Raw genomic sequence first — 115,343 nt, 5'->3', positions numbered from 1 at the left:
CCTTTTAATGCAGTAAGTGCAAGATGAACACCACGGCTTGTTGCATCCCCAGCTGCCCATGACTTACGTGAACCTGTATTTGGAGCATGACGATATGTACGAAGACTAGAGTTATCAATCCATGCATGAGACAATGCATTAAAGATTTCTTCACGTGTGCCACCAAGCATTTTCGTAACAACTGCTGTTGTCGCTACTTTTACGTATAACACATGGTCAAGACCAACGCGGTTTAAACTATTTTCTAATGCAAGTACACCTTGGATTTCATGTGCTTTAATCATCATTTCAAGTACATCTCTTACTTTTAATGGTTCTTTTCCTTCTGAAATACGAACGCGGCTCACATAATCTGCAACAGCTAAAATACCACCTAAATTATCAGACGGATGTCCCCATTCAGCCGCAAGCCACGTATCGTTATAATCTAACCAACGAATCATACATCCGATATTAAAGGCACCGCGTACTGGATCAAGTACAAATGATGTTCCCGGCACACGTGTACCATTTGGCACAACAGTTCCTGGTACGACAGGTCCTAGTAATTTCGTACACTCTGGATATTGCAGTGCTAAAATCCCACATCCAAGCGTATCAAGTAACACATAGCGTGCTGTACTGAATGCTTCTGAGCTTGTAATCTCTTTATTTAATACATAATCCGTAATCTCTTCTAAAATTGCATCTTTTTGTTTAATTTCATTTGTTTTAATCACGCTATTCTTCCCTTTCTATCGAAAATTCGTTATTATTAAGAATGGGTGTCGGTCAAACACCCATCTGGCGGGCGGCCTTAACAACTCCCCAGTTGTTTTTATTTGCTAAGCACATGTCGCTCGCCGATATAATTTACACGTGGGCGAAACAAGCGATTATTTGTATGTTGCTCAATCACATGCGCACATAGGCCTACCGTTCTTGAACTGAAAAAGATTGGTGTATATAGTTGAATTGGAATACCTAACATCCAATAGACTGGAGCAGCATAATAATCTAGGTTTGGATAGATTCCTTTTTCCTTCTCCATAATCTTTTCTCCAGCTTCACACATTTCATATAATGTATAATCGTCTTTCACATCACATAGCTGTTTTAATGCTTCTTTCATCATAAGCGCTCTTGGATCGATCTTCTTCATGTAGACGCGATGTCCAAATCCCATGATTTTTTCTTTGTTATACAGTTTCTTTTGCAATAATTCTTCAAATTTTCCGGCAGTACCTGCTTCAAGCAGCATGTACATCACTGCCTCATTTGCGCCTCCATGTAAATTACCTTTTAAAGAAGCAACTGCTCCAGTTAAGGCACCATACAAGTCTGATTGTGTCGACGCAATTACTCTAGCCGTAAAAGTAGAGTTAGGCATTTCATGTTCACTATACAGAACGAGTGATCGATCAAATATTTTTTCTTCTAATTCAGAAGGCTTCTTACCCGTAAGCATATGGAAGAAGTTTGCACTATAAGATAATTCTTGAATCGGTTCAATTGGTTCTTCATTATTTAAAATTCGATAGCTATTAGCTACTATATTCGGCACCTTACTTAACAATTTATAAGCACGATTTTTATTTACATCTAATGAGCGATCATCAATTTCATTGTCATAACCAGATAGCGCCGAAATTCCTGTACGCAATCCATCCATTGGATGCGTTTGTTTTGGCAATGCTTTTAAAACATCAAAAACACCAATAGGAACTTCATATTCATGCTTTAACGTTTCTTCCAATGCCGCTTTTTCATCTGAATTAGGAAGTTTCTCCTCTAATAAAAGATGAACAATATCTAAATAGCTTTTCGTTTTAGATAACTCAATCAAGTCATACCCTTGAATAACGATTTCTCCTTTTTTTGTATCAAGAAAAGAAATCTTCGTCTCTGCTGCAATTACCCCTTCAAGTCCTGGAAAAAAATTTTTTTCAGCTCCCATTTTGTTTTCCTCCAATCCAAATAGATCTTCGTTTACACTTCTGTAAGCCTTTCCAAGATTGCACAAATATATTTTCCTCACGATTCTCTATTTTAACTGCTCTCAAAGAATATGAGGTTAGTAGCGTACAAGGTTTTTCTATGTTTAGATTGTTCATAATGGTACTTTTGAAAGGATTGAGAAAATAAGCAAATGTTCCAAACAAAGAATCTCTCATAAGCTTCATATTTATTAATGATTTACGACAATAAAAAATAACTTTCAAAGAAGCTGTTACTATACAAAGAGACACTTATCTTCGTAAATTTGCACCTCCTCTCCACGCAGACTTTGATATGTAAAACAAACAAGAATCACATCACTCTTAAACACAGTTACGAGACAATATTTTGTCTAATCGATCCCTGTATTAAGAAGATAGAACAAACACTTTATCTTCACCCGTTTTACACTCATTTTATTTTCCATTCAAATATATCAGACTTTTTAGAAGATTACAATTTATTTTATTTTCGCTATCTTTGGATATATAAACAATTTATTTCTAATAAAAAAAGAATAGCAATACGCTATCCCTTTCATACATTTTATATTCATATAGTTTATTTCAGCCATGATCCAACAATCGGATATTGAAAAGATCGATCATTCAATGCACGAACAATACCAATAATTGGAGTAATTAAAGCCATTAGTCCAAAAATAATTAAAAATGGAATTCCAATTAATACCCAAGAGAAAAATGCCGAAATACCAATTAATACGCCGATGACAAAGTGAAATATGACTGCTTGTAATGATAAATTTTTAATTTCTCGATCTGAACTCACAAGAAATATAATAAAAGGAACTAATACAGGTGCAAACCAAGTACTAGCATGAATAAATATTTTCAGTCCTTTATGCTCCATTTAAAAATCACTCCTTTTTTCTATGTTTTTTCTTTGTTATGTAATATTTTATATAATAACTAATGCTATGTGCATGAGGCCCGAGACTGATTTATACTCATTCAAAAGTTCCACTTATTTAGCCATTTTTAATGCTCCTACTCCAGAAGTTACTTTTGGATCGGACATTTTAAGATTAACACCCGCAAATATTATGGCCCATACTTATTGTCTCGATGAACAACAATGGAAACAAACAGTATCTCCTATTCAATCTACTACTGTAATCGGTCCTCCTAAAGGTTGTAACCCAAGTCAAAATCGAAATGCATTGCAGCATATATACCTAATCAAAACCAAATGCACGCCGAGCATTCACCTTATTATTACCAACAACATCAAATTCCATTTCCCCATTGGGAATATTAATATAACACCCCACTCAAATAATACCCTTGATAACTCATGGGTTTCTTTTTATATAGCTTAGAACGAAAAAATGCCTTTATACGTTCCGTTCTTTTTTTAACAAGGTAAGGTTATAATTATGAAATTTTTTCATTGCTTTTGGATAACTATATTTTTTTATGAGATCATATGTTTCTTCTTGTTTATCTTCTAAAAGTAACTGTTTCGTTTGTAAAATATAATGAACTGACTCGGATATTCTCTTTTTCATCTCTGCTTGATCTTTTGTAAACCCTCCATGTCCTGGTATTAGGAGGCTAATATCATGTTTGTCTATTATAGATTCTAATTTTTGTAAAGTTGATAAATAGTCATCACTGTTATGATAAATATAAGGAAACTCTATATTTGATAAGTAGTCACCAGCTATTACGATACCGAGAGGCTCGAGAACTGTAATAATGCCATCTTCAGTATGACCTGGAGCTTGATAAAAATGAAATTTCATATCACCTATTTCTAATTCCTCATATTTCTTACTAATAGAAATATCTACATTTGGAAACTTTATTTCATACTCTCTTGTTAAGTAATATGAATCATCAAAATCTCGAATACTATCGATAATTGATTGCTTATTCGGGCAATCTTTTAATTTTTTACTTGCAATTACTTTAGCATACAAAAATGCACCATAACCTAAAATATGATCAAAATCAGAATGTGTAAAAAGTAAGTATACGTCTTTATCTTTTTTATTTTTATAAACATAATTCTGAATTTCATTCACTTCATTTGGTAGCCAAGTCGGATCTATTACTAATACCAATTCATCAGTTTCTACAACAACTGAGTTTGTTTGATACATAGCACTTTGAAAGATAGTTATGTAATGATCTTTATACTGAATCATTTCCTTATGCCTCCACTCTAGTTTTTCCCCTTGCTTTGAAGAGATTTAGATACATATCTCGAAAATCAAAAGGGAATTTTCACAAAATTATATAGAAAGAATATCATTCTTTTTGTTTGTAGGCTATGAGATTTTTTATCAAAAACACCGTCTTACTTTCGCTTTAGATTGTTTTTCACGGTATTTATCTTGATGTATATTACGTATTGCAGATACAATACTTTTAAATAAGTCTCATCACACCATGTTTTTGAATTGAAATCTTCAGCTATAATGCGTTGGCTTCCGTCATTTAGACACTCTATCCAAACGCCATAACCAGATAATACTTCTTTATTTTTTTCAATACATCTACATTCCATTCAATAGAATCGTAGTCCCCTAAATGAATGCAACAAGATTCTAGGCCTATCGACCAATCTAACTGATTAAAAATTGTTCACATTTTATTCAAATATTTGAACAATGAATATTTATTCTTTTTCTGCATAAATAGTTCTCCTTTTCGCATAGGAAAAGCTTTCAATTTTTGACAAATTTCCAAACAACGATTTATTATACAAAATTCGAGAAAAATGGAGATTTTGCTCAAATTTTGTCTTTTCATATATATTTACAGTCCATATACACTCCATATAGACTGTTAGGTGTAAGAACAATCTTACAAAAAATTAGAAAAGGAGAAAAAAGAAAATGAAAAATTTCGCAAAGGTTACTTTAGCAACATTTATCGGATTTTGTGGCATTGGTGCTTTTTCACAAACGGAGAGTGTAAACGCAGCAGGATTAGATGTCACTTCTCAAGATTCTTTGAATGTAAATACTTCCACTGCCATAAACAAACAATCCATTATACCTGAACCAAAAACAATTAAGCACCATCATGTAAAGTATGAAAAAAGAAAGTACCAATCTGCTGAAAATCTCCCTAAAGAAATCTATTACTCTTCAGAAGGGTTTAAAGGATTTATTTCCGCAGTAACCATTATAGACACTGGAGACTATTTTATAACTTGTTATTCCGGCACTGTCATTCGCTGTTAAATAAAAAGTAACATATAATATGAAAAATAAAAAATCTGTTTATCCTAATAAAAAAAGCCAAAAAATCAATTGATTTGATTCCATGGCCTATTAAATAATAAGATAACATTAAAAATAACACTTTAACATTACCTTTCCCCTAATCAATTATATAATAGAAAGAATTTTCTTTCAATTAAAAGACACTCATGTAGTGTCTTTTTTTTATCAAAAAGACTCCGCTATATAGCAAAGCCACCTTTTACAATATGATAGTATCTCTAATCGAAAGTTCTCACAACTTTGTTTCATACATTACATAAAAGTTAAGAAGAAAATTATATACGTTAAAAAGATATAAGAACTACTTTATTTGGTATATAAAAAAATCACCCAGCCAAAAAAGAGCTGGGTTTTATCATTCTAAAACGTAAATATACAAAAATCTTACTTTATAATTCATCAAGTAAAAATTTATGTAAAATTACTATTTGAAATTTGTTATACTAAACATTGAAATTCTGATACATAGGAGGCTAATTATGGCAACAGAAGAAAGAAATAAGCAGCAACAAGAAAAGAAAAAGCATTTTGGCTGTGGCTGTTTCGGATGCCTTGGTATTATTATTCTATTATTAATTTTAATAGGTTCTTGTTCCAACGGCTCCAAGGATGATAGCAAAGAAAAAGTAAAAGAAACTACAATTGCTAAACAAGATGACGGACGAAAACAAGAAGAATTGAAAAAACAACAAGAAGAAGAACAAAAGAAGCAACAGGAATTGAAAAAACAAGAAGAACAGAAAAAACAACAAGAGCAACAGGCTAAATCTGAACAAAAACAAACACAAAGTACAACTTCTCAATCTAAACCAGAACCTAAATCTTCACAGAGCGGATCTTGTAGTATTAAAGGAAACAAAAACAGTAAAGGTGAAAAAATTTATCATATGCCCGGACAGCAATTTTATGATAAAACCAATGCAGAAGAAATGTTTTGCTCAGAAGCAGACGCACAAGCTGCAGGGTATAGAAAATCAAAAAAATAGTAATAAAACCGACTCCATAAAGGAGCCGGTTTCTTTTGTGACTTCCTTGCAATTCCAAAAGTTTGACACATCTATGGAAAAAGCTTATAAAGAAAAGTGAGGTTCCTAATATTCGCTTTCGTGATCTTTGGCATACCTTTGCTACTTTCATGTAAGGACAAGGTATTCATCCGAAAATTATAAGCGAATGACTAGTACATAATAGAATAGGTATCAAATCGTACGCCTGTTCTCCTGTTGTATTAGCTCTTCGAGAAACAGCGGTGGATCAACTTGTAAGCGAATGATTCGAAAAAAGACGTTCGTTAGACGTTTTGTCTTTTTACGAAATCACCACCTAAAAATTTAAAAATTCGTCTGACATTGAAAGGAGTTAAAAACATGAAAGAAATCAAATCTGAAAAAGAATTCCGCGAGCTTATCGCAAAAGAAAATCCAGTAGTAATTAAATTTTTCACAACATGGTGCCCAGATTGTGTACGTATGGACAATTTTATCGGTGATGTAATGGAAGAGTTCAATAAATTTGAGTGGTATTCCATTAATAAAGATGAGTTTCCAAGCATTGCTGAAGAATATCAAGTAATGGGAATTCCAAGTTTATTAGTGTATCAAAACGGTGAAAAACTGGGCCATCTACATAGTGCGAATGCAAAGACAGAAGAGCAAGTTACTGAGTTCTTAGAAGTATATTAATATAAACAACTTACAAAAAAGCGCTTAGAAGCATATCTAAGTGCTTTTTGTATTTTTTGCCCTTACGAAACAATGTTCTCCCTTTCTTAAAATGCTAAAAGTACACAACAATGTTTGTATAGACCCACACGACTTTCGTTTGATACGCTTATACATAGAGAATCTTTGAGAGAAAGGTGAATGAATAGTATGGAGCCACTTTCTAACAAAGCTGCTGATAAAGGGGCAATACTAAGCATTGTTGCTTATATATTTTTATCAACTGTTAAAATTACAATAAGTTACATAGCTGTTTCTAGCGCACTGCGTGCAGATGGTCTTAACAATTTAACCGATATCGGCGCATCACTAGCTGTATTAATTGGATTGAAAATTTCCCGAAAACCTCGCGATCCGGATCACCCATATGGTCACTTACGCGCGGAACAAATCGCTTCACTCGTCGCATCCTTTATTATGATGACTGTCGGATTCGAAGTTATCGTGAATGCTGTTCAATCCTTTTTCAAGGAGGAACAGACGACCCCTAATTTAATAGCAGCCTGGGTTGCTTTGTTTTGCGCTGCTATTATGTATACCGTATACGTATATAATCGTAAAATTGCAAAAGAAACAAAAAGTAAGGCACTAGAAGCGGCTGCAAAAGACAATTTATCTGATGTTCTCGTGAGTGTAGGGACAGTTATTGGTATTTTCGGTTCACAATTTCAAATGCCTCTTCTTGATCCAATTGCAGCACTTATCGTCGGCATCATTATTTGTAAAACAGCTTGGGATATTTTCAAAGAAGCGTCACATCTGTTAACAGATGGCATTGATCCAGACAAAATGAAGAAATATGCCGAAACAGTAAAAACCATTGCAGGCGTTGAACACATTGTGGACATACGAGCACGCATGTATGGAAATCAAACGTATGTTGATATTACTATCGAAGTAGACGCACACATGGACGTAAGTGAAAGTCATCGTATTACTGATGAAATTGAAGAAAAGCTGCAACAAAAACACAATATTTGGTACACACATATTCATGTGGAACCTATGCAAAAAGAACCTATGCTCACATAGGCTCTTTTTATGTAAAATAAAATGGATTGAAATTAACCCATAACGAATCATTGATTAACTTGATACAGAAGATTTATTGTCGGCTACTTGCGGGATAAATGTTTGATGAAACATGATACATAAAACAAGCCAACTTCCTCCAGCAGCCCAGCCCGCTAAAATATCAGACGGATAATGTACCCCTAAATATATACGACTAATAGAAATGGAAAAGATAAAAAAGCAGGCAATAACAATAAGCAATACTTTTTGATGCAATTGTAGGCGATGTTCGGTAATTGTAATGTATGCAATAAACCCAAGAAATGTAACAGCATTCATCGCATGTCCGCTCGGAAAGCTGTAACCTGTCGCCGTAACAAGTTGTGATATATCAGGTCTTGGTCGTTCATACCATAGCTTTAACATATAGTTCATATGGCGCGAACCATAAAAATTTATCATTAACAAAATGGCTGTCATGTATCGTCTTCGAATCAAGAAATACATAAACAGGATAAACAATACAGGAAAATATACCTTTTTTGATCCAATATAAGACATCCATACAAAATAAGCGGTAAAATATTCGTTACGAAAGCTTTGTATATAATTACTTACTACATGATCAAATTGATCAATGAAAGATGTTTGATAAGAAAAAGATAGTACGACAAAACCAATGAGTAAAACAAATAGTAACATATATAAATGTCGATATCTCTTCATCTGCATAACCTCACTATACAAAAATGGAGCGGGTGTTTTATTTTCCCTCTCCATTTCTTTTTTATGCATGAATTACCCAGAAATATAATTGTTAATTTTTTGCTGCATTGTTGGAATATCTTCACGCTTCACTGTAAAACGTAAAACTTTTTCATCCATATCTAAAGCTTCAGATAATAGTCCAGCAATTCCACTTGCTTTCCGATCTACTTCCATCACAATTTCTAAACTATCATACGAACGCGGGATGATCAGCAGTTCTAATTCATCGAGCTTTCCATAATATTGCCCGGATACAGGAACAAACTCAAACTCTTGTGCGAATGGTACATGATCGCGCAAACGGTATGGAAGTTCTTCACATTCCGTTTGACGAAGATGAAATCCAAGATTTTGGACTGCATCTAATACACTTTTTAACAATAAGTTGGGAAGTATTTGAACGTAATCACGATCACTTGGATCAATGCTACGTTTAATATCTAGACCAGTCTGTACCCAAACTGTTTTCATTCCAAATGTTAATGGTGCTTCAATCGGCATTGGGAAAGAAAATGGAATTTCTCGTTTTTCATTTATCCCGATCGTTATAGGAGTTGTTAAGCGCACCTTTTTTAAATCATATGTTGAACTCATTTTTTTATCATCCACTTCACGAATATATGTCGTAGATAACGTTAAATAAATGCTATCAATCTCTTGTTCTACTGATCCACCAGTAATATGTACAACCCCTGTAATTTCTTCTCCGATGAGCCATTCTTCTTGCGTTAATACAGTATCAACTTTTGCACTGCCAATACCAACGCTTGCTAAAAACTTTTGGAACATGTATCTCCCATCCTTTCTATTATACAGCGCACATCTTCTATTAGTTCTTGTACATTTTCGTAATACGGCTCTTTCATTTGTAACATCCGCATAATTACGTCACTGCTATTTGCTGATAATGTTAATTCTTCATACCAAGGTCTTTCTTCTTTTGCAGATTCATAACTAGAATACAACAAAAACAAAACAAAATGTCCTAGTGCATAAAAATCACTACGATAATGAATTTCACGCATAGATGCTTGTTCCCCTTTATAAGATTGAGCACGTTCATCATTTTCACCAATAAAGCGAGCTAATCCAAAATCAATAATAGATATTTCATCACCATTCATTAAAATATTAGGAATTCGCAAATCGCGATGCACAATACCTTGACTATGAAAATAAGAAACGACATGAAGTACTTTATATAAAATAAGAAAAACTTCTTTCTCTGTATACATTTCTCCATATTTGAAAATAAAATCTTCAAATGTCTTCCCGCGCATTTCTTCCATTATAAAAAAAGGTTCTTTTCTCCATGTAAAACTATGAAAAAAACTAGGAATCGCATGGTGTTCTAACTGCTGTAAAATCGCTTGCTCATATGTAAACGATTTCCTACCTGATGCGTAGCGCTGCTTACTTTTTCGAAGTTGTTTTAATACTTTTTTCTCATGAGACAACATGTCAGTAACAAGATATGTAAAACCATAACTTCCCATACCAAGAATGCGTTGAATTTGATACCGCTGTGCAACGACAGTATCGATGGACAGCGGTCGATCAAACCATGCCAATACTTTTTGAAAATTCATCAACTACTAGAGAAAAAACTGCCACTTTTATGTTTTCTTTTATAATGATGATGCCCATACCCATGAGATGGACGATGCTTATGATGATCGCTGCTAGAATACGAACGATGTCGATGTCGATAATCACTACTGGAATAAGAGTGGTGCTTATGTTTATTCCCTAGCAAAGAATCAATAATTTTTTTGAACATTTCTTCACCTCTTCAGAAAATTTTCACTTTCATTATACCAAATACAACACGATATGGTGATATTAGTTTTGTAATTTATGCGATGCAAAAAACGACGAGTCTATCCCGTCGTTACTTTCCTTCATCATCTTCGTCAAATACTTCATCAATCATACATTTCTCTAACAAATAATCGAATGCAATATCTGCAAGATCTTCAATTTCTTCGCGCTTTGGTACATAACCTCTCGCAATTAATTGCTCATAAAAAAATTCCGCAATTTCTTCCGTATCAATCACGACCTCTATTTCCTTCATGAGCATCACCCCTTTAATTCTGTTTTATGAAGAAAAATAGAAATTATGTATAACAATAGAAAAACATTTTTCTTTTCTTACTAGATATATAGGTTATACAAGAAGACACTTTTGCATAACATGTAGTACAAGCTATATAAAGGAGGAAAACACAATGGAATATAAACAAAAAACAATACATACAGAAGAAGGTTTTGTACATGAAGATAAATGGGTGGACAAACTAATTTCTATATTTATTATCTTTTTAACAATTGTAGGCATACCATATACAGCTTTTATTTTCTTTCAATTCCTGCTCTCTTTCTAAGTTATTTTTTCTCGGATAATTTGATTAAATAATTACGTACAACTTCCATCACAATTTTATACTCTTCATCTTGAAATGTTTCATATAATGTTCTGTAATCATTAAAAATATCTAGTAAACCATCAATAATTTCTTTTCGATTCGTTTTTATACTTACTTTTTTCGAATTATTAATAGACTTTAATTTACCTAAATCAAGCTTATTCATACCTGCCTTATCTTGTTTCATTTTCTTTAAAATGATATTTGCTGTTTGTGCATTCGCTATAAGTGCCAAATCAGATTCATCCGCTTCTAGCCACTCTCCATCTGTAATACGAGATAATTCATAAATTGTATCTTCCCATGCATCATTTTTATAACGCCATACTTCCGTCCGGTAGCCAACAACACGAAATACATCTTTTTCATAGCCTGTTACTTGAACGAGATCACCAAACGTAAATTTATAGTGCAGTTCAATCCACTCGGATTCGCCATCTTTCATTTCTTGTTCCGTCACAAGCTGTAATGTATGTTCTACGTAAAATCCATCGTGATTGTTCACTTCGTATACATAAACGCCATCTAGTATTTTTATATTTGTTATATTTCTAAATTTATTTGATGAATAACCATTTACGATTAAAAGGTTATCGCCTCCTTGTAAATGTAAATAAAAAAGAAAAACCGTATACCTTAGTGGCACACGAGTTTAATTTGGTTTGTCTTTTATTTTATCATTTTCTTGATTATCTAGAACATTCGGATTATTAAACTTATTGTACAATTCAATTAGTCCCTTGGCTGCCTTCACCGGATCAAAGGTTCCTCTTTCTCCATATTTTACTTTCACAATGAAATCACCTCGTTGCAGAATATGCATGAAGTTTTTGTTTGGAATCTTGTCTCAACGTATTTTTTCCTTGTTATCATTCCCCATTTTTCTCCTCCTCCCACCGAAACAGTCCGAACTATATAGCAGTATCTTGGAGAAGTGATTTCCCTCTTTAAAATTCCGATAATTGACGATGAACTTTTAGTCAAAATTTGTTTTTAAAACCTTTTTTCCGTAACCATTGTTCAATCAGCGTCCAACTTGCGTTCACCTTCTACACTTTCCATTCAACAATTACCTCACTAAATTTAGAATGAATCCAGTCATTGGTCTGGATGTTGTATATCACAACTCTTAACTATTTAAATTCAGGTAAATACACACACATTATCAATCTACTAAATTACATAACTAATAATCATGTTCAGTTAGATAATATGGAATAATCTTATCTATCATGCAGTAAACTCCAACACCTTCCAGGTACATCTGTTTGAAACATTTGAATGTTTCCTGTATCAGCTACTGTCACATAACAGGTTTTTCCATCAGGGCCTCCAAATGTAAGGTTATTACATTTTTTTCCGGTAAAGTGAATTTCGCTTAGAAGATGACCATCAGGTGATACCTTTGCCACCACACCTTTGCCAATGCGAGTTACAAACAAATTTCCAGCCATATCACAACGCATCCCATCAAGTCCAAAATCGGTAAACTCTATAAGTAAGCGTTTATTACTTAATTCGTAGTTACTTGATAGATCATATACCCATATTTTTCTTTTCTCTGTTTCATTTACATATAGTTTTTTATCATCAGGGCTCACTTCAATTCCATTAGTCGTTCCCATATTGGTTTCTAATAAATGAGTGACCCCGTTTTTATCAATACGCCATAATTGTCCTGTTGATTCGCTCCAGTTGGGATCACTAGCGAATAAAACACCTTGATTGGTTATCGCTAAATCGTTAGGCTGGTTCATATCAGGGTTATGAGCAAACACTCTTATTTCTTTTGTTTCAATATTAACTGCGAATATATTATGTTTAACATAATCTGCAATGAACAAAGTTCCATTACGGTCAATACGTGTCCCGCTTCCGATACTACCCTTAGGCAGTTCAATAAAGACACTACTATTCCCATTTGGAGTTACTTTGCCAATCGTGCCTGATTTTTTAAAGTTAACAGCGTAAATATTCCCTTTTTTATCACATGAAGGACCTTCTATTCCAGCTGTAAATTTATGTGGTTTCGTTAGCATTTTGCTCTTTAATGATTCAACACCCATGATTTAAATCTCCTTTCCTATTTAAAAAATATTGACAAACTATTAAGCTGTTTTTGTTGAAGTACAGTTTGTCACAATGTCTCATAAGACTTGCATCCCATTTATCTTCAACTTTTTATATTTAACAAATGGAGGAATCCAAAAAACATAACTGTAGTTAGGGTCTTCTACTTCACATTGAACTTGATCGATTCAATTAAAGTAAATTTATAATCCTCGGAAACAACTCGTTTCTTTTAGAATTACATACCTCTGTTCAGCCGGTAGTTTAAATGGCATGACTCATCATGCCATAAGCAGTAAGAATATTGGAGCTATTTATAGCCATTCGATTTCAATCATGACTTCGGGAACCTCTTTTTTTGTATTATGATTTGTAATCGCATTGGTTGAGAACCAGATTTTTTTTATGAACGTTTTAAAGAAAGCATTACAGTTTTCGGAGTCATATGTCTCTATCTTATCTAACATTTCAATAATTTTTTCTAACCGTCGTTGTTCTTCATCTGTATTCTTCAAGTTTTTTAATTGAATATCAACTAATTCAAGCTGTTGCTTAACCTGTTTGATTTGTTCCTCGTTCTCTTCACTCATTACAAGAAATTCACTCTTTCTTATTTCCCCGTCTGCTCTCATTATTGTTAAATTTTTTTGTCTCTTTTCATATCTTTCTAATTGCTTTTCTAATGAGTCCATTTGTGAAAGGAATTTATTTTCTTCATCCGTAATATCAAGAGATTTTAATTTCTGAATGGTCTTTTCAAGATCCTCCTTCTTTTCTTTTACCTTATTAATTACGTAATCTTCTACAGGAAGATACTTATGTCCCCTATCTCTGCATTTATTATTGCTTATTTTGTAAAAACAAGATTTAATAAAATCAGTTCCGTTACCATCAATTTGGATGTATCTTTTTCTTCCACAGCAATTACAATAAATTAGGTTTTGAAGTCTTCGGGTTACTTTCCTTTTATTAAAAAAATTTCCTGTTGTGTTTTCTTCAAGTATTTTTTGAACTTCTAACCATTGTTGCTTTGAGATGATTGGTTGATGGGCATTTTCTACAAAAACCTCATCAACAACTCTCCCGTTTACCCTTCTACAAGCTTTGACTACCCCATAATATACAACATTTCTTCTTATTGATGAGATATGAGAAGTCGTTAGAACCTTACCACTTCTACTCCTCCAACCTAGCAAATCTAATTCTTTGGCTATTTCGTTTGCACTAACTCTTTCTAAAGTCTTTTGGAATATGTATCTAATTATTTTTGCTTCATCCTCAACAATGACTAATCTTTGATTTTTGTCCTTTTCATATCCCAAAGGTGCCTTATTACTCATTGTCCATCTTCCTTGTTCTGCTGCTGCCAATCGACCTCGACCCAAACGCTTTTTAATTTGCTTATATTCAAAATTTGCCATCATTGCTTGAAAAGAAAATAACATTTCATTACTTTCTTGATTTAGATCAATAGCACCCTGTGGTGTTAATATTTTGATGTCATGTGCAATCAACACTGATTTAATTTGTTCAGCATATGCATTGTCACGAGAAATCCGGTCTATATCCATTACCAAAAGATAATCGTATTCATCTAATTTACTTAACAATAAATTCAGCTGAGGTCTTTGTATGTTTACACCACTCGAAATTTCTTGATAAATGTCATATGTCAACTTATGTTGCTTTGCAAGTTTAATTAGAGCATTTCGATGATTTGTTAAGATATCCTCAATATCTAATTGTTCTTCATTCCTAGATAAACGTAAATACATAGCAGCCAACGCCATTTTATAGCCCCCAATGTGTCATATTAAATTCATAACACATAACCAATAAAAATAGAAAATTAACATTTGTGACTTTACCAACGGTACCATATAACGTAATCACGACTATATCTCCTATATTGTATTTGGGCTGCTTTTTTCTCGTCATGTCTCTCTCTCTCCTTTTCAAGTCGTGATTTTAAGTATGTGACGATAACAGTATATGCGACCCATTACAAAAACGCTTATCACATGAGGTTGTATAATTGAATATTTTTTTCATGAAAAAATACACTCCTCTATAGGAGTGTACATAACACAAATTAAAAATGAATAGTGGTAAAACGATCTGAAAATAGGCGTTTCACTCTACTGCTCTTGCATATATAATTCCCATGCGCAATCAAAAATGCTCATACTTTCTAATGAACCGCTTAACTCTAAGTATGAACTAATTTCATCATAATCTTCCGATTGCTTCGGAAAACTATGATCTTCATATATTGTTTCCGCCAAGTCGCATAGTTCATCTTTCAATAAAGAAGCACGGTGCTTCATCATATAATGATAAAATGACTTTTTCAATACTATTCCCTACCTTTCTAACTTGGCTACATTATACAAGGCAAACAAGAAAAAAACCAGCATGAAAAATGCTGGTTAAAAATCAAAATAATTTCGCTTTAGTAAACGAGGGCGCTCCATGAGTTCTGTATATGTGACTTGTTTTGGCAAATCTTTCGTATAAATTAAAAAGAGCTGATCTTCAATTTCTTTTACAATAGCCTCTGATTGATAATACATTCCACAAGTTGAACATGCGATACAAGGTGTTTCTTCAATTGTAATTGTTTGTGTTCCATCTGGTAATTCCCAGTAGACAGTATTTACACTTTCAATTGCTTCTTCACCTTCACACCACATACATCTCATACTGCATCTCCCTCAGTTTTTTTACTCTCATTTAATTTTTCCATTTGTGCTTGATATTTTTTATCTTTCAACTCGTCACGCTTTTCACGTTTATCTTTTAATGAAGCATGCGTATTATTTGTTTCATAATCTTTGCGGCGATTCATACGTTGCAAGCCTTCTGGTACAAGATTAAACTTCTTATCACTCATCAGTGCTGCTATACCAACATCAGAATTCTTTTCTTCATAAGTAGGATAAATTTCTTTGAAATATCCTTCTGCTCTGCCTGCTACATAATTCTCTGGCTCTGGATACGTTGTAATAACACCTTCAAAGTTGCGAAGAACAACTTTGTCAGCACTTTGTGAAATAATATAATTTGGCTGAACAGCAATTTTACCACCGCCGCCCGGTGCATCTACAACAAATGTTGGCACTGCATAACCAGACGTATGTCCGCGTAACCCTTCAATAATTTCAAGGCCTTTAGAAACTGGTGCACGGAAATGGCCAATTCCTTCAGATAAGTCACATTGATAAATATAGTAAGGACGCACGCGAATTTTTACTAAATCGTGCATCAATTTTTTCATAATTGGTACGCTATCGTTAATACCTGCTAAAATAACAGCTTGGTTTCCAAGCGGTACACCTGCATTCGCAAGCATTTCACAAGCAAGTTTAGATTCTTCTGTAATCTCAATAGAAGTATTAAAATGTGTATTTAACCAAACTGGATGATATTTCTTAATGATATTGCAAAGGTTTTCCGTAATACGCTGCGGAAACACAACAGGAGCTCTCGTTCCAATGCGGATAATTTCCACATGCGGAATTGCACGTAAATTCTTTAAAATGTACTCTAAAATGTTATCGTTAATGAGAAGTCCATCACCGCCAGAGATTAACACATCACGAACTTGCGGCGTTTCACGAATATAAGCAATCGCTTCGTCTAATTGCTTCTTTGGAACTCCCATTCCAATTTGTCCACTAAAACGACGACGTGTACAGTAACGACAGTACATAGAACATTGGTTTGTTACTAGGAAAAGAACACGATCTGGATAACGATGTGTTAATCCTGGAACTGGTGAATCTTCATCCTCATGAAGCGGATCTTCTAAATCGTACTTCGTTTTATATAATTCCTCTGAAATCGGTACAGATTGCATACGAATTGGACAACGTGGATCATCTGGATTCATAAGGGATGCATAGTATGGTGTAATGTTTAATGGGATTGTTTTTGTTGAAATTTTAACACCTTCTTCTTCTTCCGGTGTTAAATTAATTACTTTCTTTAAATCATCTAATGTTTTAATTGTATTTGTTAACTGCCAAATCCAATCATTCCATTGCTCCTCTGTAACATCTTTCCATAATTCAATCTCTTTCCAATGACGTTCTGGTTTATATACGTCGTGTAACATTGCCATTCCCCCTTTTTCAAACGCTCACTATTTATTAAAGCAATAATCATGCCAACTTTAACGGTTACGTCTAGACTTTGATTCCCTTCTATTCGTACAACCTTGACTATTACAAGCTTCTTGACTATAAAAATATCGTTTTATTCGAAAGAAAAATAAAAATACCCCTTTAAAAAACAGAATTTTCTTTATTTATATATATGTAAGCGCTCATTTATTGGTGCAAATGCACAAAAACCTGCCAATTATTCGGCATATTTCGTATATTTATTTAATTTATACTGCAAAGTTTGTCTTGGAATACCTAACAACTTTGCAGCTTGCAAAACATTCCCTTTCGCTTCTAACATCGCTTGTTCAATCAACTCTTTTTCCGTTTTGTAAAGCGCTTCCCGAAGCGGTAATATCGGATGTTTTTGCGGATGCGGCATTTGCCGAAACGAACGTGGCAAACAAGATAACGTTAGCATTTTCCCTTCCGCTACAATGACCGCATGCTCAATCATATGCTTTAATTCGCGTACATTACCTGGCCAATGATACTGAAGCAATCTCTCTTTTGCATCTTCACCTATACCAATCACATTCTTTTTATATTCTTTGTTGTAAGCCTTCAAAAAGTACGGGGCTAGCAATAAAATATCTTCCTTTCGCTCGCGAAGCGGCGGAATAAATAAAGAAAACACATTTAATCGATAATATAAATCTGTACGAATTTTATTTTCACGAAGGCACTCATCTGGAGGTTGATTCATTGCTGTAATTACGCGCACATCAACTTTTCTTGTTTTATTATCACCAATGCGGCGAATGATACCATCTTCTAATACGCGAAGCATTTTTGCTTGTAAATCTAACGGCATCGAATTGAGTTCATCTAAAAATAATGTACCACCGTCCGCAAGCTCAAATAAACCTGCGCGCTCTATGGCACCTGTATAGCTGCCTTTTGTTGTTCCAAACAGCAAGCTCTCAAGTAATGATTCTGGCAAGGCAGCACAGTTTTGAGCGATAAACGCGTTATTTCTTCTTTTCGATGCTTCATGTATTGCTTGTACAAATAGCTCTTTTCCCGTTCCTGTTTCACCGTAAATAAGTACGTTCGCATTAGTAGTCGCAACCTTTTGTGCCAGCTGTTTCGTCTGTAAAAAGCGCTTATCATTCGTTATAATCGTATCGAATGCTACATGTCTGTATGGTGCTTTTCTCGCTGGTGATCGCTTCATTTTCGACTGCAAGTCAGCAATTTTTTCTGTCAACTTTTGCATAGTAGAATAATCTTTTGCAATTTCAACAGCGCCAGCAATGCGTCCTTCTATAAAAATCGGTAGCGTTGTATTCACCGTATAAACATCTTCTCCACTTTGATTTTGGTATCGCTGCACTTGATGTAGGATTGGCTTTTTCATTTGCAATACCTTTAACAGTGTACTCGTTTCTGGTGTTAACGAAGGAAATGCCTCTAATAAATACTTACCAAGTACATCTTCTACATTCGATCCATCATGTTTTGCTGCTACTGTGTTATAAAAAATAGTAACTCCATTTTCATCTACCGCGTGAATGGCTTCATCAATGCTACTTAAAATCGCTTCAATCACTTCTTGTGTTGAAATCGCCAGCAACGTACTCTCCTCCTTTGCTCAAAAATCAGCAATTATTGTGCCAGATTTTGAGCACCTACCGCTAAAATGAAACTCCCATCAGCGAGGACTTTTTCTCCCCCACTTATGGAAGTTGAACAAATTGATTCTTTTCGAACCTTTATTTCTCTCTTATACTATGTACTAAATACGGGATAAATCCTTTGCCCAAACGTTCATATCCTCTAACTTATCAAAAATATAACAGTTATTTGCGAGCCGTCCTGTGTACGTATATCCAAGCTGATAAAACGCTGCGTTCATACCAAATGAAAGTGCCCGTGCGATTGTATACGAACAAAAAATACCTCTCTCTTGCAGTTCTTCTTCTAACTTCATAAGTAAACTTTTCATAAAACCATGCTTTCGATACTCTGGCAATGTTGCGCAATTTGTTAGTTCTGCATTTCCTTCTTTTACATTCATCTCTGCTGAAGCGGTGCTTATAATCTTCCCTTCCGTTTCATACACGTAATAAATCGTATCTTCCTTCATCGTTTTCACAATATAATCGACTTTATTCAAAGGTGTTGGATAAATCTCAAATACTTTTCCAAATACGTCCGCAAGCTGCTTTGCATCTTCTTCTGTCGCTTTTCGCAAAACAAACTGTGCTGGTATTTCTTTTTCTATTACTTCCTTCGCAATTACACCACTTACAATTTCATCTTCCTTCACCCATTGCACACTATTTCGGCGTTCATCATCCCGATATTTCACCATAAAATATGCATCATGCCCCTGAAAGTATTGCGGAATACTTGCTTCTAATATAAAGCCAAGAGAGAGCCACTCAGAAACGTGCTCTCTCTTTCCTTTTATAATTAATTTCGTGAAAGAATGAGAGTTTGCGAGTTCTTCAACTTTATACATTACTTGTTCGACATTTCCCTTATAATGGTCAACTCGAATACGTTTATTAAAATAATCTAACGTGCCTTCTACTGTATAGTACTTCGTCTGTTCTGCAAATTCTTCGTAATATTTCATTTATCCACCTCGCACCAATCTAGCAGTGTGCATGCAATAATTTTTGCTGCTGCGATCATTTTATCAATTTCAATATATTCATTTGGATAATGTGCGACTTTCGTTTCACCTGGACCAAACACGATAGTTGGAATATTTGCGATTTGTGTAAATAAGCCTCCATCTGTTCCCCACGGTGATGCCTCAATAATTGGCTCTGTACCTTCAATATGTACAAAATTGCCCTTTAGCGTCGTCATAAGCGGATGTTTTTCTTCTAATTCACCAGGAACCCACCTTGCGCCAAACCATTCTACTTCTACTGGATGTTTTGCAAACCATGGATCTACCTGATTTAACTGTCCTATCCAATTTTCAAATTCTATTTTTGCCTCTTCCATACTTTCATTCGGCGCAACACCATATCTTCCTTCTAAAGTAAGAAAATCTGGTACAGAGCTTGGCCAGCTCCCACCTTCAATTTTCCCGATATTAATCGGAATTGGAATCGAGATTTCTTTATATAAAGGATCTGTAATCCGTTCATTTCGTTTTTCTTCTAGCTTTCTCACATGCCTCACAACAAGCATGCTTTTTTCAATAGCACTTACACCTTCATAACGTGTCCCACCATGTGCAGCTTTCCCTTTTACGAATAAACGAAACCACATTGAACCTTGTTGTTTCGGGAAAAATTTCATATTCGTCGGCTCTGGGATAATCACACCATCTGCCTCGTAGCCTCGTAAAAGTGCTGCAAGCGTACCTGCGCCGCCGCTCTCTTCTTCTATTACACTTTGAAAATATACATCTCCCTTTAGAGAAATGCCTGTTGCTACAATTGCTTCGATTGCCAGCATGAGCGATACATTACCACCTTTCATATCGGTTGTACCGCGCCCGTATATACGATTCCCAATTTGTTCTCCTGCATACGGATGATGCTCCCACTGATTCACATCTCCTTCTGGCACAACGTCGATATGACCATTTAAAATCATCGACTTTCCGCCACCGCTTCCCTTTAAAGTTGCTACAATATTGGGACTATCAGTAAAGTTTGTACGCGGTGAAACGAAATACGGATGATCTTTCATTTTCGTAAACGACGGCTCCCAAATATCCAAATCTAAACCAAGCTCACGAAGCTTTTCAATTACAACTGCCTGTGCTCCGCTTTCATCTCCACTTGTACTTTTTTCTTGAATTAAACGTTTTAATAATTTCACACTCATATTTTCATGACTTTCAATATATTCACACACTTGTTTTTTATATTGCTCCAATTGTTACATCTCCCTTCAGTCAATCACTAGTAAAGACGGACTTACATGAAAAGCAGCTTCTGTGCATTTTTTTACATCTTCTACTGTGAACGGACTCATTAATTCTTGCAGCATTAATCCTTCGGGCGTTACTTCCATTACTGCCATATCTGTAATAATTATGTCCACACATCGTTTTGACGTAAGCGGCAGCGTACACTCTGAAACAATTTTTGATTTTCCATATTTATCGACATGATTCATTACAACGACAACACGTTTTGCCTTTTGCGCTAAATCCATGGCACCACCAATTCCTGGTACACGCTTACCTGGTACAATCCAGTTTGCTAAGTCACCTTTTTCACTTACTTGCAGTGACCCGAGAATGGTAATATCAAGTAATCCTTTTCGAATCATCCCGAATGCCGTGCTACTATCAAAATAACTAGCTCCGGCAATAATCGATGTTGGCAAGCCAGCTGCATTACATAAATTTTCATCCTCTTCTCCTTTTATCGGTGTTGGTCCCATACCAACAATGCCGTTTTCCGCATGAAACATAACATGCATATCATCTGGCAAGTGATTTGGAATAAGAGATGGGATGCCAATCCCCAGATTCACAATCATTCCGTTTTGAATTTCCTTCGCAGCACGCTTTGCAATTTTATTGCGAACATCTACTCCCATGCCCATTTCCAATTCACTCCTCCCGATGGAACGATATAATCAACAAATACACCAGGCGTTATAATCTCTTCAGGATCGAGTTCCCCAAGAGGAACAATTTCTTCAGCCTCTACAATCGTAATATCTCCAGCCATTGCGACATGTGGATTCATATTGCGTGCACTTTTATCAAACACGAGGTTTCCAAACGGATCTGCTTGTTTCGCAAACACGATGGACACTTCTGCGGTTAATGCGGTTTCAATCAAATATGTCTTCCCATTTATTTCAACTGTTCGTTTTCCTTCTTCTACAATTGTATCCATTCCAACATCAACAAGAACACCACCTAGCCCGACTCCTCCAGCTCGAATTCGTTCTGCCAATGTACCTTGAGGAGAAAATTCAATTTGCAATCTTCCTTCATTTAACTGCCGTCCTGCATTTGGGTTTGAACCGATATGCGATGTAATTAATGACTTTACACGCTCATTTGTCACAAGGCGACCAATTCCAACATCAGGAAAACCAGTATCATTACCGATTAAATGTAAATCATGAATTCCTTTATCTAAAATCGCTTGAATTAAAGAGGGAGGGGAGCCAATACCTCCAAACCCTCCAAACATAAGCGTCATCTCATTATGAAAATATGGCATAACATCTTGTATTGTTTTTAGCTTTCTAAATGTATTTGTAATAGTTGTCATGCGATACTATGCCCTCCTTTTTGTGTCATTTCCTCTACACTCTTCGCAAAAATATGAAGTAGTTCATCAAGCTCTGCATATGTAGTCGTAAGCGGCGGCGCAACTAACAATGCACTATCTTCCTTACCCGCTTGCCCTGATACAGCTTGGTATAAAAGAAGACCATTTTTCGCCGCAACCGAAATAAGTTCAGATGCTTTTGTAAACGGTTGCAATTCTACTCCAATCAGAAAACCTTTCCCGCGTACATCAGCAATAATTGTCGATTGTTGCTGCATCTTTTGCAAACCTGCAATTAAATATTCCCCTTTTTCAGCAGTTTCTTCTGGCAAATGGTGCTTTTCTGTATATTCAATTACCGCTAAAGCTGTTGCTGCAGAAAGTGGATTTGCGCTCAATGTATGCCCACTCATCACAGAACGTGATCCCCGTAAAATCGGTTCCATCACACGATCACTTACCATCGTTGCAGCAATTGGCGCATAGCCAGCTGCTAACCCTTTTCCGAGCGTCATAATATCCGGCTGGACACCCCAGTGTTCCATCGCAAACCATGCTCCAGTGCGGCCAAGTCCTGTCATAACTTCATCAGCAATAAATAAAATATTATAATGCTCACAAATATCCTTAATCACCTTATAATAATCTTTCGGTGGTACAACAGCTCCCCCAGCTGCACCGATAATCGGCTCCGCAATAAACGCTGCAATATGCTCTGCTCCAATACGTTCAATGGATCGCTCTAACTCTGTTGCGCACGAAAGTTGACATGTCGGATACACCTTTTGGACTGGACAACGGAAACAATACGGGGCTGGTAATGTCGGGTAATCTTCCAATATGGAAACAAAACGTTGCCTACGCAGCGGATGCCCAGACATGGATAATGCTCCCATCGTAATTCCGTGATAACTCATCCAACGCGATAAAATTTTATGTTTCCCTTGAATACCTCGTTCTTGAAAATGTTGAATTGCAATTTTCATTGCCGTTTCATTTGCCTCTGTACCGCTATTCACGAAGAAGCTCCAATTTAAATCCCCCATATTTAAGTCGCTCAGCTTTTTTGCGAGCTTCTCTGCCGGTTCGCTCGTAAACTGCGAACGATACACAAAGGCAATCTCCTCCGCTTGCTGCTTAATAACTTCTGCAATCTCCGTTACGCCATGTCCGATACTTGCTGTAATCGCTCCTGACGAACCATCAAAATATTTATTACCGTTTTGATCATATAAGTAAACACCTTTCCCGTGTGAAATCATCGGATACGGTTGACCAACAAGTGGCTTAATTAAGTAATCACGCATGACGTTCCCCCCGTTTCTTCAACTCATATATAAATATGTAGAAAATCAATTCTTCTTTCATAAAAAAATTCTCTGCCTAAGCAGTGATTCTATTAAAAAGTCATTATTATAGAATATAAAAATAAATGCATAAAAACAAAATAGAAAGAAATTTCAGAAATAATAATCTATAAATCAACAATGTTCTCTCTAATCCCCCCCATCCAAGCAAAACCAGCAACTAAAAATCTTCTTACTCCTCTCTTCTAAAATATCATTTAAAATGAAAGTATGTTGCTAATGTGTAAACTTCGACAGCACTCTGAGGATTTTCCTTCTTGCTTCTTCATTTTGTTTCATATACTTTCAAACAAATTTAGACAAAATTTTCATAAAAAGAAACTCGTCCTATGATAAGACGAGTTTCTTCTATAAATATATATTATCCTACTACAACTTCTTCTCTTTTTTCTGTTTTCCTTGTTAAATGTTCTACGATATTACGAGCAATTTGAACACCGCATGCACTTGCTTGTGCGAGTCCGCGTGTAACTCCAGCGCCATCTCCGCCTAAGTATAGGCCGGAAATTTCGGATTCAAAATGTTCGTTTAGTTTTGGTCTTGCGGAGTAGAATTTCGCTTCTACACCGTAAAATAATGTATGTTCAGATGCAATACCTGGTGTGACATGATTCAATGCTTCTGTCATTTCAATTAAGCTTTTCATTGTATTGTATGGCAATACAAGACCTAAGTCTCCTGGTACTGCTTCTTTTAATGTTGGCTCAAGAAACCCTTCTTGAATACGCTTCGGCGTAGAACGACGGCCTTTTAAAATATCTCCATACTTTTGTACCGTAACTCCACCCATTGAAATACGATTTGCTAAGCGTGATACTTCATGTGCGTATTCGTTCGGCTGATCGAACGGTTCAGAAAATTGATGTGATACTAAAAGCGCAAAGTTTGTATTATCACTTCCTAGCACAGGATCTTTATATGCATGACCATTCGCTGTCATAATACCAGAGTGATTTTCAACAACAACATGACCAGACGGGTTACTACAGAATGTGCGTACTCGCGTTCCCACAGATGTGTTGAATACGAATTTCCCTTCATAGAGATGCTTATTTATTTCTTCCATCACGATATTTGAAGTTTCAACGCGAACACCGATGTCTACTTGGTTCGTGCTCATTTTTAAACGGCGTTTTTTCATAATTTTTGTGAGCCAAGCAGATCCATCACGCCCTGGTACAATGACTACTTTTTTCGCTGATAGTATTGTTCCATCTTTTAAAACAATTCCACGTACAGTATGTTCATTCTCTGCTTTTTCAGTTACGATGTCGTCTACTTCCACTTTAAATTTCATGTCAATTTTCTCTTTTAAATATTCAAAAATGCTTTTTAAAATTTCTAAGTTTTGTTCTGTTCCTAAGTGACGAACTTGTGCACGCAATAGTTTTAATCCTGCTGCATAAGCACGCTTTTCAATATCACGAACTTCATCCGTTAATGGATCTGTAATTGATGTAGTTGCGCCGTGTGCTAAGTTAATTTCATCTACATATTTGATTAAGTCCAATACTGTCGATGGAGATAAATAATCTGTCATCCAACCACCGAATTCACTTGTAATGTTAAATTTACCATCTGAATATGCTCCTGCCCCGCCGAAGCCATTTGTGATTGAGCATGCTGGTAAACATCCTGCATACTCTTTCTTTCCAGCAGCAGGCGGACATTTCGTTATTTTCTTCTGAAGAATCGGACAATTGCGCCGATAAATATCATGTCCTTTATCAATTAATAGCACTTTTGCATCTGGCATTTTACCAATTGTTTCATAGCAAGCGAAAATTCCCGCAGGACCTGCACCTACAACAATTACATCATAGTTCGTATTCATATATTCATTCCCCCATTGCATTCCTTAGAAAACCCTTACTAAAGGTAGCATGTTCCATTTGGAATGTCAATAAAATTAACGAACGATTTTTAAAAATAATATTTAAACGTTCGTGAAAAATCCGTTTTTTATGTATATAAAATTAAAAAAAGCATCAAAAACAAAAAAGAACCGATTAATCCATCCCGTATCATTGAACAGCAAGACCCCCACCTCAAGATTGAAAAAGGCAAAAAAGCTAGGTGGAGGATAACTGCTGGCATGCGCCCGATTGGGCAGGCTTTCCATCAGTGGAGGATGAAGCTCCCCACTGATGGAAGTTTCACTTTATTATTAATCGGTTCACCATGACGCTCTTTCTGCATAACTAGAAGCGTACGCAAGTAGCTCCAATAATAATTAATAAAATAAACAACACAACAATGATCGCAAAGCCATAACCATATCCACAGCCTCCAGCGCCATATCCACCGTAGCCATATCCACAGCCATAACCTGGATATCCTCCACCGTAACCCCACATAGTTTTTCACTCCTTACATCCATTTAAAATAGTTTACATTGACAAAATATGTAGGACAAACATCTATTTGTATGTGTGTTTGCCTAGAAATAAAAAAAATCTCCAGCTTAGCTAGAGATTTCATCTCCTTAAAGATTAGCAAGACTTTTTTGCATACCTTCTCATTGTGCATGCATATAGTTGTAATAATGATAATAGAGGGAGGCAAATCAATGAATTCATCTGAAGTAGAAAAATATGCCCAGCAAGCTGCAATGTATAAACAACTTGCTTGTTATTACAAATATACACATCCACAAAAATATATAGAGGTATACTTAAGACACTATGAGGCGGTGAAACAACTTGTACAAGCTTACGAGCAAAGCCGTGTATCACCACCGTATTCAAGCGAGCAAGCATTGCCCTCTTACGTTCGAATCTTACACGCTTCTCCTGATTCATCTGCCATTGATATTGTTATAAATGGACAAAAAGTAGTAAAAAACATTTCGTTTAAGCAATATAGCCCCTATCTTTCACTTACACAAGGGCAATACCGCGTTGATATCGTACCTGCTGGCGGGGAAACTCCCATCTTTTCAACTCTCACTCCTGTAATGGGAAATCATACATATACTCTTGCAGCAGTTGGTAATGTTAATAAACTGCAACTGTTAAATTTAACTGATAATACACCTCTTCCATATGGACAAGCAAAAATACGATTCGTTCATTTATCTCCCGATGCACCTCAAGTAGATGTAGCTTTAAAGGATGGAGAAAAACTGTTTGAAAAGGTTTCATTTAAACAATCAACAGATTATTTACAAGTGAGTCCTGGCGTAGCAGATATAGAAATAGCTGCTGCAGGAACAAAAAACATTATATTAACAATTCCTGAGGTGAAAATTGAGGCAAATAAGATTTATACGGTTGTTACGCTTGGTTATGCTCATAAATCTCCAAAATTGGAAAGTTTATTTTTGACAAATTAAATTTTCCACAAACACATAATTACATCTATATATAAGTTAAAAAACGACATAAAACCTCCTTTCTTTTTAGGGGAGGACGAGAGCATCTGGCCTTGCGTAGAAGCGGTCAAGGTCTTTTCCTGCCACATGCGAGGTTTAAAACAAAGGGAGCAAGCGAATACAGATCATATTATATTCTGCATAGCAGCGACTTATAAAGAAAAGCGGAAGCGGCTCGCTCAGAACAAGAGGGGGATGGAGCTTCTGACATAGAGGCGCTTTTTGCCTCAGTGGAAGACGCGAAGCCACCGACTGTTCTAGCCGCTGGAGCTGGATCATAAAGGAAAGCGGAAGCGGCTGTTTAGGCCCGTTGGCTAAGGTTCTGGTGTTTTTTCTTCTTGTGTGGAAGGTTCTTAGACATGAGGGCCTAGGAGGCAGAGCTAGACAAAGATGTCGAAAAATGAAGATGGATATATATAATTTTATAAGGTAGCCTTTATAATATATAATCTCGTTATTTTATTATTCTGCAAATGCTAAAAAAACAGAATAGAAAAAACAATCAATTTCTTTTATAATTTTATAGTAATCTATATATTTTCAGGAGGTTGCTCATGACTCATTTTGAAGAAAATTTAAAAAAGTACGCACAATTAGTTATACAAGTTGGGATTAATATTCAGAAAGGACAAACTCTCGTTATCCATGCACCTATTACATCTTCTCGCTTAGTTCGTGAATTATCAAAGCAAGCCTATAAATCCGGAGCAAAAAATGTCCATGTCGAATACTCCGATGAAGATTTAACGTTAATTAAATACTTACATTCACCACTAGAAGGTTTGAAGGAATTCCCTCACTGGAAAGCAAAAGGACTTGTTGAATTAGCGAAAAACAATGCTGCTTTTTTATATATTGCTGCATCTAATCCTACTCTTTTTCAAGACATTGATGCAGAAAGGCTTGCAATTGCTATGAAAACAAATGCCTCTGGTATGAAGGAACTTAACGAATATCGAATTAATAGTCAATGTAGTTGGTCAATTATCTCTATGCCAACCATTGAATGGGCCTCTCAAATCTTCCCTGAACTCGATGCCAAAGAAGGTGTCAATAAATTATGGGATCTTATCTTTAAAACTACAAGAGTAACTGATGATAACCCTATACAGGCATGGCAAAACCATATTCAATTATTAAATAGTAAAGCACATCATTTAAATGAGAAAAAGTATAAAAAACTACATTATAAATCTGACAAAACAGATTTAACAATCGAACTTCCTAATAACCACAGATGGTTAAGTGCACAATTTCAAAATAAATTACATACTCCATTTATACCGAACATGCCAACAGAAGAAGTATTTACTGTCCCATTAAAAAAAGGGGTAAACGGTGTAGTAAGGAGTACAAAACCCTTAAATTACGGTGGCACATTAATTAATAATTTCTCTCTGACTTTCCGTGAGGGAAAAGTTATAGATTGTTCAGCTGAAACCGGCTATGAAACTTTGAAAAAATTACTGGAAACAGATGAAGGAGCTCTGCATTTAGGAGAAATTGCGCTCGTCCCACACGATTCACCTATCTCGAATACAAACGTTATCTTTTTCAACACATTATTTGATGAAAATGCATCCTGTCATCTCGCATTAGGCAATGCACTCCCTATGTGTATTCAAAACGGTATTAATATGAGTAAAGCAGAGCTTCAAGAAAACGGATTAAATGATAGTATTACTCATGTTGATTTTATGATTGGATCTCCCAACCTCGATATTGATGGCGAAACATCAGGTGGAAAACTTGAGCCTATCTTTAGAAAAGGGAATTGGGCATTTTAATTTTTGTGTCAAAACATAAAAAATTTAGATTTTAAATACAACTGGCATGAAAAACTATTAACTCATTTTATATACTTCACATCTTGATATAACAACATTCCTTTTAACAAAAACACACCGTTCAAAATGAGAACGGTGTGTTTTTAAATGTAACAAACTACCACACTATGGCATTTCTTAAAAAATATATAAATCCATTTTCATTTTTCGACACACATGTCGCTGCTACACACGGCCAGATGCTCTCGCCCCTCTTAAAAAGAAAGACGTTCTTATGTGGCTTTTCAGCTTGTATATATAATCGATACAATGATCTACATCTCTACTATATACATTTATTACTTTTCAAACGAAATATGAAATTCTGTCCACTCTTTTGTTGACTTACATGTAATGGATCCTTTATGTTTCTCCACAATTTGTTTACAAACAAATAAACCAATCCCAGTTCCTAACTTTTTTGTAGTTACAAATGGTTCAAATATTGTTTCTATATTTTCCTGCGGAATCATTGGTCCATTATTTCTAATAAAAATATGTATTAACTCTTCATCTTCACACACATCAATAACAATTCTCTTACTTTCTTCTATTCCTTCAAGAGCGTCGATAGAGTTCATTAAAATATTTAAAAACACTTGCCTAACTTCACTTCGATATCCCATAAATGATATTGGGTGCGACAAATTTTTCTCGATAGAAACATTTGCATTTACTAAACTCGGATATAAGAATTGGATAATATCATGAAATAAATCATTCAACCAAAATTTTTCTGCTTCATTCCATATTTCTTTTTTTGACACAAGTAAAAACTGAGAAATTCTAAAATTTAATTGATCAAGCTCATGCGAAATAATATCTAAATACGGGAGATGCGGTTGATCCGATTTTAACAACTTTACAAATCCCATAATAGATGTTAATGGATTACGAAACTCATGAACAAAACTTGCTGACATTTGCCCTAATATTGTCAATCTCTCTTTATGCGTTTCGTTAATAAATTTTTGCTTTTCCTCCAAATTTTTCGATATAATTTCTGAGTATTTCAAAACCGTATAATAAATTAAACGATCAAAACAAATATGTATCTTTGCCATGATTGGTTTCAATTCACGAGCACTCACATCTAATTCACACATTGCTTCAAATAATTCATTCCGTCCTACATTCGCATTATAGACAAAGTCACCAATATTTGCATCTGCCCCCGCGCGCTCAATGGCAATTTTCTCACATAATGGTCTAATAAGTTCAATACCTTTCTCACTCATAATAAGCTCAATCATTAATGATAACAATTTTTCTCCGTTTTCATTAATTTCTTGTCTAAAAGGATCGTTTTCTGAAATAATAATTTTGTTTTTCCAGTTCTCTACGAATAGCTGTTTATTCATTTCTAAGTACGTACAAAACATTTTACTAATATCTTTATCGATCGGAAAAACCCCCATTCCCTCCATCTCCATACGAAAAACACCCTATATATTTTGAATATTAACACAAAAAACATTTTTCGTTAAGATACTATTGTCACATTTTGTTATTTCATGTTGATAAAATTTTTCAATATAGTATGTGAAATTATTTTTTTTGCATCCTTTTCATTTTTTTCATACAATAGAAACAAGAAAGGTGTGAAAAAAATGGTAAATAAAAATGTGGAAGACTATCTTCAAGAAGGCATTCACGGACAAAAACAAAACAAGCCTGAAGAACGTAACATGTTTTTAAGCACATTGCGTGAACGTGTGGAAATTGCATTAACGATTGGACAGGTAATGCAAACGAACGTTTATTCAGAAATTAAAAAAAGTATGGGTTCTTCTCAAGGATTAACATTGTATGTGAACGGTAACATCGCATATCCACATTTATCTAAATACATTAAATTAGCAAATGAAAAACAAGTGCCGTTTACAATTGTACAAAATAAAGATGCAAATACACCAATTGGACTTGTACTCGCACATAATACAGCAGTTGAAAAAGAACATATTTATGTGGAAGATGAGATTTATATGCAAGAGATGAACTGACAAAATACGCCTGGCGCCTCTAACCGGGCGTATTTTTTACGATAAAGTAAAACTTCCATCAGTGGGGGTTTCTTCATCCCCCGCCTATCTTCTTTGCTTTTCTCTAAATCTTGAGATAAGGGATCTTACTGCCCGCGAATAGCGGGATAAACAAAAAACCTTCCCATATAGGAAAAGGTTATGAACTGACTTGTTCTTGAAGTGAGACATGTTGCTTTGCAACTTCTACAGGCTGCATTGCAAGCTGCTTCGTCACTTCAATTTGTTTAATGTAATGACCATCTAATTCAACAATACGAAACTTATAATTTTCAATATCAATACTATCACCTTGTTCAATTTCAAGATGTTCTGTTAAAATCCAGCCTCCAATTGTATCAACGTCTTCATCATCAATTGAAAGTCCTAACAATGCATTAACTTCACTAACAAGTACTTTTCCTTCTAAAATTGTTTTTGTTTCGCTAATGCGCTGAATTTCTGGCTTTTCATCTGTATCAAATTCATCTTGTATGTCGCCAACAATTTCTTCTAATATATCTTCAACTGTTACAAGTCCAGACGTTCCGCCGTACTCATCCACTAAAATTGCCATATGTGTACGTTCGCGCTGCATTTTTACAAATAGATCATGAATAGCGATGGATTCAATAATTTGAATAATCGGACGGGCATACTGTGCAACAGTTTCTTTATTTGTCCCATCATGTTTCACAAAATCTGTGAAAATATCTTTAAAGTTTACAAAACCGATAACATGATCCTTATCTCCATCAATGATAGGATATCTTGTATACTTCTCATTTGACATCATTTTCATTGCTTCCGTAACAGATTGCTCTTTTTCTAAAATTACCATTTCTGTACGCGGAACCATAATTTCTTTCGCAATTCGATCGTCAAATTCGAAAATTCTATTTACATATTTATATTCTGATTGATTAATTTCACCATTTTTATAACTCTCTGATACAAGCATACGTAACTCTTCTTCTGAATGTGCTGCTTCATGCTTCTGCATTGGTTTTAGCCCAACCATTCTCGTAACAATACGCGCGGAACCATTCAATGTCCAAATAAACGGATATGCGAGTCGGTAGAAAGAAATAAGTGGCCTTGCAATTGCTAAACTAATCCCTTCTGCCTTTTGAATTGCCAACGTTTTTGGAGCTAACTCACCTACCACAACATGAAAAAAGGTAATAAACATAAAAGCTAAAAAAACCGATAAGACAGTTGCTACCGAGGGAGGCACCTCCAATCTTGCAAAAATCGGATCAAGCATACGTTTAACCGTCGGTTCCCCTAGCCAGCCCAGGCCGAGCGCTGTCACTGTAATCCCTAGCTGACACGTTGATAAATACTCGTCTAAGTTTGTAATGACTGTTTTCGCAGCAATTGCACGTTTATTTCCTTCTGCAATTAAATAATCGATGCGCGAGCTCCTAACTTTGACAATTGCAAATTCAGACGCAACGAAGAAAGCAGTTAAGGCAATTAAAACAATCACCATACTTATACTAAATATGTCCAAATACGTTTCCTTACTCACCTTGTAAGTAAGGAAGCCACCTCCTAATTGTTTTATTCTAAAGAAAAAACTTCTCTAACAATCTTACAAGTTTCTACACTAGTAATCACCTTTTATACATTATATGCATGCATAAAAAAGATATTTACGTTTATGATAACGAAACTTATACTCTCCGTCAAATAAGAGAAACAGCTGAAATTATATACATATTAAAAAGTCGACATAAAAAACTTCTTTCTTTTTAGGCGGCGAGAGCATCTAGCCATGCATAGAGGCGGTCAGGGCCTTTTTCTGCCACATGCAGGGTTTAAAAACAAAAGGAGAAAGCAAGTAGCGGTCATGTTGTATTCTGTATAAATGCAACTTATAAAGAAAAGCGGAAGCGGCTCGCTCAGAACAAGAGGGGGATGGAGCTTCTGACATAGAGGCGCTTTTTGCCTCGGCGGAAGACGCGAAGCCACCGACTGTTCTAGCCGCTGGATCTAGACAAGATGCCGAAAAATTAAAATGGATTTATATAGACAATTTTTTTATTTTCGGGATATTTCCTTCCTAAAAAAATTATTTTTGTGAAAAAGCACTTTCTTTGCCGATTTCTCACTTCTTTTGTCAAGCATGCAGGGAACAAAAAAGCTATCACGAATCCTTCTAACAATAAGACGTAGGAGGGATTATTGTGGAATATAAAACGCCGATGATTGCCAAAACGTTAGGTATTAGTCCAAAAGCTGTCATCCGCCTTGCGCAGCAAATTGGATTAGAATTAAAAAAGAATAAATTTGGACACTATGTTTTTTACGAAAAAGATTTACAGCAAATGCTTGAATTTCAGCGCTCTACATCAAGTCACGAACATAAACTCCCTTCCAATCCTGCTGCTGAGGCAGCACCATCAAATGAAATGCAACAATTTATAAAAGAATTAAAACATATTTCCCTACGATTAGATCGTCTAGAAGAAAAATTACAAGAAAAGGCAGACGATGTTGTAAGCTATCAATTGTTACAGCACCGTAATGAAATAGAAGAAATGCATGCAAAAATTGAACAATTAGAAGCGGCACTTAAACGAAAAGAACCTATCTATATTACCCCAGAAGTCGCAGCATCAAAACAAGAAGAAAAACCAAAACGACGTAAAATGATTTTGAATATTTTTGGATTTTAATATTCTGTAATAAAAAAAGGTGGTGTTCATCGAACATCACCTTTTTTATTATGATAACATCGTTTTCATATCTTCTTCTGCTGTTGTAATGAGTTGTAAACGAAATGCGTCTTGTAACACTTGTAGTACACCTGGTGATATAAACTCCGGTGCTTTCGGACCGATACGAATATCTTGAATACCAAAACTAAATAATCCGAGTAAAATGGCTACAGCCTTTTGCTCAAACCAAGACAATACAATGCTGACTGGTAACTCATTCACTTCACATTGAAATGCTTCCGCTAAAGCGGCTGCAATTTTCACTGTTGAAATCGAATTATTACATTGTCCGAGATCAATATAACGCGGTATATTCGTTCCTGGCACAACGCCATAATCTACGTCATTAAATCGAAATTTCCCACAAGATGTCGTTAAAATAACTGTTTCTGGTGGTAAGGATGTTGCTAATTCACGATAATATTCCCCGCCTTTTCCAGGTGCATCACAACCAGCAATGACGAAGAAACGTTGAATTTTACCAACTTTCACCGCATCAATAATTTCCGGTGCAAGCGATAATACGGTTTCATGGTGAAATCCCGTTGTTAATTGTTCTTCTGACTCCATTTGTACATCTGGAAGTTCCAGCGCCGTTTCAATAAGCGATGTAAAATCATTATTTTCAATTTTGCGTACTCCCTCTAATCCTGCAACATCGTAGGAAAAGAAGCGATTTGCATATGTTCCTTTGATTGGCATCACACAATTTGTCGTTGCTAATATAGCTCCTGAAAATTTTTCGAATAAACGACGCTGATCATACCAAGCCTTTCCGATATTCCCCTTTAAATGCGCATATTTTTTCAACTGGGGATAACCATGTGCTGGCAGCATTTCAGAATGTGTATAAATATTGATACCTGTTCCTTCTGTTTGCTTTAATAACTCTTCTAGCGCAAACAAATTATGTCCTGTAACAACAATTGCTTTCCCATAAGCGCGATTTTGTGTAATTTGTACTGGTTCTGGCACTCCGAAATGATCAGTATGTGCCTTATCGAGTAATTCCATCACGCGAATCGCGGCTTTCCCAACTTTCATTGCCATATCTAAATGTTCTTGTTCATTAAAGTTTGAATTTGTTAACGTCATATATAACGCTTCATGTGTAACTGCATCTACAAATGGGTCTGTGTATCCAAGCTGCGCTGCATGAGTACGATATGCAGCAATTCCTTTTAAAGCAAAAACGATAATATCTTGTAAGCTTGCAATGGTTTCATCTTTTCCACAAACTCCGATAATTTTACATCCTCCGGTAGGCGTTTGTTCACATTGATGACAAAACATCATTCCCATCCCCTCTCTAGCAATCTTTATAGTGTAAGCGTAATACAAATCGCTATCGAAAGATGTGATGATAATCACATGGAATGATGCAATTTTGTGACAATTTTTATCTTGTTAACATAATATTTTTACTGTTCTCTTTAATCAATGCTTGTGCATGTGCATTTCCTTGAATCACATCACGAAATTCCTTCAAAGAATACATATGCGTCAATCCCTTCATAACATGAATACGAACTGGTACACCTTGTAGTTCATCATTAACAGTCAATGCTTCATCGATTGGCTCAATTGGAAATCCTAATGAACGTAAGTACATATACATACGCTTTGTTACAACCGCAATATACCACTCCGCCTTTACTTCTAACGCATGTATAAATAAAATCGTCGCAAGTTGTTTAAATTGTCCACGACCGCGAGATGTTTTTGCAATACTTAACTTTCCAATTTCGTACACGTTTTTTAACCCTTTTATATATTCACTTTCAGAAAACGGATAAAAAAACTCGGAATTTGATTGTTCAGGTGTTGTATAATGTATACATTCAACCGTTCCGATATAATGATTGTCTTCTATCAATAAAAATCTTGAAGGTGTTAAATTTCGTTCTACAAACATTAAGTTTCGTTCTTCACAAAAATCTCCCCATAATTGTTCGAACCAAAAATGTTCTTCCTTTGTTTGAACACGTTGGAACATACTACCCCGCCTTTCCCATCACCCTTTACTTTTGTTAGCGCTTTCATCACCTATCATATAAAAAGGAAACATGCTATGCAAGAAAAATTGTTTTTTCATTTATAGTTTCCATATATAAATGATGATTCCTGTATTATTTTTATATTTATACAAAAATTCCATATATACATAACAATATTCATAAAAAACATGTTACATTTTGTAAGATACCTTCCTCCCCTCAAAATTCAAAAGAAAAACTGACCATTAGGGGGATAAGATAAAGTGAAACTTTAATCAGTGGGGGTTTTGTTCATCCCCCACTGATTATTAGCCCTCCCAATCGGGCGCATGCCAGCAGTTTATCTCCCACCTAACTTCTTTAGAAAAGCGGAAGCGGCTCGCCCAGAATCGCAGGACGCCCACGCCACTGACAGAGAGGCGCTTTTTGCCTCGTTCGAGGGGGCGAAACGACCGGAGATTCTAGCCGCTAGAGCTGGACAATGCTTTCGCTAAATTTTGAAGTGGGAGTATTACTGCCCCAAAATAGCGGGATAACACATTATTTCCTTATCCCCGCCAACCACCCCTGAAAAATATTCACTAATTCTTTTTTCCCCGCTAGCCTCTCTTCACCTTTTTTTGTTTTATACGGATACAATTGTAAAAATATACCGCAACCTGCTTCAATTTTTTTGGCATGCATATTACTGCCTGGATATACACATATAACTTCATAAATTGCACGGCGGTGAAATAATCGTTTTCCATTCTGCTCTTCTACATATTTAATTGACCAATATTTGTACATCTGCTCGGTTGCTTTCGTATTTCCAACTGGCTGAAAAATGTTATACATCGGACTATATTTCACTTCAATAATAATAGATGATTGATATATATAGGCAGTTTCTCCTCGCTTATAACAATCAATACGAATATCCGGTTTTTTGGTATCTTCTCCATTATAAAAATGACTCTGTTTACTGAGCGCAATAAGCGGATGTATTTCAATTAAATCATTGAATGCCACATGCAGCTGCAACTCTTCGTTTTCTAACACAATTGTTGTTCCATCTTGTAAACCATCTAAATAAAAATACGATTGAATTTGTTCTGCAATTGACGGAGCATCGTTAAAACCAATCTCCTGTAAAATTTCCACAATAGTAAAATATGCATAATACTCATAAATTAAAAATGTCGGCTTATAAACAAATAAAAACGATGGTTCTAATTCATTGTGCTGCGGTAAAAATTCAAGTTGACGTAATAGCTGATGATATAAAGGAGGAAGTGAATGTGTTGTAAGTGTAACTTCTTCCTGAACCCCTCTCCAAAATGGTGTGTATAAAAGATGTGAAAAATACGTAAGTGTACTTTGCAAAATGGTATATAACACTTTATATTCTTGAATTTTCATCGCAATTTTGCGCAAATCAGTGTCTTTTAACAAATGAATGTTGCCATATTTTTGTTTGTCTCGCTCAGTCACAGAGCCATTTCGCTCAATCATTTGTAAAATGGTATACACTGCTTTTTTCTCTTCTCTTCGTGTTTGCTGTGCCCGCTCTAGTTTCTGAATAATTTCGCGCAAAAATAAATCAATTTCTAATAGTTTATTATAAAACAACTTCGTTTTATATTTTACATAACCATTTTCTTTACAATGCTCTTGCTCTGTAAAGCGGCGATTATACCATTTTGCATACGGTTTTTTCTCATGTATAATGGCGCTCTTTCTTGTGGGTTTTCTCTCTTTTATTTCCCATATATGTTCTTGTTCAAAAAATTTCTTTTGCTGCATTTCATAATATAACTGCTTTACTTTTTTCATTTTTTGCGGCAACATACGGAGCATACGCATATATGAATAATCTTCAATATCTGCAAACGTAACAAATGTCTTTTTATAATATCCACGATCTAAAATGATTTCACCTAGTACAGACTTTACATATTGCTGAATTAACTCTAGTTGATCATCAAAAAAATTTTTCGGAACGATTTGAAATGCCCCGTAAAACACCTCTTCTCCAACCTGCACTTCAAAGTGATATACACCGCAGCGCCATGGATATAAATAATCCGTTTTTCCATGCTCATATAGTAAAACAGTACGTTGCTTTTCATGCAGTTCATATTTCCATTCCATATGTTGCTTTTGTCCTTCATATACTTTATTCCAAATGAACGTAATCTTTATTGGGTACCTTGATTGTATATGTAGCCGAAGCGGTTTTAATTCTTGTACTTTGTACACACATGAAGAAATCGTAACTGGCGAAACACAAAGTTTATTTAATACAATATGCTCCCCCTTCTCTTCTGCTCCTACTATCACTTTCAATACAAAGGGAAGTCTCTCCCCTGTCTCTATGATTTCTGTTTCATACGTACCTTCATTTAACATATCCATACAGCTCCAACTCTCGCTGTTTTTGTTTCATATACAGCAGTGAGTGTTCAAAAGTTGATACACGATTTGCAAGTGATGATTGTAATAGTTGTACAAGAGACATCTCTTTCTTCCCCTCTTCACGAAGCAATGCCCTCATTGTCGCTTCTGTACCACGTAACTTCGTTAAAATACGTTGTTTTATTTGTAAATCAAATGCTTCTTCACGACCTATTAACAAAGATCTCCCTTCATCATATGGGATATTTTGCAAATAAGATGCAATTGCCGACGCAACGCGAAAAGAAATTCCTTTTGAAGCATCGTGAAGAAATAACAGCTGATGCACTTTATCTAATAACTCCAATTCTTCTTCTGTAAACACATCAAGCATTGCCTTGTGATGAACCCAGTTCATTCGAAATTCTAAGGCTGAAACAGATAATGAAAACGGAATATTTATCATCTTTCTCTCAACCATACTCATCTCACAGAATGGAATTTTTTGAAGGAATACAACATTTACACGGTCTAATAAACGGTCAGATAGCTCCTTTGTTGTTTCATCAAAATTAACTGTACCAATAAAAATGACATTATCACCAATTTCTATTTGCGGTGGTACATCCTGTTCTTTTTCATTACTAGCCGCATATAAAGTTAAAATACGGTTTTTTCGATCTAGCTGCAAGAGTGATAGAAAAGGAGTAAACCAATGCTCAATATATGACAAGTTCATTTCATCAAATACAATCATATATAATTGATTTGGATTTTCAGCAGCATCTAACAATGTTCGAACAAGTTTTGTCTCACTTTCCATATACGTTCCATTTGAATGAAGATAACCTAATACATCATGAGGCTCTTGATAAGATGGTGACACAGGAATCCAAATGAAATCTTTCCCAAACGTTAATCCGAGCGCTTCTGCATAGGCTTGCACAAACTGTGATTTTCCGATTCCAGGCATACCACCTACTATTGTCAATAAATTTGTCTTTACACAAATATGAAAATTGTAAATATCACTTTCATCAATATATAATTCTTTTTCTGCGATAATTTGCTTTACGCATTGTATAAAAGAATACTCACGTTCATTCCATTCATTTCCCTTTTCTTGTTTACGTGTATCGCTGATTTCAATTTGTTTTCCATTCTCTTTTATTTGTTTTTCTAATTGCTCATATACTTCTGTTCGCACAAAAAACAAACTATTCTCTACATTCATATCGGCATACTGCATCCAATCATCCACATCGAGGTAACGAACATCCCGCCTCTGTTCTCGATATGTAATGGCACTAATAGAAGGTTTTAAAGATACATTTCCATATATCCGCCCTTCATACCATAACAACCCTGGCGTACCAAAATCATGTGGAAATTTGGGCACTAGAAATGAAACATATCCTTTCTCGAGTTTTCTTTCAAACACTTCTCTCGCTTTTGTGACTGATAGTTTAGGCGAAGGAATCATTTTATAGGAGTTTGCAATTTCTCGTTCTTCAGCATCTATTAATTCTACATATAAAGTGTTCTCCATATAAGAAAGTCGGAATAACAACAATTGTTTTTCTCGTTTTCCTTCTTTTATACTTGCGAAAAATTTTTCATTTTGTTTATTTTTATATAAACCCTCAAATATATAAGAATCTTCTCCAAAAGCCGCTTCAATTATGTTTGGAATTGGCGAAAGACAAACGACAAAAAATGATCCTTTCTTCTTTGGCTCTTCTGCAAATTTCCCAACAAAACGCATATGCTGTAATCTCTTTACAAAACTTGGGTGAAGAGCTTTCTCGAGTTTCATCTCGCTCACCTTCTTTTTTTCAATGCTTTTATCATTGTATGAATAATAAAAGCAAACTAGAAACAAAAAACCTGACACTTATTGTCAGGTTAAATGAAAGTCTTCTTTTTCGTGAGAAATTGCATTGTGAGCAATCTTCATTTTCGCTAATACATAACGTAATGTATCTTCTGCATTCTTATCTTCGTGTACATGCATATTAGCTAAAACCTCTACAGAACACGCTAAATTTTCTACCGCTCCGCGCAGTTCGGGATTTCGATTAAAGAACGCTTCTTGCACTAATAATTTCCGAACATCTTGTGCTAACTCTACAATCCGCATCAATTTTTCCTTTTCTTCCATAACAATCCCCTCCTACACATTCTTAAAACTATATATTCTGTTAATCCCTAAAAATTCCTGCTAACCACGCAAGAAATCTTGTTCACCCATAAAAAAAAGGATCTATGCCGACACTGTAGCATAAATCCTTTTTTGTATATTGATATCTTTACATTCCAATCTTTCCAGTAACCAGCATATAAATAGAAGTACCTGCTGCAAGTAAAATGATAATCATCACATATTGTTCAGCGCGAGTAAAACAGCGATTTCCTTGCTCTTTTCTTGCAGCGACATACACAATAAGTCCGATGCCATAAACTAAAGAAACAAGTAATAAATTTTTCAATCCGGCTGCATATACGAGCCAAACTCCATATACAGATGCCATAGAAGCAAGTATCCCATCTTTCCACCTGTTTCCTTCATATGCTTTTGTAATCACTAATTTCAACTGATATAGTGCTGAAAATACATATGGGAGTAAAATTGATGTTGATGCAATAAAATACATGATCTGATATGTGGATGCTGAAAATAACACAATAATAAATAATGTTTGGGCAACACAGTTTGAAATCCATAATGCCATATGTGGTGTATGATTTTTATTCGTTTTCGTAAAGACCTTCGGAAATACGCCGTCTTTTCCAGCAACGTGAGAAATTTCCGAAACAAGTAAAAACCAACCAATTAATGTACCAATAAGCGAGGCGATTAATCCTAAGTTAATAACAAATGCGCCCCATGAACCAACGACATGCTCTAATACATGTCCCATTGACGGTGTTTCAAGTGCCGCTAATTCCTCTCGTGACATTACCCCTAGTGATAAAACAGAAATTAAAATATAAATGCCCATTACTAACAGTAAACCGAATACAGTTGCTTTTCCGACATCACGGCTATGTTTTGCTCGGCCCGATAAAACGACTGCCCCTTCTACGCCAATAAATACCCAAAGCGTAATAAGCATCGTATTTTTAACTTGTCCAAGTACAGAAGATAATGAAACCGGAGCTTTTCCCCAAAAGTCATGCGTAAATGTATCCCATCGAAACGCAGTAACCATAATCACAATAAATAATACAATTGGGACAAGCTTACCAATTGTCGCAATAAAATTCATAATCGAAGCTTCACGAATTCCAAGTAATATAAGAAAATGAAGTGTCCACAATAAAAGTGATGCACCGACAATAGATGGAACATTATTACCACCTTTAAAAATCGGGAAAAAATATGCTAATGAGTTAAATAACAACATAATTGTTGCAACATTACCTAATATTCCAGCAATCCAATATCCCCATGCGCTGTTAAATCCAATATATTCTCCAAAACCAGCGCGTGCATAACTATAAATGCCACCCTCAAGCTCTGGCTTTCGATGTGCTAATGATTGATATACAAGAGCAAGCGGAATCATTCCTAAAGCTGTAATGCACCAACCAATTAAGGTAGCACCGCTGTTTGCTCCTGCTGCTAAATCGTGCGGTAAACTAAACACCCCGCCTCCAACCATTGTTCCTACTACAAGTGCGATTAATGGAAAAAATCCTAATTTCTTTTCTATTGGTATCACCCCGTCTGCAATTTCTTGATGTGTTCATTCCGTTCCACCAGGCATTCATATTATGAGTTATTTATATAAAAAATACGTACCCTGAAAATGACGAACTGTATCACTTTATATTCTTTCAGAAAAACATTACCTATTCTAAAAGAAAATGAGCAAAAATGGAATACTTTTTCGAAAAAAAGTATAAGTATGCATAAAAAAGTCGTTTATTTTTATATAAACGACTTTTTTTATGTTACATCTGTAAATTTTATCCTGCTATTTGTGAGCAGTAAAATCCCGCCCTCAAGATTGTGAGGAGTCCGAAGAAGATAGATGATGGATAACTGCCGCTATGCGCCCAATTGGACGAGGTTTCCATCAGAGGGTGATAAAACCCTCTCTGATGGAAGTTTCACTTCATCTATTTTAATAGTCCTTCTTTTTGTAAAAATTCTTTTGCTACATTCTCTGCTGCTTTACCTTCTACGTTCACTTCATAATTCATGTTACGCATTTCTTCGTCAGTAATTTTCCCCGCAAGTTTATTTAATGATTTTTCAATTTCTGGATATTCCTTTAACGTTTCTTCACGTACTAATGGCGCTCCTTGATATGGTGGAAACAGCCCTTTATCATCTTCTAATACTTGTAGACCGTATTGCTGTAATTCACTGTCTGTTGAATAAGCATCAATGACATTCACATCACCAGATTGAATTGCACTATAACGCAGCTTCGGTTCCATTGTTTTTAAATGAGGAAACTGTATATTATATAGTGTTTGTATTCCTTTATATCCATCTTCACGATCTGCAAACTCAAGTGTAAAGCCAGCTTTCATTTCAGAAGAAACATTTTTCAAATCAGAAATTGTCTTGATGTTATACTGCTTCGCTATTTGTTTTGGTACTGCTAATGCGTACGTGTTGTTATACTGCATTGGCTTTAACAGCTTCATATTAAATTTCTGCTCCATCCCATTTCGTGCCTGCTCATATACTTCTTGACGATCTGTACTTTTTGGTGCTTCTTTTACGAAAGTTGATAAGGCCGTTCCTGAAAATTCCGGATAAATATCGATTTCTTTAGATTTTAGCGCTTCAAATATAAAAGATGTTTTTCCGAATCCTGGTTTTACCTCTACTTTTAAATCAGTATCCTGTTCGATTAATTGTTTATACATCTGAATTAAAATTTCCGGTTCTGAACCAAGCTTACCAGCAATTACGATATCTTTCTTCTGCACACTCCAAAGAAAAGGTGCGATGATGATTCCAAATGCAGCAACTGCTGCAACTATTGTTCGTCTCGGTGAACGTCTTACATGCAAGGTCATGCGTAGCACACCATCAAAGAATAGTGCTAATAATGCAGCTGGAATAGCCCCTAATATAATAAGAGCATGGTCATTTCGATCAATTCCAAGCAGAATAAGCTTTCCTAACCCTCCTGCTCCAATTAAAGCAGCTAATGTCGCCGTACCAACAATTAATACCATTGCCGTCCGAATTCCTGCCATAATAATAGGCCAAGCAAGTGGTATTTCTACCTTCCATAAACGTCTCCAATTGTTCATTCCCATCGCTTTTGCTGCCTCAATAAGCGATGGATCTAGTTCACGTATCCCCGTATATGTATTTCTTAAAATAGGAAGCAGTGCATAAATCACAAGGGCGATTATAGCTGGAACCTTTCCGATACCAACTAACGGAATTAATAACCCAAGAAGTGCTAAAGAAGGAATCGTTTGCATTACAGCAGAAGTACCAATTACCCATTCAGCAATACGCTCTTTTCTTGTTAACAAAATTCCAAGCGGCACTGCGATAAGAATTGCGAAAAATAAAGCAATCAACGAAATTTGCAAATGTTCCAAAAGGGCACTTAACAGTTCTTGTTTACGCTCTTGTATCGTTTGTAAAAAGGATGTCACTGTCTATCCCCTCACTTTCATTTGCTCTACTATATATTGAACGATATGTTGACTTGTTAATGTACCAATGTATGTACCGTTTTGTTCGATTGGTATTTCTTTTTCGCGTTCTAAACGAAGTAAAGCGTCCTGCAAGGAAGCTTCAGTCGAAAGTGGATTACCATCACCTTGTTTTCCTTCTTGTACTAATATTGATACTATATCTTCTACTTTTCTATGATCATACCAAGATAATCGTGGTCTCCCAATAAATTCTTCTACAAATGTATTTGCGGGGTTTTGTAAAATTACTTCTGGCGTATCAAGTTGGACAACTTTTCCATCTTTCATTATACAAATACGATCACCAAGTGCTAATGCTTCTTGCATATCATGAGTTACGAAAACAATTGTTTTTTGAATCTTTTTTTGTAAGTCTACTAAATCACGCTGCAGCTGCTCACGGCTTAAAGGGTCAAGCGCACTAAACGGTTCATCCATTAAAACAATTTTCGGATTGGCCGCAAGCGCTCGCACAACACCAACGCGCTGCTTTTGACCGCCAGATAATTCATCTGGCATACGTCCCCTATATGTATCAGGATCTAAACCAACCATTTCTAATAATTCATCAACACGCTTTTGAATTTTCGCTTTACTCCATTTGCGCATTTCTGGTACAACCGCAATGTTTTCTGCAATTGTCATATGCGGAAATAGCGCAATTTGTTGCAATACATATCCAATATCCCATCGTAATTCATGAATGTTATAATCCCGAATATTCTTCCCATCAATAAAAATTGAACCTTCTGTTGTTTCAATTAATCGATTGATCATTTTCATTGTCGTTGTTTTTCCACATCCACTCGGACCAATCAAAACAAAAAATTCTCCTTTACGAATCTCTAGCTCTAGAGAATCTACCACCTTTGTTTTATCATCAAACGTTTTTGAAACGTGTTCAAATCGAATCACATACACAACTCCTTTTTCATTCTTTCCTCTATTCTCATGGAAATTTGAGCTATTTTCAAATGATTTGTCTTTTCAAAATAAAAAAGAGCCCTATTTTGAGCCCTAATAATCTTTTAAAATTGTCTTTATGATCGCCGCATACTCACGTATATATGCCTTTTTCCGCGAACGCTTTGGCGTCGGTGCAGCAAGTGCTTCCATCTTCATTCCTAAGCGGTCTGCAATAATTTTTGCTCGGTATAAATGATAGGTGTTACTTACTACAACCGCATGTTTTATATCATATAAATCCTTAGAAAACTTTATATTTTCATATGTACTTGTAGAACGATCTTCAAGTAAAATTCTTTCTTTTCCAATACCGTTTTCCATTAAATAGCGGCTCATACTAAGAGCCTCTGAAATATCTTCATCTTCTCCTTGTCCGCCAGATACAACTACTTTTACTTTTGGATGCGAATGTAAATAGCCTAGCGCTACATCTAATCGATTTTGTAGTGATAATGACGGTTTATCACCAAATAGTTTTGCACCTAAAATTAAAACATACGGTGCTGTATGACTTACTTTCTCATTAGCAGTTTTCTTCATACAGTATGTTATATAAACAACATATACTGGCGGTAATAACAACAGTAATAATAACCATTTATTCATATAGCAGTTCTCTCCCTTTTTTATATTATATAAAAGAAAGAGATCATACAGAAGTATTTTACCTACATCTAGTAAATTTCAAAAAAATAGCGAGGAGACAATCCTCGCTACTTTCCCTATCCTTGACGCTGTCCTGCATTTTGAGCATTGCGTGCTTTCTTTGAAGACGTATGATCTTGCGTTTGATTTCCTTTATGCTTCGCAGAACCTAGTGCTTTTGTTTTTCCCATATCATTTCACACCTTTTTTTAAATGTTACATCTATAGGATGTGTATTAGATTTGCTACTATACAACCGTTTTATTGGTAATGTGAATTCGCTCTTGCCGCTGCATTTTCACATATGAAACCCCAATACATGTTGCACCAATTAATAATAGGCTCAGTGCATAAAACGGAACCATAACGCCGATTTGAGACACAAACGTTGTAAAGGCAATAAGAAGAATAACTCGTACACCTGTACCAACAAATCGAAATAGACTATCAACACGCCCAATTATTTCATTTGGAACCTCTTCCATCATAAGCACACTTCGTGCAACACGTGTTCCGGCATTTCCCATCGCCATAAAAATAGCAAGGCCGTATATCAAGTAAACAGATGGTTGTATAACCATTACGGTAATTGAAATTGTATATATAAGCATCGTGAATACAATAGATATTTCCGTTTTTACATATTTCATAAGAATTGGAATACCAATTCCCGCAAACATTGCACCGATACCGTACATCATTCCTTGCGTACCATATACCGATCCATTTGCCTTTAATACGTCTGAAATGTACACCGGCATTAAGTAGTTCGTCATCATTACACCGATAAACGGCATATACGATGCAAATAAAAACCAAAATAATTGCTTTCTTTTCTTCATAAAATGAACGCCTTCAAAAATTTGTTTTGCAAATGGTTGCTTTCCTAGTTTTGTTCTCTCTTTTGTATATGGAATAAACGATAGCAGTAAAAATGCACCGACATACGCTAACATATTAATAAATAAAATCCATTTGACAGCAACAATTGTAATCATAAAGCTAGCAACTGCACCAGCAATAACTTGTGTCAATTGTCCCTGTATTTCCATCGTACCACTAAGTGATTTATAATGCTCTGGTGCAAACACTTCTTGGTTAAATGCGAAAATATTCGGATAGAATAATAGATAATAAAACGAACCTGCTATATACAGCACAATGTAATGGATTGTTTCATAGGAGTGACCTGTAAATCCCCAACATACCATAACAAAGACTGCGATTGCTCCAATGGCTTCATTCACTAAAAGTAACGTTTTACGAGAAAAGCGATCAATACAATGTCCGATAAACGGTGTACACAAAAACATAACAAGTGTAGACATAATCGAAATATAACCAAACATTGTATTGCCACCAGGCGCCGTTACAAGCAGCCACGAAATTGTAATCATCGTAATCCCAGAGCCAATCGCTGATAGGCTATTGGCTCCAAGAATATAGTACAACCGAGAATCACGGTAAAGAGATGACAAATTAATCAGCTCCTAACTGTTTTTTCAGTTCTGGAAAAATGCTCATGTACCCTCTCAATTCTTTTAGCAAATCCGCAATTAGCGGTTTCGCATCTTCCCCTAATTCTCCGTTCTGTACATGAAGACTATCAATAACAACTTGTTTCGGAATCACATTTGCATATACACCTCTTGCCACAATGCGCATACTATTTAAGGCATTTATACCACCTTTCCCTCCACCTGCAACTGCAAGAAGCCCAACAGGTTTATGCATAAACTCGCTGCTTCCAAGAAAATCAAATGCATTTTTTAGTGCACCGCTCATCGCATTATGATATTCCGGCGTGCATAGGACAACACCATCTGCTTCTTTAACAAGTTTCTTTAATTTTACTACTGCTTGTAATTCATATTGAGAATTTTCTCCGTTATATAATGGAAGTGCTTCAACAGCTAAATCATATAATTCTCCTTTATAAGTTTGTGCAATGTGCTGTGCAATGACGCGAGTTTTACCAAATTTACGTGGTGTACCGTTAATGACAACTAGTTTCATGATTATTTCTCTCCCTTGTTTGAATTTCTATATTTATCTTATCAGAAAATTCCCTCTTATAAACCGTAAGAAAGGCGGAAACCACTTGAGAAAATAGTATGAAAAAACAAAACAGAAACTCATACTTTCGTATGAGTTTCTGTCATTACTCTTCCTATACAACACCATGTTTTACCGCATACAAGGCTGCTTGGGTCCGATCATCTACATGTAATTTAGCTAAGACATTTGAAACATGCGTTTTCACAGTTTGTTCTGTAATATGTAGTTCTGACGCAATTTCTTTATTACTTCTTCCTTTGGCTATTTCTCGCAGCACTTCTTTTTCTCGTTTCGTTAACATAGACAAGTGATCTTGCTTACTCTCAATTGCCGCAGGGCGACCTAATAAGGCAGGCGTTACTTTTGGATGAAAATTAGCATTCCCTTGATGAACTGCAATAATAGAAGCTACAAGTTGATCGGGCTGCACTTCTTTTAATTGATACCCATCTGCACCTGCTTCCATTGCTGGAAGAACATAATCTTGTTCTGAGAAACTGCTTAACATCAGTATTTTAATAGATGAGTCATATTGTTTTATACGCTTCGTTGCTTCAATTCCGTCCATTTTCGGCATCGACACATCCATTAATACAACATCAGGTCGTTCTGTTTGAATAAATTGTAATGCCTCTTCTCCATCTCCCACTTCACCAATAATGTCAAATTCTTCTTTTGTTTTTAAAAAGAAAACAAGTCCTCTTCGGACAATATGATGATCTTCTACAAGCAATAATTTAATTTTCAATACATGTCTCCCCTTTAGACCGGTAACTGAATCTCAACCTTCGTTCCTTCACCTAGTTTCGTTTGAATATGAAATTTTCCTTTCAACAACTCAATACGTTCCTTCATAGTTTTTAAACCAAGCGCAGAATCTCTTACTTTCTCTTTCATAAATCCGATTCCATCATCTTCGATTTGAAACTTCAACACATTGTTCTCTATTTTCAAATAGACAAATACTTTTTCACAAGAAGCATGTTTTTTACAATTATGAAGCGCTTCTTGACTAACACGCCATAACATTTCTTCTATTTCATCGTCTATCGAAATAACCCCATCAATTCGCATAATTACATGAATACCAAGGAGCTTCCCATAGTTTTGAATTGCTTCAGCAAGACCTTTTTCTAAACCTTCAGGCCGTAACTGCCAAATTAATAATGTCATCTCTTGCAGCGCCTCTTGTGATAACTCTCCTATATAAGTTAACATTTCCTTTAATTCTTTATTTTTCGTCATATCCATTGTTCCTCTAGCCGTTAACATAATGGAAAAGAGAAGTTGCTTAACAGAATCATGCAAATCACGCGCTAGGCGATTTCTTTCTGCAACGATTACATATTTCCGCTCTTTCTCAACTAGCCTAATCCGTTGAATCGTTGTCCCTATTTGAAAAGCAATCGCTTCTAATAAAGCTAATTCTTCTTCTGTAAAGTACGTTTTATGAGGAGAAGCAACATTTAATAATCCAAACTTCTCCTCTCCTGCCTGAAGTGGAATCGTCGCATGATGCGTAATACTCTCTGTTTCTCCCCATTCATATTCAATCGCATCCTCTATACGCTTACATTCAATAATATTTGTTGCTTTTTGCAAACGCCCCGCAACAAATCGATCAATACACCAACAATCACCTTCGCACATTGGTTTCTTTTCTTCCCATGTAAGTGCTGGTGGTAAATTTGTATCAACGAGCATTCGATGCGTTCCTTTTTCATCAATAAAAAAAATCCATCCTGTTTGTAAATCCATCACTTGCAAGAGCGTATGCAGGACTTTTTCTAACATTTGCTGCAAATCAGTCGCTTCATTTAATAACTCCGCAATTTCTTTTAACGCTTGCAATCGATGCATTTGTCTTTCATTTTCATTCATGTTCATCACCATTTCTCATTATAACATTATGAAATTTCTAAATACTACAAATAAAACTCATATCACTATATAAATACAAATTAAAAAATCGACATAAAAACCCTCTTTCTCTCTAGGCAAGCGAGAGCATCTGGCCATCCATAGAATCGGTCAGGGCCTTTTTCTGCCACATGCAAGGTTTAAAAAAAGGAGCAATCGAGTACTGATCATATTGTATTCTGCATAGCAGCGACTTACAAAGAAAAGCGGAGCCGACTGTTTAGGCCCATTGGCTAAGGTTCTTTCACACAGAAGGTGTTTTTTACCTTCTTGTGTGGAAGGTTCTTAGACATGAGGGCCTAGGAGGCAGAGCTAGACAAAGATGTCGAAAAATTAAAATGGAAATATTAAAATACATGGGCATGCAAACGTGCTCGATATAGGTTGCGGCGGTGGAAAAACAATACATACTCTCTCGAAAATGAATCCAAACGGAAACATATATGGTATTGATTATTCCAATCAAGCAGTAGAAAACTCTATCAAAATGAATAAAAAAGATGTGGATTCAGGAAAAGTACTTATAGAACGAGCCAGCGTATCGGCTATGCCTTTTTCAAATCACTTTTTTGATCTTATTACTGCTTTTCAAACGCATTATTTTTGGCCAAATTTAGAGAATGATGTAAAAGAAGTATTTCGGGTATTAAAACCAAATGGCTATTTTCTCATTGTCGCTGAGCTCTATAAAATAAAGTATCATATGAAAAAATTCAAAACAAAAGAAGCTATAGAAAAATTATTGAAAGAAACTGGATTTAGCAACGTAGTATTTCATGAGTATAGAGGTTCAATTTGAATAATTGCAAGAAAATAACGAAACCGCCAGAATTTTTATTTTTCTGGCGGTCGTTTCTTCCTACTTTACTGCAGTTTGCAGACAAGACTTTACATGCTGCAAGGCAAATTCATGCCCTTGTTGATTAAATGAGGCAACTGCTTTTTCGTAAACTACAATGCGGAATCCTTTATTATAGGCATCAATTGCTGTATGTAACACACAAATGTCCGTACAAACACCAACAAGATGCACTTCTTGTATCCCTCTTTCTCTAAGTTTAATTTCTAAATCTGTTCCTGCAAAGGCGCTGTACCGTGTTTTATCCATGTAATATACATTTTCATCATCTTTATGTATTTCGTATAATTTTTGTAATTCACCGTATAAGTCTCTTCCCTTTGTTCCTGCTATATTATGAGGTGGATATAATTGTCTCTCTGGATGATGTAAATCATTTTCTACATGTTTATCAACAGCAAATATTACATAATCTCCATTTTCAATACACTGCTTCGTAATTTCTACAATGTTCTTTTCTATCATTTGCCCAGGTTTACCACACGTTAAAGCTCCATCTTCTGCTACGAAATCATATGTATAATCAATATTAATAAGTGCTCGCTTCATCTTTTCTCTTCCTTTCGTTTCACAGTAAACAATAGAAAACGCGTTATAATGACGTTTTATTACATATTCGACAGGTAAAATGAAAATCCCTATACAAACAAAAGAAACCTGCTTAAAAAGCAGATTTCTTCTTACTGTGCTGGTTTATTTTCAAACTTCGCTTGAACAAAGTTGATTACTTTTCCATTCGGATCATTATTTTCATACTGAATTGCTGTTACGGTATGAATACCTGGTTGTAGTGTCTCTTCTTTTAACGACATTATTGTTTGTGCTAATTTTTTTACTTGGTGCTTGTCTTCAAACTGTTTATCGACGTATATAAATATTTCTTTATCCTCTTGAAAATTCTCAAGTTCAACTTCTACTTGTTGAATAAGCGTATCTTTTTTAATAAATACGACAGGTATATTCCCATTTTCCGATGTACCATCTGGTGTAACAACTTTTACTTTTCCTTCACCAACTGAAGTTACTCCCTCTGGGAATGAATATTTTATTTCTTGCTGTGCATTAACAACTCGTTCTTGTTGTTTTTCTTCTTTGACGTTATTTTCTTCTGTTACTCCACAACCAACTAACAACATAACAGATAATCCAGTGACTATGAATTTTTTCAAAATCCATTCCCCCTGTATCTCAATGTATAATTTATTATACAAGAATAACTCTTAAATATATACACTTATTACTTTCATAAACAAATTCTCTACTTATATCATTAACTGTACCACACTTATTCCCTGTTTATCACCATTATTTCTTCAAGAAATTTTTAGTAAATCTTTTTTACTATTCATTTCCACAAAAAAATAATCTTAGCCCTTATAACTAAGATTATTTCAACTTTTCTCTTCTTACTAACGAAGAGTTCATTTTATCGAATAAACTTCGTAATTTCCGCTACTTCTTTTCGAGCTAATTTTTTTGGCTGTTCTTTCGGATGTCCTAATGCAATCACCATATTGATTTGTTTATCAGATCCAATTTCTAAGTAGTCTCTTAGCTCGTTCTGTGCTAATAACACCGGTCCTGTCATCGGGCATGTACCGAGGCCCCTAGCATGAGCCGCAAGCATTAAGTTTTGCGAGGCTAAGCAACTACTTTTAATGCCTTCCTCTTCCCAAACAGACTCTGGAACAAACTCAATTGGATCAAAAATCTTTTCACGAAATTTAGATTGATATGGGGTTGCTAAACAAATGATTAAAACCGGTGCATCTGAAAATGCTGTTGCATATGGTCCAAAAGAACGAGTCAATAATTTCCCTGCTTTTTCCTCCCCTTTTTGTGCTGCTTCTTCTGCTCGCTTATGTAATTCATTCCATGTCATTTCTTCTATTTCTTTAATTTTGTCACGGTTCATAATAACGACAAATTCCCATGTTTGCGAATTTGTATCACTCGGTGCATATCTCGCACAATCGATAATTTCTTCAATATCTTCCACAGAAACATCTTGCTCTGTAAATTTACGAACGCTGCGACGACCGTGAATAATATCTTTGAATGCTTGATAATCCATATAATTTAAAATCCCCTTTTATAACATTTTCAAAATCCCTGCCAGTCTGATTATATCACATAACAAAAAAAGCTGGACATGTTCCAGCTTTTTACGTATTTTTTCACTTCTAACGTTCAATAAAACGCAGTTTCACTTTCATTCCATTTTCCATCAGCGTATTTGGCTTTGGAAATAATACAATATTTACCTAGTATATATAGCTCGAACAGCATTTTTATAAGATACAGACACATCGAAGAGACGTGCATATAGATATACCATCACTCCCTCATTGAAAGAAAGTACCGATATGCAATGCCTGTTATAAAAATCCTTTAGGATCGTTACTCATCCATGAAGCGATTTTTCTGTCACTTGTTCAAACAACTGTACTGATTCAAGTTACTGGAATGACCGCATTCAAAGTGAAGCCGTAATTTATTAATTGTTCGGCGTTACTTTATTATAAATACTTTCTTTATACGCTTCCTGCAACTTTCTTATAATTGGTTGTTCTCCCGTTTGATACCAATCTCCTCCAATTTGCGTCACTGGTACAATTTCAATGGGTGTAGCTGTAAAAAAACACTCATCTGCACCATATACTTCTGGAAGAGAAAATTGTCGTTCTTCAACAGGAATATTCAACTTCTTTGCTAAAGAAATGACATGATGACGTGTAATTCCATGCAAAATAAATTGGTTCGCAGGGTGTGTAATAAGAGTTCCATTTTTGACAATAAAGAAATTAGAATGACACCCTTCTGTTACAATGCCATTACGAACTAAAATCGCTTCGTAATAGCCTTCTTTTGCAATTTTATTTTTAATCATGATATTCGGAAGTAAATTAAGGGATTTTATATGACAAAAATGCCAACGTATATCCTCGGCAACTGTTGCTTTAATTCCGTTTTCCATCAAAGTATCTGGCCTTGGAAATGGTACGATATTTGCATAGTATGTAGGCTGAAGATTGGACTCGAACAAGTGGTTTCTAGGCTGTACACCTCTTGAAATTTGAATATATACATTTCCATCCTCTTTAAATTCATTTTTCTCAACTAATTGCTGCATTTGATAAATAAATTCTTCTTTTGTAAAGGGCGGTTCTAATTCAATTGCTTTCATAGATTGAAAAAAACGATCTAAATGGAGATCTAATAAATGAGGCTTCCCATCATATAAACGAAATACTTCATATACTCCATCTCCAAACTGTAATCCTCGCTCATCTAATGAAATCATTTGCTCTTTCTCTCTCGTATTTATCATACTTCCATTAAGTAATATCCAATCTTTATAAGTACTGTACATTGTTCCTCGCCTCCTCTTCCTATATACCCCCATTGTATAATTTAATCCACTTAAAAAGAAGGAATTTTCTAACTATTACACAACAAAATATTCTCTCCATTTACTAGCTATATTGAATTTTCTTTTTCAACATATACCCAAATGTTCTTACCCACCTACTAATAACCTATGTTATTAGTAATTATTTTTTTCAAAAAGACTTGCTCATATTGGATATCAAAACATAAAATATGAGACGCAAACTATTTGTTCTCATTATTTTTATCTCCTAAAAAGGAGGGAATAACTTGGGGTTTCTTGAGGGATATAATAATTTCAGTGGAGCATTTTCTCCTCTAATAGTTCGTTCAATTCATTTTTATGGCCAGCGGTGGAAACAAAGAGTTCACAAAAAACAACGCCTAATACTGCGAACAAATAAAAGAAGACGGTATTATCTAAAGAAATTGCCATGATGAAAAGTCTCAATAGAAAAACTCTCTACTCAAAAAACACCTAGGATCTCTTGTAAAATACAAGAAACCCTAGGTGTTTTTATATACGTTCACTTCATTTGGCAAAGTTAAAATCAAAAGAACCTATAGAACATGGATTCTTTCCTTCCAACTTAATATGAAGTGTATTTAATATAAGAGGGGTCATAATAAATCCACTGACTCGCTCCAAGATCAAGCCAACTGTTTTGGTATTGATATACTACATATGATTCTGGTGCATTTAATTGACGAATAACTGAAGCGCTCGTTGATGGTCCTGTTCTTAAGTTGATATTGGTTCCGCGAATTTCGGCTACACCAATCGGACTTCCATCTTGATTTCTATACTTTGTATATTGCATATAAGATGGATCGTAATAAATCCACTGACTCGCTCCAAGATCTAACCATCCATTACTCTCATTAAAAACAACATACGATTCCGGTGCATTTAATTGACGAATAACTGAATAACTTGTTGAGGGACCTGTTCGTAAATTTACGTTCGTTCCAAGAATATTTACTACACCAATCGCTTGTGGATCTGGTGCTGGAGGATTCGGGTTCTCTTTCGCAGACAATCCCATAATATTTGCAATCCCCTTTGTATACGCTTGACACAAATCTTCAATGAACTGTTGATTTTTTAGTAAATTTGCATCTAACGTCGTATCAATAAATGCTGTTTCTGTTAAGAGAGCGTCCATTGCTGTTTCTCTTAATACCGCATAATCCGCTGCTTTAGCACCGCGGTCTTGCAATCCATATTGATTTAAAACAGTGCGAACAGCTTCATGCATTTTCGCTTGTTTCATAGCCGCGGAACTACCGCTTGGGAGGCCATTATAAATATAATCTTCATAGCCTGTCCCGCCACCACTATTAATATGAAATGAAATGAAGAAATCTGCATTATATGAATTAGCGATATTTGCCCGTTCTGATAACGCTACGAATACATCACTATCACGTGTCATCTCAATGTCCACATAATAAGTTGCTAGTAAAATATCGCGAACACGCTGCGCAATTTGTAACGTGAGATTCTTTTCTTCTAAACCATTTCCAACAGCACCCGAGTCATATCCGCCATGTCCTGCATCAATGACAAGTTTCATCACTCAATCCCTTTCTTTCCCCTTCATTCTAAAGCATATATTATATGCTCGTCCTATTTTATTCATAGAACTGATAGAATGTGACAATGATAGACAAAAACCATCTTATGAAAGACGGTTTCCATCATCTCGATTCAACCAATTTAAAATCAAAATATAAGTTTGATAGTGGACATATCTCAGAAAAAATAGACAACATAAGATTCCCATTCCGATGCAACTATATAGCAAACCTAATTTCAAAAAAATTTCAATGGTTGGTGGAAAAAGAGTGACTTTTTGCAAAATATATAGCATAAAAAATAACATTAAAAATAATGGGAAATACTGCAATTCATATGGTGTACGTCTCTTACTTAATATATTTCTTATAAATAATTGAAAGAGCTCTGCAAACAAAAAGCAGCCAAGAATTACCATAAGTGTTAGTGTCATCCCCATATACTTCCCACCTTATTTTATAATGTACTGATAAAACAACACATCTTGCCACTCATCAAACTTATAACCTACTTCTTGAAAACATCCTACATATGTAAATCCTATCTGTTCATGTAGCTTCACACTTATATCGTTTCCCTTTGTAATCCCAGCAATAATAGTATGATGAGCTGCCTCTTCTGCCAATTGAAGTATGTGCCCTATCAATTTCTTCGCTACACCTTTCCCGCGCGCTTGTTTTTCCACATATACTGAAATTTCTACTGTTTGCTTATATGCTTCTTTTTCGCGAAATGGTGATAAAGAGCAATACCCAAGCACAATACCATCGTCTTCAGCAACGATGACTGGATACATTTCATTATGCGCATCAAACCACATATTCATTTCTGCTAATGTCTTCTCTTGTAAATCAAATGTAGCGGTTGTATGGATAATTGCATCATTATATATATGTAAAATTGTTTTTACGTCTTCTTTATATGCGCTGCGAATTTCCATTTCTTCGTCTCCCCCGTTACACTTTCTTTATGTAAACATGATTATTTTGTTGAAAACCAAGTTGTTCAAAAAATGATTCTATTCTTTCATTTTTATTTATAAATGTGATTTGAATCTCCTTCACATGCTCTCTTTTTACTATCTCCTCAAACGTGTAATAAGCATTTGTTCCATATCCGTATCCCTCATAATCGTGATGAATAAGAAGATACGATAATATCGCTTTCTCTTGTTTCACAGTGTAGTCAACAACACCTATATATGTATCATCTGCTTTTATACAATACGCTACATCTTGAATTGGTAGATCATGAGAAGAAAACATTTCTTTTACTACTAGTTTTGTTTCGCCTGTTACTTTTTCAAACATTAACATATTTATTTCACTCCTTATTATTGTATCAAACAGGACAAGTATTTATGAAAAAAACCTTAAGATAGCAATGCTATCTTAAGGTTTTCACTTTATCCCGCTATTCGCGGGCAGTAATACTCCCGCCTCAAAATTCAGCGGAAGCAAAGAAGTAAGGTGGGGGATAAAGCCCCCGCCCACTGATTAAAGTTTCACTTTATACTAAGCTATAAGCGCGCTTTGTTTCTTCGTGAAACGCATTTGTATCATATTTGTGCTCAACAAAAATTTGATGCCATACCATAAATGCAAGTACTGTCCAAATTTTACGGCTGTAATCGCCTTTATCTGCACAATGTGCTTCTAATAAATCTAATACGTACTGCTTATCGATTAAATGCTCTGTTTTGCTTTCTTTAATGATATTTACAGCCCAATCATGCATTTCATCTTTTAACCAGTGACGAATCGGTACTGGGAAGCCTAACTTCTTACGATCTAATACGTGATCCGGTACAATACCACGTACTGCTTCACGTAAAATTGCTTTTGTTGTACCATTTGCAATCTTTAATTCTGTTGGAATTTTAGATGCAACATCAAATACTTCTTTATCTAAGAATGGTACACGAAGTTCTAATGAATGTGCCATTGTCATTTTATCAGCTTTTAATAAAATGTCGCCGCGCAGCCATGTGAACATATCAATGTATTGCATTTTACTTACATCGTCATAGTTCTTGATATCATCATACAACGGCTTCGTAATATCCATGTAATTCACACTCTCATTGTAGTGCTTCATAAGTGCTGCTTTTTCTTCTTCACGGAAGATTTTCGCATTTCCATAGTAACGCTCTTCAATCGGTGTACATCCGCGCTCTAAGAAGCTTTTTCCTTTGAATCCTTCTTTTAATGCACCACTTAACGCTTTTAATACACGTTTTCCTGGGCTAGGGATGTAAGAGAACATTTTTAAAGAGTTTGGCTCACGATAAATGTTATATCCGCCAAACAACTCATCTGAACCTTCCCCAGAAAGAACAACTGTTACATGTTTACGTGCTTCTTTTGCAACGAAGTACAATGGTACAGCTGCTGGATCCGCTAATGGATCATCCATATGCCACATAATTTTTGGGAATTCATCCATGAATTCTTGTGGTGTTACGAATACGCTATAGTTTTTTACACCTAATTTTTCTGCTGTTTCTTTCGCTACGTCAACCTCACTAAAACCACGACGTTCAAAGCCTACAGAGAAAGTTAATAGATTTGGATTCATTTCTTTTGCGATAGACGCGATAATCGATGAATCGATACCGCCAGATAAGAATGAACCTACTGGTACATCACTACGCATATGCATTTTCACAGAATCGTATAACACGTCACGAATTGCCTGAATATGCTCTTCTTTCGTCGCATCAGATGCATTGAAATATGGTTGCCAATAACGACGGATTTCCATCTTTTTACCAAGCTCTTTTACAAAGTAGTGACCTGGCTCAATTTTGTTAATATCAACTGTTAACGTTTCAGGCTCAGGAGCATATTGATACGTAAAGTAGTGTTGCAGAGAAGCTGGATTTACCCCTTTATCTTCCATCACATGTAAGATACTTTTCTTTTCAGATGCAAAGAATGTTGTATCCTCGTGCTGTGCAACATAAAGCGGTTTAATACCGAAATGATCACGCGCACCGAAAAGTTTTTTCTCTTCGCGATCCCAAATCATAAATGCAAACATACCACGAAGATAATCTACACATTTTTCTTTCATATGAGCATATAATGCAATGATTACTTCTGTATCAGATTGTGTCGCAAATGTTGCACCTTTTTCAAGAAGCATTTCGCGAAGCTCTACATAGTTATAAATTTCACCATTAAAAATAATTACATAACGATCATTTTCATACGTTAACGGCTGATGTCCTGCCTCTAAGTCAATAATACTTAAACGGCGGAAGCCAAATTGTACGTGTTCATCACGGAAGTACCCTTCATCGTCTGGACCACGGTGAAAGATAATCGTATTCATATTTTCAAATTGATGTTTTTCTTCTGCCGAAAACCCTCTAGGGTTTTCACATAAACATCCTACAAAACCACACATACTTTCTTACCCTCTTTCGGTTTTCATTCTTTTTCTATACTACTATATCAACCCTATTTATACTAGCATAATCATAGCAATATGGCGACAAAAAGTACATAAATCCATTTTGTTTTTTTCAACATATAAGTCACTACTTTGTAGAACAAAACATGACCGCTACTTGCTTTCACCCTTTATTTTATACATGTGATAGGAAAAGGACCTGACCGCTTGCTTCTATGTATAGTCAGATGCTCCCGCCCCCCCTAAAAAGAAAGGGTTTTTTTATGTCGTTTTTTCAATTTGTATTTATATACTTAAAACACTTCTATTCTTACCCTATCTTTCAATTTCTTACTTAGCTAAAAAACATCCTCACATTTAGGCTTTTTTTTCATATGATATTTCAAATTTATCTTTAGGAGGAGAAATTATGAGTGATGAAAAAAAACCTTCACGTCCACAATTTCGAAGTTACTTAAAACAAATTGATGACTTTTTCGAACAAACTCCGCTTCGTGATGTTATTGCTGATATGAACCACTTTTTCCAAAAAGGAAACCGTTTAGTAACATTTCCAGTTGATTTATTTGAAGTGGAAAAGGACATTGTTATAAAAGCTGAACTTCCTGGTATTCAAAAACAACAGATTCAAGTTGAAATACAAGGTGAATACTTAAAAATTGCCGTGAAAGAAGATGTTTTAGACGAAGAAATGAACGAATCATATAATTATTATCGCCGCGAACGCACAATGTCAGAAGCTTCTCGCGTTATAAAATTACCGTATCCCATTAACAAAAAGCAAGCAAAAGCTTCTTATCAAAACGGCATTTTAGAAATTCGTGCACCAAAGCTTCCACAGCAACATGATATTTTATCGATTGAATAAGAAAAGAATGCTAAGTTAATCGTCTTCTCTTCAAATAGACAATAATCTAAAAATCCCTCCAGATAAACAATACTGAGTCCATCATACTAAATGGACTCTTTTTTACTGTCTATCCAAAAGGGATAACCAAATTATATCCTTATTATCGTGTTAAACGCCTAATATCACGTAATATATCATCATATGGTGTATTATTCATTCCACTATATTCCTTCATCACTTTTCCGTTTTGATCCACTAAGTAAAATTTTGTACCGTGTAGAACTTGATCTTGATTATCTGGTTTATCAACTAACGTTTTAAAATTATTTTTCGCAAATTTCTCGATGTCATCCTGCGAATAACCTGTTAACAAATTCCAATTCTTTGTATCATCAGTAAATTTCTGCACAAATGCTTTTAACTTTTCAGGCTTATCTACCTCTGGATCAACACTAAATGATACAAATTGAACATCTAGTTTTTCTTCTTTTGCCAATCTTTGCAGCTTCGCCATATTCGCTGTCATCGGCGGACATACTGTTTGACAGCTTGTAAATACAAGATCTGCTACCCACACTTTTCCTTTTAAATCTTTTGTACCAAATTTTTCACCATTTTGATTTATGTATTGAAAACTTTCAACATCCCAATTTAACGGATCTCGAAGTTTCGATCCTGAACTACATCCAGCTAAAAGTAGCAAGCAAAAAGCGGCAAGAATACCAATCCATTTTTGATATCGCTTCATTCTAGAACACCCTTCTCTCTTTCAATTTCTTCTATCCCATACTAACGAGCAGTAAAGGCCTCCTACTAACGGAAGTTTCACTTTATTGTAACAAAGGTAAACACTATGAGGAAACTGTTTACTTCACTTGTTCACTAAATCGTACTAATTTTTCAATTGCTTCTTCTTTATGAAATGTACTAAACCACCTATAATTTTCACCGTCTAAAATTCGATAATGTTGACTAACAATGTTTTGTTGTAAACAGAAATCTCCTCTTTTCTCAATCTCTTTCCACCATATATGTCCACCCATCGTTTTTTCTTTTTTATACTCCATTTGATGGTGAGCGATTGTTTGGACAACTTCAAGAGCAGAGCCTCCAAATGCAGACTGCACGATTTCGCTACTTTGAAACAAGGCACATATCGCAACAACAGTCGTCCACGAAGGCAAAATGCGCTCTTTTTCAATTTGAACAAGCGTCTTTTTAGAAAGACCTAAAATCTCTGCCATTTCTTCTTGTGTATAATTATATTCTGTTCGAACCAACTTCATTTTTTTCGCAATTATTAGTACGACTTCGTCTTTATTCATTTGAACACCCCTTCTTACTATGTAAATAGTGTCTTATTGTATTTTTATACTTTTTTAATACTTAGTCAATTTTCTTTCCTTTTGTGTTTTTCAAGAAATTTGAGATTACTTTACAATTGATATTGCCCTCATGCCAATTGGAGTTTATGAGCCTGAATGGTTTCGCATATTTCCCTAGAAACAGCCGTGCGAGCATTTTTAGCCATGAAGGAAAAACATTTTATTTTTTGAGAAAACATATACAGCCTCTTCTCCTTTCGTTCAAGGAAAAAAGTAGATAGAGAAAATTTGTATGTATAGCACGCAAAATCAGTGCCTGTTTATGATTAATATGTATCCTGCACGAAAAAAGCTACTTGAATATAATCAAGTAGCTTTTTCCTATTCTGCAAAATAAGAGAATCCAATTGCGCCAACGCCTGTATGTGTACTAATAACCGGTGTTGTAAAGAAGATTTCTGATTGTGTAAATCCACTGATCTTTTCAACTGCTTCTTTCATTTTCTGCGCTAACGGTAATGATTTTGCATGTGGAATCGCAACTGCTTTTACTGTCTTACCAGCTATATCTTCTTCAAATATTTTCGCTAATGTTTTTACGATTTGTCCTTGACTACGTACCTTAGCAATCGGATTATAGACTCCGTCCTCAATACCAGCAATTGGCTTAATATTTAATAAAGACCCGATCATTGCTTTTCCTTTACCGATACGACCGCCTTTCACAAGGTTTTCTAACGTATCAACAACAACGAATAAACGTGTGTTTTTTCTAACTTGTTCAATACGTTTTAAAATTTCTTCTAAAGAACGACCTTCTTGTGCCATTTTCGCTGCTTCAATTACTTGATAAGCCAAAGCATGACTAATAAATAAAGAATCCACTACTGTTACTTTTGTATCTGTCATCGTTGTTGCACTATTTGCCGTTGCAACTGATCCGCTTAATCCATTTGTTAAGTGAATCGAAAGAACTTGACTGCCGTCCTCTCCTAAGCGATCATACATTTCTACAAATGAACCAACTGCTGGTTGCGATGTTTTAGGTAATTCTTCTGATTTTTGCATTTCTTCAATAAACTCATCTGGTTGTAAATCTACGCGATCTAAATAAGTTTGTCCGTTCACAGAAATTGATAATGGAATAACATGAATATCATATTTCTCAATCACATCTGGTGATAAATCCGACGTTGAGTCTGTGACAATTTTAATTTTTTGCATGTTTTATTTCTTCCCTTTCCACTACGCTCTCCCTGTTATTATACTAGTATTCCCACTGCTTTCAACAGTTTAAGGTAATTTTCTGACGAAATTCTTGTTTTTTATGTCTAAAAAAGAAAACGGTAGAGCACTTTTGCTCCGCCGTTTTCTTATGCATTTTTCTCTAACGTATTTATTTCATATACATTTGAATAATCATTCCATTTTAAGCAATTCTGCAAATATTCTCGAAATGAGTACGAAAACCTTGGTTGGTTTTGTTTTTGAATTTTAGAAATAAAGAGCTGAAGACGCGACTGAATTTGAAACGCTAATGGGTGCTGTGTTTGTAGCACAGGGATTTCAACCACCTTTACACATTTTCCTGTTGGATGAGTGAAATAAAAACTCTTCATAATCACGATATCAATCCTCTTTTTTTTTGGATTTATAATGTTAGTATAAACCGACAAAGGCAAAAAGTTTGTCTAAATTTTGGAGAAGCATTAATTTTTTTCTTTTTTATATTGTATACGCTTACACTAATAGTATAACAAAGAAATAAAAAAAGTGCCCGTCATAAAGAGGCACTTTTCGATGAAGATTGCAATTCTCGTTTTACCTTTCTTTTATATACAATTTTTGACATTGTAATACTTAATTCATAAATTACCAACAATGGAATTGCTACGGAAAAATCTGAAATAAAGTCAGGTGGTGTAATGCACACCGCAATGATAATTAATATAAAATACGCATATCTTCTAATTTTTTGTAGTGCTACTGGATTTAAAATTCCAATACTTGTTAAAAACATGGTTACAACAGGTAATTCAAAAATCACAGCAAATGGTACAGTCATGTTCATAACAAAAGAAAAATATTTCTCTGTTGTAAACATTGTTTGAAACATTTCATCACCAAGACTAACCAAAAAGTTCAGTACAAATGGTAGGATAATAAAATATCCGAAACATAGTCCACCAATGAATAATATAAATAATCCTGGTACGTATAATAACGTCATTTTCCGCTCATTTGGAAGCAATGCTGGCTTGACGAATAACCAAAGCTGCAGGGCTGCAATTGGAATGGTGCATACGATTGAAAACACAGCCGCAATAACAAAATAAATCCATAAAATATCGCTCGGTCCAAGAACTGTTAATTTCATATGTAAATCTTTTACAATAAAACTATAAATCTCTTTCGTATAAGAAAAACCAATAATAAGGAAAAATAAAAATGCCACTGCTGTAATAAGAAGTCGTTTTCGCAACTCTCCAAGATGATCTACTATGCTCATTTCGTGATCGTTCATATTCTCACCCATTTCTCTGGTCACTGAAAAAAAGATGCAAGCTTCTCTTACATCTTTAGTCCCTCACAAACGGACATAGGCATCCGTTTGATTCGACTAACAATCAGCAGGAACTTCCCCTACTGATAAAAACTTCATTTTTTCTCATCTATATCATCATGCAAACCTTTTGCAGATTTTTTAAATTCTTTTAAGGTTTCTCCAAACGCTCGTCCAATTTCTGGTAATTTTTTTGGTCCAAAAATAATTAATGCTAAAATTAAAATTAAAATCAATCCTGGAAACCCAATATTCGGCATACTGCTTCCCCCTTATTTTCAATTAACTTCATTTTGTCAAAAAAGTCTGTAAACGTCAATGTATCCGCTATCTTTTGTCGAAAAAATTTGAAAATATAAATTTTGTACATTTTTCATTTCCTATTCCTTTTGTATATGATATGGTGAAAGAAACTATATTCCTCATTGGACTACATGAGAAAGGAGTCGAAACATGACTCAAAAAATAACTCGAATGACTCAGTTTGTTAAAGAAGAAATCGCAAATGCAATTACACATGGCATTGGTGCCATTTTAAGTATCCCTGCGTTAATTATTTTAATTATTCACGCATCAAAACATGGAACTGCATCAGCAGTTGTAGGATTTACTGTATACGGTGTTAGCATGCTTATACTGTATGTATGTTCAACACTATTACATAGTATCCATCATCCAAAAGTAGAAAAATTATTTACTATTTTAGATCACTCTGCCATCTATATATTTATCGCTGGCACATATACACCATTTTTACTCGTTACTCTGCGCGGACCAATAGGCTGGACATTACTTGCGATTATATGGACACTTGCAATTGCAGGAATCATTTTCAAAATATTTTTTGTACGTCGCTTTATTAAACTATCAACCTTATTTTACGTCCTAATGGGATGGCTCATTATCGTTGCTATTAAACCATTATATGAAAACTTAACAGGTAGCGGCTTCACATTATTATTAATTGGCGGAATTTTATATTCTGTCGGTGCCATCTTCTTCCTGTGGGAGAAACTCCCGTTTAATCATGCGATTTGGCACCTCTTTGTATTAGGTGGAAGCACGATGATGTTTTTCTGCGTATTATTTTATGTATTACCTGTAGCATAAAAAAGGTCTCAGCTTTTACTGTAGCTGAGACCTTTTTTACTCACTTTTTTAGCTGACTTGCAATGATATCTTGCGTATATTTCGTTAATTCTTTAATATCCATATTTTGATATTGTTCTGCTGTAATTGGTTTCGAAATTGTGATCGTTGCATGCGCCGGCTTCATTCGATTGCCATTCGCTTCAAACATCTTATAAGTTCCGTCCAATGTTACAGGTAAAATCGCTACACCTGCTTTTACAGCAAGATGAAAACTACCAGCCTTAAATTCTCCCATTGTATCACCCTTGCTACGAGTGCCTTCTGGGAAGATAACGATAGAGTGCCCTTGTTTTAACAACTCAATCCCATCTTTAATCGCTTGTAACGATTGACGGCGATTCTTGCGATCCATAAATACACAACTCATCATTTCCATCCACGTTGATACAATTGGAAATTTTTTAATTTCCGCTTTTGAAACGAATCCAATTGGTTTATTTAAATAACCTAGTAAAACTGGAATATCCATGTCACTTTGATGATTACTTACAACGAGTACCGGTTTATCTTGTGGTACATTTTCCAGTCCATTTACTTGTACTGTTGATCCAGCTACACGAACCATCTTCTTGCCAAACCAATTTGTTGTTTTATACACCAGCTGATCTTTTTCTTGCGGTGATAGTGTATGTACCTTTCGTTTTATACGCCACATTCTTGGCGTAATACCAATTACAATTAAAATTAAGTACAAAATCTTAAAAAATGTTTGAATCATATAGAACCCCCACATATTGTCATTCCGTTTTTCATTATACTAGACAAACGAAGGAAAAAGAAGAAAAAATGTCCAAACGGCAAGCGTTTGGACATTTTTCATAATATGATAGATTAAAATTGTTTTGCTAACTCTTGTGCTTTTTCAATAGCTCGTTCTTTAATTTCAGGTGCTTGCGTAGGATTTGCACTCATACCTTCTACAGCAATATATTCTACATCCGTTACACCCATGAAGCCTAGCATTGCTTTTAAGTGGTTTCGACCAAAGTCCATTGCTGCGTATGGTCCTTCAGAATATACGCCGCCTGTTGCTTGGATATGAAGAGCTTTTTTACCTTCTAATAAACCAATTGGACCATTTTCAGTATATTTAAATGTTTTACCTGCTATTGATAGGTTATCTAAGTATGCTTTTACAACTGGTGGATAGCTCAAATTCCACATTGGTGTTACAAATACATATTTGTCTGCGTGCATAAACGTTTCTAAGTTTCCGTTCATTGCTGCAATTTTTTGTTGTTGGCTTTCACTTAATGTTTCAAAGCCTTCTCCTGCCCCAAGTTTTCCCCAAGCAGCAAGCACTTCACCATCAATTGCAGGTACATTTGTATGGAATAAATCAATTGTTATAACCTCATCTTGTGGATTAGCTTGTTTGTAAGCTTCAATAAACGCTTCTCCTACCGCCATACCGAATGATACTTCTACTGGATTTGGATTTGCCGTAATAAATAATACTTTTGTCATGTTCATTTCTCTCCCTTGTTCATAAATATCTTCAATTTGAGATTTTTAATATAAAAAGTAAATCACTTACCTTACGTAAGTAATAATACCTAATTAATATTTTTTTGTCAATAAAAAATAGCTACTTTTTTTTCGTAAGTAAATAACTATATAAAATTAGACTTCCATCAGTGAAAGATAAAAAAGGAGCTACCTCGCTTATGAACGAGACAGCCCCTATTCTATTACTTTTGAAATACATGCTTTACTTTCTCAGCTGGAATACTACTTCCGCCTCTTCCTTTTACATCTTCAATCATCATTGCGACAATCATATTTGGAGAATTTGCATCAAATGCAGCAAACCACCCTAACTCTTTACCATCGGCATCTTTTGATTCTTTTAATTCAGCTGTTCCTGTTTTTCCAGCAAGTGTAATGCCATCTAGTTTTGCAATCTTACCTGTTCCTTCTGGATCATTCACAACTTTTATTAAAGCATTTTTCAAAATATCACTGTTCTCTTTAGATACCACTTTTTCTTTCCACGCCTTTACCTGTTTTTCGTCTTTTACAAGGTGCGGGGATGGAATATTTCCTTCATTCACAATTGGCGCATACGATAATGCAACGTGAAGAGATGACATTAAGACTTTTCCTTGACCATATCCTGTATCAGCAAGTCCAATATCATCTTTTATACCATCTTTTGCGATTTGCGACGTTGCAAATCCATATTCAATTGGTAACTTTTCACCAAGTCCAAATTTCTTCGCTTCTTCTACAAACTTATCTTTACCAATTTTTAATGCTTCCTGTGCAAAATAAATGTTATCGGAATACATCATTGCTTTTTCAAAATCAACTGGATTTGCATCTTTTACACGCGTTACATAGTAGTTACCCCAAGAAGAATCTTTTGCCCATTTTACACCATCAATTTTAAGAGATTCTTTCGGGTCAAGCACTTTTGTTTCAAGACCAATTGCTCCTGTAATCGGTTTAAAAACAGAACCCGGTGCGTATACTTGCGTAAAGCGATTTGTCATTGGCTTTTTCTGGTCATTATTCAAAGCATCTCGCTCTGCTTTCGCTGACTCTCTCATCATGACATTCGGATTGTATGATGGACTACTTACAAGCGCTAATGTTTCCCCTGTTTTCGGATGTACTGCTGCACTTGAACCAGCTTCATCCTTCATTTCTGCATAAATCTTTTGTTGCAAATTCCCATCAATCGTTAGTGTAATATTTTCGCCATCTTTCGCTTGTTTTTTAGCAAGCTCTTTTAGCTCTTTTCCTTTTGCATCGGCAATATAAACACGTCCGCCTTTTTCCCCGCGGAGTTTATCTTCAAAAACGCTTTCAAGGCCTGTTCTTCCAATAGGATCATCCGCTTTATATCCTTTTTCTTCTAATTTCTTCAAATCTTCTGCATTTACTTTGCCCATATAGCCCGTTAAATGAGCGGCAGCTTCTCCTAAAGGATACGTCCGAACATTTACTGTGCGCGTTGCTACACCAGGCATTGAAATGTAATCATTTTCATTCGCACCTTCTGGCAAAATAGAAAGTGGAACATAGTAGCCTGGTTGTACCCACTTCGCTGTTAATTTCTTCTCAATATCTTCAACCGGCATATGTAATAATTTCGCTAACGTTTCTTTCGTTTGCTGTGCTGATTCGCCTAATTTCCCAGGTACAACTCCAACTTCTGTAGATTTCCCATTTGTCGCCAATCCACTTCCGTTCCTATCAGAAATTTCACCGCGCTTTGGCGAAAACGATTGCACCAGTACTTTATCATCTTGTTTCATGGTTGGAAAAATAAACGATGGATTCCAATCAATTTTCCAGACGTCCTTATCTCCATCCTTTTCTTTCACAAGTTTTGCCTCATTTTCAAACGAAATCTTTCCACCGATTGTATCCATACTTACTTTAAAAGGTACATTCGCATTGTTTTTCTCATCTTTTTTGTCTTCTTTTTTCGCTTCTGCTGCTACTTTTAAATTTTTCACTGCAATACCTGTATAAACGTTTTCATATTTCTTTACAAAATCATCTTTTGTAATTGACTGCTTTGCCTCTTTCGATAACTGTTCATACATTTTATCAAACTTTTTTTCGTTCCATGCTTTTACATATGTATCCATCGCTTGTTCTGGCTTTTCTTCTTTTCCACAGCCTACTACCAGTAGCAATGAAAAAATAAGAAGCATTCCCCATATCTTTTTCACATTTTCTCCTCCTTTATATCTCGATACTATCATACTATAAAAATCCAACTTTACAAAATTCACCCAATATAAAAAAACGACACAATATGCGCCGTTCTTTATATTACCAGTATAACATTCAAAAAATTTTTATATAAGGCTTTATTTTTATTGATTCCTTGTAACTACTCAGCCATACATTTCATTTAGAAGCTTGGTAAAGAGTATAATTCCAACGAAAATACGCTTCCCTATAGTTGCTGCCATGAAGATAAAAATGGACCTACGCCTTGCTACCTTGCGCGTGGCAGGAAAAGGCCCTGACCGCTCCTATACATAGCCAGTCCCTCCCTGGCCACTTAAAAAAATGCTTTTCTATCGGTTTTTCATAGAGTGACCGAGTAGTTACGGTTCCTTAATATATATATAAATCCAACTTAACTTTCCAACACACAAGCCGCCGCCCTGCTGAACAAAACATAACCTGCTACTTTCTTTCTCTCTTTGTTTGAACTTCGCACGTGGAGGAAAAAGGCCCTGACCGCTTCTACGCATGGCCAGACGCTCTCGACCATCTAAAAAGAAAAGGGGGTTATGTCAGGTTTTTAATTTCGATATATGTATAAATACAAATTAAAAGATCGATATAAAAGACCTCTTTCCTTTGTTTCTCAAACAATCAATCGATCCTTTGATCCAGTTAAACAAATTTCATCACCGGCAACAGCAAAAGAAGATTGGTATGTAACACACCAATCTTCTCTCCTTATTTCCTTCTATCATACACATGATAAGCATATGTATATGGATTTTTCTCATCTGTCACGCCTTGTGTTGCAGATACTTCTTCCCACTCATTGTAGTTTATTTCGGGGAAAAATGTATCACCTTCAAATACCTCTTCAATTTGTGTAATATACAAGCGATTGGCAAAAGGAAGCACTTCTTTAAAAATTTCTGCACCGCCAATTACAAAGAGTTCTTCATTCATTTGCTCGTCCATTTTCTTTACATCATCGATAGAATGAATGACTTTACAGCCTTCCATTTCATAATTTTGATTACGAGTTAAAATGATATTCGTTCTGCCAGGTAAAGGTCTGCCAATGGATTCAAACGTTTTTCTCCCCATAATAATCGGGTGACCCATCGTTACTTTTTTAAAGTATGCCAAATCTGCCGGAAGATGCCAAGGTAATTGGTTATCTTTACCGATTAGTCGATTTTTATCCATTGCTACAAGTAATGAAATCATATATATCCCCCTAACTTTGTTTACACAGCTACCGGAGCTTTAATTGCTGGATGTGGATCGTATCCTTCTAACATAAGATCATCGATTTCAATATCAAAGATAGACTTCACGTCTGGATTTAGCTTTAACGTCGGGAATGGACGCGGTTCACGTGCTAATTGTGTTTCCACTTGTTCAAAATGATTTGTGTAAATATGAGCATCACCAATTGTATGAACGAACTCTCCTACTTCTAAGCCACACTCATGTGCAATTAAATGTGTTAATAAAGAATAACTCGCTATATTAAATGGAATACCAAGGAAAATATCACCGCTGCGTTGATATAGCTGACAAGATAATTTTCCGTCTGCCACATAAAATTGGAATAACGTATGACAAGGCGGCAACGCCATACTTGGTATATCTTCGGGATTCCATGCAGACACAATAAGGCGGCGGGAATCTGGATTTTTCTTAATCATATCAATTACATCGTGTAATTGATCAAGCGTTTCCCCAGCAGTCGTTTTCCATGCACGCCATTGCTTCCCATACACATCTCCTAAATTACCGTAACGCTTTGCAAATTCGTCATCTTCAAGCACTTTTGTTTTAAACAATTCCATTTGCTCTTCGTACTGCTTATGAAACTCTTCATCTTGCTGCGAACGAAGTCCAAAATCTGTCATATCTGGACCTGTATATGCATCGCTCTCTATCCAGCTCTTAAACGCCCATTCGTTCCAAATATTATTATTATGCTGCAGCAAATAACGAATATTTGTATCACCTTTCATAAACCAAAGAAGTTCGCTCGCTACTAAACGAAACGGCACACGTTTTGTCGTAAGTAACGGAAAACCTTGACTTAAATCAAAGCGCATTTGATACCCAAATACAGATACTGTTCCTGTACCAGTGCGGTCTTCTTTTCTCGTACCGTTTTCCATAACATGACGGCACATATTTAAATATTCATACTCTGCGTGTTTCATCAAGTAACCTTCTTTCACAATTGCTTTATGTAACATTATTTTTTCCTATATGGAGTTTATCATATATGCCTTCGAATTTCACACGGACTTTTTTATAAAAACTCTTTAATATAGAATACACACGCAAAAACTCAGTATTGAAAAATTTTTCATCTTTACAATCTGACATACTTTCGTCGATTTTTCTTCTAAAAAGAAAAAGGGATTTCCCATTCGTTTCAAGAAACTATAGTGCGGTAGTAAATAATATATGAGTGGAGGTTTTACTATGCAAAAAACTGAAATGCCTCTTACAAGTAAATTACATACGACAATCCAAAACATGATGAAAGAATTGAACGTCCCAGGAGCTGCAGTGGCCATCGTAAAAAATGGTGAAGTAGTGTTCTCAGAAGGTTATGGGTACCGTGATACAAAAAATAAAAAAACCGTTACACCAAAAACACTATTTGCAATCGGTTCATCAACAAAAGCTTTTGGTACTTTTTCTTTAAGTTTACTCGCGCAGCAGCAAAAATTTAATTGGGATACACCTGTACAAACGTATATTCCAACTTTTTCACTTCACGATCCGCTAGCAAGCGTACAAACAACAGCTCGCGACCTAGCATCTCACCGCACCGGTGTCAGTCGCCACGATTTACTATGGTACGCAGCCTCCTTAAGTAGAAAAAACATTGTTGAAAACATTCGCCACTTAGAACTAGATGCGCCGTTCCGTTCTGCGTTTTTATATAACAACTTAATGTATGCCACAATTAGCTCTATTGCAGAAAACATTACAAATGAAACATGGGAACAATATGTTACAGAACATCTTTTAACCCCACTTCAAATGGAACGTACAAACTTCTCAGTTACCACTTCGCAAAAATCAGATGATCATGCACTTCCTTACATTGAGAAAGATGGAAACGTAACAGAAGTACCTTTTTGCAACATTGATACAATCGGTGCTGCTGGATGTATAAACTCTAATATAGAAGATATGGCAAAATGGGTGTTACTTCATTTAAATAAAGGAAAAGTTGGCGAACATGAATTACTTGCACAAGATTTGCTTGAACAAATGTATACACCGCACATTCCAATTCCAAATGATCCAATGTTTACTATACCGGAAACACCATTAAACAGCTACGGACTTGGCTGGTTTATTACTGCCTATCGCGGCCATAAAGAAATCCATCATGGGGGGAGTATCGACGGATTCTCAGCTCTTGTTTCTTTTATGCCAGAAAAAAATGCCGGTCTTGTCGTACTAACAAATTCCAGTCATACATTATTACCTTCTTACCTCGCACATCAAATTTATGATGAATTGCTTGGATTAGAACCAATTGATTGGCATAAACGTGCAATAGAAGATACAGCAAAGCTTAAAGAAATAATAGAAGAAATAAACAAACCGCTACCACAAGTAAAGGAAACTGTTCTTTCCCATCCATTAAAGGATTATATCGGAACATTCGAACATCCTGCATACGGTACAATTGAGGTACACAAACGAAATGAATCATTATATTTTAAATTTGCGTCATTCGACATTGAAATGAACCATCACCACTATGATATGTTCAATACGAAATGGAATGTTTTCCAAGCAGAAATGGACATATTAATTTCTTATGAAATGAATCCAGCAGGTGAACTGCATGAACTGAAAGTACACTTCCCAGCAACGTTAAGCACAAAGCCACTTCTGTTTACAAAAATAGAAAAATAAAATTTTAGTTAAGAAAACGCAGGGCCTTCGAAACCCTGCGTTTTTTATTCAATCATTTTCTTCTATTTGTAAAATTTAAGTTTTAACTGTCGAAAGTTTCTCCCTTATCCTTATTAAAACCTAATTTTTTCTATATTCTGTGTATTATCTCACCAATAATCCCCTTCATTTGATGAACTTCTAAATCTGTATTTGTCATAATAACTACACCTGTTTCTAAATATGGATAAGCAACGAGCATACATTGAAACCCTATTCCCCAACCAAGTGACGAAAATTCAATTCCTTGTCCTGAACCATCCAGAAAAACAGCTAAACCAGCCCATTCCTTACAACCTTGTGAAGTAATGAGTTCTTTTGCCTTACTTTCAGAAAGACCAATTTTACTTTTACCTTTTAACGCATTTATGACTTCAATTAGCAAAATTGCCAAATCTGTTGGTGTTGTCCAAAGTCCAGAAGCTGCTGGATATGGATAAATCGGATATTTACTAGAAACGACTTCGCCTTTTTTATTATGACCACAAGAAAATAGTCCACTTCTTTCTGTTAATGTTGTTTGTTTGAATGTACTATTTTTCATATGTAACGGTTCAAATATAAGCTCGTCCATTAACAGCTCAAAAGGTTTACCACAAACATCTTCTATTTGAATACAAGCTAATAAGACTGGAGATAATCCAACTTGAACTGCAGTCTGTGTTTGTAATTTGATAAACATTGTATTTGATGCAGTATTACTTCCTGTTAAAAAAACTATATAAGGAAGGACGAGAATCTTTGCCTCACAAAGGATGAGGGAAAATTCCGATAATATTACGTTATGTCAACCTCATATGAATGAGATATTCGTGTTTATAAATTATGTTGGACAAGCATACAAGCAAAAAAACTCCTTTTTCATTTAATATACTAAATGTAAATAAAGGAGTTTGATAATTTATGGTACCACCAGGACCACCATTTAAACCAGTATATGGTTCCCTTTATGGAGATGATTCTAGTATTCCTGTCACTCCTAATGGTATAGTTGATTTTAAGATGACGGGACCATCATCCGGAACAATTCTAGATCTTGCAACAAATACTATTACTGTTTTAAGTACGGGAGTTTATAGTATCGAATTTAGTATTGTTATTGCTATAGCTGTCAATGCTAGCGCCCAATCCGAAGTTGTGACAGTTATTGCAAATGTTAATGGCGTAGAGGATTTGACAAGTTTTGCGGCTTTTATAATAAATCCTTTTATAATCAATCCAATAGATAATGCTTTTCTAACTATTGTATCGACCCCATCTAAAACCATACAGCGAAATCTCAATGCAGAAGATCAAGTATCTCTTCGTTTCACTTCAGTTGCTGCTGGTGGTTCAGGAGTTTCCAGTTATGACAATCCTTCACTTGTTGTTACAAAAATTGCATAAGGTGAATGAAACAAACAAGCAATGCTCCTCCTAGGCATTGCTTGTTTTGGGATGAAAGTCTCTACTTTCCTATTACATCCTTTTTGATGTATTTCTTAATAAGGAGTGAATCATTCTTGCTAATTTAAGTGTTAAGAGAATTTCCGATAATCTTGATCATAGTATCCTCTTCTAGTTATAGTTTGTTTAACTAATAGAAGTCATTCTACTTATACTCCATTTACATCTCCATATTCGGCGCATACACAACTTCTAAGATGTAACCGTTTGGATCATAAAAATCTACTGTATAATATCCTTCCGAATACTCTTTTACTTCTATTGGACCACGAATGATTGTAGCTTGAACATTATGTAAAAAACTTGCTACTTCATCAACTACAGAACGATTCATTGCTTGATAACAAATATGTCTTGGCCCTAATGTTCGTATAAGCTCTGCATCAATCTCTTTAAAATAAATTTCTGTTTTCCCTGTACTAAAAGCTGTTTCATTTAGTTGTTTCCAGCCAATAATCGAAAATAATTGACGATAAAATTCAGTAGACTCCTCTAAGTTTGCTACCCAAAACTCAATATGGTGAATACCCGGTTCGAACATTTTCTCTGGCATACTCCCCTTGCTCCCTTTCCCACTTTACATTATTTTGAATGTACAACACTTACAATTTCTTCTGGTACATTCGCTATGTAATTCGGAGATTCAGCCTGTACTGTTTCTATCACATCATATCCCCAGCTTACCCAAATCACTTCTACACCAATTTTTTTGCAAGATACAATGTCTCGAAGCTCATCTCCTACGTAAATCACATCTGAATTTTTTAGTTTGTTTGCTTTTAAAAATTTCTTTATCACCTTGTCTTTCCCGAAAATATTGTTAGAACAAAAAACATCATGAATATAATCAATTTCATTTTGACGTAAAAATTCCCGAATATGCTCCTCAGCGTTCGAGGATACAATGACAATTTCATAGCCGCTCTCTTTCAACGCCTGCAAAACATCTCTTATTCCATCGAACAAAGTAAGATTTTGAATCGATGGTTGATATAATTTATAGAACTCTAATGCTATCATAGGAATTTTATACAGAGGCACGTGAAGTAATTTACATCTCTCTGGAATTGATAACTTCCGCAATGCTTCAACATCCTCTTCTTTTACTTGTTTAAAACGGTGTTTCTCTGCTATTTCATTGAAAATAGGGATAAAAATATCTTTAGAATCCACTAATGTACCATCAAAATCAAACATAACATATTTATTCATCACCAATACTCCTTGTTATCATTTCTATTCTTTATATTTAAGAATTCTCTTTCAAATGGATATAACCTTTTATTCACAAAAAAAGAACAAGGTATATCTCCCTGTTCTCCTTTTTTATGACAGCCATTGCGGCGGTGTATTCGTATTCCAATAAATATCACCAAGCTCATGGTGTGCTGTAAAGTTATCATCATAACGATGGTAATGAAAATTAAAATAATAACCATCTTGCGGAGGATGATCTCTTCTTACGTGAAAACGAAGTAAGTCATCACCAGTTTTTGTATCATAAACATGAAAAATCTTTTCATTTTTTCCACCGGCTGGTTTTTGTGAAATTGCTAAAGACTGTAACGAATCTTCCGGTGTATGATTCGCAAGGTTTGCAAGTGCTTCCTCTATTTTCGGCAATATAACATCTCTAAACTCATCTTCAATTACTGGGCCGATTTTCGATCCGAATTTCTCCATTGATTGCCGCTCAGCTTCCTGCATCGCATAGGAAAGAAATGCTTCTGAACTTATATCGCTTGACTCTTCATCCAGTGTATACGACGGTTGCTCTAGATTTTGTTGTTTTGTAGGCTTGTCCGCTTTTGCAGTATCAAGCAGCGCAGAAGGAGGTGTTACTAATCCAAATGTAAATACAGTAATTAACGCGACGAGTGTCTTTTTCATCCAATTTGGCATGTTGTATCCCTCCCTTTCTTTTTATATTTTTATAACTATTTCTTCTATTATACAAAATGATGCCAATTTTTGCACTTTACAATTTTAATAACGTTAACATCATTTGAATATGGAATAGTAAGATTTCATATAATAAGTATCATTCCTCAACTTTACTAGGAGGTTTTCCATTTGAACCTTGACCTTCTCTTTTCAGCCGTAAGCATTTGTGTTCTCATTTATTTTATGTATGTGTCAATTACGGATTAACAAAAAAAGAGCTATTCAGCTCTTTTTTTTGTTAGGAATAAATAAAATCCATACTGTTAATCCAATGACAATCCCTGCACAAACTACAGCAGGAATCATATAAAAATGAGCTAGTGCTGCAATGCCATATACACATAAAGCTGGTATAATGAGATATGCTTTTGCTTTCTGTGAAAGCCACAGTATCTTCCCTTCTGGACAATATAACTGTAAAAACAGTTTTCCAGAAAAAACTTTCCATTTGTCACTTGAATAACGATATATTGCAAATAACGCAAACGAAATAACGATTACAGCAATCCACCACGGTGCACGCCAAATGGCAATTGCGCTTGCAAAGATAACCTGAATGTAAAAGCCACTTGCATCACCCGAACGAAAATATTCCTTTAGAAAAGCTTCAATGATTCTAGCATCATTGCTATTTCCTAGTAATATACGTTTAGAACGGGGAAATAACCACGGCTTCGCTGTCGTTGTAGGTTTTTGTACTTGCCCCCCAATTGCCATAATTTGCGTTGTCCATCTCATTTCTTCTCCCTTTTCTTTTTCAATTTCTTTAAAGAAGAAACGATGGTACTCCATTTTTTCTTTTACTAAGAAAAAACTGATAATAAGGAGAAAAACAAAAAACAAAATCGTGTAAAAAGGATGCTGTAATATATATCTACATGCCAGTCCTATATATACAATACCTACACAAAAGAGAATATTTTTAATAATGATCACTTGCCACTGTTTATGAAACCGAACATCAATATACCGTTGCAGCAAAGAAAGTGCGAAACGAAAGTATGTTAAAAATACAAAGCAGAAAAAAGCTTGTATACCAGTTCCATGCAGACTTTTCAAAAGGATGGGTAGGAATAATATTGTTACAAGTGCACTTGTGAAGCAAATACGACAAAATGAATATATCATTCCATATTTCATCATTTGTTTAATCCGATCTGGAAATTGAATTAAAAATAAACTGTCTGCTTGTTCCAAAAATGACCGCACACCTCTTGAGTACGTTGAAATGTAAAAAACAAAAAGTCCGATAGACAAATATAATACATCTTCATCTTTCGGTCCATTTTTCCAAAGTGAAGCGTAGTATATCCAGCTAAATACAAGTACTGGAACAACTGCATATAATGCAATCGTCCAATCAACAACAGAGCGCACTGCCTTCCATTTTCGTTTCATTTCATGAAACAACCTTTTATAAAATAGTGTTCTAATCATGCTGCTCCCGCCTTACAATCACATCAAAACAATCTAACAACGTCCCGTCCAGCATGTTAGCAAGCGTTTGAATGCTACGTAAATCTCCATTTGCAAATAATGTTCCTTCTGAAATTAATAAGAAACGCTCACATATTCTTTCTGCTGTATCTAACACATGTGTGCACAGTAAAATACCTGCTCCGCGTTCCTTTTCTTTATACAAAAAATTGAGAAAATCACGAGTTGCCGTCGGATCTAATCCAATAAACGGCTCGTCAATAATATAAAAATCTGGTTCTGTTAAAAAAGCTAAAATGAGCATTGACTTTTGTTTCATTCCTTTTGAAAACTTCGATAGATATTCATGCTTATGCTTGTCCATACGAAATGTACGCAACAACTCTTCCGCCTGTATTTCCCAGCTTCCTGATTCAACATCCCTAGCGGCCATTAAAAGTTCAATATGTTCCCATAATGTTAAATAATCATAATACGTCGGATGTTCAGGTACATATGCATACGGATTCTTTTTCTCTCCAAATGAGACCTGCCCTTCCATATGCGCCAATAAGCCAAGAATCGCTTTTATCGTTGTACTCTTTCCTGCTCCATTTGCGCCAATTAAAGCAACTAGTTCACCTTGTTCAATTGAAAAGGCGATATTATGTATCGTTTCCTCTCCAGCTTCGTATCCAGCTGATTTTATATTCACTTGCAGCAACTAAATCCCTCTTTCTCTATATAATTACAATAAATCCCTATGAAAATAATAACATATTTTTCAATTAAAATACTTTTCAATCTAAGGGTAGTGAAGATATCATTCATATGCAGGAAAATAACACGAATAATAGAATATTTTATATTATAAGTTCAAAAATCTTTTATTTTGCATTCTAAAACATTTCTAGCAAACGACGAGAAAGGATATTTATTATGACAATTAAACGGAACATCGAAGCGATTTTCATCGACCGTGACGGTACAATCGGCGGCGATACAACGATTCATTATCCTGGAGAACTACAATTATTCCCATTTACTAAGATAGCTCTAACTAAACTAAAGGAACAAAACATACAACTATTTTCTTTTACAAACCAACCGGGCATTGCTGATGGCAAAGCAACAACAGAAGACTTTATTCAAGAATTAGAAGCATTTGGTTTTGACGACATTTATCTTTGTCCACACCGGCATGGTGATGGCTGCAGGTGTCGTAAGCCTGAAACAGGAATGCTTCTTCAAGCAGCGGAAAAACATCATCTTGATTTAACAAAATGTGTTGTAATCGGCGATCGGTGGAGCGATATTGTTGCAGGTATAAAGGTCGGTGCCACAACGATTTTAGTGCAAACAGGTGCTGGATACGATGCACTGCATACGTACCGTCATAAATGGGCGAACATGAATGCTGATTATATTGCCACAAATTTAGAGGATGCTGTTTCATGGCTCTTTTCACATTCTGAATAAAACGGCATTGCTGTTTTATTCATTCCACTCGTTCTGCATACCTCAACTGCAAAAATACTTAAACCATTTCTCTGTGAAAGGCTTGCACCTTTACATTTTCATATTGTGATATCGAATCGTAATATGTCTAGTTATATACATCCATTTTCATTTTTCAACATATGAGTCGCTACTATGCACGACTAGATGCTCTCGATCTCCTAAAAAGAAAGGGCTTTTTAGGCCCTTCAACTTGTATTTATATATGAATTTTTATAAATTTAATTCATAATAGAAACAGCGATCATCTCTTATGTAACCGTTCCCTACATATAAACGCTGTGCTGTTGCATTATCTACTTCCGTTTGGAGCTTTAACCCTTTTGCCCCTGTCTCCACTGCAAATTGCTTCGCCTTTGCTAACAATTCTTTCCCTACTCCAGTTCCTCTTGCTTCCTTTCGCACAAATAAATCATTTAAAATCCACAACTCTTTCATCGAAACAGAAGAAAAAGAAGGATATAGCTGCGTAAATCCAACATATTTTTCATCATCTACTGCCACAAAAATAATGGATTCTTTTCGATCTATACGTTCACGCAAAAATTGTTCTGCTTCCTCCATATTAGAATCTTGTCTATAAAACATACGGTACTCATTAAATAATGATGCTACTCCTTGTAAGTCTTCCATAGTTGCTTGATATATTTTCACTTCTCTTCGCTTCCTTTCCAATAGTTCTTCATTAAATCTGTTGCCCAGCCAGGCTGCTTAATTTCTTCTTTTGGTAAAAACTCTTTCATAACTGGTTTCACATCTAAAATAGGGGTACCATCAATCGCATCTAACCCTTGCACAACTAAGCGCTTTCCTTCTCTTCATACTACTTTTACAATCGTAGCACCTAATCGATTCGGACGATTTTTCCCGCGCTGTGCAAAAATACCCACTTTCGGGTACTCTTCATTATTTCGGGGATGTCTTGCTGTGTACTAAATGTTCTCTTCTCTCATTCTATTAAAATAAAAAATCACTTCAATATGTGAAAATTGTTCAAACCCTTGCAAACTCTCGTATACAAATCTGTCAACTCAATAACAGATTCAATTTTTCCCCACAAATCATCTTCTACATTGATTCATTTATCCCGCTATTTGTGGGCAGTAAGACCCCCACCTCAAGATTCAGAGAGAAGCAAAGAAGATAGGTGGGGGATAACTGCCCGTAAAAGCCCGATTGGGCGGGCTAACCGTCAGTGGGGGATGAAGAAAACCCCAACTGACGGAAGTTTCACTTTATTATGTACAAAAGCGATTGGTTGTAACGAGAACATCGTATGCCCCCTTTTTGTAACCACTTACATTATAATATATTTTCTGAATATTTTCCACGAATAATATTTTAGTTTACATAATAATATTATAAGTTAAACAGAAGAGAGTACATAGTGCTCTCTTCTTTCTGAAGATTATACAAGACCTGTTAAGCTATACATACCAATTACAACAAACACAGCTGTCGTTTTAATAATTGTAATTGCAAAAATATCCCGGTACGATTGTTTATGAGTTAACCCAGTTACTGCAAGTAATGTAATAACCGCTCCGTTATGCGGCAATGTATCCATCCCGCCTGATGCCATTGCAATAATACGATGCATCACTTCTAATGGAATATGAAATTGCTCTGCAGCTGCAATATACTTATCCGCCATTGCACTTAATGCAATTCCCATCCCCCCAGAGGCCGACCCTGTTATACCCGCAAGCACATTTGTCGTAACTGCTCCGTTAATAAGCGGATTTGTAAAAGTAGTTGAAATACCGTCACGGATTACGCCGAATCCTGGAAGAGATGCGATTACACCACCAAATCCATATTCTGCACCGGTATTCATTGCTGCTAACAATGCTCCGCCAATGCTTACATTTAACCCTGTTTGAAAGTCTACAAATACACGCTTCCAATTTAAAAGGAGTGTTGCAATAATCCCCATGATAAGTGCTAATTCTACTGACCATACTCCAAGTACTCCGGACAATTCTACTTTCCCAAAACTTTTTAAACCAATAGCTGCAAAATCAAAACCATTTGGATACCATTTTGGAATAGTAATTGTAAAAACTTTGTTCATTACACCAACTAAAATAAGCGGTACGAAGGCAAGTACTTGACGAAGTGGTGTAATTTCAGTCGTTGGGAGTGACTGTTTTACACCTTGTTCCACTTCGATAGATGCCGCCATTTCTACATGTCCATCGTCAAATCCATAATACCCTTCGCCTTGCGCTTCTGCCCTGCGACGCCGACTTTCTAAATACACCATACCGATTATGAAAATAAAAATAGCTCCTGTAATTCCTAATAGCGGGCCAGCATAAATATCTGTCTTGAAAAATGTTGTCGGAATAACATTTTGAATTTGTGGTGTTCCTGGAAGCGCATCCATTGTAAAAGTAAGCACTCCAAGTGCAATTGTACCAGGAATGAGACGTTTCGGTATATTTGCCTCACGAAACAAATTAGCTGCAAATGGAAATATAGCAAATGCCACAACAAATACACTGACACCACTATATGTTAAAATAGCTCCCATTAATACAATTGCCAATATCGTTCGTTTTACCCCAACAATTTGGATAATCGTTTTTGCGATAGATTCTGCGATTCCTGACATCTCAACTACCTTTCCAAAAATCGCGCCTAGCAAAAACACTGGGAAATATAACTTAATAAAACCAACCATTTTCTCCATAAAAATATTTGAGAAAAACGGTAATACATAAGTTGGCTCTGTTAACAAAACAGCAAACAGAGCACAAATAGGCGCAAACAAAATAACAGAAAATCCGCGATACGCTACAAACATTAACATGCTAAGTGCCAGTAAAATAATGACTAATTCCATGAGTTCCTCCTTTTTAATTTCCAAGGAAATATTTATAGAATTTTCAGTTTATTTACTACAATTCCACTTTATAACGAAAATCCCTCTTTCAAACTCTAAATACAGTCATTTTTTTCTACATCTCTATACAAAAAAAGACAAGGTGACAACCTTATCTTTTCAATCCATTACTTTTCTACCACATAATAAAACTTCTTTATATTTTCTACATCTTTAATCATATGAGTAGCTCCCGCCGCCGCTAATTCTTCTTGACTACCGTATCCATACATGACTCCGATAGAATCGATACCAACTTGCCGTGCTCCAATTATATCGTGCTCTCGATCGCCTACCATAACTACATGCTCTTTTTCTAAATCGTGATATGTATGTAAAATATGCTGAATGACGTCCGCTTTTGCAATGCGTGTTCCGTCTAAATTACTACCGACAATCTCTTCAAAATAATGTGCCATCTGAAAGTGTTCCAAAATTTGTTTAGCAAATACAGTTGGCTTAGACGTTGCCACAAATAACCGCTTTCCTGCATCCTTTAAATCTTGTAAAACACTAGGAATATGCTCATATACATGATTCTCAAACATTCCCTTCGTTTTAAAATATTCACGGTAATACGTGACTGCATCTGTTACTTGTTTTTCATTCATTCCATATATATTCGCAAATGAATGTTGAAGCGGAGGACCGATAAAAGTAAGTAATTTGTAATTATCCTGCTCATCTATCCCCATTTTTTGCAGCGCATATATGACCGAATTTACAATACCTTCTTTTGGATCTGTTAATGTGCCATCTAAATCGAATAAAAAAGTTGTATACATATATTCTCCCCCGCTCACTTTACTTTATATGACAATAACCAAAAACACGTATTTATATGAATCTCTAAGTCTACTGCAAATGGTTTAAAAATAGTTGTAAGTTCTTCTTTCGAATAATAATTTTTTATGATTTCATATTGCTGCCCACCAGCTAACGAACGTATTTTATATGTATTTTCATCTCTTGGCTTAGAAATAAGTGTTCCACCAATTCCTTCGTTATACATATTATCTACAATACATACAATAGATCCTTTTTCTAAAACCGCATGAAACTGTTCCAAAAAAGAGAGAATATTTTCTTTTGGAATATGAGAAAACCAAAAATTTGCGTATGCTCCATTAAATGCTTTTGCTAGTTGATTCAGTTTATATGCATTTCCTTGTATAAAAGAAACTTTCGATGGAAAAAGCTGTTTTTCTTTCGCTATAGTTAGTACTTCTTCCGAGTAATCAATCGCAGTAATGTGCTCAGCCGTTTCAGCAACATATTGCGTCCAATATCCTGTACCGCAAGCAACTTCAAGTACATCCTTCCCTGCAAACTTTTCTTTCAAAACATCTTTTATTTCTATTAATTCTGTCTGTCTAATAGGGTCATCTCGGAAGTATACTTCTTCATAACTCTTTGCTCGGTTACTATAATATGTTTTCATCCCCATCCTCCTTATTATCCTAACCACAACTCTCACCATTTTACAAAACAATCATTTTAATGTAAATATTCTGTCAATGAAACGACGTAAGGAACCAACTAACAAAAAATCAAGATGTACAAATTCTTTCTTATCATGTATGATTAGATTTATTTTCCAATTTTTAATAGATGGTGAATACATATGACAACAAAATTAATTTTTATTATGGTTTTTACAATGATTATCCATGCTGTGGAAACAAGCTCCTATAGCATTCGCTTAGCTGGAGTTCGATTAAAAAAGCTTGCGGTAGCACTAGCGATTATAGGAATTGTATTACTCGTTTCCAGAACATCGAACCTTTTCCAAGCGGTTATGCTTGGAAATATTGCAGATAGAGCTCGAGCACATGGTGATATCGATATGGAAACTACGATACGCCTTATATTGTTAGCAGCTTCCACAGGAACATTACTTGCACTCTTTTTGTATCCAACGCTTACAAAGTTATTTGGATATGTCATTCAGCAATTTGAAATAGAAGGATCATTCATCCGGATGATGAAAACAAATAATGTGCAAAAACTATGCTATACAAAAAAATATATTCGATTCCCAAAGTTAGAAATGATTCACCGTTTGCGCGTTGGTGGTATTCCAAAACGGATTATGCTCATTAATATGGTTGTAACAGCAATTTATACCGCTGGCGTACTTTCTGCCTTGTATGCTTCTGTATTAAACCCAACTTATGCTACGACTGCAACGACTGCATCTGGTCTTATTAATGGATTTGCTACCATTCTACTTACAGTACTGCTAGACCCGCAAATTGCCTTACTAACCGAACGGGCTCTCCAAAAAGAAAACGGTGCAGAAACAATGGGAAAAATGTATGGATGGTTAATGATTTCTAGATTTTCAGGTACATTACTAGCTCAACTTCTTTTTGTACCAGGAGCTTATTGGATATTGTGGATTATTTCGATTACGAATTGAAAAAAGATGCTCACAACAAATCCCCGGTTAGTGTACCGGGGATTATTTCACTTTATATTACGGCACTAACCGCGTACAGTCTCTCGGAAATGCGCTTGCTTCACGAACGTTCGATAAGTTTAAAAATTTATATACAAGCCGTTCTAATCCAATCGCAAACCCACCGTGCGGCGGACATCCATATCGGAATGTATCGATATACGATTGAAAGTTTTCTACATTTAATCCCTTTTCTTCAAAGGAGCGAACTAGCATACCGTAGTTATGAATACGCTGCGCACCTGATGTAATTTCTAATCCCCTATACAATAAATCAAAAGAGTCTGTGACAGAAGGATTCTCTTGATTTGGCATTGTATACATCGGACGTGTTTCTTTCGGATAATGAGTGATAAAGACAAAATCGCTATTGTATGTTTCTTTTACATACTTACCAAGCAATTTTTCTCCTTCTGAATCTAAATCGCCTATCGGAGATTCTTTTCGATACTCTTTTTGTAAAATGGTTTGCGCTTCTGTCACCGTTAATTTTGGAATGTCTGTAATGACCGGAATTTCAATTTGCAGCAACTGTAACTCCTTTGTACAGTATTGCTGTACTTTTTCAAACATATACCGAAGTACATCCGTTTCAAGCTTCATTACTTCATAAAAGTCTTCAATAAATGCAAATTCGACGTCTAAGGAAATGTATTCGTTTAAATGACGAGATGAATTGTGATGTTCAGCGCGGTACACTGGTGCCACTTCAAAAACACGTTCTAATCCGCCCGCAACCATCATTTGCTTATAAAACTGCGGTGATTGTGCTAAATATGCTTCTTTTTCAAAATATTGAAACTGAAATACGTTTGCTCCGCCTTCCGCTCCTTGTGAAACAATTTTCGGTGTGAAAATTCTTGTAAAATCATGTTGTAGTAAATATTCACTAAAGGCATGTGCAAACATTGATTTAATTGTAAAAATCGCTTGGACTTGTTCATGCCGAAGTGATAACGTTCGTGAATGTAACATTTGATCTAAACCGACCTGCAGTTTCTTTTTATTTACTTCAAATGGAATTGGCTCTGCACTATTTATAAGCGTAACTTCTTCAACTAATAACTCTACTCCAAGTTTCGTTTTCTCTGTCTCAATTACTTTTCCTGTAATTTGCACAACACTTTCTACTTCTACTTTATATCCAGCCCATTCTTTTTCAAGTACACATTGCATGACTCCTGTTCGATCACGAAGTAATAAAAAGCTAATATTCCCTAGATGACGAATTTTCTTTACCCATCCTTGTAACACAACTGTTTCATGCGGTGTACATTCGCTAATAAGCGACCGCTTTATCTGTTGACGCATACATTCCGCCTCCTACTATTAATTGTATGATTGTATATTTATTATTGTCGTTGTCATCATCATCCACGGCCGCTCACCCCTTTCAAAGAATACAAAAATCCGCCCCTATATAAGGGACGGATTTCACCGCGGTACCACCCAAATTGTCATCTTGACCACTTTTCGCCTGATAACGGTAGGTTCCGTTTACTTTTACTAGTTGTTTACGTTCAAAATAACACTCACAGGTGTCTTTCCATCGCGCTGCACCGCAATCTTCTCAGCTACCGATTGCTCTCTGTAGATCAGTTCACGATGTACTTTTCCTGCTCATCGCTTTTTATATTTACGGAATATTCTATCCTTTCAAACAACGAAATGCAAGTTGTTTTTCTTTATTTTTTTAAATAATTTGAAAGGTTATTTCTCTTACTTCTTCTATACATCCGTTATTATCTTGTTATAAACTTTCCCAAAATTCATCAAATATATTGCTTTACATATTTTTTAATACGTATTAAATCTGGGTCCTCTTCCATTAATTCTGCAAAATAGCCGCTTTCATCTTCTTGCAGTACGCGCTCTAATTCAGTGGTCGCTTCTTCCTTTCGATTCAATACAGATAAATAGCATGCTTTATTATACCTGGCATTTAAATGTGATTCCTCCATCAATAATACCTCATCCATAAGCTGCAACGCTCTTTCTGTATCACCGTTTAAATGATAGGAAACACCAAGACCGATATATAGTTCCTCCTCTTCTGGATGATGCTCTAATCCTTTTTCCAATATAGCAATCGCTTCTTGGTAACGCTCTTGATTACTGTAAAGAGCACCTAAATGTATAAAACTACCACTCATCTTTGGAACATCTTCTGTTAAGGCATGGAGAATATATTCTCCTTCTTCTTCCCTTTGTAAATCTAGTAATATCGTGCCCTGCAGCATTCGAATCGATGCGTCCATCGGTCTTTCTTGCAAAATGTGCTCCGTTTCACGAAATGCCTCTTGTAGCCTTTCCCCATTGTCATCTACATGTTCTAAAAGTAGCATAATAAACTGATGTGCAACTTCATAATTCCAATGATTTTCGAGCGACTTACGTAATGTTTCTATTGCCTCATCAATGAGATTACCATTTACATAAAAGTGAGCAAATCGCTGTACCGCCCCGCCGTTTTCTTGATTTAGGTGGATTGCCATTTCATACAAATCAATAAGAGATGTAATAGAAAGTACATCCTGTGCACGTTTTCGAAAGCGGCGATATATTTTTGTGAAAAATGCTCCTGTTTGTTCTTCTTGCTCCATCTGTTCCATACATTTTTGTTCAAGTGCGGAAGCTGCATACATAAATGCATAACTTTTTTCTTCTTTTGATATGTCTAAATCTCCTAAATTATCACTTATACTTTTTCTTCGCTTTCGCAATTCGTCTATATACGTTACATACACTTCTTCATTGTGAACATTTTGCATAATAAGGTTCTCAATAACAGATAAGCCTTCTTTTTCATGCGAGGCAAGTAATATTTTCGCATAATGATGTAATATCTCTTCATGATTATTTTCCTTTGCCAGCGCCTGTTCTACATAAACACGTTCTTTCTGCCCATCACCAGATGCTCCGTACACATATGCAAGGCTATTTAAACGCCATGGCTCAGAAATAATCCCTTTCTTTTTGTTTAAAGCCGCAATCAGTTCCTTATGACGCCCGGCTTTTACTGATATATTCGCTAAATGCTCCATATTTACTAATAAAGGTGCATTTTTACAACCTTCAAACATATGATGCTGTTCGTTTTCTAAATCTTCTTCAACAAAGTAAATTTCAGCCAGTTTTAAATGCGCCATTGCAAAAGTAGAATCTCGTTTCACGCATTGTAAATAAGCTGTTTTTGCTTGTTCCCATTCTTCCAATGTTTTATACGCTTCTCCGAGCCTAAAATGCGGGAATGTATCTTCAGTGATCCGCGCCGCTTGCTCATATAGCTGAATAGCTTTCATATAATTCCCAGCCGACTCCTGTAATATTCCTAAATAACATAAATAATCTATATTATGATTATCTTCTTCAACTAAAGTACTTAAAAATGAAATCCCTCTTTGTAAAAATGGTGTATCTTCTAGCTGCGTTACATATATATCTAGTGCATCCCGGAAATTATTTTGTATACAAACGATTCCTTCTTCCATGATTGTTAAAGCCAATTCCACTTCTTTTTGCTCTATGCTTTGATCCATAGCAGCATTCCATAATACTTTCCCAGCATTAATAAGGAAGTCACTATCTTCAGTAAACTGTTTTTTCAGTCTAAAAATATATTGTTTTCCTGTTTCATAGCTTCTTTGTTTCATGTAGACTTCACCTATCCCTATATGACAGGATACATCTTCCTCGTCGTGTTGAAGTCCTACTTCATACATGTTCAGCGCTTTTTCATATTGCTCTCGTTCTAAATAAAAGTCTCCTAATTTCGCATATAATGCAGCTGATTGGACATCATATTGTATTCCTTCTAGTAAAATCTCTTCTGCTTTTCTTTCATCATCTAATTCTGCTTCATAAATATCAGCTAACATGATATATGGAAGCGGCAGTTGACGATCTAATGCCTTGCCGATTCGCAGTCCGCGAATTGCCGATCTTACCTTTCCTAATTTATGAGCACACCTCGCACGCTCACACCAGACATATCCGTCTCGTTTATATTGTTTTAACAACATAGTAAACACTTCATATGCTTCTTCATCTCGATCTGCATCCATTAAAATAAGAGCATGATTAACAAAAACAAAACGATCTTCGTAACGCCCCGTTGCAATAGACGAATACTTTAGAGCCTGTTCTAAATCACCTAAATACATATATCCAATTGCCATATAACTCCAAGCTACTGGCTGGTCAGGATCTAGCTGGAGCGACGCGCGAAAACTGGCGATCATATCATGATAACGAGATTCATCTAACGCAATGCGTCCTTCAATAAAATGATAGAATGAATTAGAAGTTTTATGCTTCACTTGTTTTAATACTTTATTTGCTTGTTCCAGTTCTTCAATACGCACAAAACATTGCGCTGCATGAAGGTTTACATAATCGGATTCCGGATAGGCATGTAAAGCACGCTTCGCACAGCTAAATATAAACTCCTTTCCATCTTGTAAATCTAAATGCTTAATCGCATATAGCCATGTATACGGATTTTCGTTATGCTCATGTAAAAGCCTTAATAAATTTTCCACATCGTCGTGTTCAGCAAATTCCATGTGATCTGTTAACGAAAAGATGCGATGGAAATACAAATCATCTTCTTCACATAAAGAAGAAAGCAGCTCACTTTTCTCTTTTGGAACAATTGCGATGGATAAATAGTTTGTATTTACATACTGCTTTGCAAATTCTTCATATGTGACAAGTATGCGCTCTGCAAAATTTGGATCTTGAATATATAAAACTTGCAGCTGATCATTATAACCAACTACCAATTGCACATGCGAAACATGATCTATATCGACACTAAGCATAACCGGAATACCGGCATCGATAAATCTTTTATACATGTCTACTGCACCTACAAAAAAGCGACTTTTATAACCAGTCTCTTCTACGTATTCAACTGTTTTTGACAACTTCGATCCGATTCCATCAAAAATATGCTTGGCAATTTCATCTTGATTTTCATGCTTTCCAAAAAGCTTCAGCATCATTTCGATACTTGCAGGTACACAATAGTTATCTTTCTGCACGACAGGTATAATTGGTAACATCACTTCTTTTTGCTCAGCAAAACGCAGCGCGTTGTGATAAGGGGAATCTTTTAAACTATTCTCATTTTCTAACAATGTTTGCAGAGTATCCCAATCACCTTTCGTATAATAGATTTCCGCCCAAATTTGTAAGAAAAACGATTGATAACTATGAAATGGCAACAACTTTTGAACTTCATGTAAAACTTGGCTCAGCTCAGCATATGCTTTTTGATCATATAATCTTTTAATCTTTTCTAAATAAAAGAACGGAACTTGTGGAAATTTCTTCATCGCTTCCGTAATGATTTGTAATGATTCTTCATGTTCCCCTTTCATAGAATGCAGCTCAGCCAATAAATATGTTGACGTATCTGCACATTCTTCATAATTCATTCCTTTTCGAAGTACTTCTTCTGCCTTTAGCCAATCGCCTTTAAATAAATAGAAGTAACCCCATTTATCAAAAATCGGAATTTCACTTAACTCTTCCGCTTTCTTCATATATGTATAAGCTTCCTCATAACGACGCATTTCCAGTATGCAGCGTGCCAATACGAAATATGTCTTTGCAAGGTGCTCTTTTTTAACAGCATTCCCTTCTTTTTGCAATGCCTCTTTTAACAAATCTTCTGCATCTAATGATTTTCGTTCATCAATTAAATCATCACAAAACCAAGTAAGCGTACGAAAACTGTTAAAACGACGATGCGCATACCGCACTATAAATCTACTATAAGATGGCATTAACCCTTCATCCAACAATTGAATAAGTGTATAAAAATCTTCTTCTGAAGAAATTTTACCGAGCCATTTTTTCATATATGAAAGGGATTTTCTTGCTCTTATTTCCTCAATTTCCTTTTGAATTTCCGATAAACCATTTAAAAATTCTTTCCTTTTTACGTATACCCTTAATTTCTCGAAGTCTCGCATCTTTTCACTCCATCCTTTTTTCATAATTTTATATACTAGTTATAGAACTTACAATGCTTTTTCACAGTTTCTTCAAAAGAAAAAAACAGAGCGTATACTCTGTTTTTCTTATCTTATATCTCGTTCGCTCTAAGATGAATCAACACATGCTTATTCCCTACTTGGATTTGCTTTGCTTGTTGCATCGATTCCTTGATGAATAATTGTTTCATAAGTAAGTTTTCTTGCAGTAATACTTTATACTTCATAATTACATTCTGTAATTCCTCACCACATTCAACTTCAATGTCTACTCGCAAATTTACTGGTAAATTCAATTGTTTTCGATATTCCTGCACAGCGCGAATAAATTCTCGCGCCATTCCTTCCTGCAGCAATTCATCCGTTACATTCGTATCTAGCATAACAGTATATAATCCATTCGCAGCATCAGCAAATCCTGTTTTCGGTATTTTTTCAACAAACACATCTTCTAATGTTACTGTGACAACTTCTCCAGCAGACAATTGACATGCTCCCTTTTTATCATTTAGAAACACTTTCACTTCTTCATTAGATAAATTTTGCAGCCAATGATTTACCGTATTGATTTGTTTTCCAAATTTCGGTCCTGCTTGTTTAAAGTTTAGTTTTAACTGATATGACATATATTCCGCTTCGCTATGTTCGATCGTAACTTCTTTCACGTTAAGCTCATCCATTATAATCTCTTTATAAGAATCCCAGTCCATTTCTTGCTTCGCATTCTCAAATACAATAAGTTTTGCTAATGGTTGTTTTACTTTTAATGTGTGTTGATTGCGAATACTACGTCCGAGCTCAACTACTTGCAAAACAGCTGCCATCTCTTTTTCAAGCTGTGTATGAATTAACGCTTCATCAAATACTGGATAATCTGCTAAATGAACACTGCTGCCTTCTAAATTGGAATGAATATCTTCTGCTAAAAATGGTGTAAACGGCGCAAGCAGCTTACTAATCGTAACAAGTACTTCGTGAAGTGTATCGTATGCTGCTGCTTTTTCAGCATTCATACCAGATGCCCAAAAACGACTGCGGGAGCGTCTTACATACCAATTACTTACCTCTTCCACTAATAATGCTATTTCACGCGCAGCTGTTGTAAATTGATAATCTTCTAAAGCCATGCTTACTTTTTGAATCGTACTATGCAGTCTTGATAGTACCCACTCATCCAATTTTGTTTTCTTTGTACTATATTCCTGTTTTGGATTGTATCCATCTAAATCCGCATACAATACATAAAAACTATATACATTTAGCAACGTATCAACGAGTTTCGACTTTGCTTCTTGTACAGTTCGTTCTGAAAATCGCTTTGGATTCCACGGCGCACTATCTACAAGAAGTGCCCACCGCAGGGCATCCGCTCCAAATTTCTCTACTAAATCTACTGGGTCTAACGCATTCCCTTTACTTTTAGACATTTTTTGCCCATTTTCATCTAACACATGCCCAAGTGATAATACACGCTTATACGGTGCTCTTCCAGTGTACAGCGTAGATACTGCAAGTAGACTATAAAACCATCCGCGCGTCTGATCAATTCCTTCAGCAATAACATCCGCTGGAAACTGTTCTTCAAATAACTCTTTATTTTCAAATGGATAATGATACTGAGCAAATGGCATCGAACCGCTATCAAACCAAACGTCAATTACTTCTGGCGTGCGATTCATCGTCTCACCACATTTTGAACACTTTACCTTCACTTCATCCATATATGGCTTATGCAACTCAATATTTTCATCTACAGCGCTAATCGCAAAATCCCTAAGTTCTTCAATACTTTTCGGCGCAAATTGATGATGACATCCATCGCACTCCCATACATTAAGCGGCGTACCCCAATATCGTTTTCGGCTAATGTTCCAATCAACCATATTTTCTAAAAAATTACCGAATCGGCCATGTTGAATATGCTCTGGATGCCATGTTACTTCATTATTATTTTGTAAAAATTGCTCTTTTAAAGCAGTTGTTCGAATGAACCAGCTTTCATTTGCGTAATAAAGTAACGGTGAATCACAGCGCCAGCAATGCGGATAACTATGCTCATACTTCTCCTTATGATAAAGAAGACCATGCTCAGCTAAATAGCGAACAATATCAACATCACACTCTTTTACAAATTTCCCTTGTAAAAAAGGAACATCAGATGTGTATTCTCCCTTCTCATTTACAACATTCACAAATGATAGACCATGTTCTTGAACCACTTTATAATCATCTTCTCCGTAAGCAGGTGCAATATGAACAATTCCTGTACCGCTATTTGCTGTGACAAAATCGGCATTTACAACACAATGGCCATTCGTAACGTCTGCAAATTGAAACGGCGGCACATAAGAAAGACCTATTAACTCACTTCCCCTGTGAACAGATAACACTTTATACTCTTGCTGCAGTACATCTTCCACTAACTCTTTCGCAACAATATAAACATCATCCCCTTGCTGCGCCCTCACATATTCCATCTCAGGATGAACTGCTAACGCTACATTAGCGGGAAGCGTCCACGGCGTCGTTGTCCAGCCGAGAATATACTCGTTTTCCTGATCTGCAAGCTGAAATTTAACTGTTGCACTTAAATCCTTCACTGTTTTATATCCTTGCGCCACCTCATGTGAGCTTAACGACGTTTGGCAGCTTGGGCAATAAGGAGAAACGCGGTGACCTTTATACAGCAATCCTTTTTCATGAATCGTTCCAAGAACATGCCAAACACTTTCAATATAGGAATTATCTAACGTGATATACGGCGTATTCATGTCAACCCAGTAACCAATACTCTCTGTAAACTCACGCCACTGCTTTTCATACGTAAATACACTCTCTTTACATTTGGCTAGAAAGGCTTCTACACCGTACTTTTCAATATCATGTTTACCAGAAATGCCAAGCTGCTTTTCAACACCTAATTCCACTGGTAATCCATGTGTATCCCATCCAGCCTTACGCAGCACTTTATATCCTGTCATCGTTTTATATCTTGCAACCAAATCTTTAATGGTTCGCCCTAAGGCATGACCGACATGCGGAAGCCCATTCGCAGTTGGCGGTCCTTCATAAAATACGAAAGATTGTGCACCTTCACGATTTCGAATCGATTGCATAAAGGTATCCTGTTCATTCCATTGCTTACGAATTCGTGCTTCTCTCCTTACAGCTAATTCTTTCACATCTACCTTCTTCATCTACAATCACTCCTTGAGAAATAACTAAAAGTACACAAAAAACCCGTCCCTATCATTAGGGACGGGTTTACCCGCGCTACCACCCTACTTCTATTGATCAATGGCTCATCAATAGCACTCAGCAACGTACAATCATACGCGTTCCTTGTAACGGTAGACAACCGTTCGAACTTACTATGTTCAGCTCGACTCCTCGGAGATGATTTTCAAACATATACCGAACACCGGTTTTCAGCACAGCACCGGCTCTCTGGGGAACAGTGATATATTTTACTTGTTCTCGTCATCAGATTTGTATACTTTTGTTAACAGTTATTTTATTCCAGTTCATTATCAATTGTCAATCATTTTAGAATGTTTTTAAATTATTTTTATTTAAACTCTACACTTATTGGAATGTGACATGCATAACAGCATGTCGCATGGTTAAACTACTGAAAGAGCTAAACATGTTTATTATTAGGAAAAGTGGTGTTTTTTATGTCAAATTTTTTAGAGCCAATCGAGTATGAAACAGGTACAGCGATTCAAACCTTTAACATTATAGAAACAAACGTTACTACTGATGGATATGAGGTTCTGTTGAATATTGATTTAGACAGTGGTTACGAATTAGAAAATGTCAAAATGCAAATTACCTATGAAGAATTAGCAGGGTATGAAACAACCGATATCCATGAAGGAGTAAAATATGCTTTAGGATTTTTTAATCATTAATTATTGGAATTTTGTTGAAATACTGATTGACACTCATATTTTCTTGTTTCCATACATCCATATAAAAAGGTAGAGTTATTTTTAAACTCTACCCAATACTTTAATATGAAATTGCTCGTCTATTTTGAGTAGACCAATTGTTATAAAAGTCAGACCAATACATAGAAGCATTTTTCTCACCAGTCCAAGGATCGTTATAATAAAAATTGTTTTCATCATACCCTACAAGCGTAATAGCGTGAACTGTAAAACCATGCATAGTCATCCAAACTACAACAGGTTTTCCAGCATCTAATTGTCTTTTTATATCTTGCCCAGTTAAATTTATTGAACTACCTGCGTATTTACGTACTAAATCCATTAGAGCAGGTGGATATATAGTCCACCCTCTACCAAAAGGGTTTCCTACAAAACCTAGATTTGGATCAAAACTAGAATACGGCATTTCGTATGCAAGTTGAACTTTATCTACGTTCGCACCTGCATATTGTAACATCATAGTTACAGAAGTTATCTCACAACCAGATACTAAATTTCTTGATGGCATATAAGGATCACGTTGGCTAATAATCGGCACATCCATATGTGGATAAGTAGAACCTTGAACAACTGCTCTACTATCTATCCAATTTAAACCGCCCTTATTGTCTCTAAAAGCATACCATGTTACACCGTTGTAATTTACAGATAATTTCACATTTAAATTCTTATTAGCAAAATTAGAAGCAAAGCCAATATAAGATGCGTTTTGCATACCATAAGGTCTTGACCATACAGTATGACCCTCAGGATTTGATACATGATACGTTTCATTCATTTCTATTATATTAGATGCACTAGAAATTGCTCTGGAGTCAACCCAACCCTCTTCATTGTTACCAATTTTAAAGTTATACCAAAGTACTCCATCTTTTTCCGTACTACGAATGATTTGAATTGGTTGATTTATGTACTTTACAGCAGGGTTAACATATTTAGCACTACTTTCACCATAAGGTAAAGTCCATACAATATGACCATTAGTGTCTCCAATCATTGCAGTTCTATCTTCATTCTGTATTGTAAGATTTGCTAATGTTTTTGCATCAACCCACCCTAACACTCTATCACCTAACTTGATTTTATCCCAAGTTACACCCCATTTTTTTACACTCTGTATAATTTGAACTTGTTTATAACTATAATCACTAACAGGCGCAATCCAATTTGCACCGTATTCTCCATATGGTACACTCCAAATACCGTCAGAAGGTTTTATAGAACCGCTTATTGTTAAGGTACTATTTTCAATTTGTACGTTTTCTAAATCCGTTACAACTCTATCACCATCTATCCAACCAATTAACTTACCGTCTTTACTTATGTGATACCAATTTGTGTTTCCTATTTTTACAGTTCTTATTACTTGTACAGTTTGATATGTATAATCATTTGTAGAACCTAAATATCTAGCACCCATGATACCGTACGGCGTTGACCATATCCCATTACCATTTGTATTTCCAATCATTACATTGAAATTAACAGAAGTCGATTGTCCTTTATCTAATGCTTTATCATCAATCCATCCGATAACTTGACCATTTAAACTAAATTTATACCATGTCGCATTTCCAAAAGTTACTTTTTTTATTAATTTAATGTTTTGGTAAGCGTATTTATCTGATAAGTCTATGTAGTTTGCACCGCTAATACCATAAGGTACAGACCATATACCATTATTTGATGTTGCACCCATTACGGCGTTTTCATCTATTTCTTGTACGTTTGTCAAATCAGTTAACACTCTACTATCAAGCCAACCGATTGTTTGTCCGTCTACACTAAATTGATACCATACTATATTGTTTACTGTCATTTTTTGAATCAGCTGAACTTCTTTTCCTACATACTTATTTGTGGAATCAACATAGTTTGCACCTTGTAATCCATATGGTACAGACCAAATGCCATTACCTTGTGAAAACTTAATAAATTGAGTCTCTTGTACTGTTGTTGCACTAGGTTGTGAGGTAGATGGTTGACTAACATTCTCTTGTGGATTAGATGATTTAACCTCATTACTTTCTATGTTATATGATTTGGCACTGCTATCTTGTTGATTATTTGAATGTACATCTCTATCTTGTACATTTTCTAACTTACTATCATTATCTTTCTGGGTATCTGATTTTATATTACTGCCTTGTAAGTTTTGTGAATTATCTATTTTAAAACTATTATCTTGTGATTGATCTTGTAAATTATTTGATTTAATATCTTCACCCTGTAAGTTATCAGCTTTTATAAACGTTGGTTCTGCTAACAATAAACATACGCCAGTTACTCCTATCACCGCAACTGATTTACTACGTACCTTTAACTTATTATTTTCACTCATAATCTTATCTCCTATTAAATTTAAATTGTAAGTTTAATTGATTTATTGTTGTCTTATTCAAATACTTAGAGAGTATACAATATTTTATGTAAATAAAAACATAAAAAAAGACCTTTTCTTAATAGAATTAGGTTACCGCAAAAATTCATAGAAAAGAGCCTTCCTATGAATCAGTTTACATCAAAAATCATGGAAGCACTAGTCCAAAACATGATATTACAGAGATTTTCATGAGCACTTAGAAAAAGCCGTGAATACACTACTAGCAGCAGAATTAACAGTTTTTTTAGACTATGCAAAATTACACAAAATATAAAGAAGACTACATACAAATAATTTCCCCGTGCTCAGATTTTCTCATAATCCCTGCTTAGTATGACATATGTCATATACAATACTTAATAAATATTGTAATTTATTAAGTGTCGTAAAACATAGAAGATATTTTATTTATAACCTAGCGCTTTAACGTATGACAGGACCTCATATGAATACGTTGATAAGACATTTTTATAAGACAGTTTGTATGTGACCACTACAAAAATTAACTATATATATCCATTTTAATTTTCCGTCATATAAGTCGCTGTTATGCAGAACGAAACATGACTGCTACTTGCTTTGTCATTTTGTTTTAAACCTTGCATGTGGCAGGAAAAGGCCCTGACCGCTTCTATGCATGGCCAGATGCTCTCGACCATCTAAAAGAAAGAGGTTTTTATGTCGGTTTTTTAATTTGTATTTATATATATCTGGAGGATTAATATGAAGTACGAAGTTATAATATTTGATGCAGATGAGACTTTATTTGATTTTAAAAAATCTGAAAAATACGCTCTTAAAAATACGATGCTGGCATGTAATATAAAATATGATGAAAGTTATCATTTAAAAATATATAAGGCTATCAATACAGCTATATGGAAAGAGCTAGAGGATGGACTTATTACTCAGAAAAACTTAAATGTTGAACGATTTAAACGGTTATCAAATAAATTAAATACTAAATTGGATGAAGTTGAACTCGCACAATTATATATGAAACATTTATCTAATGCTTCTTTTTTATATGATGAGAGTATAACCCTTGTCGAAAGTCTACATCAAGAATATAGACTTTCGATAATAACCAATGGTCTCAAAGATGTTCAAGATAATCGAATACGGAAATCTACTATAGCAAAATATTTTGAAGATATAGTAGTCTCTGAGGATGTTAATGTATCGAAGCCAGATTCTAAAATATTTGAGCACGCCTTAAACAATTTAAAGCATACTGACAAAAACAAAGTATTAATGGTAGGAGATAGCTTAACTTCTGATATACAAGGCGGAAACAGTTTTGGCATAGATACATGTTGGTTTAATCCTAATCAAATTGTAAATACATCAGAATTAAAACCTACTTATGAGATTTCAAATTTGATGGAGCTTAAAAAAATACTAAAAAAATAGTTATATATTAAGATAATAGTTATCTCAAAAAGATTTAAAAGAATACATTTTGAAAAAGATTGATTAAAATAAATTCCTACCGTTTTAAATAAACATTATGCTTTATAAAAAAGCTCCTCTAGGCACTCAAATGGCTTAAGGAGCTTTTCAAATCTATTCGCTTCACTGCGGGAAATCTTGCGTTTCGTTCGTTTGACAATGATGTTCTTCTATTTTCCACCCTGTCCCAACAGGAATTGCTTAATATTCAAGTATTCAATTCTCTCCAATATTTTTTATTTTCAGCTTGTACAAGGCAGATAACTTCTTCAATATCACGCTTCTCTATATAGTATGTTCCGATTCCTCGAACCCACTGTTCAAAATTTGGGGCAATTGCCTGCCACTCCGTATCTTTATCATCGCTTGTAATGGCGTAAATTTTGTCCGTCTGTCGGTGAAGCAAAAATGTATAAGGATCCGTTTGAGCAATCATTAACCATTCACTTGGTCTCTCCCCTTCTCCCCACCAACAATCCCATCCTGTTGCTGTATTAATTTCAATCAATTCCTCCAAATAATTTTCGCGTCCAAACCAAATATTAAAGAACTCCCACTGATTCAAGTCATATTGACGAACAAAATTTAAAAAGACACTTTTCGGATGAAGTTGAAATTTCTCTTGAAATTCTTGAATCGGTTCCTGATGAATATTGTTCTTTAATAAAAATGAATCAATCTCTAAGTATTCTGCCATTGGAAGCATTCTTTCTTTCAACTTAATTTGAAGCTCCTCCATCGAACATAATGGATTCTTTTCCTTCGACATATGCCAGATACCTCCAATCATTCTCAATGTCTTGCAATCTAAATAATGGACGAAGCTCATTTGTTAACAATTCATTTAGTATTTTTCTTCACCTTTTAAAAGCTAAGAGGGTTATTTACTTTTCAACTACTTATCTCTAACCAATTCTTTATTTTCGAATAAGTCAAATTTTTTCTGCATATCGTGTTGCTTGATTTGTTTAAAAATTACTCTTACATATCTTCTTATACAGTTTCAAGGTTAATATCTAGTTGATCTTCTATTGTCTTTTCATAGATGTTTTTTGATTTTCTCGGTCTTATTTTTCTTATTAGAACGTTTTCCGTTCCGCTTTCGGTTTATGACCGCGCTGTTTCGGCTGTGGCTTTGATTTCTTCTCTTGCGGAGTCGCCCGGTCTCGTGACTCAAAATGCGCCGCATCAATAGGAACATAATGATTTGTCATTATGATTTCCAGGAATACTACTACTTGTCAATGATCAAATCCCTTTCTCTTTTACATCTCCTCAGGCGCTTCCATTCCCAGCAAACGTAATCCTTCTTTCAATACAACTGCCACCGCATATACAAGCGCAAGTCTACTTTCTTTCTCTGCATTTTCTTCTAAAATACGAACGTTACCATAATATTTGTTAAACGCCTGTGCCACGTCTAATAAATATTTTGCAATATGAGATGGCTCGTATTTAGCAAACGCTGTTTCAACAACTTGCGGAAAACGATGAAGTAATTTTATCACTGTCCAACTTATATCGTCTGTTAACTGTAAGTCTTGCTTCTCAATGTCTACATCACTTTTTTTCAATAATGAACAAGTACGTGCGTGCGTATATTGTACGTATGGTCCTGTTTCTCCTTCAAATTTCAGCATCTTTTCAAGCGAAAATTCGATGTTATGCATGCGTTCGTTTTTCAAGTCATGGAAAATAACTGCGCCAACCCCGACTTGTCTAGCTACTTCATCTTTGTTCTTTAAGTTCGGATTCTTCTCTTCAATATTTTTCTTTGCTAGCGCAATTGCTTCTTCTAACACCTCTTCTAGTAAAACAACTTTCCCTTTACGAGTAGACATTTTCTTACCATCTTTTAAAATAAGTCCGAACGGAACGTGAGACATGCCTTCTACCCACTGGAATCCTAATTTCTTTAGTACAATGAAAAATTGCGAGAAATGTAAACTTTGTTCTTCTCCAACAACGTATAATGCTTTATCAAATGCATACGTATTTTGACGATATAATGCTGCAGTTAAATCACGCGTTGCATAGAGAGTAGCACCATCTGATTTTTTAATTAAACATGGCGGCATTCCTTCTTCTTCTAAATTAACAACTTGCGCTCCATCTGATTCTTCTAATAAACATTTTTCTTCTAGAAGCTTGACCAAATCATCCATCTTATCATTGTAAAATGCTTCCCCTTGAAAATTCGAGAATTCTACGCCAAGCAGTTCATAAATGCGAGAGAACTCTTTTAACGATTCGTGACGGAACCAGTTCCACAAATATACCGCTTCTTCATTGCCATCCTCTAGCTTCTTAAACCAAGCACGCCCTTCTTCTTCAAGCTCTGGATACTCTTTTACTTCTTCATGAAAACGTACGTATAACTTAAATAACTCGCGAATCGGATCTTCTCTAACAAGCTCTTCATTGCCCCATTTTTTATAGGCGGTAATGAGTTTTCCAAACTGTGTTCCCCAGTCGCCAACGTAGTTAATGCCTACAACTTCATAACTACATTTTTCACATATATGTTTTAAGGCATTTCCAATCATTGTAGAGCGTAAATGCCCCATCGAAAACGGTTTAGCGATATTAGGAGATGAATAGTCAATCACAACTGTTTTTTCTTGCCCAAAGTGCAGGTTTCCGTACTCTTCTTTTTCATCTAGTATCGTATTTAACACCTCATTACTTACAATTTGACGATTGAAGAACACATTTACATATGGTCCAACTGCCTCCACTTTTGTAAAAAATGGGTGAGATAATTTATCTGCTAGTTCCTGCGCAATAACTACTGGTGCTTTTTTATATTGTTTTGCTAATGTGAAACAAGGAAAAGCGGCATCTCCAAACTCATCTTGCTTTGGTGTTTCAATTAAAGCGGCAATTTGTTCTAATGATAAACCTGGTTCTAATACATCGAATACATGCTGTGCAAACTTCATTTTATATTCCATCAGTATCTTCCTCCTTTTTATCAATAAAAAAACTCGCCTCTTTTCTAAAAAAGAGACGAGTTTACACCCGTGGTACCACCCTTGTTGTTCATAACGAACCACTTTCCCGTTTATAACGAGGTTAGGGAGCCCCGGCTTACTCTACTACACCGTTCAAGCAGCATCTCCGAAGTGCGCCTCATTATTTTCTCCGCACTAGGCTTTCACCGTCCCTAGCTCGCTATTGCTTCTGAAAATAATTACTATCTTCATCCAAGATTTTCTATGAAAATTTATTATAATCTATTATACATATTGTCTAATAATTAGCAAGTTTCAATTACACCAAAATGAAATTTTGCGCTTTTTCGTTTATAGACAAAGAAATTATGTTTTTCAAAACGCTTGCTGCGGAAATGATCCTTTAACACAACCCGTTTTCGCGCTACACGCTTAGCCTCTTTAACTGTCTCATCCGTAATATCATTGTACAGTGCAAAATGTTTTAAACCACGAATACCGTCTGATTCTAATACCGTTTCTTCAAACATCGGATCTAAATATACTACATCGTAGCTATGATCTGCACATTGTTGTAAAAAAGATAAATGCTCTGTATGTTTTACTGTAATTCGCTGCATTGCTTCGTTAATTTCTGTTACACCTGCATCCCATTGCTGAAGACCTTTTCCGATCAAATATGCCATATAGCGATTACCTTCTAATCCAGTGATTTGTCCCGCTTCTCCTACAGCATAACTAGCCACAATGCTATCAGATGCCATGCCAAGTGTACAATCTAACAGCGTCATCCCTTTATCTAGCTGCGCGGCTTGCAGAAATGGATCATGTTCACCACGCATTAATCGCTTCACGCGAAACATAGCAGAGTTCGGATGAAAAAAGAACGATTCTTCCGTTCCTTGCGGATAAATCGCTAATCGATTTTTCTGAGCAACAAGTACATCTTGTTTATATTGCTCATGTAATTCATAAATAGGACGATCATTTCTCATAAGAAAAGAACTTTGTAAATCCGTTGCTATTTTTTCAGCATATGCAGTCATTTCTTTATTTGTTCGTCCTGCTGTCGTTACAATCATTCTGTCACCTCATTACAAAGAAAAAGGGAGAAAATCTCTCCCTTTTTAGCAATGCTTTTCAAAAGCTTGTTCTAAGTTTTGAATAATCTCTTCCATTGTTGCACCTTCAATTTCATGACGGTGAATAAAATGAACAACTTCTTTTCCTTTTAATAATGCCATAGATGGTGATGATGGCGGGATATCATCAAAGTAAGAGCGCATCATCGCTGTTGCTTCTTTATCCTGACCTGCAAATACAGTGACAAGATTGTTAGGTTGCTTCTCAGAACGTACAACCGCTTGACCAGCTGATGGACGCGCTAGACCTGCCGCACAACCACAAACAGAGTTCACAACAACTAATGTTGTCCCTTCTGCATTTTCCATGTATTCTTGTACACCTTCTGCTGTTGTTAATTCTTTAAATCCTGCGCGTACTAATTCTTGACGCATTGGAATTACCATTTGGCGCATGTATTCTTCGTATGCATTTGTCATGTTACCAATCTCTCCTTCAACTTTCATTCCAAATTCATCATATCACGCTCTAATACTAGACGCAAAAGAAACATTATGACTTTCTTATTTTTTCCTTTGGATTTCACAAACACCATTTTTACAATGTCCAACAGGGACAATTTCTCTCTTTGTCGCAATATAATCATATAAGACATGACCAAATCCGAAAAAAATCGATAGTTTAATAAAAGGTGCGATTACCCAGTATGCAGGAATTGCTTTCGCTAAGACATATATACTTCGAATCCCTTTATACCAGCGCGCATCCTTATAAATGTACAAATGTTTCTCCATGTTTTGCTGCATCTCTTCTGATAAACAATATTGCTGAACAATTTCTTCTTCACGAAAAGAAACAAATGTTATTTTCCCCTTTTTATCTAGTTCCTTTGTTCGATTTGCAATCTTTGTACACATCGGACACCAGCTATCGTAAAAGGCAATCATAGATTATTCTCCTTTTCGGTACTCCGTCATTTGCTTCCAAACAGAACCTTTTGCTTCCTCACCGCCCTCAATGCGTTCAAGTGCTAAACGCGCTTGCATTGCGACTTCAAATTCTGGATCCTCTTGCGCTAAGCGAAGTGCTGGGATTGCACTTTCGTCACCAATTTCAAATAGAAACATTGCCGCGCGCCAGCGTACAAGTTTACTTGAATCTTTTAATGCTTTAATCATCACAAACATCGCAGCAGGTTCACCGATATCTGATAAGCAATCACCTGCTGTGCGGCGTACGCTGACTGATTTATCTAATAATGCCTTATAGAGTAAAGGTAAAACGCGGTCTCCTTTGACCATACCTAAATATGCAGTTGCTAAGCGGCGAATCGATACTTTTTCATCTTCTAACGCTTTCTCTAGTACAGGAATATCTTCTTCTGTTGGATCCATTTGTTCAAGCGCTGCATAGCGCTTTGTCCAATCAGAATCATTCATCATTTCCTCAGTTACTTTATATGGCTCACGCTTTGTAATCGTTACTTCTACCTCTCCTGCTTGTTGTAATAATTCTTGTACAACCGCATCTACACGATCGGCTGGATATGTCGCAACAATTTCTTCCACAACTTCTTTTCCAATCTCTTCAAAGTTACCATAACGCGTACTTTGCTGGGTCCATTTACGCTCTTTCACAACATTTGGCGCTGACATTTGCACTTTCATAATCGCTTCCTTAAAACGATCTGGTAACCCTACGCGTTCCTCAGTTGTACCATCTGTTAGTTTCACTTGCATCGGAATGGTAAAGAACATTTGAATAAACACTTTTACTTCCCCAAAATGGGCATTCTGTTCTTGCTCGCTCTCTGTTACGACTTCTTCACCAAAGACTGTGCGAACTTGCTGTAAAATATGTTTCCAATCATATTTCGCATTACGTTCTACCGCTAAAAAGTCGGCTACATGATATACACCTTTTACACCTTCAATTTGCAAAATTTGCTGCACTCTCTCTGGAGCCTCATTAGCATTTTCACGTGTATAATTGTTACGCGCTCCTGCTGGTAATACTTCATTTAAAATAACCTTCATTGTATTTGGACTTGGTGTCGGTTCAATGCCTTTAATCTTCACGTATATTGTCTCTCCTTTATTGCCGTTCTTAGCTGTATTGTAACATGTTCTCAATTAAGACTCCTACTGAGGTGCTTGCTCTTTTTTCTTCTCTAAAAATGTAATTCTTTCAATCACAACTTCTGTCTTATATATTCTCTTGCCGCTCTCATTATCGTACTGACTCGTATGAATATGTCCTGTTATACCAACAAGTTCCCCTTTTTTGCAGTACATCGTTACATTTTCCGCTGATTTCCGCCAAATCATGCAATGAATAAAATCTGCTTGTTGCTCTCCTAAGCTGTTACGAAAGCCTCTATTTACCGCAACACATATACGTGCATAGGCAATTCCTTGTTTTGTATAAAATAACTCTGGATCTTTTGTTAATCTGCCAATTAACGCAACTCGATTCATCATACGATTATGTCACCTCTTCGTTTTTTCTTTATTGTAGAAAAAACGAAACGTGTAGTAAAAAATGTAAAAAAATATTTTTTCATATGAAAACTCATCTTTATTTCTATAAAATTTCAAAAAGAAATCCTGCATGATACAAACATGCAGGATTTCAGTACGTTAATCATTTTTTACAAAATAAGAAACGAAGCGTAAAATTTCTAAGTATAACCAAACTAATGTCATCATTAAGCCCATCGCACCGTACCACTCCATATACTTTGGAGCACCGCTGCGTGCACCGCCTTCAATGAAATCAAAGTCTAACATTAAGTTTAATGCAGCAACAACAATTATAACTGCGCTGACGATCATACCAATCGTTCCACCTTGATGTAAGAATGGCACTGGTACGCCAAATAGTTGTAAAGCTAAAACGATTAAATACATAATCATAATTCCAAATGTCGCTGCCATCACACCCGTACGGAACTTATCTGTCACTTTCACAACACGCGTTGCATATAACACTAACATTGCTAGTAAAATAGAAATTGTTAATAATACTGCGTGTAAAATAATAAAATCACCAAATCGCATTGTATATACAGCAGAAATACTTCCTAATAAAATCCCTTCGACAGCAGCATAAATCGGTGCTGTAATTGGTGAAATACGCGGTACGAATATCGATACAAGCGAAATAATAAAAGCAAAAATTAAAGCACCTATTAACACTGACATTTGCATTTTATTTTGAATCATCTGCATATATGCGTACACAGACGTTCCTAATAACAATATGAGCATAATAAACGTTTTTCCTACTGTACCACCGATTGTCATCGCTGAAGTACTTACGCCCTCTTTACGAAACGCATCTTTCTTTAACATTGGATTAGATGATCGCATGATTTCCCTCCTAAAATAGATTCTACCAATAGTGTAAAGTTTTTCCCTTTACATTTCAACATATGCGGCTTGTTTTTACTTTAAACCTTCAATAATGTCAGATAATTCACTCCAACGCTCCATTGTCTGTTCTAATTCTTCTTCTGTTCGCTGCTGCTCTTCAGAGAGTTGCTGTGCTTTCGTATAATCAGCGCCCACTTTTTCTAATTCTTCTGTAATACTTTCAATTTTCGCTTCTAATTCTGCAATCTTATCTTCAATCGTCTCCCATTCACGCTGTTCATTATAGGAAAGCTTGCGTTTCCTTTGTTGTTTTGGAGCTTCTTCTACTTTCTTTTCTTTCTGCACTTCTGCTTTTAATAATGCTTCTTGTTCTTTTTTCTCATCTAAATAATCGCTATAACTACCAAAGAAGATTCGAACATTTCCGTTACCTTCAAATACAAACAGTTCTTCTGCAATTTTATCAAGGAAGTATCGATCATGCGATACAGTAAGGACAACTCCAGGAAACTCTTCTAAATAATCTTCAAGCACTGTTAATGTTTGCGTATCTAAATCGTTAGTCGGCTCATCTAAAAGTAAAACATTCGGTTCTCCCATTAAAATACGCAATAAATATAATCTTCTTCTTTCACCACCTGATAATTTACTAAGCGGTGTACCATGTGTATGCGGCTCGAACAAGAAACGTTCTAACATTTGCGAAGCACTAATCGTTTTTCCATCTGTTGTATGAATGACTTCAGCTGCTTCTTTAATATACTCAATCATCCGCTGATTTAAATTCATATCTTCATTTTCTTGCGTATAATATGCGATTTTTACCGTTTGTCCAACTTCAATTTCACCGCTGTCCGGTTTGATTTTACCAGCTAACATGTTTAATAGAGAAGATTTCCCGCTGCCATTCGCACCAATAATACCAATGCGATCTCCTGGTTTCACAATATACCCAAAATTACGAAGAACAGTTTTATCACCAAATGTTTTTGTTACATCTTTTAATTCTAGTACTTTCTTTCCTAGTCGGCTACCTCCAAGCGCAATATCAACGTTTTGTTTTGCACTTGGTCCTTCTTTCTTTTGCAATTCTTCAAAGCGCTGAATACGTGCCTTTTGCTTCGTAGAGCGCGCTTTCGCACCGCGGCGAATCCAAGCAAGCTCGCGGCGATATAAGTTTTGACGCTTTGTTTCTTGTGCTATTTCTTGTTCTTCTCGAAGTGCTTTCGCTTCTAAAAAAGCACCGTAGTTTCCTTCATAGCTGTATAACTTACCATTATCTAATTCAAAAATACGGTTCGTTACACGATCTAAAAAATAACGATCATGCGTAACAAGCAAAACAGAACCTGTATAACGTGATAAATATTCTTCTAACCATTCTACTGTTTCATGATCGAGATGGTTCGTCGGCTCGTCTAAAATTAATAAATCTGGTGTTTGTATGAAACATTGCGCCATCGCAACGCGTTTTTTCTGTCCGCCCGATAAATTTCCTACTTCCGCAGAAAAATCAGTAATACCAAGCTTTGTTAACAACGATTTTGCATTTGCATTCGCTTCCCAAGCATTCATTGCATCCATACGCTGCTGCACTGCAAATAATGCTTCCTGTGCTTTTTCACTTGCTGGATTTTTTTCTAAGTTCAATAATGTTTGTTCATATTCACGAAGAAGACGAATTAACGGTGTATCACCATGAAACACTTGCTCCAGTACAGTTAAATTTTCTTTAAAATCTGGCTGCTGTGATAAATAACTAATCGTATATCCACGTGTATGCGTCATTTCCCCTGTATCTGGAATTTCCGCACCCGCAATAATTTTTAATAACGTTGATTTACCAGTTCCATTTACACCAATAATACCAGCGCGCTGTCCTTCGGTAATACTAAAAGATAGACCATTAAATAATGGTTTATCTCCATATGATTTCGATACATTTTCAACTGTTAACATTCTCATATTTGTGCATTCCACTCTTTCATAAATTGATTAATAAATTGCTCCATATAGCGATGACGCTCCTCAGCCTCTTCCTTCGCTGCATCTGTATTCATTAAATCTTTTAACTTTAGCAATTTTTCATAAAAATGATTGAGCGATGGTTCATCGCTTTTTCGATATTCTTCCTTCGTCATCGTTTCACGCGGTGGAATGTTTGGGTCATACAGTAAACGTCCCTTTGCACCTCCATAAGCAAATGTTCGTGCAATCCCGATTGCTCCAAGTGCATCAAGGCGGTCTGCATCTTGAACTATTTTCCCTTCTAACGTCTCCACAGTTCCGCCGTGTCCACCCTTATAAGACATATTAGCAATAATATGAACAATATGCCGTGCATCTTCTTGGCTAATACATAATAGTTCAAGCCAGTCTGTCACTTTCTTCATACCAGCTTCTTCACTCTCATTTAACTTCTCATCTGCAACGTCGTGAAGTAAAGCTGCCATTTCAATAACGAAGCGATTTCCACCTTCTTTTTCAAACAATGCAATTGCTAATTTATGTACACGTTCAATATGATACCAATCGTGACCACTTGCATCTTTTTCTAATATGTCTTTAACAAATATAATCGTTTTTTCAATTTGTTCTTGTTTGTTCATAATATCTTCACCCAATTCACTATTGTAACACGCCCTCATTTTTTCATCACATATTTTCTTGTCCGTCCATACTATATGTTGTACTCAGTATCATGAAGGAGGAAAAAAAATGTTTTATAACTCACAACAGCCTTATCCGCAGCAATCCTATTATCAACCATATCCAGAACAACATCTACACTACCAATACCATTATGATCCACGTTTCCCTCAATCCGGCCCCGCAATACCAACAGAACCAACTGAGCAACAAATTCAACAATACGCTTCGCAATTTCAACACTTAAAACAACCCGTATTAAATCTCGTAAAACCGTGGGTAGAATACGGCGTAAAAGAAGCAAAATATACATCTGTACCACACGCAATGACGGAAATTGCTGCAATCACGTACTTAATTGGAAAAGGTTACAATCCAACAGTTGCTCATTACATTGTTGAATCTTGGGAGAAGAATGAACAGTTTTAAATCTATTCATTTTGTACCACATACAAACTATGAAAGTGCCAATAAACCTTGATATAGAAGGGTTTTGGTACTTTTTTCTTTCTATAGACTACTTTATCATGAAAATATTTTTCATATTTTTTCGCGTGTTTTTATATGATTCGTGGTCAAAATGTGGTCAAAGGGACCAAAGAAAAAAGCCTTTATATCAACACTATGAGAGGATCAGTACGGATAACATGTCATCCATATTACTGAAGCGTTTATTTGTAGTAAGTGTAATAAGCTTACACTTGTTAAATGAAAATAAATAAAAAACCTTCTCACATGAGAGGGCTCTTAGTTTTATTTTTCATCATATCTTTTCTGTCTAGTATGTCTTGTTTAAAGAATAATCGATCGCGCGGCATTTCCTTTTTTATTATGCTTCTATACTTGCTTCCATCTCATCTAACACATTGTTCTTTAAATATAAAAAAGATGCCACCTCTTTTTCTGTCATACCTCGACAATCATATATACCGTTTAGTAACAACCAATCAGCGTTACCTACTATATTTCGATAACGTTTCTTCTCTATTTCGTTCGGTATCATCATAAGCATTTCTTCAAGACTAGTAATCATAAACCTACTGTGATCTTCACCAATAAAGTATACTGTTATGCAATCAGTAGCCTTATGAATTTCAAAACGATACATGTTATGCCCACGTTTAACTTCAGCGATATGCCATATTAACTCTTGCCCTTCTGATACGGATACATCGTACATTTGTGTTTGTTTCACTTACCCCATCTCCTTTCACTGTGATTAGTTACATGTAAAACTTTAGCGGATTAATGTTAAAAAGATGTAAATGCATCATAAAAATTCCATTAAAATTCCAAAAAATAATACACAGCTTTTATAATTGAATTGACTTTCGGACTCTAAAAAACATCCTTATAACAATAATTTTTTACTTATGTCAATACAAAAATATATACTAATATGGTATAATTTTCATGTCTTATTAAGTTATAGAAAGGATTCAAGCGATGGGACAATTTCAAAGTAATTTTCAAACGGCAGGACAAATTGCAACGCAAATGGAAACTGCTGCTAATACGATTCAAAGTGCCACAAGTAGATCCATAACTAAATCGGAACGTACAACGTTATCTGTCAACGCCAAAGCGCAAGAAGCGAATCAACAAGCTTTGGAATTAACGAAACAATTTTATAGCGCCTTTCAACAAGCCGTTAGCAACATTCATTCTGTAGCTAACGAGTTCGAACGTATGGATAACGCACTTCAAAACAATTTTTCACAATTATCCTTTAATAAAGATCCCTTTAACTGATACCTATGTGAACGTAAAAAAGTAGGAGGGAAAAGATGAGTCAAGATATAGAGAAACAAATGAATCAACTGAACGAAAAATTAAGAAGTCTATCTGAAGAACAATATCAAAATAAACGCGCGATTCAAAGGCAAGAACAAGCGGAAGCAGATTTTTATCAATGGAAAGGGCGAAGCTATCGCTTGTTTGACCGTATATTAGAAACTTGGCATAATGATAGAGAACTAGGACAGTTTTTTCATAATTTACGTCAAGATGCAGGGCAAATTGAGCGAAAGCTTACCCACGAATTGGAAGACCAAAAAGAAACGTTGCTAAAGGAAAAACAAAACCTAAGCAATCTAGAAAATGACATTCACCATCAGCGCCAAAAATTAGCACTGGAGGTGAGGTTATGAGCCTAAACATGTATCTAGGAGAAGTACAATCTCAAACACAAAGTATGAATGCTATGTGTACTGCAACGATTCAAGGTATGGAACAAGTCATCAATTCGATTGATGCTTTTGTATTCGATGCTGTTTTGCAAGGGCAAACTTACGACAGTGCAAAAGCATTCTTCGCTCAAACATTCCGCCCTTTAGCCCAAGGGATTATTTACTTATGTGAAGAATTGATCCGTCAAAATGATGCCTTCCCAAACGATTTTCAATCCAAAGTAGCTTCAACAGATGTTATTGAACAAGAAATAGAAGAACAGATGCGAGGGATTGACCAAACAAAAGCAGGTATTGAAGTAATTAGTAATACTCTTCCTGGTATGCAAGCTATGATGGGTATTTTTGATTTGATGAAACAAAAACTGCAAGAAAAGCTAAACCATCTGCGTGAATTCAATTCTACTTCTAGTAGCAACTATGATACAGCAATCCAACTAGCTGCGAGCATCACGAAAGGTCTTGCGGAAGTTCAAAGCGGGAAAGGTTTTAGCCCCGTATCAGGAACATTTAGTACGCAAGGGTTGAATATGGAGTGGACGGGGCCTATTCAAAAAATTGCAGAAGATAGAGCTCGTGAAGCTGATAAATTTGTGAATAAGGATTTAATTGGAGAAGAAACAGTAAATGATGAAACTTCATCAGAATCAGAAAAAAAAGATTTTGATGGCAAAAAGTTAGCTAGGGATATAGCTGGTGAGATAAGCGGTGAATATGATGTTCGTCGTGCTTGGGAAGGTGTTGATCCATCTACTGGAGAAAAACTTGGTACTTTGGATAGATTTTTAGCTGGCGGAATGGCGGTAGCTGGGCTTACACCTTTTGGAAAAATCTCTAAAGTTGGTAAAGGCTTAAAAATGACTGCTGAAGCCGCTAGGGATGCCGAGAGAGTGATTGAAGCTAATAAGATCACTAAGGGGTCTGCAAACCCTACATACTCAAGTTTTAGAGATTTAATGTCTCCAGATGAAGCGGCTAGATATAATGAGTATTGGAAAGATGTAGGTACTAAGAAAGCAGTAGCTGGAAGAGATAGTAAGTTAGCTGAAATTAATGCTTGGAGTAATACCAAAAGAAGTGATGTTGTAACTGTTGTAGGAGGTACTAACTTAGAGACTGGGGAAATTGCAGTTGGAATTAAAAGTAGGAAGATGCACGCTGGACAACCTATCTGTGCAGAAGATTTAGTTGTTGAGCAATTGGGTGTAAATAGTGATAATATAATAATGACAAATGCTATTAGACCAAGAAATGGGAAAAACATTCCAGTGTGTAAAAGATGTCAAACTAAATATCCAGTAGAACAATTTATGAAAGGAACGGAGTTTGAAAAATGAGAATAGAAGAATTATATCCAGAAACAGATTGGTGTATGAAATTTACAAATGAAGAAATATTAAAATATTTTGTTGAGCCTTTGAGTATGAATTCAGATGTTGATATTAGAGTTTTATCAGATGACGAAGAGATTCCAAAAGATTCAGATAAACAAATTGAGACTGTATGCTTGGATGGAGAAAAACAAGAATTGTTTATTAACTTTTTAGAATGTCAAACGTCAATTTTTATTATGGATACAGAGATTATGTTTATTGATGATAATGCTAAAAAAAATTATACTTCAAGTGATACTGCTTATAATGTTGTATATGAAGGTAACCTTAGATGTATGACACATAAAGAAATTTTAGAAATGCTTGCTGAAATTATTAGTTATTGTATAGGAACATATGAAATATATGTTGAAGAAGAAAAAATGGATAATCTTAATCATAGTAGTTATCAAACATTTAAGTATGATGTTAATTTAAAAGCTAATAAATCAGAAAAGAAAAAGTTAAATTATAATAATATTTATATAAATATAGAATAGAAGCTATAATTTAATCTTACTAAAAACTTAAGAGTTTTAATAAATTAGCTGCAAAATTACTAGATGGATGACTGCATAAAATTCTATATTAAACTAATTAAATAAGAATAAAGAAATAACAATTAATATTACAATGCCTAATTATTATAATGCAGTAAAATGTAGCAAAAGTAAAAATCAAATATATATTATAGTAATAGTGAAGGTTAACGCTGATATAAAAGGCGTTAGCCTTTTATCATGTTCAAAAAATGAAAGGAGTAAAAAACACAACAAATATATCAGCGACTTCAAGCCCAAAGTTTTAAATTTTGCACAGATTTTCCAGACACCTGGCGAACCAAAATTCCGAAAATCCCCCCCCTAATAAAAAGAGCTGACTCATAAGAGTCAGCCTTCTTAATTATCTAATCCACTTCACATAAGATTCATCAAAATACATCCAACCTTCAACACCTTCGCCTGCGACATAAATCCAATTTTCGTAACGATAATGAACGTCATAAGCGGAACGCTTTGTAATTTTATTGATAACAGCGTCACCAGTAGATGCACCTTTTCTAAGATTGATATCAGTACCATTTATCCAAACGACACCTTTGTTTTTGCCGTCTTTATTAATGGATACTACATCATTACGCATCCAATTTTCAGGGTTAACTTTGAACCAAAAGTATTGTCCATCATAGAACCAATCATAATAAGTATGACCTTGACCTTTTGTAGCTTGACGCATAACCTGTGCATTTACATTAGATTCTTTACGAATGTTCGCAACGTCTGCCGTTGTTGTAAGGTATCCTAAAACTTCTTGTTCGTTAGATTGCGCTTCTTTATGTTGTTCGTTACCGATAAACCATTCTAGTGACTTATCGCCAATAAGTTTATTTACATCACAGTTACCAATTCCCTCTACATAACCGCCTGTTGCATTATCAGCATATTGCCAAATGTCACAAGGATACACAGGTTTTGCTCCATAACGAGGAATCCACAAGAAATCAGCTTGTACATTCTGTAATCCATATGAGCCGTACATATGATGAGATACATAGAACCCTACTTTCCATCCTGCATCTTTTAATGTGTCTATGAACGCCTGTGACGCTTTTGTTAGATTAGTAGCACCACAACTATCTAAAGTGTCGTCTTCCACATCTAGGACTAAGAATTTAGCGTTAGGACTAACACGATTCATGAAATCCTTTGCTTCTACAATTGCATCTTCCACAGATACAAAGCAGCCGTATGCATATGCAGCGTGTGGAATACCTCGTTCTTCTAAATTCACCACATGCTGTTTATACAAATAGTCCGCTTTATTTGAACCATACTGCACTCGGCAGATTGCTAAATCAAGATTTTGAGCAGCTACGTCCCAATTAATATTATCGTTATATTTTGAAATATCTACAATGTTTTTAGTCATTATTCATTCTCTCCTTTTTTATTTTAAAAATAAAAGAGCACTCCTAATCGGAATGCTCTCCATACATAATGAGTTGAGTAATCGATCTACTTTGTTTTTGATTTTAGAACTGCTTGCTCGATTGTAGATTCAATCAATTTTTCTACATTACCAACTTCTTTTTCCAACAGTGGAATAAGTTGTGCACCTTGCTCTTTAATCGCTGATACAGCATTTGCTTTTACTTGATTAGCTAGTTCTGGTGTCCATCCGCCTTTCGTTTTCACATCTAAAACCATACGTTGCGTAAAATCAGCCACAACTGACTCTGTTATTTTATTAAGAGTATTCAGCGAATCTACTACTACAGTCGCTGTTTTCGCGTCTGTATGAGCCTGAATATAAGATTTAATTCGTGGTGTTAACACACCGATTCCAGTTGTGATTGCAGCACATAAAATACCACCCAAAGCTTGTACTACTTGAGTTTCTAAAGTTACTAATGACATATCAAATTCCTCCAATTTGTTTTTTATTTTTCCAACTTACAAAAGAAGCACTGTCAATTTAACAGCGCTGTAACTAAAAATATTAATTTCTGTTTTTTCTAGATTCTGAACGTCTAATTTTCGCTTCAATTTCAGAAGAAACACTTCTTAATAAACGCGATGGAATCCATTTTTCCCAGCCGATTCGCGCACAATTTGCTGTGAAACTATTAAAAATGTGATAGATTAGACCGCCTGTGATGGCGCAAAAAAATATGTCTGGTAGTTTAACTAACATATCAAGTACATGAGCAAATGAAGGCAAAAGAAAAAGCACTACAGCTCGTGCAATGCCCTCAATTCCATATTCAGACGCATATGTTCCATCTTTCTTTGCTGCTTTAATACCAGTAATCCAATCTAACACAACAATCAAAACTAGTGCAGTTATCCAAAGCTGATTAACTTGTCCACCATATAAAAAGCTAACGAAAGTTCCTAATCCTCCAGAAATCGCTGCTGCTGTTTTAAACTGCGGATCACCAATGACATCAGTAATATTTAATGTCCTTACTAGACTATTGAGTCGTTCCAAAGGTCCTCACCTCCTTTCAAGTGAAAATAAAAAAGCCTTACTCAATTAGTAGACTTTGGTTTCAACTTTTCATTTTCTTCTCTTAAATTACGATTTTCTGCTTCTAACTCGATTACGCGAGCCAAATAAATGTTTTTCTCTTGGATAGCAGCGTTTAGTTGTTCTTCCACCACTTTTGCGTAAAGTTCTGCGTTTGCTGTTATTTTCATCAATAATCACCTTTTCTATTTGATTTAATCTATCATCAGTTTTTTGAACATATTGCTGAAAACCTTTTATTGTAACTGATAAAGAACCGTATAGATTGGCACCGTTACGTTGCTCATCAGTAAATGGTAAAGGGCAATCATCCACCATAAACCCATATCGTTTAGGAATATCTTTTAATGTGTAAGGCGCTTGTCCTTCTTCTCTCTGTTCACGCATTTCATACAGTTTAGATATATCATCTTTGAAATAGTATTCTTTAATTTTTAAATCTAAAACACTTTGAAGAGCATCAAACTGTAAATCTTTTATATACGTTTTAAGTTTCCGTTGAGAAGTAGTTTTATATTCGGTTGCTACAACACCATTATGACTTGAACCACTGCTATTCTTGACTTGTAAATATCCACCCCAACCATCGTCACAAGCAATCATTCCTTTATATAAAGTTAAATGTGAACCACCATCCTCAGTAACCAATTCATTCTTATAGTTTTTATTCATGTTATAAAAATAAATTGCATTTGACGTTATCTTTACAAGTTCTGCGCTTTGAGGGTTATCAATGGTGAATGTTGGTTTCCATCCCATAGATTCATCGTATGACTTAGCTGTAATAGATTTACGTTGACCTTTATCCAATATAGTAAATGTCTGCGATCCATATGTTGCTCCGTCATTACCTGTATTAAACGAAGC

At 35.5% G+C, this 115,343-nt stretch carries 109 protein-coding genes, 7 pseudogenes and 3 other annotated features (1 of these 119 running past the window's edge); of the genes and pseudogenes, 25 read left to right on the top strand and 91 right to left on the bottom strand.

Going from position 1 to position 115,343, the window contains the following annotated elements:
• The 3 genes from prpD to BM350_RS14355 all read right to left on the bottom strand — a co-directional run.
• Positions 1-719, bottom strand: partial view of a 2-methylcitrate dehydratase gene (prpD, locus tag BM350_RS14370; protein ID WP_090911544.1) — the 5' portion only. The gene continues 718 nt to the left of window position 1, outside the view; only the first 719 of its 1,437 coding nucleotides appear in the window; its start codon is at positions 717-719; its stop codon lies beyond the left edge, outside the window.
• A gap of 98 nt (positions 720-817) precedes the next feature.
• Positions 818-1,936: a citrate synthase gene (gene mmgD, locus BM350_RS14365; protein WP_090911545.1), complete on the bottom strand. Its 1,119-nt coding sequence runs from the start codon at positions 1,934-1,936 to the stop codon at positions 818-820.
• A gap of 602 nt (positions 1,937-2,538) precedes the next feature.
• Complete coding sequence (locus BM350_RS14355) at positions 2,539-2,847, bottom strand: magnetosome magnetite crystal formation protein family (RefSeq protein WP_090911549.1); 309 nt, start codon at positions 2,845-2,847, stop codon at positions 2,539-2,541.
• A gap of 118 nt (positions 2,848-2,965) precedes the next feature.
• Here BM350_RS14355 and BM350_RS14350 point away from each other — a divergent pair.
• Positions 2,966-3,154, top strand: a pseudogene (locus BM350_RS14350) (cupin domain-containing protein); the annotation flags it as partial.
• 177 nt (positions 3,155-3,331) lie between these two features.
• Here BM350_RS14350 and BM350_RS14345 read toward each other — a convergent pair.
• Positions 3,332-4,147, bottom strand: coding sequence for an MBL fold metallo-hydrolase (locus tag BM350_RS14345; protein WP_090911551.1), 816 nt, complete (start codon positions 4,145-4,147; stop codon positions 3,332-3,334).
• A gap of 693 nt (positions 4,148-4,840) precedes the next feature.
• On the opposite strand from BM350_RS14345, the gene BM350_RS14335 reads away from it, so the two are divergent.
• From BM350_RS14335 to BM350_RS14320, 4 genes are all read left to right on the top strand, one after another.
• The gene (locus BM350_RS14335) at positions 4,841-5,191 is read left to right on the top strand and encodes a hypothetical protein (RefSeq protein WP_090911555.1); all 351 of its coding nucleotides are present in this window, start codon (positions 4,841-4,843) and stop codon (positions 5,189-5,191) included.
• Between the two features lie 521 nt (positions 5,192-5,712).
• Complete coding sequence (locus tag BM350_RS14330; protein WP_090911557.1) at positions 5,713-6,219, top strand: sunset domain-containing protein; 507 nt, start codon at positions 5,713-5,715, stop codon at positions 6,217-6,219.
• 381 nt (positions 6,220-6,600) lie between these two features.
• Positions 6,601-6,915 (top strand): thioredoxin family protein, encoded by a 315-nt coding sequence (locus tag BM350_RS14325; RefSeq protein WP_090911559.1) that lies wholly within the window; start codon positions 6,601-6,603, stop codon positions 6,913-6,915.
• Between the two features lie 189 nt (positions 6,916-7,104).
• Positions 7,105-7,986 carry a cation diffusion facilitator family transporter gene (locus BM350_RS14320; RefSeq protein ID WP_139207570.1) on the top strand — a complete coding sequence of 294 codons (882 nt, stop codon included), beginning with the start codon at positions 7,105-7,107 and terminating at the stop codon, positions 7,984-7,986.
• Positions 7,987-8,040: 54 nt separating this feature from the next.
• Here the strand turns inward: BM350_RS14320 and BM350_RS14315 are convergent, their stop codons facing one another.
• The 5 genes from BM350_RS14315 to BM350_RS14295 all read right to left on the bottom strand — a co-directional run bounded on the left by BM350_RS14315 (position 8,041) and on the right by BM350_RS14295 (position 10,813).
• Complete coding sequence (locus BM350_RS14315) at positions 8,041-8,694, bottom strand: phosphatase PAP2 family protein (protein WP_090912597.1); 654 nt, start codon at positions 8,692-8,694, stop codon at positions 8,041-8,043.
• A gap of 72 nt (positions 8,695-8,766) precedes the next feature.
• Positions 8,767-9,525 (bottom strand): sporulation protein, encoded by a 759-nt coding sequence (locus tag BM350_RS14310; RefSeq protein WP_090911564.1) that lies wholly within the window; start codon positions 9,523-9,525, stop codon positions 8,767-8,769.
• A complete protein-coding gene (locus tag BM350_RS14305; protein WP_090911565.1) occupies positions 9,507-10,325 on the bottom strand; it encodes a serine/threonine protein kinase in 819 nt (272 codons plus the stop codon). Before BM350_RS14305 ends, BM350_RS14310 begins: the two co-directional genes overlap by 19 nt.
• Positions 10,325-10,516, bottom strand: coding sequence for a hypothetical protein (locus BM350_RS14300; protein ID WP_090911567.1), 192 nt, complete (start codon positions 10,514-10,516; stop codon positions 10,325-10,327). The genes BM350_RS14305 and BM350_RS14300 overlap by 1 nt, the downstream gene beginning before the upstream one ends.
• Positions 10,517-10,627: 111 nt before the next feature.
• Positions 10,628-10,813 (bottom strand): YozD family protein, encoded by a 186-nt coding sequence (locus BM350_RS14295; protein ID WP_090911569.1) that lies wholly within the window; start codon positions 10,811-10,813, stop codon positions 10,628-10,630.
• A gap of 154 nt (positions 10,814-10,967) precedes the next feature.
• On the opposite strand from BM350_RS14295, the gene BM350_RS14290 reads away from it, so the two are divergent.
• Positions 10,968-11,123, top strand: a complete 156-nt coding sequence (locus BM350_RS14290) for a DUF3930 family protein (protein WP_090911571.1) — start codon at positions 10,968-10,970, stop codon at positions 11,121-11,123.
• Between the two features lies 1 nt (position 11,124).
• Here BM350_RS14290 and BM350_RS14285 read toward each other — a convergent pair whose 3' ends face one another.
• The 15 genes from BM350_RS14285 to BM350_RS14220 form a co-directional block, all read right to left on the bottom strand.
• Entirely contained in the window at positions 11,125-11,748 is a 624-nt protein-coding gene (locus BM350_RS14285) for a hypothetical protein (RefSeq protein WP_244548011.1), read from the bottom strand.
• Between the two features lie 69 nt (positions 11,749-11,817).
• The gene (locus tag BM350_RS26975) at positions 11,818-11,958 is read right to left on the bottom strand and encodes a hypothetical protein (protein WP_170857714.1); all 141 of its coding nucleotides are present in this window, start codon (positions 11,956-11,958) and stop codon (positions 11,818-11,820) included.
• A 430-nt stretch (positions 11,959-12,388) separates the two neighbouring features.
• Positions 12,389-13,231 carry an SMP-30/gluconolactonase/LRE family protein gene (locus BM350_RS14280; protein ID WP_090911572.1) on the bottom strand — a complete coding sequence of 281 codons (843 nt, stop codon included), beginning with the start codon at positions 13,229-13,231 and terminating at the stop codon, positions 12,389-12,391.
• Between the two features lie 318 nt (positions 13,232-13,549).
• On the bottom strand, positions 13,550-15,025 hold the full coding sequence (locus BM350_RS14275) for a recombinase family protein (protein ID WP_090911574.1): 1,476 nt from the start codon (positions 15,023-15,025) through the stop codon (positions 13,550-13,552).
• A gap of 348 nt (positions 15,026-15,373) precedes the next feature.
• Positions 15,374-15,589: a YozE family protein gene (locus tag BM350_RS14270; protein WP_090911575.1), complete on the bottom strand. Its 216-nt coding sequence runs from the start codon at positions 15,587-15,589 to the stop codon at positions 15,374-15,376.
• Between the two features lie 75 nt (positions 15,590-15,664).
• Positions 15,665-15,937 (bottom strand): YokU family protein, encoded by a 273-nt coding sequence (locus tag BM350_RS14265; protein WP_090911577.1) that lies wholly within the window; start codon positions 15,935-15,937, stop codon positions 15,665-15,667.
• On the bottom strand, positions 15,934-17,352 hold the full coding sequence (gene ablA, locus BM350_RS14260) for a lysine 2,3-aminomutase (RefSeq protein WP_090911579.1): 1,419 nt from the start codon (positions 17,350-17,352) through the stop codon (positions 15,934-15,936). Before ablA ends, BM350_RS14265 begins: the two co-directional genes overlap by 4 nt.
• Positions 17,353-17,597: 245 nt before the next feature.
• The gene (locus BM350_RS14255; RefSeq protein ID WP_090911582.1) at positions 17,598-18,977 is read right to left on the bottom strand and encodes a sigma-54 interaction domain-containing protein; all 1,380 of its coding nucleotides are present in this window, start codon (positions 18,975-18,977) and stop codon (positions 17,598-17,600) included.
• A 162-nt stretch (positions 18,978-19,139) separates the two neighbouring features.
• Positions 19,140-19,985 (bottom strand): putative beta-lysine N-acetyltransferase, encoded by an 846-nt coding sequence (gene ablB / locus BM350_RS14250; protein WP_090911584.1) that lies wholly within the window; start codon positions 19,983-19,985, stop codon positions 19,140-19,142.
• On the bottom strand, positions 19,982-21,250 hold the full coding sequence (locus BM350_RS14245) for a peptidase (RefSeq protein ID WP_090911586.1): 1,269 nt from the start codon (positions 21,248-21,250) through the stop codon (positions 19,982-19,984). The genes ablB and BM350_RS14245 overlap by 4 nt, the downstream gene beginning before the upstream one ends.
• 15 nt (positions 21,251-21,265) lie before the next feature.
• Positions 21,266-21,928: a CoA transferase subunit B gene (locus BM350_RS14240; protein WP_090911588.1), complete on the bottom strand. Its 663-nt coding sequence runs from the start codon at positions 21,926-21,928 to the stop codon at positions 21,266-21,268.
• Positions 21,913-22,611: a 3-oxoacid CoA-transferase subunit A gene (locus tag BM350_RS14235; RefSeq protein WP_090911590.1), complete on the bottom strand. Its 699-nt coding sequence runs from the start codon at positions 22,609-22,611 to the stop codon at positions 21,913-21,915. The genes BM350_RS14240 and BM350_RS14235 overlap by 16 nt, the downstream gene beginning before the upstream one ends.
• Positions 22,608-23,918 (bottom strand): aspartate aminotransferase family protein, encoded by a 1,311-nt coding sequence (locus tag BM350_RS14230; protein ID WP_090911592.1) that lies wholly within the window; start codon positions 23,916-23,918, stop codon positions 22,608-22,610. Before BM350_RS14230 ends, BM350_RS14235 begins: the two co-directional genes overlap by 4 nt.
• Before the next feature lie 421 nt (positions 23,919-24,339).
• Positions 24,340-25,812 carry an NAD(P)/FAD-dependent oxidoreductase gene (locus BM350_RS14225; RefSeq protein ID WP_090911594.1) on the bottom strand — a complete coding sequence of 491 codons (1,473 nt, stop codon included), beginning with the start codon at positions 25,810-25,812 and terminating at the stop codon, positions 24,340-24,342.
• A 367-nt stretch (positions 25,813-26,179) separates the two neighbouring features.
• Positions 26,180-26,335: a YjcZ family sporulation protein gene (locus BM350_RS14220; protein WP_090911596.1), complete on the bottom strand. Its 156-nt coding sequence runs from the start codon at positions 26,333-26,335 to the stop codon at positions 26,180-26,182.
• Positions 26,336-26,547: 212 nt separating this feature from the next.
• Between BM350_RS14220 and BM350_RS14215 the strand changes: the two genes are divergently transcribed.
• Entirely contained in the window at positions 26,548-27,312 is a 765-nt protein-coding gene (locus BM350_RS14215) for a DUF4397 domain-containing protein (protein ID WP_090911598.1), read from the top strand.
• A 593-nt stretch (positions 27,313-27,905) separates the two neighbouring features.
• The gene (locus BM350_RS14205) at positions 27,906-29,138 is read left to right on the top strand and encodes an aminopeptidase (protein ID WP_090911600.1); all 1,233 of its coding nucleotides are present in this window, start codon (positions 27,906-27,908) and stop codon (positions 29,136-29,138) included.
• A gap of 338 nt (positions 29,139-29,476) precedes the next feature.
• Here BM350_RS14205 and BM350_RS14200 read toward each other — a convergent pair whose 3' ends face one another.
• The gene (locus BM350_RS14200; RefSeq protein ID WP_090911602.1) at positions 29,477-30,610 is read right to left on the bottom strand and encodes a BA2291 family sporulation histidine kinase; all 1,134 of its coding nucleotides are present in this window, start codon (positions 30,608-30,610) and stop codon (positions 29,477-29,479) included.
• A 177-nt stretch (positions 30,611-30,787) separates the two neighbouring features.
• Between BM350_RS14200 and BM350_RS14195 the strand changes: the two genes are divergently transcribed.
• The gene (locus BM350_RS14195) at positions 30,788-31,180 is read left to right on the top strand and encodes a YueI family protein (RefSeq protein WP_090911604.1); all 393 of its coding nucleotides are present in this window, start codon (positions 30,788-30,790) and stop codon (positions 31,178-31,180) included.
• A gap of 178 nt (positions 31,181-31,358) precedes the next feature.
• Here the strand turns inward: BM350_RS14195 and BM350_RS14190 are convergent, their stop codons facing one another.
• Positions 31,359-32,693: a hemolysin family protein gene (locus BM350_RS14190; protein WP_090912601.1), complete on the bottom strand. Its 1,335-nt coding sequence runs from the start codon at positions 32,691-32,693 to the stop codon at positions 31,359-31,361.
• Between the two features lie 697 nt (positions 32,694-33,390).
• Between BM350_RS14190 and BM350_RS14185 the strand changes: the two genes are divergently transcribed.
• The gene (locus BM350_RS14185) at positions 33,391-33,882 is read left to right on the top strand and encodes a chromosome segregation protein (RefSeq protein WP_090911606.1); all 492 of its coding nucleotides are present in this window, start codon (positions 33,391-33,393) and stop codon (positions 33,880-33,882) included.
• 48 nt (positions 33,883-33,930) lie between these two features.
• Here the strand turns inward: BM350_RS14185 and hcp are convergent, their stop codons facing one another.
• From hcp to BM350_RS14120, 13 genes are all read right to left on the bottom strand, one after another.
• A complete protein-coding gene (gene hcp / locus BM350_RS14180) occupies positions 33,931-35,217 on the bottom strand; it encodes a hydroxylamine reductase (RefSeq protein ID WP_090911608.1) in 1,287 nt (428 codons plus the stop codon).
• A gap of 106 nt (positions 35,218-35,323) precedes the next feature.
• The gene (locus tag BM350_RS14175; RefSeq protein WP_090911610.1) at positions 35,324-35,920 is read right to left on the bottom strand and encodes a hypothetical protein; all 597 of its coding nucleotides are present in this window, start codon (positions 35,918-35,920) and stop codon (positions 35,324-35,326) included.
• Positions 35,921-36,461: 541 nt separating this feature from the next.
• Positions 36,462-38,312, bottom strand: a complete 1,851-nt coding sequence (locus BM350_RS14170) for a hypothetical protein (protein ID WP_090911612.1) — start codon at positions 38,310-38,312, stop codon at positions 36,462-36,464.
• Positions 38,302-40,113, bottom strand: a complete 1,812-nt coding sequence (locus BM350_RS14165; protein WP_090911614.1) for a hypothetical protein — start codon at positions 40,111-40,113, stop codon at positions 38,302-38,304. Before BM350_RS14165 ends, BM350_RS14170 begins: the two co-directional genes overlap by 11 nt.
• Before the next feature lie 84 nt (positions 40,114-40,197).
• A complete protein-coding gene (locus BM350_RS14160) occupies positions 40,198-40,458 on the bottom strand; it encodes a LemA domain protein (RefSeq protein ID WP_090911617.1) in 261 nt (86 codons plus the stop codon).
• Positions 40,459-40,606: 148 nt separating this feature from the next.
• Positions 40,607-42,034 carry an arginine-ornithine antiporter gene (arcD, locus tag BM350_RS14155; RefSeq protein ID WP_090911619.1) on the bottom strand — a complete coding sequence of 476 codons (1,428 nt, stop codon included), beginning with the start codon at positions 42,032-42,034 and terminating at the stop codon, positions 40,607-40,609.
• Between the two features lie 388 nt (positions 42,035-42,422).
• Positions 42,423-43,934 carry an ABC transporter permease/substrate-binding protein gene (locus tag BM350_RS14150; RefSeq protein WP_090911621.1) on the bottom strand — a complete coding sequence of 504 codons (1,512 nt, stop codon included), beginning with the start codon at positions 43,932-43,934 and terminating at the stop codon, positions 42,423-42,425.
• A gap of 3 nt (positions 43,935-43,937) precedes the next feature.
• Positions 43,938-44,891 (bottom strand): ABC transporter ATP-binding protein, encoded by a 954-nt coding sequence (locus tag BM350_RS14145; protein ID WP_090911623.1) that lies wholly within the window; start codon positions 44,889-44,891, stop codon positions 43,938-43,940.
• A 102-nt stretch (positions 44,892-44,993) separates the two neighbouring features.
• Positions 44,994-45,548 carry a YdcF family protein gene (locus BM350_RS14140; protein WP_090911624.1) on the bottom strand — a complete coding sequence of 185 codons (555 nt, stop codon included), beginning with the start codon at positions 45,546-45,548 and terminating at the stop codon, positions 44,994-44,996.
• A 287-nt stretch (positions 45,549-45,835) separates the two neighbouring features.
• Positions 45,836-47,065 carry an MFS transporter gene (locus tag BM350_RS14135; RefSeq protein WP_090911626.1) on the bottom strand — a complete coding sequence of 410 codons (1,230 nt, stop codon included), beginning with the start codon at positions 47,063-47,065 and terminating at the stop codon, positions 45,836-45,838.
• A gap of 1 nt (position 47,066) precedes the next feature.
• The gene (locus BM350_RS14130; protein ID WP_090911629.1) at positions 47,067-47,603 is read right to left on the bottom strand and encodes an NADPH-dependent FMN reductase; all 537 of its coding nucleotides are present in this window, start codon (positions 47,601-47,603) and stop codon (positions 47,067-47,069) included.
• Positions 47,604-47,757: 154 nt separating this feature from the next.
• On the bottom strand, positions 47,758-48,393 hold the full coding sequence (locus tag BM350_RS14125; protein ID WP_090911631.1) for a response regulator: 636 nt from the start codon (positions 48,391-48,393) through the stop codon (positions 47,758-47,760).
• A gap of 14 nt (positions 48,394-48,407) precedes the next feature.
• Entirely contained in the window at positions 48,408-49,526 is a 1,119-nt protein-coding gene (locus BM350_RS14120) for a GAF domain-containing sensor histidine kinase (protein ID WP_090912603.1), read from the bottom strand.
• Positions 49,527-49,911: 385 nt separating this feature from the next.
• Here BM350_RS14120 and BM350_RS14115 point away from each other — a divergent pair, with 385 nt between their 5' ends.
• Positions 49,912-50,364, top strand: a complete 453-nt coding sequence (locus tag BM350_RS14115) for a class I SAM-dependent methyltransferase (protein ID WP_090911633.1) — start codon at positions 49,912-49,914, stop codon at positions 50,362-50,364.
• Positions 50,365-50,424: 60 nt separating this feature from the next.
• On the opposite strand, the gene BM350_RS14110 is transcribed toward BM350_RS14115, so the two are convergent.
• The 9 genes from BM350_RS14110 to asnB all read right to left on the bottom strand — a co-directional run bounded on the left by BM350_RS14110 (position 50,425) and on the right by asnB (position 58,804).
• Positions 50,425-50,973 (bottom strand): cysteine hydrolase family protein, encoded by a 549-nt coding sequence (locus BM350_RS14110; protein ID WP_090911635.1) that lies wholly within the window; start codon positions 50,971-50,973, stop codon positions 50,425-50,427.
• A 131-nt stretch (positions 50,974-51,104) separates the two neighbouring features.
• A complete protein-coding gene (locus BM350_RS14105; protein WP_090911637.1) occupies positions 51,105-51,593 on the bottom strand; it encodes a putative periplasmic lipoprotein in 489 nt (162 codons plus the stop codon).
• Between the two features lie 257 nt (positions 51,594-51,850).
• Positions 51,851-52,498, bottom strand: coding sequence for a nitroreductase family protein (locus tag BM350_RS14100; protein WP_090911639.1), 648 nt, complete (start codon positions 52,496-52,498; stop codon positions 51,851-51,853).
• A gap of 423 nt (positions 52,499-52,921) precedes the next feature.
• Positions 52,922-53,797, bottom strand: coding sequence for a D-amino-acid transaminase (gene dat / locus BM350_RS14095; protein ID WP_090911641.1), 876 nt, complete (start codon positions 53,795-53,797; stop codon positions 52,922-52,924).
• Positions 53,798-54,404: 607 nt separating this feature from the next.
• Entirely contained in the window at positions 54,405-55,391 is a 987-nt protein-coding gene (locus tag BM350_RS14090) for an N-acetylmuramoyl-L-alanine amidase (protein ID WP_090911643.1), read from the bottom strand.
• A 105-nt stretch (positions 55,392-55,496) separates the two neighbouring features.
• Positions 55,497-55,826 carry a hypothetical protein gene (locus BM350_RS27570; RefSeq protein ID WP_139207584.1) on the bottom strand — a complete coding sequence of 110 codons (330 nt, stop codon included), beginning with the start codon at positions 55,824-55,826 and terminating at the stop codon, positions 55,497-55,499.
• An 18-nt stretch (positions 55,827-55,844) separates the two neighbouring features.
• Positions 55,845-56,333, bottom strand: coding sequence for a GNAT family N-acetyltransferase (locus BM350_RS14080; RefSeq protein WP_090911646.1), 489 nt, complete (start codon positions 56,331-56,333; stop codon positions 55,845-55,847).
• 16 nt (positions 56,334-56,349) lie between these two features.
• On the bottom strand, positions 56,350-56,709 hold the full coding sequence (locus BM350_RS14075; protein ID WP_090911648.1) for a GNAT family N-acetyltransferase: 360 nt from the start codon (positions 56,707-56,709) through the stop codon (positions 56,350-56,352).
• A 193-nt stretch (positions 56,710-56,902) separates the two neighbouring features.
• A complete protein-coding gene (gene asnB / locus BM350_RS14070) occupies positions 56,903-58,804 on the bottom strand; it encodes an asparagine synthase (glutamine-hydrolyzing) (RefSeq protein ID WP_090911650.1) in 1,902 nt (633 codons plus the stop codon).
• 415 nt (positions 58,805-59,219) lie between these two features.
• Between asnB and BM350_RS14065 the strand changes: the two genes are divergently transcribed.
• On the top strand, positions 59,220-59,678 hold the full coding sequence (locus BM350_RS14065; RefSeq protein ID WP_090911652.1) for an Hsp20/alpha crystallin family protein: 459 nt from the start codon (positions 59,220-59,222) through the stop codon (positions 59,676-59,678).
• A 142-nt stretch (positions 59,679-59,820) separates the two neighbouring features.
• Here BM350_RS14065 and BM350_RS14060 read toward each other — a convergent pair whose 3' ends face one another.
• Together BM350_RS14060 and BM350_RS14055 are read right to left on the bottom strand one after the other, a co-directional pair.
• Positions 59,821-60,408 (bottom strand): SCO family protein, encoded by a 588-nt coding sequence (locus BM350_RS14060; RefSeq protein ID WP_090911654.1) that lies wholly within the window; start codon positions 60,406-60,408, stop codon positions 59,821-59,823.
• 118 nt (positions 60,409-60,526) lie between these two features.
• Positions 60,527-60,985, bottom strand: coding sequence for a helix-turn-helix transcriptional regulator (locus BM350_RS14055; protein ID WP_090911656.1), 459 nt, complete (start codon positions 60,983-60,985; stop codon positions 60,527-60,529).
• A gap of 88 nt (positions 60,986-61,073) precedes the next feature.
• Between BM350_RS14055 and BM350_RS27565 the strand changes: the two are divergent.
• A pseudogene (locus tag BM350_RS27565) lies at positions 61,074-61,210 on the top strand (MBL fold metallo-hydrolase); the annotation flags it as partial.
• Positions 61,211-61,366: 156 nt separating this feature from the next.
• Here the strand turns inward: BM350_RS27565 and BM350_RS14050 are convergent.
• The 4 genes from BM350_RS14050 to tatA all read right to left on the bottom strand — a co-directional run bounded on the left by BM350_RS14050 (position 61,367) and on the right by tatA (position 63,808).
• Positions 61,367-62,209: a DegV family protein gene (locus tag BM350_RS14050; RefSeq protein ID WP_090911658.1), complete on the bottom strand. Its 843-nt coding sequence runs from the start codon at positions 62,207-62,209 to the stop codon at positions 61,367-61,369.
• A 149-nt stretch (positions 62,210-62,358) separates the two neighbouring features.
• On the bottom strand, positions 62,359-62,610 hold the full coding sequence (locus BM350_RS14045; protein WP_139207571.1) for a DUF2535 family protein: 252 nt from the start codon (positions 62,608-62,610) through the stop codon (positions 62,359-62,361).
• 155 nt (positions 62,611-62,765) lie between these two features.
• Positions 62,766-63,521: a twin-arginine translocase subunit TatC gene (tatC, locus tag BM350_RS14040; protein ID WP_139207572.1), complete on the bottom strand. Its 756-nt coding sequence runs from the start codon at positions 63,519-63,521 to the stop codon at positions 62,766-62,768.
• 122 nt (positions 63,522-63,643) lie between these two features.
• Positions 63,644-63,808: a twin-arginine translocase TatA/TatE family subunit gene (gene tatA / locus BM350_RS14035; protein ID WP_035430399.1), complete on the bottom strand. Its 165-nt coding sequence runs from the start codon at positions 63,806-63,808 to the stop codon at positions 63,644-63,646.
• A gap of 193 nt (positions 63,809-64,001) precedes the next feature.
• Here tatA and BM350_RS14030 point away from each other — a divergent pair, with 193 nt between their 5' ends.
• A complete protein-coding gene (locus tag BM350_RS14030; RefSeq protein WP_090911660.1) occupies positions 64,002-64,658 on the top strand; it encodes a PAQR family membrane homeostasis protein TrhA in 657 nt (218 codons plus the stop codon).
• Positions 64,659-64,698: 40 nt separating this feature from the next.
• Here BM350_RS14030 and BM350_RS14025 read toward each other — a convergent pair whose 3' ends face one another.
• The 5 genes from BM350_RS14025 to BM350_RS14005 form a co-directional block, all read right to left on the bottom strand.
• Positions 64,699-65,418 (bottom strand): lysophospholipid acyltransferase family protein, encoded by a 720-nt coding sequence (locus tag BM350_RS14025; RefSeq protein WP_090911662.1) that lies wholly within the window; start codon positions 65,416-65,418, stop codon positions 64,699-64,701.
• A 113-nt stretch (positions 65,419-65,531) separates the two neighbouring features.
• On the bottom strand, positions 65,532-66,167 hold the full coding sequence (locus BM350_RS14020; protein ID WP_090911664.1) for an FMN-dependent NADH-azoreductase: 636 nt from the start codon (positions 66,165-66,167) through the stop codon (positions 65,532-65,534).
• Between the two features lie 224 nt (positions 66,168-66,391).
• Entirely contained in the window at positions 66,392-68,386 is a 1,995-nt protein-coding gene (locus BM350_RS14015) for a penicillin-binding transpeptidase domain-containing protein (RefSeq protein ID WP_090911666.1), read from the bottom strand.
• Between the two features lie 745 nt (positions 68,387-69,131).
• Complete coding sequence (locus BM350_RS14010) at positions 69,132-69,620, bottom strand: dihydrofolate reductase (RefSeq protein WP_090911667.1); 489 nt, start codon at positions 69,618-69,620, stop codon at positions 69,132-69,134.
• A gap of 20 nt (positions 69,621-69,640) precedes the next feature.
• Positions 69,641-70,597 carry a thymidylate synthase gene (locus BM350_RS14005; protein ID WP_090912608.1) on the bottom strand — a complete coding sequence of 319 codons (957 nt, stop codon included), beginning with the start codon at positions 70,595-70,597 and terminating at the stop codon, positions 69,641-69,643.
• Between the two features lie 268 nt (positions 70,598-70,865).
• On the opposite strand from BM350_RS14005, the gene BM350_RS14000 reads away from it, so the two are divergent.
• Positions 70,866-72,323: a serine hydrolase gene (locus BM350_RS14000; protein WP_090911669.1), complete on the top strand. Its 1,458-nt coding sequence runs from the start codon at positions 70,866-70,868 to the stop codon at positions 72,321-72,323.
• A 130-nt stretch (positions 72,324-72,453) separates the two neighbouring features.
• Here the strand turns inward: BM350_RS14000 and BM350_RS13995 are convergent, their stop codons facing one another.
• A complete protein-coding gene (locus BM350_RS13995; RefSeq protein WP_280141387.1) occupies positions 72,454-73,083 on the bottom strand; it encodes a serine hydrolase domain-containing protein in 630 nt (209 codons plus the stop codon).
• Positions 73,084-73,265: 182 nt separating this feature from the next.
• Between BM350_RS13995 and BM350_RS13990 the strand changes: the two genes are divergently transcribed.
• A complete protein-coding gene (locus BM350_RS13990) occupies positions 73,266-73,748 on the top strand; it encodes a hypothetical protein (RefSeq protein WP_090911671.1) in 483 nt (160 codons plus the stop codon).
• A 220-nt stretch (positions 73,749-73,968) separates the two neighbouring features.
• Here the strand turns inward: BM350_RS13990 and BM350_RS13985 are convergent, their stop codons facing one another.
• The 5 genes from BM350_RS13985 to BM350_RS13965 all read right to left on the bottom strand — a co-directional run bounded on the left by BM350_RS13985 (position 73,969) and on the right by BM350_RS13965 (position 77,892).
• Positions 73,969-74,361, bottom strand: coding sequence for a VOC family protein (locus BM350_RS13985; protein ID WP_244548006.1), 393 nt, complete (start codon positions 74,359-74,361; stop codon positions 73,969-73,971).
• A gap of 29 nt (positions 74,362-74,390) precedes the next feature.
• The gene (locus BM350_RS13980; protein ID WP_090911673.1) at positions 74,391-75,020 is read right to left on the bottom strand and encodes an HAD-IB family phosphatase; all 630 of its coding nucleotides are present in this window, start codon (positions 75,018-75,020) and stop codon (positions 74,391-74,393) included.
• A 114-nt stretch (positions 75,021-75,134) separates the two neighbouring features.
• On the bottom strand, positions 75,135-75,710 hold the full coding sequence (locus BM350_RS13975) for a YpjP family protein (protein ID WP_090911675.1): 576 nt from the start codon (positions 75,708-75,710) through the stop codon (positions 75,135-75,137).
• A gap of 264 nt (positions 75,711-75,974) precedes the next feature.
• Entirely contained in the window at positions 75,975-77,189 is a 1,215-nt protein-coding gene (locus tag BM350_RS13970; RefSeq protein WP_090911677.1) for an ABC transporter permease, read from the bottom strand.
• The gene (locus tag BM350_RS13965; RefSeq protein ID WP_090911679.1) at positions 77,182-77,892 is read right to left on the bottom strand and encodes an ABC transporter ATP-binding protein; all 711 of its coding nucleotides are present in this window, start codon (positions 77,890-77,892) and stop codon (positions 77,182-77,184) included. The genes BM350_RS13970 and BM350_RS13965 overlap by 8 nt, the downstream gene beginning before the upstream one ends.
• 215 nt (positions 77,893-78,107) lie before the next feature.
• Here BM350_RS13965 and BM350_RS13960 point away from each other — a divergent pair, with 215 nt between their 5' ends.
• Entirely contained in the window at positions 78,108-78,647 is a 540-nt protein-coding gene (locus BM350_RS13960) for an HAD-IIIA family hydrolase (RefSeq protein WP_090911681.1), read from the top strand.
• A gap of 252 nt (positions 78,648-78,899) precedes the next feature.
• Here BM350_RS13960 and BM350_RS13955 read toward each other — a convergent pair whose 3' ends face one another.
• The 5 genes and pseudogenes from BM350_RS13955 to BM350_RS13935 all read right to left on the bottom strand — a co-directional run bounded on the left by BM350_RS13955 (position 78,900) and on the right by BM350_RS13935 (position 83,014).
• Positions 78,900-79,340: a GNAT family N-acetyltransferase gene (locus tag BM350_RS13955; RefSeq protein WP_090911683.1), complete on the bottom strand. Its 441-nt coding sequence runs from the start codon at positions 79,338-79,340 to the stop codon at positions 78,900-78,902.
• Positions 79,337-79,764 (bottom strand): annotated as a pseudogene (locus BM350_RS13950) (SAM-dependent methyltransferase). The gene BM350_RS13955 and the pseudogene BM350_RS13950 overlap by 4 nt, the downstream one beginning before the upstream one ends.
• A gap of 330 nt (positions 79,765-80,094) precedes the next feature.
• Positions 80,095-81,534, bottom strand: a complete 1,440-nt coding sequence (locus tag BM350_RS13945; protein WP_090911685.1) for a GntP family permease — start codon at positions 81,532-81,534, stop codon at positions 80,095-80,097.
• 167 nt (positions 81,535-81,701) lie between these two features.
• Entirely contained in the window at positions 81,702-82,358 is a 657-nt protein-coding gene (locus tag BM350_RS13940) for an HAD family hydrolase (protein ID WP_090911687.1), read from the bottom strand.
• A 14-nt stretch (positions 82,359-82,372) separates the two neighbouring features.
• Entirely contained in the window at positions 82,373-83,014 is a 642-nt protein-coding gene (locus BM350_RS13935) for a class I SAM-dependent methyltransferase (protein WP_090911689.1), read from the bottom strand.
• A 183-nt stretch (positions 83,015-83,197) separates the two neighbouring features.
• On the opposite strand from BM350_RS13935, the gene BM350_RS13930 reads away from it, so the two are divergent.
• Complete coding sequence (locus tag BM350_RS13930) at positions 83,198-83,995, top strand: lipid II flippase family protein (RefSeq protein WP_090911691.1); 798 nt, start codon at positions 83,198-83,200, stop codon at positions 83,993-83,995.
• A gap of 57 nt (positions 83,996-84,052) precedes the next feature.
• On the opposite strand, the gene aspS is transcribed toward BM350_RS13930, so the two are convergent.
• The 3 genes from aspS to ileS all read right to left on the bottom strand — a co-directional run bounded on the left by aspS (position 84,053) and on the right by ileS (position 93,233).
• Positions 84,053-85,345, bottom strand: coding sequence for an aspartate--tRNA(Asn) ligase (gene aspS / locus BM350_RS13925; protein WP_090911693.1), 1,293 nt, complete (start codon positions 85,343-85,345; stop codon positions 84,053-84,055).
• A gap of 109 nt (positions 85,346-85,454) precedes the next feature.
• Positions 85,455-85,667: a binding site (T-box leader), on the bottom strand.
• A gap of 139 nt (positions 85,668-85,806) precedes the next feature.
• On the bottom strand, positions 85,807-90,015 hold the full coding sequence (locus BM350_RS13920) for a tetratricopeptide repeat protein (protein WP_170857713.1): 4,209 nt from the start codon (positions 90,013-90,015) through the stop codon (positions 85,807-85,809).
• Positions 90,016-90,128: 113 nt separating this feature from the next.
• Positions 90,129-93,233: an isoleucine--tRNA ligase gene (ileS, locus tag BM350_RS13915; RefSeq protein WP_090911697.1), complete on the bottom strand. Its 3,105-nt coding sequence runs from the start codon at positions 93,231-93,233 to the stop codon at positions 90,129-90,131.
• Positions 93,234-93,287: 54 nt separating this feature from the next.
• Positions 93,288-93,529 (bottom strand) — a binding site (T-box leader).
• Between the two features lie 184 nt (positions 93,530-93,713).
• On the opposite strand from ileS, the gene BM350_RS13910 reads away from it, so the two are divergent.
• The gene (locus tag BM350_RS13910) at positions 93,714-93,950 is read left to right on the top strand and encodes a hypothetical protein (RefSeq protein ID WP_090911699.1); all 237 of its coding nucleotides are present in this window, start codon (positions 93,714-93,716) and stop codon (positions 93,948-93,950) included.
• Positions 93,951-94,050: 100 nt separating this feature from the next.
• Here BM350_RS13910 and BM350_RS28045 read toward each other — a convergent pair.
• Together BM350_RS28045 and BM350_RS13905 are read right to left on the bottom strand one after the other, a co-directional pair.
• Positions 94,051-94,533: pseudogene (locus BM350_RS28045) on the bottom strand (C39 family peptidase); the annotation flags it as partial.
• Positions 94,534-94,569: 36 nt separating this feature from the next.
• A pseudogene (locus BM350_RS13905) lies at positions 94,570-96,330 on the bottom strand (GW domain-containing glycosaminoglycan-binding protein); the annotation flags it as partial.
• 765 nt (positions 96,331-97,095) lie between these two features.
• Here BM350_RS13905 and BM350_RS13900 point away from each other — a divergent pair.
• On the top strand, positions 97,096-97,785 hold the full coding sequence (locus BM350_RS13900) for a YjjG family noncanonical pyrimidine nucleotidase (protein ID WP_090911702.1): 690 nt from the start codon (positions 97,096-97,098) through the stop codon (positions 97,783-97,785).
• A gap of 247 nt (positions 97,786-98,032) precedes the next feature.
• Here BM350_RS13900 and BM350_RS13895 read toward each other — a convergent pair whose 3' ends face one another.
• The 11 genes from BM350_RS13895 to BM350_RS13850 all read right to left on the bottom strand — a co-directional run bounded on the left by BM350_RS13895 (position 98,033) and on the right by BM350_RS13850 (position 107,844).
• Positions 98,033-98,593, bottom strand: coding sequence for an SMI1/KNR4 family protein (locus BM350_RS13895; RefSeq protein WP_090911704.1), 561 nt, complete (start codon positions 98,591-98,593; stop codon positions 98,033-98,035).
• 310 nt (positions 98,594-98,903) lie between these two features.
• Positions 98,904-99,038: a hypothetical protein gene (locus BM350_RS27885; protein ID WP_280141385.1), complete on the bottom strand. Its 135-nt coding sequence runs from the start codon at positions 99,036-99,038 to the stop codon at positions 98,904-98,906.
• 51 nt (positions 99,039-99,089) lie between these two features.
• On the bottom strand, positions 99,090-100,778 hold the full coding sequence (gene argS / locus BM350_RS13890; RefSeq protein ID WP_090911706.1) for an arginine--tRNA ligase: 1,689 nt from the start codon (positions 100,776-100,778) through the stop codon (positions 99,090-99,092).
• Positions 100,779-100,826: 48 nt separating this feature from the next.
• Positions 100,827-101,042 (bottom strand) — a binding site (T-box leader).
• A 41-nt stretch (positions 101,043-101,083) separates the two neighbouring features.
• Positions 101,084-101,860: a class I SAM-dependent methyltransferase gene (locus BM350_RS13885; RefSeq protein WP_090911708.1), complete on the bottom strand. Its 777-nt coding sequence runs from the start codon at positions 101,858-101,860 to the stop codon at positions 101,084-101,086.
• 45 nt (positions 101,861-101,905) lie between these two features.
• Positions 101,906-102,340, bottom strand: coding sequence for a BrxA/BrxB family bacilliredoxin (locus BM350_RS13880; protein ID WP_090911710.1), 435 nt, complete (start codon positions 102,338-102,340; stop codon positions 101,906-101,908).
• Between the two features lie 84 nt (positions 102,341-102,424).
• Positions 102,425-102,808 (bottom strand): thiol-disulfide oxidoreductase DCC family protein, encoded by a 384-nt coding sequence (locus BM350_RS13875; protein ID WP_090911711.1) that lies wholly within the window; start codon positions 102,806-102,808, stop codon positions 102,425-102,427.
• 3 nt (positions 102,809-102,811) lie between these two features.
• Complete coding sequence (locus tag BM350_RS13870; protein WP_090911713.1) at positions 102,812-103,939, bottom strand: conserved virulence factor C family protein; 1,128 nt, start codon at positions 103,937-103,939, stop codon at positions 102,812-102,814.
• A 63-nt stretch (positions 103,940-104,002) separates the two neighbouring features.
• On the bottom strand, positions 104,003-104,341 hold the full coding sequence (locus BM350_RS13865; RefSeq protein WP_028411180.1) for a single-stranded DNA-binding protein: 339 nt from the start codon (positions 104,339-104,341) through the stop codon (positions 104,003-104,005).
• Between the two features lie 159 nt (positions 104,342-104,500).
• Entirely contained in the window at positions 104,501-105,232 is a 732-nt protein-coding gene (locus tag BM350_RS13860) for a Bax inhibitor-1/YccA family protein (protein ID WP_090911715.1), read from the bottom strand.
• Between the two features lie 75 nt (positions 105,233-105,307).
• Positions 105,308-107,200, bottom strand: coding sequence for an ABC-F family ATP-binding cassette domain-containing protein (locus BM350_RS13855; protein ID WP_090911717.1), 1,893 nt, complete (start codon positions 107,198-107,200; stop codon positions 105,308-105,310).
• A complete protein-coding gene (locus BM350_RS13850; protein WP_090911719.1) occupies positions 107,197-107,844 on the bottom strand; it encodes an HD domain-containing protein in 648 nt (215 codons plus the stop codon). The genes BM350_RS13855 and BM350_RS13850 overlap by 4 nt, the downstream gene beginning before the upstream one ends.
• Before the next feature lie 223 nt (positions 107,845-108,067).
• Here BM350_RS13850 and BM350_RS13845 point away from each other — a divergent pair.
• Positions 108,068-108,313, top strand: a pseudogene (locus BM350_RS13845) (hypothetical protein); the annotation flags it as partial.
• Positions 108,314-108,713: 400 nt separating this feature from the next.
• Here the strand turns inward: BM350_RS13845 and BM350_RS13840 are convergent.
• Positions 108,714-109,079: a hypothetical protein gene (locus BM350_RS13840; protein ID WP_090911723.1), complete on the bottom strand. Its 366-nt coding sequence runs from the start codon at positions 109,077-109,079 to the stop codon at positions 108,714-108,716.
• Positions 109,080-109,330: 251 nt separating this feature from the next.
• Between BM350_RS13840 and BM350_RS13835 the strand changes: the two genes are divergently transcribed.
• The 4 genes from BM350_RS13835 to BM350_RS13820 are packed head-to-tail and all read left to right on the top strand — an operon-like array spanning position 109,331 to position 111,946.
• Positions 109,331-109,636, top strand: coding sequence for a TIGR04197 family type VII secretion effector (locus BM350_RS13835; RefSeq protein WP_090911725.1), 306 nt, complete (start codon positions 109,331-109,333; stop codon positions 109,634-109,636).
• A 35-nt stretch (positions 109,637-109,671) separates the two neighbouring features.
• The gene (locus BM350_RS13830; protein ID WP_090948257.1) at positions 109,672-110,034 is read left to right on the top strand and encodes a DUF3958 family protein; all 363 of its coding nucleotides are present in this window, start codon (positions 109,672-109,674) and stop codon (positions 110,032-110,034) included.
• Positions 110,031-111,410 (top strand): pre-toxin TG domain-containing protein, encoded by a 1,380-nt coding sequence (locus BM350_RS13825; RefSeq protein WP_244548005.1) that lies wholly within the window; start codon positions 110,031-110,033, stop codon positions 111,408-111,410. Before BM350_RS13830 ends, BM350_RS13825 begins: the two co-directional genes overlap by 4 nt.
• Entirely contained in the window at positions 111,407-111,946 is a 540-nt protein-coding gene (locus BM350_RS13820; RefSeq protein WP_090911729.1) for a hypothetical protein, read from the top strand. The genes BM350_RS13825 and BM350_RS13820 overlap by 4 nt, the downstream gene beginning before the upstream one ends.
• Positions 111,947-112,349: 403 nt before the next feature.
• Here the strand turns inward: BM350_RS13820 and BM350_RS13815 are convergent, their stop codons facing one another.
• The 4 genes and pseudogenes from BM350_RS13815 to BM350_RS13800 form a co-directional block, all read right to left on the bottom strand.
• Complete coding sequence (locus BM350_RS13815) at positions 112,350-113,375, bottom strand: GH25 family lysozyme (protein WP_090911731.1); 1,026 nt, start codon at positions 113,373-113,375, stop codon at positions 112,350-112,352.
• An 86-nt stretch (positions 113,376-113,461) separates the two neighbouring features.
• A complete protein-coding gene (locus BM350_RS13810) occupies positions 113,462-113,863 on the bottom strand; it encodes a hypothetical protein (RefSeq protein WP_090911733.1) in 402 nt (133 codons plus the stop codon).
• An 82-nt stretch (positions 113,864-113,945) separates the two neighbouring features.
• Positions 113,946-114,437: a phage holin family protein gene (locus BM350_RS13805; protein ID WP_090948256.1), complete on the bottom strand. Its 492-nt coding sequence runs from the start codon at positions 114,435-114,437 to the stop codon at positions 113,946-113,948.
• A gap of 87 nt (positions 114,438-114,524) precedes the next feature.
• A pseudogene (locus tag BM350_RS13800) lies at positions 114,525-115,343 on the bottom strand (tail fiber domain-containing protein); the annotation flags it as partial.

The organism is Bacillus sp. 103mf (assembly GCF_900116295.1).
Taxonomy (GTDB): domain Bacteria; phylum Bacillota; class Bacilli; order Bacillales; family Bacillaceae_G; genus Bacillus_A; species Bacillus_A bruguierae.
This window is presented reverse-complemented; position numbering and strand designations above follow the sequence as displayed.

What these genes read in the sequence shown, in the direction of transcription:
- BM350_RS13810 (WP_090911733.1), bottom strand. Translation starts at nt 113,863, where the DNA reads ATGTCATTAGTAACTTTAGAAACTCAAGTAGTACAAGCTTTGGGTGGT.
- BM350_RS14025 (WP_090911662.1), bottom strand. Translation starts at nt 65,418, where the DNA reads ATGATTCAAACATTTTTTAAGATTTTGTACTTAATTTTAATTGTAATT.
- BM350_RS13815 (WP_090911731.1), bottom strand. Translation starts at nt 113,375, where the DNA reads ATGACTAAAAACATTGTAGATATTTCAAAATATAACGATAATATTAAT.
- mmgD (WP_090911545.1), bottom strand. Translation starts at nt 1,936, where the DNA reads ATGGGAGCTGAAAAAAATTTTTTTCCAGGACTTGAAGGGGTAATTGCA.
- tatC (WP_139207572.1), bottom strand. Translation starts at nt 63,521, where the DNA reads ATGGGTGAGAATATGAACGATCACGAAATGAGCATAGTAGATCATCTT.
- BM350_RS14020 (WP_090911664.1), bottom strand. Translation starts at nt 66,167, where the DNA reads ATGACAAAAGTATTATTTATTACGGCAAATCCAAATCCAGTAGAAGTA.
- BM350_RS13880 (WP_090911710.1), bottom strand. Translation starts at nt 102,340, where the DNA reads ATGACAAATGCATACGAAGAATACATGCGCCAAATGGTAATTCCAATG.
- BM350_RS14225 (WP_090911594.1), bottom strand. Translation starts at nt 25,812, where the DNA reads ATGAATACGAACTATGATGTAATTGTTGTAGGTGCAGGTCCTGCGGGA.
- BM350_RS13860 (WP_090911715.1), bottom strand. Translation starts at nt 105,232, where the DNA reads ATGCGATCATCTAATCCAATGTTAAAGAAAGATGCGTTTCGTAAAGAG.
- BM350_RS14320 (WP_139207570.1), top strand. Translation starts at nt 7,105, where the DNA reads ATGGAGCCACTTTCTAACAAAGCTGCTGATAAAGGGGCAATACTAAGC.
- aspS (WP_090911693.1), bottom strand. Translation starts at nt 85,345, where the DNA reads ATGCGTCAACAGATAAAGCGGTCGCTTATTAGCGAATGTACACCGCAT.
- BM350_RS14140 (WP_090911624.1), bottom strand. Translation starts at nt 45,548, where the DNA reads ATGAATAAATGGTTATTATTACTGTTGTTATTACCGCCAGTATATGTT.
- BM350_RS14265 (WP_090911577.1), bottom strand. Translation starts at nt 15,937, where the DNA reads ATGAGATGTATGTGGTGTGAAGGTGAAGAAGCAATTGAAAGTGTAAAT.
- BM350_RS14220 (WP_090911596.1), bottom strand. Translation starts at nt 26,335, where the DNA reads ATGTGGGGTTACGGTGGAGGATATCCAGGTTATGGCTGTGGATATGGC.
- BM350_RS13885 (WP_090911708.1), bottom strand. Translation starts at nt 101,860, where the DNA reads ATGATTGTAACGACAGCAGGACGAACAAATAAAGAAATGACTGCATAT.
- BM350_RS14195 (WP_090911604.1), top strand. Translation starts at nt 30,788, where the DNA reads ATGGTAAATAAAAATGTGGAAGACTATCTTCAAGAAGGCATTCACGGA.
- BM350_RS13935 (WP_090911689.1), bottom strand. Translation starts at nt 83,014, where the DNA reads ATGAAAACATATTATAGTAACCGAGCAAAGAGTTATGAAGAAGTATAC.
- BM350_RS13865 (WP_028411180.1), bottom strand. Translation starts at nt 104,341, where the DNA reads ATGATGAATCGAGTTGCGTTAATTGGCAGATTAACAAAAGATCCAGAG.
- BM350_RS14060 (WP_090911654.1), bottom strand. Translation starts at nt 60,408, where the DNA reads ATGAAGCGATATCAAAAATGGATTGGTATTCTTGCCGCTTTTTGCTTG.
- BM350_RS13990 (WP_090911671.1), top strand. Translation starts at nt 73,266, where the DNA reads ATGGTACCACCAGGACCACCATTTAAACCAGTATATGGTTCCCTTTAT.
- BM350_RS13910 (WP_090911699.1), top strand. Translation starts at nt 93,714, where the DNA reads ATGTCAAATTTTTTAGAGCCAATCGAGTATGAAACAGGTACAGCGATT.
- BM350_RS13855 (WP_090911717.1), bottom strand. Translation starts at nt 107,200, where the DNA reads ATGAGAATGTTAACAGTTGAAAATGTATCGAAATCATATGGAGATAAA.
- BM350_RS13920 (WP_170857713.1), bottom strand. Translation starts at nt 90,015, where the DNA reads ATGCGAGACTTCGAGAAATTAAGGGTATACGTAAAAAGGAAAGAATTT.
- BM350_RS13945 (WP_090911685.1), bottom strand. Translation starts at nt 81,534, where the DNA reads ATGGAATTAGTCATTATTTTACTGGCACTTAGCATGTTAATGTTTGTA.
- tatA (WP_035430399.1), bottom strand. Translation starts at nt 63,808, where the DNA reads ATGCCGAATATTGGGTTTCCAGGATTGATTTTAATTTTAATTTTAGCA.
- hcp (WP_090911608.1), bottom strand. Translation starts at nt 35,217, where the DNA reads ATGTTTTGTCATCAATGTGAACAAACGCCTACCGGAGGATGTAAAATT.
- BM350_RS14110 (WP_090911635.1), bottom strand. Translation starts at nt 50,973, where the DNA reads ATGAAGCGAGCACTTATTAATATTGATTATACATATGATTTCGTAGCA.
- ablB (WP_090911584.1), bottom strand. Translation starts at nt 19,985, where the DNA reads ATGAAATATTACGAAGAATTTGCAGAACAGACGAAGTACTATACAGTA.
- BM350_RS13875 (WP_090911711.1), bottom strand. Translation starts at nt 102,808, where the DNA reads ATGATTGCCTTTTACGATAGCTGGTGTCCGATGTGTACAAAGATTGCA.
- BM350_RS27885 (WP_280141385.1), bottom strand. Translation starts at nt 99,038, where the DNA reads ATGACAAATCATTATGTTCCTATTGATGCGGCGCATTTTGAGTCACGA.
- BM350_RS13895 (WP_090911704.1), bottom strand. Translation starts at nt 98,593, where the DNA reads ATGTCGAAGGAAAAGAATCCATTATGTTCGATGGAGGAGCTTCAAATT.
- BM350_RS13825 (WP_244548005.1), top strand. Translation starts at nt 110,031, where the DNA reads ATGAGCCTAAACATGTATCTAGGAGAAGTACAATCTCAAACACAAAGT.
- BM350_RS13960 (WP_090911681.1), top strand. Translation starts at nt 78,108, where the DNA reads ATGACAATTAAACGGAACATCGAAGCGATTTTCATCGACCGTGACGGT.
- BM350_RS13830 (WP_090948257.1), top strand. Translation starts at nt 109,672, where the DNA reads ATGAGTCAAGATATAGAGAAACAAATGAATCAACTGAACGAAAAATTA.
- BM350_RS14005 (WP_090912608.1), bottom strand. Translation starts at nt 70,597, where the DNA reads ATGAAACACGCAGAGTATGAATATTTAAATATGTGCCGTCATGTTATG.
- BM350_RS14355 (WP_090911549.1), bottom strand. Translation starts at nt 2,847, where the DNA reads ATGGAGCATAAAGGACTGAAAATATTTATTCATGCTAGTACTTGGTTT.
- BM350_RS14315 (WP_090912597.1), bottom strand. Translation starts at nt 8,694, where the DNA reads ATGAAGAGATATCGACATTTATATATGTTACTATTTGTTTTACTCATT.
- BM350_RS13980 (WP_090911673.1), bottom strand. Translation starts at nt 75,020, where the DNA reads ATGAATAAATATGTTATGTTTGATTTTGATGGTACATTAGTGGATTCT.
- BM350_RS14335 (WP_090911555.1), top strand. Translation starts at nt 4,841, where the DNA reads ATGAAAAATTTCGCAAAGGTTACTTTAGCAACATTTATCGGATTTTGT.
- argS (WP_090911706.1), bottom strand. Translation starts at nt 100,778, where the DNA reads ATGGAATATAAAATGAAGTTTGCACAGCATGTATTCGATGTATTAGAA.
- BM350_RS14120 (WP_090912603.1), bottom strand. Translation starts at nt 49,526, where the DNA reads ATGAATGAAAATGAAAGACAAATGCATCGATTGCAAGCGTTAAAAGAA.
- BM350_RS14100 (WP_090911639.1), bottom strand. Translation starts at nt 52,498, where the DNA reads ATGGATTATCAAGCATTCAAAGATATTATTCACGGTCGTCGCAGCGTT.
- BM350_RS14330 (WP_090911557.1), top strand. Translation starts at nt 5,713, where the DNA reads ATGGCAACAGAAGAAAGAAATAAGCAGCAACAAGAAAAGAAAAAGCAT.
- BM350_RS14065 (WP_090911652.1), top strand. Translation starts at nt 59,220, where the DNA reads ATGAGTGATGAAAAAAAACCTTCACGTCCACAATTTCGAAGTTACTTA.
- BM350_RS14300 (WP_090911567.1), bottom strand. Translation starts at nt 10,516, where the DNA reads ATGTTCAAAAAAATTATTGATTCTTTGCTAGGGAATAAACATAAGCAC.
- BM350_RS13930 (WP_090911691.1), top strand. Translation starts at nt 83,198, where the DNA reads ATGACAACAAAATTAATTTTTATTATGGTTTTTACAATGATTATCCAT.
- dat (WP_090911641.1), bottom strand. Translation starts at nt 53,797, where the DNA reads ATGTACAGTACTTATAAAGATTGGATATTACTTAATGGAAGTATGATA.
- BM350_RS14075 (WP_090911648.1), bottom strand. Translation starts at nt 56,709, where the DNA reads ATGTTAATGTTTGAAAAAGTAACAGGCGAAACAAAACTAGTAGTAAAA.
- BM350_RS13970 (WP_090911677.1), bottom strand. Translation starts at nt 77,189, where the DNA reads ATGATTAGAACACTATTTTATAAAAGGTTGTTTCATGAAATGAAACGA.
- BM350_RS14080 (WP_090911646.1), bottom strand. Translation starts at nt 56,333, where the DNA reads ATGGAAATTCGCAGCGCATATAAAGAAGACGTAAAAACAATTTTACAT.
- BM350_RS14215 (WP_090911598.1), top strand. Translation starts at nt 26,548, where the DNA reads ATGAATTCATCTGAAGTAGAAAAATATGCCCAGCAAGCTGCAATGTAT.
- BM350_RS13985 (WP_244548006.1), bottom strand. Translation starts at nt 74,361, where the DNA reads ATGCCAGAGAAAATGTTCGAACCGGGTATTCACCATATTGAGTTTTGG.
- BM350_RS27570 (WP_139207584.1), bottom strand. Translation starts at nt 55,826, where the DNA reads ATGACACTAACACTTATGGTAATTCTTGGCTGCTTTTTGTTTGCAGAG.
- ileS (WP_090911697.1), bottom strand. Translation starts at nt 93,233, where the DNA reads ATGAAGAAGGTAGATGTGAAAGAATTAGCTGTAAGGAGAGAAGCACGA.
- BM350_RS14235 (WP_090911590.1), bottom strand. Translation starts at nt 22,611, where the DNA reads ATGACAACTATTACAAATACATTTAGAAAGCTAAAAACAATACAAGAT.
- BM350_RS14050 (WP_090911658.1), bottom strand. Translation starts at nt 62,209, where the DNA reads ATGCAAAAAATTAAAATTGTCACAGACTCAACGTCGGATTTATCACCA.
- BM350_RS14165 (WP_090911614.1), bottom strand. Translation starts at nt 40,113, where the DNA reads ATGAAACTCGAGAAAGCTCTTCACCCAAGTTTTGTAAAGAGATTACAG.
- BM350_RS14240 (WP_090911588.1), bottom strand. Translation starts at nt 21,928, where the DNA reads ATGGGCATGGGAGTAGATGTTCGCAATAAAATTGCAAAGCGTGCTGCG.
- BM350_RS14280 (WP_090911572.1), bottom strand. Translation starts at nt 13,231, where the DNA reads ATGGGTGTTGAATCATTAAAGAGCAAAATGCTAACGAAACCACATAAA.
- ablA (WP_090911579.1), bottom strand. Translation starts at nt 17,352, where the DNA reads ATGTTACACGACGTATATAAACCAGAACGTCATTGGAAAGAGATTGAA.
- BM350_RS14200 (WP_090911602.1), bottom strand. Translation starts at nt 30,610, where the DNA reads ATGGAGATGGAGGGAATGGGGGTTTTTCCGATCGATAAAGATATTAGT.
- BM350_RS14230 (WP_090911592.1), bottom strand. Translation starts at nt 23,918, where the DNA reads ATGCGTGATTACTTAATTAAGCCACTTGTTGGTCAACCGTATCCGATG.
- BM350_RS14170 (WP_090911612.1), bottom strand. Translation starts at nt 38,312, where the DNA reads ATGTTAAATGAAGGTACGTATGAAACAGAAATCATAGAGACAGGGGAG.
- BM350_RS14030 (WP_090911660.1), top strand. Translation starts at nt 64,002, where the DNA reads ATGACTCAAAAAATAACTCGAATGACTCAGTTTGTTAAAGAAGAAATC.
- BM350_RS14055 (WP_090911656.1), bottom strand. Translation starts at nt 60,985, where the DNA reads ATGAATAAAGACGAAGTCGTACTAATAATTGCGAAAAAAATGAAGTTG.
- BM350_RS14160 (WP_090911617.1), bottom strand. Translation starts at nt 40,458, where the DNA reads ATGGAAGAAAAGGAAAAATTGATGCGGATTGTAGAGTTAGCACAAGAT.
- asnB (WP_090911650.1), bottom strand. Translation starts at nt 58,804, where the DNA reads ATGTGTGGTTTTGTAGGATGTTTATGTGAAAACCCTAGAGGGTTTTCG.
- BM350_RS14010 (WP_090911667.1), bottom strand. Translation starts at nt 69,620, where the DNA reads ATGATTTCATTACTTGTAGCAATGGATAAAAATCGACTAATCGGTAAA.
- BM350_RS14290 (WP_090911571.1), top strand. Translation starts at nt 10,968, where the DNA reads ATGGAATATAAACAAAAAACAATACATACAGAAGAAGGTTTTGTACAT.
- BM350_RS14175 (WP_090911610.1), bottom strand. Translation starts at nt 35,920, where the DNA reads ATGTTCCAACGTGTTCAAACAAAGGAAGAACATTTTTGGTTCGAACAA.
- BM350_RS14190 (WP_090912601.1), bottom strand. Translation starts at nt 32,693, where the DNA reads ATGGTGATTGTTTTAATTGCCTTAACTGCTTTCTTCGTTGCGTCTGAA.
- BM350_RS14295 (WP_090911569.1), bottom strand. Translation starts at nt 10,813, where the DNA reads ATGAAGGAAATAGAGGTCGTGATTGATACGGAAGAAATTGCGGAATTT.
- BM350_RS13975 (WP_090911675.1), bottom strand. Translation starts at nt 75,710, where the DNA reads ATGCCAAATTGGATGAAAAAGACACTCGTCGCGTTAATTACTGTATTT.
- BM350_RS13820 (WP_090911729.1), top strand. Translation starts at nt 111,407, where the DNA reads ATGAGAATAGAAGAATTATATCCAGAAACAGATTGGTGTATGAAATTT.
- BM350_RS14310 (WP_090911564.1), bottom strand. Translation starts at nt 9,525, where the DNA reads ATGTTCCAAAAGTTTTTAGCAAGCGTTGGTATTGGCAGTGCAAAAGTT.
- BM350_RS13900 (WP_090911702.1), top strand. Translation starts at nt 97,096, where the DNA reads ATGAAGTACGAAGTTATAATATTTGATGCAGATGAGACTTTATTTGAT.
- BM350_RS14305 (WP_090911565.1), bottom strand. Translation starts at nt 10,325, where the DNA reads ATGAATTTTCAAAAAGTATTGGCATGGTTTGATCGACCGCTGTCCATC.
- BM350_RS13850 (WP_090911719.1), bottom strand. Translation starts at nt 107,844, where the DNA reads ATGAACAAACAAGAACAAATTGAAAAAACGATTATATTTGTTAAAGAC.
- BM350_RS13835 (WP_090911725.1), top strand. Translation starts at nt 109,331, where the DNA reads ATGGGACAATTTCAAAGTAATTTTCAAACGGCAGGACAAATTGCAACG.
- BM350_RS13940 (WP_090911687.1), bottom strand. Translation starts at nt 82,358, where the DNA reads ATGTATACAACTTTTTTATTCGATTTAGATGGCACATTAACAGATCCA.
- BM350_RS14345 (WP_090911551.1), bottom strand. Translation starts at nt 4,147, where the DNA reads ATGATTCAGTATAAAGATCATTACATAACTATCTTTCAAAGTGCTATG.
- BM350_RS14130 (WP_090911629.1), bottom strand. Translation starts at nt 47,603, where the DNA reads ATGAAACTAGTTGTCATTAACGGTACACCACGTAAATTTGGTAAAACT.
- BM350_RS14090 (WP_090911643.1), bottom strand. Translation starts at nt 55,391, where the DNA reads ATGAAACTTGTCATTGATGCAGGACATGGCGGATATGACTCGGGTGCT.
- BM350_RS14000 (WP_090911669.1), top strand. Translation starts at nt 70,866, where the DNA reads ATGCAAAAAACTGAAATGCCTCTTACAAGTAAATTACATACGACAATC.
- BM350_RS14325 (WP_090911559.1), top strand. Translation starts at nt 6,601, where the DNA reads ATGAAAGAAATCAAATCTGAAAAAGAATTCCGCGAGCTTATCGCAAAA.
- BM350_RS14205 (WP_090911600.1), top strand. Translation starts at nt 27,906, where the DNA reads ATGACTCATTTTGAAGAAAATTTAAAAAAGTACGCACAATTAGTTATA.
- BM350_RS14275 (WP_090911574.1), bottom strand. Translation starts at nt 15,025, where the DNA reads ATGGCGTTGGCTGCTATGTATTTACGTTTATCTAGGAATGAAGAACAA.